The sequence below is a fragment of the Collinsella tanakaei genome (assembly GCF_030373545.1).
Lineage (GTDB): Bacteria > Actinomycetota > Coriobacteriia > Coriobacteriales > Coriobacteriaceae > Collinsella > Collinsella tanakaei_C.
The window spans coordinates 288,358-373,856 of record NZ_JAUDCO010000001.1 but is presented as its reverse complement, the minus strand read 5'-3'; the positions used below and the strand labels follow the sequence as shown (position 1 = coordinate 373,856).

General features: G+C 64.5%; 64 protein-coding genes and 2 tRNA genes. 15 read left to right on the top strand and 51 right to left on the bottom strand.

Going from position 1 to position 85,499, the window contains the following annotated elements; translation table 11 throughout:
* Window positions 1–3,519 (bottom strand): InlB B-repeat-containing protein (locus QUW00_RS01425; RefSeq protein WP_289612617.1); only part of this gene is annotated, 3,519 nt, incomplete at its 3' end.
* 612 nt (window positions 3,520–4,131) lie between these two features.
* On the opposite strand from QUW00_RS01425, the gene QUW00_RS01420 reads away from it, so the two are divergent.
* The 7 genes from QUW00_RS01420 to QUW00_RS01390 all read left to right on the top strand — a co-directional run bounded on the left by QUW00_RS01420 (window position 4,132) and on the right by QUW00_RS01390 (window position 9,226).
* Entirely contained in the window at window positions 4,132–4,836 is a 705-nt protein-coding gene (locus QUW00_RS01420) for a transglutaminase-like domain-containing protein (protein WP_289612616.1), read from the top strand.
* A 22-nt stretch (window positions 4,837–4,858) separates the two neighbouring features.
* On the top strand, window positions 4,859–6,049 hold the full coding sequence (locus QUW00_RS01415) for a type II secretion system F family protein (protein ID WP_289612615.1): 1,191 nt from the start codon (window positions 4,859–4,861) through the stop codon (window positions 6,047–6,049).
* Window positions 6,050–6,075: 26 nt separating this feature from the next.
* Window positions 6,076–6,351 (top strand): hypothetical protein, encoded by a 276-nt coding sequence (locus tag QUW00_RS01410; RefSeq protein ID WP_289612614.1) that lies wholly within the window; start codon window positions 6,076–6,078, stop codon window positions 6,349–6,351.
* A complete protein-coding gene (locus tag QUW00_RS01405; protein WP_289612613.1) occupies window positions 6,348–7,073 on the top strand; it encodes a DUF4860 domain-containing protein in 726 nt (241 codons plus the stop codon). The genes QUW00_RS01410 and QUW00_RS01405 overlap by 4 nt, the downstream gene beginning before the upstream one ends.
* The gene (locus tag QUW00_RS01400) at window positions 7,070–7,552 is read left to right on the top strand and encodes a hypothetical protein (protein WP_289612612.1); all 483 of its coding nucleotides are present in this window, start codon (window positions 7,070–7,072) and stop codon (window positions 7,550–7,552) included. Before QUW00_RS01405 ends, QUW00_RS01400 begins: the two co-directional genes overlap by 4 nt.
* Window positions 7,552–8,082: a hypothetical protein gene (locus QUW00_RS01395; RefSeq protein ID WP_289612611.1), complete on the top strand. Its 531-nt coding sequence runs from the start codon at window positions 7,552–7,554 to the stop codon at window positions 8,080–8,082. Before QUW00_RS01400 ends, QUW00_RS01395 begins: the two co-directional genes overlap by 1 nt.
* A gap of 82 nt (window positions 8,083–8,164) precedes the next feature.
* On the top strand, window positions 8,165–9,226 hold the full coding sequence (locus QUW00_RS01390; protein WP_289612610.1) for a type IV pilus twitching motility protein PilT: 1,062 nt from the start codon (window positions 8,165–8,167) through the stop codon (window positions 9,224–9,226).
* A 242-nt stretch (window positions 9,227–9,468) separates the two neighbouring features.
* Here QUW00_RS01390 and QUW00_RS01385 read toward each other — a convergent pair whose 3' ends face one another.
* The 7 genes from QUW00_RS01385 to QUW00_RS01355 all read right to left on the bottom strand — a co-directional run bounded on the left by QUW00_RS01385 (window position 9,469) and on the right by QUW00_RS01355 (window position 23,901).
* Window positions 9,469–10,401, bottom strand: coding sequence for a hypothetical protein (locus QUW00_RS01385; RefSeq protein WP_289612609.1), 933 nt, complete (start codon window positions 10,399–10,401; stop codon window positions 9,469–9,471).
* 18 nt (window positions 10,402–10,419) lie between these two features.
* Entirely contained in the window at window positions 10,420–12,195 is a 1,776-nt protein-coding gene (locus QUW00_RS01380; protein ID WP_289612625.1) for an ABC transporter ATP-binding protein, read from the bottom strand.
* A gap of 265 nt (window positions 12,196–12,460) precedes the next feature.
* On the bottom strand, window positions 12,461–13,189 hold the full coding sequence (locus QUW00_RS01375) for an NUDIX domain-containing protein (protein WP_289612608.1): 729 nt from the start codon (window positions 13,187–13,189) through the stop codon (window positions 12,461–12,463).
* 752 nt (window positions 13,190–13,941) lie between these two features.
* Window positions 13,942–19,461: a Spy0128 family protein gene (locus QUW00_RS01370; protein ID WP_289612607.1), complete on the bottom strand. Its 5,520-nt coding sequence runs from the start codon at window positions 19,459–19,461 to the stop codon at window positions 13,942–13,944.
* A gap of 909 nt (window positions 19,462–20,370) precedes the next feature.
* Window positions 20,371–21,681 (bottom strand): phosphoribosylamine--glycine ligase, encoded by a 1,311-nt coding sequence (gene purD / locus QUW00_RS01365; protein WP_289612606.1) that lies wholly within the window; start codon window positions 21,679–21,681, stop codon window positions 20,371–20,373.
* Between the two features lie 9 nt (window positions 21,682–21,690).
* Window positions 21,691–22,602, bottom strand: coding sequence for a DegV family protein (locus QUW00_RS01360; protein ID WP_289612605.1), 912 nt, complete (start codon window positions 22,600–22,602; stop codon window positions 21,691–21,693).
* A 12-nt stretch (window positions 22,603–22,614) separates the two neighbouring features.
* A complete protein-coding gene (locus QUW00_RS01355) occupies window positions 22,615–23,901 on the bottom strand; it encodes an adenylosuccinate synthase (RefSeq protein ID WP_289612604.1) in 1,287 nt (428 codons plus the stop codon).
* Between the two features lie 296 nt (window positions 23,902–24,197).
* On the opposite strand from QUW00_RS01355, the gene QUW00_RS01350 reads away from it, so the two are divergent.
* On the top strand, window positions 24,198–25,520 hold the full coding sequence (locus QUW00_RS01350; RefSeq protein WP_289612603.1) for an ATP-binding protein: 1,323 nt from the start codon (window positions 24,198–24,200) through the stop codon (window positions 25,518–25,520).
* Window positions 25,521–25,655: 135 nt separating this feature from the next.
* On the opposite strand, the gene dnaB is transcribed toward QUW00_RS01350, so the two are convergent.
* Both dnaB and QUW00_RS01340 read right to left on the bottom strand, forming a co-directional pair.
* Window positions 25,656–27,053 (bottom strand): replicative DNA helicase, encoded by a 1,398-nt coding sequence (dnaB, locus tag QUW00_RS01345; RefSeq protein ID WP_289612602.1) that lies wholly within the window; start codon window positions 27,051–27,053, stop codon window positions 25,656–25,658.
* 531 nt (window positions 27,054–27,584) lie between these two features.
* Complete coding sequence (locus QUW00_RS01340) at window positions 27,585–28,901, bottom strand: LCP family protein (protein ID WP_289612601.1); 1,317 nt, start codon at window positions 28,899–28,901, stop codon at window positions 27,585–27,587.
* A gap of 235 nt (window positions 28,902–29,136) precedes the next feature.
* Between QUW00_RS01340 and QUW00_RS01335 the strand changes: the two genes are divergently transcribed.
* The gene (locus QUW00_RS01335; RefSeq protein WP_289612600.1) at window positions 29,137–29,958 is read left to right on the top strand and encodes a LytR/AlgR family response regulator transcription factor; all 822 of its coding nucleotides are present in this window, start codon (window positions 29,137–29,139) and stop codon (window positions 29,956–29,958) included.
* A gap of 192 nt (window positions 29,959–30,150) precedes the next feature.
* Complete coding sequence (locus QUW00_RS01330) at window positions 30,151–30,849, top strand: LytR/AlgR family response regulator transcription factor (RefSeq protein WP_289612599.1); 699 nt, start codon at window positions 30,151–30,153, stop codon at window positions 30,847–30,849.
* A 222-nt stretch (window positions 30,850–31,071) separates the two neighbouring features.
* Here QUW00_RS01330 and rplI read toward each other — a convergent pair whose 3' ends face one another.
* The 6 genes from rplI to QUW00_RS01300 form a co-directional block, all read right to left on the bottom strand.
* A complete protein-coding gene (gene rplI / locus QUW00_RS01325; protein WP_289612598.1) occupies window positions 31,072–31,593 on the bottom strand; it encodes a 50S ribosomal protein L9 in 522 nt (173 codons plus the stop codon).
* Window positions 31,594–31,634: 41 nt separating this feature from the next.
* Window positions 31,635–32,621 carry a DUF2232 domain-containing protein gene (locus QUW00_RS01320; RefSeq protein WP_289612597.1) on the bottom strand — a complete coding sequence of 329 codons (987 nt, stop codon included), beginning with the start codon at window positions 32,619–32,621 and terminating at the stop codon, window positions 31,635–31,637.
* Window positions 32,622–32,643: 22 nt separating this feature from the next.
* Window positions 32,644–32,910, bottom strand: coding sequence for a 30S ribosomal protein S18 (rpsR, locus tag QUW00_RS01315; protein ID WP_235422271.1), 267 nt, complete (start codon window positions 32,908–32,910; stop codon window positions 32,644–32,646).
* An 84-nt stretch (window positions 32,911–32,994) separates the two neighbouring features.
* Window positions 32,995–33,474, bottom strand: a complete 480-nt coding sequence (locus QUW00_RS01310) for a single-stranded DNA-binding protein (RefSeq protein ID WP_289612596.1) — start codon at window positions 33,472–33,474, stop codon at window positions 32,995–32,997.
* Between the two features lie 67 nt (window positions 33,475–33,541).
* Window positions 33,542–33,835, bottom strand: coding sequence for a 30S ribosomal protein S6 (rpsF, locus tag QUW00_RS01305; protein ID WP_289612595.1), 294 nt, complete (start codon window positions 33,833–33,835; stop codon window positions 33,542–33,544).
* 414 nt (window positions 33,836–34,249) lie between these two features.
* Complete coding sequence (locus QUW00_RS01300; RefSeq protein ID WP_289612594.1) at window positions 34,250–35,611, bottom strand: DUF4013 domain-containing protein; 1,362 nt, start codon at window positions 35,609–35,611, stop codon at window positions 34,250–34,252.
* Between the two features lie 271 nt (window positions 35,612–35,882).
* On the opposite strand from QUW00_RS01300, the gene QUW00_RS01295 reads away from it, so the two are divergent.
* The 3 genes from QUW00_RS01295 to QUW00_RS01285 all read left to right on the top strand — a co-directional run bounded on the left by QUW00_RS01295 (window position 35,883) and on the right by QUW00_RS01285 (window position 37,022).
* A tRNA-Ser gene (locus QUW00_RS01295) sits at window positions 35,883–35,973 on the top strand.
* A gap of 48 nt (window positions 35,974–36,021) precedes the next feature.
* A tRNA-Ser gene (locus QUW00_RS01290) sits at window positions 36,022–36,113 on the top strand.
* Between the two features lie 357 nt (window positions 36,114–36,470).
* A complete protein-coding gene (locus QUW00_RS01285; protein ID WP_289612593.1) occupies window positions 36,471–37,022 on the top strand; it encodes a LemA family protein in 552 nt (183 codons plus the stop codon).
* A 275-nt stretch (window positions 37,023–37,297) separates the two neighbouring features.
* Here the strand turns inward: QUW00_RS01285 and QUW00_RS01280 are convergent, their stop codons facing one another.
* From QUW00_RS01280 to QUW00_RS01230, 11 genes are all read right to left on the bottom strand, one after another.
* Window positions 37,298–38,539: an Nramp family divalent metal transporter gene (locus tag QUW00_RS01280; protein WP_289612592.1), complete on the bottom strand. Its 1,242-nt coding sequence runs from the start codon at window positions 38,537–38,539 to the stop codon at window positions 37,298–37,300.
* A 15-nt stretch (window positions 38,540–38,554) separates the two neighbouring features.
* Window positions 38,555–40,441 carry a magnesium transporter gene (locus tag QUW00_RS01275; RefSeq protein ID WP_289612591.1) on the bottom strand — a complete coding sequence of 629 codons (1,887 nt, stop codon included), beginning with the start codon at window positions 40,439–40,441 and terminating at the stop codon, window positions 38,555–38,557.
* A 567-nt stretch (window positions 40,442–41,008) separates the two neighbouring features.
* On the bottom strand, window positions 41,009–42,517 hold the full coding sequence (locus tag QUW00_RS01270; protein WP_289612590.1) for a polysaccharide deacetylase family protein: 1,509 nt from the start codon (window positions 42,515–42,517) through the stop codon (window positions 41,009–41,011).
* 168 nt (window positions 42,518–42,685) lie between these two features.
* Window positions 42,686–44,074: a polysaccharide deacetylase family protein gene (locus tag QUW00_RS01265; RefSeq protein ID WP_289612589.1), complete on the bottom strand. Its 1,389-nt coding sequence runs from the start codon at window positions 44,072–44,074 to the stop codon at window positions 42,686–42,688.
* Between the two features lie 381 nt (window positions 44,075–44,455).
* Window positions 44,456–45,211 carry a PRC-barrel domain containing protein gene (locus QUW00_RS01260; RefSeq protein WP_289612588.1) on the bottom strand — a complete coding sequence of 252 codons (756 nt, stop codon included), beginning with the start codon at window positions 45,209–45,211 and terminating at the stop codon, window positions 44,456–44,458.
* Window positions 45,212–45,607, bottom strand: coding sequence for a YtxH domain-containing protein (locus QUW00_RS01255; RefSeq protein ID WP_289612587.1), 396 nt, complete (start codon window positions 45,605–45,607; stop codon window positions 45,212–45,214).
* A gap of 171 nt (window positions 45,608–45,778) precedes the next feature.
* On the bottom strand, window positions 45,779–46,552 hold the full coding sequence (locus QUW00_RS01250; RefSeq protein WP_289612586.1) for a cyanophycin synthetase family protein: 774 nt from the start codon (window positions 46,550–46,552) through the stop codon (window positions 45,779–45,781).
* A gap of 55 nt (window positions 46,553–46,607) precedes the next feature.
* On the bottom strand, window positions 46,608–47,960 hold the full coding sequence (locus QUW00_RS01245; protein WP_289612585.1) for a hemolysin family protein: 1,353 nt from the start codon (window positions 47,958–47,960) through the stop codon (window positions 46,608–46,610).
* A 75-nt stretch (window positions 47,961–48,035) separates the two neighbouring features.
* The gene (gene trhA / locus QUW00_RS01240; protein WP_289612584.1) at window positions 48,036–48,800 is read right to left on the bottom strand and encodes a PAQR family membrane homeostasis protein TrhA; all 765 of its coding nucleotides are present in this window, start codon (window positions 48,798–48,800) and stop codon (window positions 48,036–48,038) included.
* Between the two features lie 418 nt (window positions 48,801–49,218).
* Entirely contained in the window at window positions 49,219–50,415 is a 1,197-nt protein-coding gene (locus QUW00_RS01235) for a DUF362 domain-containing protein (protein ID WP_289612583.1), read from the bottom strand.
* Between the two features lie 182 nt (window positions 50,416–50,597).
* Window positions 50,598–52,124: a Mur ligase family protein gene (locus QUW00_RS01230; RefSeq protein ID WP_289612582.1), complete on the bottom strand. Its 1,527-nt coding sequence runs from the start codon at window positions 52,122–52,124 to the stop codon at window positions 50,598–50,600.
* A 294-nt stretch (window positions 52,125–52,418) separates the two neighbouring features.
* On the opposite strand from QUW00_RS01230, the gene QUW00_RS01225 reads away from it, so the two are divergent.
* Window positions 52,419–54,458, top strand: coding sequence for an ABC transporter substrate-binding protein/permease (locus QUW00_RS01225; RefSeq protein WP_289612581.1), 2,040 nt, complete (start codon window positions 52,419–52,421; stop codon window positions 54,456–54,458).
* 134 nt (window positions 54,459–54,592) lie between these two features.
* On the opposite strand, the gene QUW00_RS01220 is transcribed toward QUW00_RS01225, so the two are convergent.
* The 22 genes from QUW00_RS01220 to QUW00_RS01115 all read right to left on the bottom strand — a co-directional run bounded on the left by QUW00_RS01220 (window position 54,593) and on the right by QUW00_RS01115 (window position 80,925).
* Window positions 54,593–55,222: a 4Fe-4S binding protein gene (locus tag QUW00_RS01220; protein ID WP_289612580.1), complete on the bottom strand. Its 630-nt coding sequence runs from the start codon at window positions 55,220–55,222 to the stop codon at window positions 54,593–54,595.
* Window positions 55,223–55,229: 7 nt separating this feature from the next.
* Window positions 55,230–56,324: a nickel-dependent hydrogenase large subunit gene (locus QUW00_RS01215; protein WP_289612579.1), complete on the bottom strand. Its 1,095-nt coding sequence runs from the start codon at window positions 56,322–56,324 to the stop codon at window positions 55,230–55,232.
* A 1-nt stretch (window position 56,325) separates the two neighbouring features.
* The gene (locus tag QUW00_RS01210; protein ID WP_289612578.1) at window positions 56,326–57,042 is read right to left on the bottom strand and encodes an NADH-quinone oxidoreductase subunit C; all 717 of its coding nucleotides are present in this window, start codon (window positions 57,040–57,042) and stop codon (window positions 56,326–56,328) included.
* Window positions 57,043–57,555, bottom strand: a complete 513-nt coding sequence (locus QUW00_RS01205; protein WP_235422292.1) for an NADH-quinone oxidoreductase subunit B family protein — start codon at window positions 57,553–57,555, stop codon at window positions 57,043–57,045.
* Between the two features lie 12 nt (window positions 57,556–57,567).
* Window positions 57,568–60,441 carry a proton-conducting transporter transmembrane domain-containing protein gene (locus QUW00_RS01200; protein ID WP_289612577.1) on the bottom strand — a complete coding sequence of 958 codons (2,874 nt, stop codon included), beginning with the start codon at window positions 60,439–60,441 and terminating at the stop codon, window positions 57,568–57,570.
* A 422-nt stretch (window positions 60,442–60,863) separates the two neighbouring features.
* Window positions 60,864–62,048 carry an FprA family A-type flavoprotein gene (locus tag QUW00_RS01195; RefSeq protein WP_289612576.1) on the bottom strand — a complete coding sequence of 395 codons (1,185 nt, stop codon included), beginning with the start codon at window positions 62,046–62,048 and terminating at the stop codon, window positions 60,864–60,866.
* A gap of 229 nt (window positions 62,049–62,277) precedes the next feature.
* Entirely contained in the window at window positions 62,278–62,673 is a 396-nt protein-coding gene (locus tag QUW00_RS01190) for a helix-turn-helix domain-containing protein (RefSeq protein ID WP_289612575.1), read from the bottom strand.
* A gap of 735 nt (window positions 62,674–63,408) precedes the next feature.
* A complete protein-coding gene (locus QUW00_RS01185; protein WP_289612574.1) occupies window positions 63,409–65,475 on the bottom strand; it encodes an elongation factor G in 2,067 nt (688 codons plus the stop codon).
* 333 nt (window positions 65,476–65,808) lie between these two features.
* Window positions 65,809–67,155, bottom strand: a complete 1,347-nt coding sequence (locus QUW00_RS01180; RefSeq protein ID WP_289612573.1) for an ATP-binding protein — start codon at window positions 67,153–67,155, stop codon at window positions 65,809–65,811.
* 460 nt (window positions 67,156–67,615) lie between these two features.
* Window positions 67,616–68,101, bottom strand: coding sequence for a MarR family winged helix-turn-helix transcriptional regulator (locus QUW00_RS01175; RefSeq protein WP_289612572.1), 486 nt, complete (start codon window positions 68,099–68,101; stop codon window positions 67,616–67,618).
* Between the two features lie 12 nt (window positions 68,102–68,113).
* On the bottom strand, window positions 68,114–68,554 hold the full coding sequence (gene fabZ, locus QUW00_RS01170; protein WP_289612571.1) for a 3-hydroxyacyl-ACP dehydratase FabZ: 441 nt from the start codon (window positions 68,552–68,554) through the stop codon (window positions 68,114–68,116).
* Window positions 68,555–68,563: 9 nt separating this feature from the next.
* Window positions 68,564–69,808: a beta-ketoacyl-ACP synthase II gene (gene fabF, locus QUW00_RS01165; RefSeq protein WP_289612570.1), complete on the bottom strand. Its 1,245-nt coding sequence runs from the start codon at window positions 69,806–69,808 to the stop codon at window positions 68,564–68,566.
* 428 nt (window positions 69,809–70,236) lie between these two features.
* Entirely contained in the window at window positions 70,237–70,977 is a 741-nt protein-coding gene (gene fabG / locus QUW00_RS01160) for a 3-oxoacyl-[acyl-carrier-protein] reductase (protein ID WP_289612569.1), read from the bottom strand.
* Between the two features lie 47 nt (window positions 70,978–71,024).
* Window positions 71,025–71,960 carry an ACP S-malonyltransferase gene (gene fabD / locus QUW00_RS01155; RefSeq protein WP_289612568.1) on the bottom strand — a complete coding sequence of 312 codons (936 nt, stop codon included), beginning with the start codon at window positions 71,958–71,960 and terminating at the stop codon, window positions 71,025–71,027.
* The gene (locus QUW00_RS01150; RefSeq protein ID WP_289612567.1) at window positions 71,960–72,889 is read right to left on the bottom strand and encodes a DUF561 domain-containing protein; all 930 of its coding nucleotides are present in this window, start codon (window positions 72,887–72,889) and stop codon (window positions 71,960–71,962) included. The genes fabD and QUW00_RS01150 overlap by 1 nt, the downstream gene beginning before the upstream one ends.
* Window positions 72,890–72,996: 107 nt before the next feature.
* Window positions 72,997–73,950 (bottom strand): beta-ketoacyl-ACP synthase III, encoded by a 954-nt coding sequence (locus tag QUW00_RS01145; RefSeq protein WP_289612566.1) that lies wholly within the window; start codon window positions 73,948–73,950, stop codon window positions 72,997–72,999.
* Window positions 73,950–74,792 carry an acetyl-CoA carboxylase carboxyltransferase subunit alpha gene (locus QUW00_RS01140; protein WP_289612565.1) on the bottom strand — a complete coding sequence of 281 codons (843 nt, stop codon included), beginning with the start codon at window positions 74,790–74,792 and terminating at the stop codon, window positions 73,950–73,952. Before QUW00_RS01140 ends, QUW00_RS01145 begins: the two co-directional genes overlap by 1 nt.
* Window positions 74,782–75,648 (bottom strand): acetyl-CoA carboxylase, carboxyltransferase subunit beta, encoded by an 867-nt coding sequence (gene accD, locus QUW00_RS01135; RefSeq protein WP_289612564.1) that lies wholly within the window; start codon window positions 75,646–75,648, stop codon window positions 74,782–74,784. Before accD ends, QUW00_RS01140 begins: the two co-directional genes overlap by 11 nt.
* Window positions 75,649–75,651: 3 nt before the next feature.
* Entirely contained in the window at window positions 75,652–77,040 is a 1,389-nt protein-coding gene (accC, locus tag QUW00_RS01130) for an acetyl-CoA carboxylase biotin carboxylase subunit (protein ID WP_289612563.1), read from the bottom strand.
* 24 nt (window positions 77,041–77,064) lie between these two features.
* Window positions 77,065–77,547 carry an acetyl-CoA carboxylase biotin carboxyl carrier protein gene (accB, locus tag QUW00_RS01125; RefSeq protein ID WP_289612562.1) on the bottom strand — a complete coding sequence of 161 codons (483 nt, stop codon included), beginning with the start codon at window positions 77,545–77,547 and terminating at the stop codon, window positions 77,065–77,067.
* 144 nt (window positions 77,548–77,691) lie between these two features.
* Complete coding sequence (acpP, locus tag QUW00_RS01120; protein WP_289612561.1) at window positions 77,692–77,922, bottom strand: acyl carrier protein; 231 nt, start codon at window positions 77,920–77,922, stop codon at window positions 77,692–77,694.
* 327 nt (window positions 77,923–78,249) lie between these two features.
* The gene (locus QUW00_RS01115) at window positions 78,250–80,925 is read right to left on the bottom strand and encodes an ABC transporter ATP-binding protein/permease (protein ID WP_289612560.1); all 2,676 of its coding nucleotides are present in this window, start codon (window positions 80,923–80,925) and stop codon (window positions 78,250–78,252) included.
* Window positions 80,926–81,592: 667 nt separating this feature from the next.
* Between QUW00_RS01115 and rlmD the strand changes: the two genes are divergently transcribed.
* Window positions 81,593–82,912: a 23S rRNA (uracil(1939)-C(5))-methyltransferase RlmD gene (rlmD, locus tag QUW00_RS01110; RefSeq protein WP_289612559.1), complete on the top strand. Its 1,320-nt coding sequence runs from the start codon at window positions 81,593–81,595 to the stop codon at window positions 82,910–82,912.
* On the opposite strand, the gene QUW00_RS01105 is transcribed toward rlmD, so the two are convergent.
* Window positions 82,900–83,739, bottom strand: a complete 840-nt coding sequence (locus tag QUW00_RS01105) for a phosphatase (RefSeq protein ID WP_289612558.1) — start codon at window positions 83,737–83,739, stop codon at window positions 82,900–82,902. The two genes, rlmD and QUW00_RS01105, sit on opposite strands and share 13 nt — an antisense overlap.
* Window positions 83,740–83,814: 75 nt before the next feature.
* On the bottom strand, window positions 83,815–84,996 hold the full coding sequence (locus tag QUW00_RS01100) for a pyridoxal phosphate-dependent aminotransferase (protein ID WP_289612557.1): 1,182 nt from the start codon (window positions 84,994–84,996) through the stop codon (window positions 83,815–83,817).
* Window positions 84,997–85,499 lie beyond the last annotated feature (503 nt).

Here is an 85,499-nt window from a genome sequence, read left to right as displayed (position 1 = left end):
CCACTGCGCCGTGTAGGTGGCGTCGGCGGTGACGGTCTCGGCGACCCCGGGCTCCCAGCCGCCGAAGTCGTAGCCGGCGCGGGTCGGGTCGGAGATCGTCGGGGTCTTCTCGCCCCAGTCGATGCCGGTGTAGGAGGTCTCGACGCCCTCGTCGACCTTGCCGCCGGCGAGGTCGTACTTCACGTCGAGGGAGAGCTTGTAGTAGACCTTCAGCGTCGTGGAGCCGTCGCCGTTGAGGGTGGCGTCGGTGAGGACGTTGGAGGCGTTATCCGCGTCGAAGACGTAGTTGTCGCGCTCGACGGCCTTGTCCTCGTCGGTCACGGAGACGGGCTGGTCGGTCGTGCCGGTGCGGGTGTCGGTCAGCTCGCCGTCGATCTCGAACTCGCCGGTCTCGCCGTCCTGGAAGTAGAACTCGACCGTGTACTCGGTGTCGTCCTTGGCGTCCCACTGCGCCGTGTAGGTGGCGTCGGCGGTGACGGTCTCGGCGACCCCGGGCTCCCAGCCGCCGAAGTCGTAGCCGGCGCGGGTCGGGTCGGAGATCGTCGGGGTCTTCTCGCCCCAGTCGATGCCGGTGTAGGAGGTCTCGACGCCCTCGTCGACCTTGCCGCCGGCGAGGTCGTACTTCACGTCGAGGGAGAGCTTGTAGTAGACCTTCAGCGTCGTGGAGCCGTCCGCTGCAACGGTGCCAGACCAGTCGGAGCTCTTCGACTCGTCAAGGACATAGCCATCCTGGTCAGGCTGCTTGTCCTCATTGGTCACAGAGACATTCGCCTCAGTTGCGGCATATCGATTTTCGGATTCTTTAAGCTCGTATTCGCCGCTCTCACCATTCTGATAGTAGAACTCGACTATATATTTAGTACTCGAATTTGGACGCCACTGAGCGTAGAGGGTTGTCTCCTCGCTTATCTCGAATGTCTCCCCAGATGCATATCTCTGCCCCGAGCCATCTGATGCGGTATTCCAACCAGTAAACGTGTAACCAGTACGAGACGGGGTCTTCACCTTGCCATCATTTTCATCGTAACCGGCCGTTACTTCTGTGCCTATTGCATATTGATCACCATCTGGCATGTTTGACCAGCTGCCCGCGGGGCAGTTTGGATCATAGTTCAGCGAGACCAGCTCTTTCGAAAGCAGAGTTCCGTCGACATGCCAGCCTTCGCTCTCCTGCTTGATTGCATACCAAAGCACGTATTGCGTATCTGGGTCGTAGTCTGGATATGCACGCTTAATGTCTTCGTCGCTAGGCCAGCTATTCAGGTGAGACTTTACGCCATCGCCTGAGCTGTTCGCATAAAACGCTCCCACTTTGATTGCGTCTCGTATGCTCCCAACCGTCACATACTCGCCAGACGGATGCGGCTGTGGCTCTGTAGCAATTAGGCCATCTGTTCTGAAATAGAAGGTTGCATCAGCATTCTCAGTTGCCCAGATTGCATACAGCGTTACGCTTTCCGCCGGCAGCACGAACTCAGAGCCGGGACTATATAGCGTTGTCGTATAGTTCTCTGCTCCACCGTTATTCGCAGTGTCCAGCGTGCTCCAGCCGACGAAAACGTATCCGCTTCTATACAGACCATTGCCATCAGGAAGATTAATGGTCGAACCAGCCTGGCCTCTTTGCGTGCTTGGCAGATTTCCTGATCCGCCGTTCCTGTTAAAGGAAACACTGACGGTGCTCGCCCTGACGATTTGAATATAGTAGGTTTCTGTTGTCCAGCCACCACCGTCCTTCGTCCCCTGATGCCGGATTCTTACCTCACCGGTCGACGAACCCGCCTGAATGGTCACCGACTTCTCGTCTTGCTCAAGAATGGTTGCCCGACTGCTCCCACTGTAGAAGGACCAGTCTCCCGATACGTCATTGCTGCGGAAAGTTGCCGTGTCGTTTACGAGCATCGTGTAACGACGAAGATAGTCATTGGCGTCGTCACCGTTGGCGTTGGGGTTTGAGGTACTTCCTCCAACGACGTAAATCGTGAAGTGATCGACATCGAAGCTCTGAACGCCCGGGTCAGCCTGTCGAGTAGAGATCTCTTCTACATTTTCCGCATCATCAGAAACGCGATAGATCCCGAGGGAGTCACCGTCGATTTCGGTGTTAAAGAAGCAGACGTTAACCGCTTCAGCTGGCTGTATTTCATTTCCGTCAGCATCGACAAGCGTCACATCGATTGCCACCGCATCAACCAGGGTCGCCCCCTGGCGATCAACTTTGTCAGAAACCGCCATCATAACGTCGCTGCGAGTGACATAGGACGCTTCAACCTGCGTTCCGTCGGGAAGCACGCCCTCCCCAGCAGTCACCTTAACAACGATGTTATCCACATATGCATAACCCTCGAATGCGGGCGAGCTAACGTCAGCGCTCGCCTCCACAATCTCGTCTTCAATCGAGACGGAGCTTGCGCGCACTCCTTCACCAAGTTTATCGGCTGGAATCATGTATTGACGCGGCGAGCTCCCGGGTGCAGCCTCATCGCCCTCGCCGCCAATATACACGCCCTTGACCTCATAGCCTTCAGCCGGCTCGACGGTCAGGGCGAGGTCCTCGTCGGCCGCGACCTCAACGTCCTGGGACTCAGAGACCTTCTGCTCCTCGCCTTCGGCGTTGGTCAGGATAACGGTGCTGTTCTCGACCTCGACGGAAAGGGTGACGGCGGACTGCTCCTCCGTCTCCTCCTTCTCGGCCTCCTCAGCCTTCGTCTCCTCGTCGGCCTTCTCCTCGTCCGCGTCCTCGTCTGCCTTCACCTCGTCGGTCTTGACGGTGATCGCCAGGCCGTCCTTGACGGTGTCGGCGGGAACGGTGTAGATGCCATTGTCGTCGGCGGTCAGCTCGTGGTCGGAACCATCCACGGCGTACTTGACCGTCGAAACCTCAAAGCCGTCGGCAGCGTCGACGGAGAACTCGATCTTGGTCTGGGTTGGGAACGCGACCTCGTCCTTGTTCTCGCTGATCTTCTGCTCGGTGCCGTCCTGATCGGTGTACTTGATCGTGGCGTCGGCAACCTTGATGGCGACCTTGGCAGTGGCGTCCTGCTCGGCCTTGTCGTCGGCAGGCTCAGCCTTGGCCTCGTCCTTCGCCTCGTCCTTGGCCTCCTCCTTGGCGGGAGCCTCCTTCTTGGGCTCCTCGGTCTTCTTGGAGTCCTCGGCATCCGACTTCTCCGCAGGCTCCTGCTTCTTCTCGGCCGTCTCGGCAGGCTCCTGCTTCTCGGCAGGCTCCTCCTCCACGCTCTGGACCGCAGGCTCCGGCTCGGGCGTCGGCTCGGGCTCGGGCTCCGGCTCGGGCGTGGGCTCGGGCTCCGGCGTGGGCTCAGCTGCGGTGGTATCCTCGATCACCTGCTCCTGAGGCTCCGGCTCAACGATCAGATCGAGCTCCTCGGCGATCGCCGGCACGTTCATGGTGGAGATGGTCATCGATGCGATGAGGATGCCCACCAGCGCGCGCCGCGCCCCCATTTTGTGCTTTTTGATAAAGCGGGTGCCATCTTCCAAGAGGTTCTTACGTGAAGACATATTCCCAACCCCTCTCCCGGCTAACGGTTACCGTTCCGAAAGGAACCCACCGGTCGTGTTCGTACCGCAGGTCTTCTACTGCGGATTTATAGACACCAATGCCATAATACTGACATTCTAGTTGTACTTGAACGTTAGCATTCGGTTTGACCCCTGTCCAGACGGCGGCCAACAAGCGTTCGATATTTGTAATAAACGCAATGACAATTTGTTTTCGCACGTACGGATGGGTGCTCGGCATGGACACAGCCGGGGCTTCCGCAGCAAGAACAACCCCCTTAAGTTCGGCGGACGGTTTGGTGCGCCCCGCCTTGCACGCTATGATGGATGAATCCACCCGCTCGGCTCGGAGGACGCTTGAATCGCTCGGCCCACATACTCCGCTTCGCGCGCGCGGCCCTTGCTGCCGCGACGCTGGTCGCAGCCTGTGCAGGACTGTGCTCCTGTGGCGGAGGCGGCACGGCGGGCGGGGGCGCCTCAGGCGGCGACGAATCCACCTCGGGCCCTGCTTACACGGAACCGACAGCAATCCAACAGGCGTCTTACAACGCGGACGCTGCCGCGGGACAAAACGACGCATATATAGATATCTCTCACCTGTCCGAAGGCTACGTGGCAGCATCCGCCGTCAACGGCGCGCGCCTGAAGTTTCAGGTGCAAAGCGGCGATATGAGCTACAACTACGACCTGCCCGGCGACGGCACGCCCATCGTATGCCCCCTCAACATGGGCGACGGCAGCTACCGCTTCCGCGTGATGCAGAACACGAGCGGCAGCAACTACGTGGAGATCGCCGCCACGACGGCCGACGTGCAGCTCGCCTCGGAGTTTGAGCCCTATCTGCGCCCCAACATGTTTTGCAGCTACGCCGACGACAGCTCGTGCGTGCAGCTTGCCCGCGAGCTCGCCGCCGACGCCGCCAACGAGGGCGACGTGGTGCGCGCGGTGTACGATTGGATCCGCGACAACATCACCTACGACACGAACAAGGCCGCCGAGCTGGCCGATGCCACCGGCTATGTGCCCGACCCCGACGCGACGCTCGATGCGCGCACGGGCATCTGCTTTGACTACGCCTCGCTTGCCGCGGCCATGTTCAGGAGCCTGGGTGTGCCGTGCAAGATCATCACCGGGTACGTGTCGCCCGACGGCATCTATCACGCGTGGAACATGATTTATATAGATGGCGAATGGATCAGCGTCGAGATTCGCGTGGACCCCAACACCTGGACGCGCATCGATCTGACGTTTGCCGCCGCCGACGCGGGCGCCACCGTGGGCGACGGCACCGACTACACCGACCGCTATGTATACTGAACCGAAACGACAGGGGTAGGACATGTCCGACACACGCACACAACTGCACACCGGGCACGAGGCGGATGCCGCCGACAAGGGCGCCGCTCCCACCGGGGGCGCGGCAGCGCCGGCCCCGTCCCCCGCTGCGAGCGCACCTGTGCCCGCCCCGTCCCCCGCTGTCGCCGCCTCTCCGCTTGATGGCGCCGACGTCGCGGCGTTTTGCGAGGGCTGCGCCATCATGCTCGCCGCCGGCATCCAGACCGACGAGGCCGTGCACATGCTTGCCGACAACATGGCCGACACGCCCCTGCGCCGCACCTGCCTGGCAGCCTACCGCGAGCTGTGCGCGGGCCGCGGCCTTGCCGACGCCATGCGCGCGACCGGCGTCTTTCCCGCCTACGCCCTTGAACTCACCGCCATCGGCGAGCGCTCGGGCCGTCTGGAAAACGTGCTGCGCTCGCTTGCCGTGTACTACGACGAGGAAGCGCGCATGTTTGCCAAGCTGCGCGCGAGCATCGGCTACCCGGCATCGCTCCTGTGCGTGATGAGCGGGATCCTGGCGTTTACCGTCATCGGCATCCTGCCGGTGTTCATGGGCGTGTACGAGCAGCTGGCGGGCGGCCTTGCGGGCGGCTCGTTCGGCGCCGTGCAGATAGCGCTCGTCGTGGGATGGGCCGCACTCGTGCTCACGCTTATCGTGACCGCCTGCGCGCTCGCGGGCGCCGCGGCGGTGCGCAAGCCGCAGGGCCAGCAGCGCATCTTGGCCCTGCTCGACCGCCTGCCCGTGACGCGCGACGCCATGGGGCGCCTGGCGCTCAGCCGCTTTGCCTCCGCCGCCTCGGCCTACCTGGCCTCGGGCGCCGATTCCAACGTCGCCATGCGCGAGGCCACCGCAGCCGTGAGCCACGAGGGTCTGCGTGCGCGGCTCGAGAGCGCGCTTGCCGCCATGACTGACCCGACGCGGGGCCTGAGCTTTTCGCAGGCCGTGACCGAGTTTGGCATCTTTGAGCCCGTATACGCCCGCATGCTGGCCATAGGCTCGCGCGCCGGCAGCATCGACGGCGTGCTCGAACAGCTCTCCGCCACGTTTTTTGACGACGCGACCGAGCGACTTGACCGCGCGATTGACGCCGTGGAGCCCGCGCTCGCCGCGCTGCTCACCGTATCCGTCGGAGCCACGCTCATCGCCGTGATGCTGCCGCTCGTGGGCATGATGGGCGCCATCGGATGAGCGGGCGCCGTCGCATAGGCGGGTGGATGCTTGCCCTGGTCGCAGCCGTTATCGCCTTGGCGGTGGCGGCGGGCATCGCTTGGGGCTCGCAGGCGATGCTGCGCGAGCAGGGCGCTGTCTCGGTGCGCGCGTCCATTCTGGATGCCGCCCAGCAGTGCTGTGCCATAGAGGGTTCCTATCCCTCATCGCTTACCTATTTAGAAGAACACTATGGCCTAGTCGTGAACCGCGACGAGTACGCCATCACCTATGAGTCCTACGCCGCCAACGTACCCCCTGCCGTGAGGGTGGTGCCCCGATGAGCATGCGCAGGACAACGGGCAGCCGCGCTGCCGGACACGGATCGAGTATCGGGCGCGCGACGGGCGTCGGCAGCGCGCACGGGCGCATGGGGCGTCTGATCGCCGAGCGCCAGCGCGCAGAGCTGCAGCGCAGCGCCGCGGGACGGGACACCTCGTCCGATACGGACGCGAGCAGCCGGCGCGACATGCTGCTGGATGCCGTCCGGCAGGCGCGCTTTGCCGGATCCGATGCCGCCGAGTCCGGCGCGCTGCGTGTGCTTGCCGGATCGGAGCGCGTGTTCACCGTCGCCCTGTTCGCCCTGCTCGCGGTGGCCCTGTTGCTGGCCATCCTCGCCGGCACCGGCGTGTATCGCGCCCTGCGCGCGGCGGACGGCGCGTCATCGGACAGCCGCCTGTCGTCCGGCCTGATCGCCAACGCCGTCCACGCGACGGACGCCGCGGACTCCGTGTCGATCGGCGAAGGGCCGCAAGGCGCGGCGCTCGTGCTGACCGAGCGCCTGGACTCGGGCACCTACGAGACGCGCTTTTACCTGCACGGCGGCTCCATCGTGCAGGAATATGCGCTTGCCGATGCGCCCTTTGACCCGGATAACGCCCTGACGGTGGTGCGCAGCGACACGTTTGACGTCGCCTACGACGCTTCCGCGGGGCTTTTGACCATCACGACCGACCAGGGAACCACCAGCGCGGCCCTGCGCAGCGCGGGAGGTGAGGGCGCATGAGCAAGCGAGAACGCACCGCAATGACGGGCGGCGCCGATATGGCTGCCGGCGGCGCATCCGGCGAGCGTGCAGGCGCCTTCGCGAGCCGCAGCTGGCATGGCACGGCCTTTTTGGTGGAGGCCCTGGTGCTTCTGCTGTTTTTGGTGGCATCGCTCGGCATCTTCATGCAGGCCTTCGCACGCGCCCGCGCCACGGGTGCCCAGGCCGCGCAGCTCGAGAGCGCCGTGGCGCTCGCATCCGACATGGCCGAGCGCTTCTGCGCCGACCCTGCCTCCGCATCTGAGCCCGCGCAGGAAGACGGCCTCACCGCCACGTGCGACGTCGAGGCGCCCTCCGATGACGAAGTGGCGCCCCTGCGCGCGACGATCACCGTAACCGATGCGGACGGCACCGTCGTCTATGAGTTGGCGACCGCCCGCGCGGCCGAGGACGGCACGGAGGCGGGCGGCGGCGGCGCACACGACGGGGAGGTGGGCTGATGGCACGTCGAAGCGGTTCGGTGCGCATGGGCCCCATCAGCCTGTTCGCCCTCGTCATCATCGTCTGCCTTGCCGTGATGGCGGTGCTGGCGCTGGTCACGGCGCACGCCGCCCTCGCCCGCTCCGAGCGGCAGGCGGCATCGGTAAGTGCACTTTACATCAACGAGCGTGCCGGACAGGAGCTGCTCGCCTCCCTCGACGGCGAGCTTGCCGCCCTGCGCGTGGCGGACGCCGACCGCGACGATGCCCTCGACCGACTGTCCCGCACCCTGCCCGAGCTGGCAGCCGACGCGGCCGATGCGGCGGCTGCCACGGACACCGCAGCGGACAAGCAGGCACCCGCCGTCGAGCTCGCCGCCGTCGACAGCGCGGCCGCCACCGTGTCCGTGCGCCTCGTTGCCGACAACGCGCGCGCCCTGGATATACAGATCGGCATCACCGACGACCTCACCTGCGAGGTCCTTGCCTGGAAGGCGTCCGCCCTGTGGACCGAGGACACGAGCGACACCGTCTGGCAGGGCCCCGCATAACCCCGCCCGCGCTCGCCCCCGCGAGCGACCACCCGACCGACCGGCGCCCTTGCGCCCAACCTTTGGCAGAACAGGAGACACCATGAACCTCGAGCAGTTCCTCAAGAGCATGATCGACGCGCACGCCTCGGACATCTTCGTGGTCGCGGGCCTGCCGCTCACCTACCGGGTCGACGGGCGCCAGGTGCGCTCCGACGCCGGCCCGCTCATGCCCGCCGACACCGAGCAGATGGTCCGCGCCATCTACGAGGTCGCGGGCCGCTCGTATGACGCCTTCGCCCAGCTGGGCAACCACGACGAGGACTTCTCCTTCGCCCTGCCCGGCGTGGGCCGTTTCCGCGCCAACGTGTTCCGCCAGCGCGGATCGCTCGGTGCCGTCGTCCGCGTGATTCCCTTCGGCCTGCCCGACCCTGTCGCCTATGGCATCCCCGAGGAGGTCCTGCGCGTGGCGCGCTTCCAGAAGGGCCTCGTGCTGGTGACGGGCCCCGCCGGCGCGGGCAAGTCGACCACCCTCGCCTGCATGATCGACCGCCTGAACCACGAGCGCTCCGGCCACATCATCACCATGGAGGATCCCATCGAGTACGTGCATCGTCATGGCAGCTGCATCGTGACCCAGCGCGAGATCCCCACCGACGTGGCCACCTACGCCGAGGCGCTGCGCTCAGCCATGCGCGAGTCGCCCGACGTGATTCTGCTCGGCGAGATGCGCGACCCCGAGACCATCGGCACCGCCGTCACCGCCGCCGAGATGGCGCAGCTCATCTTCTCCACCCTGCACACCACCGGCGCGGCCGGCACGGTGGACCGCATCATCGACGCCTTCCCGCCCAGCCAGCAGCGCCAGATTCGCATGCAGCTGTCGCAGGTGCTCCAGGCCATCGTGAGCCAGCAGCTCGTGCCCACCGTCGACGGCGGCGTGGTACCGGCGTTTGAGATCATGATCACCAACACGGCCATCCGCAACCTGATCCGCGAGGAGAAGACGCACCAGATGGACAGCGTTATCGCCGCAGGCGGCGCCGAGGGCATGCGCACCATGGACCAAAGCCTGTTTGAGCTGGTGCAGGCCGGGCGCATCACGCGCGAGACGGCCCTGCAGCACGCCATCCATCAGGAGGCGCTCGCTATTCGGCTGGGGTAGGTGTTCGGTTGGGACAGGCGTTCGGTTAGGGTAAGTGTTCGGTTGGACCGGCAATTCGGTTAGGCCCGCCATTCGGCCGGGCCCGCTATTCGCCTGTGCCAAGCGCCTGCCACCCGCCGACGGAGCCGCCTTTCCCACAAGGACGGGAGCGCCCGGTAGGTCGCCGGAAGCTGTCCCGCGACCCGCCAGGTGCGCCCGTTCCCGTTGACAGGGCCTTCCCGCAGGAGCCTGCCGCCGCGCCGCTATTCCTTGCCGAGGAAGACCTCGGGGCCGTTGAGCTGCTGCTCCAGGCGCTGCTCGGCCTCCATGTCGTCGATGTCGTCCTGGGTGACCTCGGAGCTCTCGGCCAGCGAGGAGACGGAGTTCACCTGCTCCTGGATCTTCTCGGCTGTCTCGTCGTCCATACCCACAATACGCAGCTGCCAGTCGATGGTGCTCGACGTCTCGGACACGTCCTTGGTCCAGATGAAGGTCAGCATCGCGCGCAGGGCGCCCTGGCCCTTCACGAAGCCGAAGAAGCTGTCGTGCACGAAGTTGCCCTCGTCGTCCACGCGCACGTACACGTTGTACTCCACGCGGTTGATCTTGTCGTTGAGCAGGGCGTTGGTCGACAGCGCCGACGCGGCGATCTGCGAATTGGAGAGCAGCTCGAGCTCGTTTTTGGACGTCGTGTCCACCACGGAGACCTCGACGACGCCCGTGCGCTCGTCGGCCTCGTTGACCGTGAACTCGCTGGGGAACTGCGTGAAGCCGTTGCCCCACTCCACACCGCTTTCCATAGCGTGCGTGACGGTCTCCACCGTGGTGCGCTCCGAGAGGTTCGCCGTGTTCAGGCGGCGGCTCACGCCGTAGGCAACCTGCATGCCCACGACCAGCACGAGCACGCCCACGATGCACAGCACCGCCATACGCGAGATGGCCTCGCCCGCCTTTGAGCCCGACGGGTCGTCGGCCGAGAGCGGGTCCACCTTGGCCTGACTGGCGCGCCGACGGCTGCGGTGGTCGGCCTCGAGCTTGTTGACGGCCTCGGCGCCGCCCTCGCGGCGGACCTTGTCGCGGATCTCCTTGCGGCGGGCCGCGTCACGGGCACGCAGCGGGTCGACGACGCCGGAGTCGTCCAGCTCCGAGAAGAGCTCGGTGGCTTCTTCAGCTGTGAGTGGCGGTCTTCTGGCCATCGTCAATCCTCATCGAACCTACTGCAGGGGCGTCTCGCCTGCGCGTACGCCCTCGAACTGCATTCGATAGTAGCGGGCGTAGGTGCCGCCACGTGCGAGAAGCTCCTCGTGCGTGCCACGTTCCACGACCTGACCATGTTCGACGGTCGCAATCTCGTCGGCGCCCTTGATGGTGGACAGGCGGTGGGCGATGATGATCGTCGTGCGGTCGCGGGCCAGCTCCTCGAGGGCCTGCTGGACAGCCTCCTCGCTCTCGTTGTCGAGCGCGCTGGTGGCCTCGTCCAGGATAAGGATGGCCGGGTTCTTGAGGAACACGCGCGCGATGGCCACGCGCTGCTTCTGGCCGCCGGACAGGCGGCTGCCGCGCTCGCCCACCACGGTGTCGTAGCCGTCGGGCAACGAGGTGATGAAGTCGTGGATGTTGGCGCGACGGGCGGCGTCCTCGATCTCGGCGAGCGTGGCGCCGGGGCGGCCGTAGGCGATGTTCTCGCCGATCGTGCCGTCAAACAGGTAGACGTCCTGCTGCACCAGGCCGATGGCGCGGCGCAGCGACTCCTGCGTGACGTCGCGCACGTCCTGGCCGTCGATGGCGATGGAGCCCGCGTCGATGTCGTAGAAGCGCGGCAGCAGCGAGCAGGTCGTGGACTTGCCGCCGCCCGACGGGCCGACGAGCGCGATGGTCTCGCCGGGGCGGATGGCCAGGTTGAGGTGGTCGATGACCGGACGCCCCTCGGCGCGGCCGCCCAGCTCGACATCCTTGTAGGAGAAGCAGACGTCGCGGTACTCGATGGCGCCCGGGCCCACCTTGAGCGGCTGCGCGTCGGGCGCGTCCACGATGTCGGGCATGGTGGCGAGCACCTCGTCCATGCGCTTGAAGCCCGCGATGGCCTTCTGGAAGGTCTCGGTGGAGTTGACGAGCGTCTCGATGGGCGTGGCGAACAGCGAGATGTAGAGCGCGAAGGTCGCCAGGTCCACGGCGGTCATCTGGCCGGCGGCGATGAGCAGGCCGCCAGCGACCACGATGGTGGTGTAGAGGGCGCCGGTCATGAGGGCGCTCGTTGCCTGGTAGGCGCCCATGGCGTGGTACTGGTTGACCTTGGACTCGAGGTAGGCCTCGTTGGAGCGGCGGAACTTCTCGCGTTCGGTGGCCTCGTTGGCAAACGACTTGACCACGCGGATGCCGGCGAGTGAGTCCTGGAGCTGCGAGTTGACGCCCGAGATCTTGCGGCGGTTGTCGGCAAAGACCGCGCGCATGGTCAGGTTCTGGCGGACCATGATCGCGACGAAGATGGCGGTGATGACGGCCATGATGCCGGCAAGCGCCGGCGCGATGGTGAACAGGATCACGAAAGCGCCGATGATCTCGATGGCGCAGATGATGATCCATTCGGGCAGGTGGTGGGCGCCCTCGCAGATGTCAAACAGGTCGTTGACCACGCGGCTCATCATGTCGCCGGAGTTGACGCGGTCGAAGTAGGAGAAGCAGAAGCGCTCGTACTGGTCAAAGAGGTCCTCGCGCATCTTGGACTCCATGCGCGCGCCCATGATGTGGCCCTGGGCCGATACGAAGTAGCGGCAGGCCGTGCGGACGAGGTACATGGCAATAAGGCCGGTCGCGATGAAGGCGAGCGAGCCCATGATGGCCTGCGGGCCCTCCATGAACAGGCCGCCGGTCAGGTTGCGCAGCACGATGGGAAACGCCAGGTCGATGCCGGCGAGCACGAGCGCGCAGACGGTGTCGGCGATGAACAGGTGCTTCTGGGGTCCGTAGTAGGCGATGAACCGGCGGAACATTCCGGACTGTTGCTTGGACAACGGTCTCTCCTTTTATGGCGTGAGGGGGTGGAACGGACAACGCTTGGCTGGGGCGGCGGCTGACTGGAGGCGCAGCGGGTAGGGACGCGGCTGCTAGGGGCGTGGCGGGCTGGGTATACGGCTTTTCCGAGCGGAAAGCCTCGGCAGCAGAAATAGGCACCGCAACTGACAAAGCGGCGTGATTCCTTGCCAGCCTGCCAACCCCTTGCCGCACAGCCTTTACCAGCTGCTCCCCTCCGATGCGTTACAGACGGTGGGCGATGGCGTCGCAGGCAAGCGCGCCCACAACGGTCTTGGAGTCCTGGATCTTGCCGTCAAGCACGGCGTCGATAAGCTCGGTCAGTGGGACCAGGTCGACGTTGAGGAACTCGTCCTCGTCCGGGCAGGCCTGGTCAAACTCGAGCTGCGTGGCCATGTAGATGTGGATGAGCTCGTCGGAAAAGCCGCAGGAGCTGGCGATCGTGGTGAGGTAGCGCATGCGGTGGGCGATGAAGCCCGTCTCCTCGCGCAGCTCGCGGCGGGCGCACTCCTCCGGGTCCTCGCCCGGATCGAGCTTGCCGGCGGGGAGCTCGACCGTCACGCGGTCGAGCGCGGTGCGGTACTGGCGCACGAGTGCGATCTTGCCGCTCTCGGTCAGGGCCACGATGGCGGCGGCGCCGTGGTGGCGCACGATGTCGCGGCGGGAAGTGTGGCCGTTGGGCAGCTCGACCTGCAGCGTATCGACATTGAAGATCTTGCCGCTCCAGGCGCGATCCTCGGACAGGATGCGCTCGTGGAGGCCCGGGTCGCGCTCATCCTCGTCGCCGAGCACGAGGGCGGGAACGTATTCCTCCTGCTCGCAGGCGGCGTCTTCCGCGTCCTGCGCCTCGGCGGCGTCGGCGGCGTCGGCGGCGTCGGCGGCGTCGGCGGCGTCGGCGGCGTCGGCCTGGATGTCATCCAGCTCGGCCGCGGTTTCAATCGATTCGTTTTCCATGCTGTTCACGCCTTTCTTGCATAGGCAAAGGCCTGCTCATTCGGTTTAGCGATGCCTATTGTGGCACGAAAGGGAACGCGCTTCCAGCGCCTACAGCGCAGGCACGGTATTCCCATTCCGCGAGCACGTTTCCTGCCGCCCCGCGCTTTGGCGGTAGTGGACTGGCGCTCTGGCGTTCTCTACGCACGGCACGTTCTCGAGGCGTCACGGTGGTGGGGGCAGGCCTCCGGCCTGCCCCCACCACCACGCCCCACACAACCTCGCGGATATCCTTCTCCAACGCAATAGCGCCAAACGTTGCCTCGAATCTTGCAGCCACTTCTTCCTTGGCTTTTCCGCCCCAACCCGTTCTGAAACCAAGCGCAAGACGCACCGGAAATCACTACCCCCGTTTAGGGTTCGGTTTTGCGGGGGCACCCCGAGTAGACAGCCCATCCACGCCGGGAAACCCGCAGGTCAGGGCGGTGTCAGTTTTCGGGCTACTCGAGGGGAGCCGCAAAAACCGAACCGTAAACGGGGGTATGGGCAATTGCGCGCCCTTCCGGCTAGCAAGATGGGCAGAATCGCCCCCGAGGCAATCCCGCTAAACGGGGGTAGTGAAAAATGGGGCTCTCCGAGGGCCGCGTAAGGCAGCGTCTGACACCATTTCAGGCCGGCCGTCGCGCCTTGGCATGCAAAAACCCGGCCCCAGCGTAGCTGGGGCCGGGTTAATCAGCTTGGGAGCGCGCCGAACCGGCGCATCCTATGCCAGATTAGGAACGGCGACGCATCACGACGCCAACGATCACCAGAATCGCAGCGACCACGACGATGCCGCCCACGATGGCGATCGTGAAGTCACCGGTCTGGGCAAGGTTCTCACCGGAGCCATCACCCTTGCCGGGCTTCTCGCCGTCGCCGGGCTCCTCGCCCTCGCCGGGCTTCTGCGGATCCTCGGGATCCTTCGGGTCCTCGCTCGTGGTGTCCTCGTTCACGAAGTGCGAGCCATCCTCACCGAAGGTGACCTCGGCGACAAGGGTGCCCTCGCCGTTGTCGGTCACGCTCACGTGGACGGTGCGGTCGACGTTCTCGTCGTAGACGATACCGTCCTGGCCGTCGTTCACCTCGGTGATGGTGTAATCGTACTCGCCGGCCTTCTCATAGGAGATCTCGCCGAAGTTCACCGAGCCGTCAGCCGCGTTGGCAACGGTCGTCTTCTCGGGCATGGGCGCGCCCTCGGAGCCGGTCAGCTCGAAGCTGAACTGGCCCTCGGCAAGCGCACCGCCCTTGAGCTCCTTGCTCACACCAAACGAAGCGCTGGTCGCCTCGGCCTTGTAGGTATTGGCGAACGTAATCTCGCTCACCTCGTTGTCTTCGGCGTCGGTTACGGTCCACGTCACCGTAAGCGCGCCAGCTCCGTCATCCTCAACATGGGCCACGGCCGTGTACGTCGCCACGTCATAGTCCACGCCGCCGAGGGCGTTGTTGTCCTCGCTGATGGTGAAGGAGTAGTCACCGGACTCGTTGAACGTAAAGCCGTCACCGAAGACCACGCTGCTCGTACCGTCATCGTTCACGGTATTGGTAGCGGTAATAGAAGTGGGGCTCACAGCCTCGCCGTACTCGCCGTTAGCGGACATGGTGAAGCTGAACTCGCCCTCCTTGAGCGCACGGCCGGCAAGCGTCTTGGTGATGGTCAGGTTCCCGGTCGCAGGATCGGTCGGGTTGGTGGGAACGGTCGGCTCGGCATCATACGTGTTCGTGAAGCTGAACTGCTGGCCCGCGGCCTGCTGAGCGTCCGCGTCGACACTGATGGTGCCGTTCTGATTGTCGGTCAGCGTCACCTCGAAGGTCTTGCCCGTCGCGGCCTCAGAGTCGTTCTCCACGCTCTCGACGGAGCCCTCCTCGGTCACCGTGTAGGTGAACGTGATGGAGTCCTTACCCTTCAGGTCCTCGATGCCATACTCGATGGTGCCGAAGGAAACCGAGTTGGCAGGCTGATTCGTGGCAGTTACCGCGTTGTCCACCGCGCCCGCGGGCAACGGAGCGGGGTCGCCATCCTCATCAATGCCCGTCAGCGTGAAGGTGTACTTGCCCGTGATGCCCGGAGCGTTCTCGAAGCCGTTGGTCTCGTAGATCTTCGTGCCGGCGACGACGAGATCAGCCGATGCATCCTCGCCGTACGTGTTCACGAACTCAAGGCCATCCTCATAGCCCTGGGGATACGTGACCTCGATACCGAGCGTGCCGTCACCGTTGTCGGTCACCACAACCGTCACGTTAAACTCCGCCCTTGCAGTTGTCAGACCCTCATCGGCAAAGCCGCTCGTGTCCTCCCTGACGCGGTAGTTGTACGTATAGGTCGTGTTGCCGTCGGCGTTCGCGCCCTCTTGGGCGATGCCGTTCTCGACGGCAGACTTGAGCGTGTCGGTCGTGTACACGATAGCCGGGAAGACGATGTCGCCGTCGGCGCCGTTCATCGCCTTGACGAGCTCGTCAACGGCATCGCCATCCTGGTTCACCGACCACACGCTAAAGGTGAAGTCGTCGCCGGCAAGCGTGTCGTTCTCAAGCGTCTTGTGGGCCTTGATGCTCGTGGCGCCCTCAGCGCTGCCACCAAGCTGGCCCTCGGCCTTGTAGGTGTTCTCGAAGGGCAGATCGACGCCCGTGCTGGAATGGAGCCTGCCGGTAATCGTTGACTCATCGTTATAGCCATCGGTGCCGCTTACGGTCGTCTTAACAGTGACCACATTCTCCGCATCCGCCGTGGCTTCGATGGTCACGGTATATACCACTTCATCATACGTTATGCCGTTATTCGGGTTGCTGTCAGGACGCTCCTCGGACACCGTATAGACATACGTACCGACGTTGTCCTTCGTGAAGATCATATTCTTGCCGTCAGTCAGGTCAGTAATGGACTTAACGCCATCTTTGAGACCGGAAAGCGTGACTGGCAGCACGTCATCGGCGCTCTTAAGCCCAATCAACTTGGCAGACGCGTCGTCCTTGGGTTGGACATTAATGACAAACGTCTCGCCCTGCTTCATGTCACGTCCGGTAAACGTCTTAACGATGTCTATGCGTGTCTGGCTGTCGTAATGAACCGAGCCAAAGAACGTATTGGTATAGGCGACGGTAGTTCCACTCTCAGGAATAGTGCCCGTCACTTTCAGTTCGCCGGTGGCATCATCAACCTCGGTCACGCTCGGATAAGTCGCCGTAGCTTTCGACTCATAGTACGCCGTAGCTTTCTCGGTCACCGAGTATGCCGTGTCGATGGGCAGGCCGCTGATGGTGATGCTTTCGCCATCAGCCAGGGAGAACTCGTTGTTATCGGCGGTGATGGTGAGCTCATCGGTAGACTCGGTGCCATCCGCATGATGCGTCGTCGCAGAGAACGTGCCCGTCACCGGGTTGTCGTCCGCATCGGTCAGTTTGAAGTTGAAGTCAAATGCCTTGCCGTCAGGGGCATCATCACCGATTACCGTCTTCTTGATGGTGAGCGAACTCGTAACAGGAACCTTCTCGTTCGTCACGTGGATGGTCACGTCGCCGGTGAATAGGCCGTTCAGGCTCTGGTTGCCCAGATCCTGCTTGTAGTCGGTGTTGTTGCCGCCCTCGTGCTCGTCAGACATGCACTGCGTCACGTTGAAGCGCGACCAGCCGGCGTCGGCGGTGTAGGTGGCATCGCTGCCGTTGGACGGCTGGTAGGTGAACCTGTTGTCGTCGGTCTCATCACGATACTGGAAGTGCAACTCGACGCCGTCGACGCCCTTCCAGTCGGTCTGCTCGCCCTCATAAGCCGTCGCAGTCTGCGGCTGCGCCTTCACCTCGTGGAGGGTGGCGTCGATCTGGTCGTCGGCGGCAAAGCCGCGCATGCTGTACACGAGGTCGCCGATGCCCGTCTCGACGGAGATGTTATCGGAGTCAGTGCCGGCGTTCACATGCACGCCGTCATCGTCCACCACGATCTGGATGGGCGTCTCGTCCAGGACATAGTCCGCGGGCGCCGTGGTCTCCACGAGCACGTAGTAGCCATTGGCCAGCAGCTTCTCGTCAACGTTGGAGTAGATCTCCACCATGCCGTTCTGGTCCGTGGTCAGGTTCTCCGCCACGGGCTGCTCGCCGGTGTCAAGCTGGCCGTTGCGGTTCTCATCCGCGTACAGCGTGTAAACAGCGCCCTGAAGATCATCGGTGCCGTCAGCGTTGGTCTTGTGGAGCGTCAGCTCGTTTTTGGTGTTGGGGATAGAGAGCGTCACCGAGAACATGCGGTCGAAGCCCTGGCCGGCTTCGGGATTGATCTCGACGATCGTGCTCTGATCAGACAGGTTATCGAGCGAAGTCGCATCGGACCAGTAGTACTTGACCGCATACTGGGCGGTCTGCGTGCTGCCCTGGCCGTTCTTGATCATGTACTCGTAGGTGGTGATGTCGCCCGGCAGGTCCTCGATAGTGGTCTGGTAGGCACCGCCCGAACCGAGCAGGAAGATGTAGCCCGACGCCTTCGCGGCATCCACGATGGCGCCCTTGCTGGTGGCGGCGTCATCGATCGCGGTCGTCGCGACATCCCAGCCGCTGAAGGCATCGCCCGTCACGGCGTAGTGCTCACCGTTGTTGATCTTGGTCACGACGGCAAACATCAGACCGTCCGCGGGGTCATAGGTGCCACCATCGACATCGGTAACCGTCGTGGTCGCCGTGGCGGTCACGTGGGCCTGCGAGTAGGCGCCCGTCTCCCACTGGTTGCTCGAAAGCAGCACGCCGTCGCCGGTGCCGTCATCGTTAATCTTAGAGAAGCGCAGCTTGACCGTACCCACACTGCGATAGCCGTTGGTCGCCGTGTCGATGGTTTCGGTCAGGATCCAGTAGCCGCTGCGGCTGCCCAGCTGCTCGAGCGTGATGGGGATCTCCTGGCCGGCATTGTTCTCGTAGGTGAAGATCATCTCACCGTTGGAGTTGGTGCGGCCGGTAACAGGCGTCGTGCCCTCGATAGCCTCATAGTTGGCGTTAGCCTGCTGCAGCGTGAACTGGATGCCCGAAAGGCCGGTGCCGTACTGGTCGACCTTCACGATGCCGGACTCGGGGATGTTCACGAGGTTGTACTTGAGCGACATGTTGGAGTCGGTGTTGCCGCGCTCAAGGTAGAAGAAGTCGAGGGTGTGGTAGGTGCCGTCGGCGAAGGTGACGCCGTCAAGGTTGGCGGTCACGCCGGCAGCGCGCATGATTTCGGCGAGCGTCTGGCCCTGGCCGTTGCCGTTGTAAATGGTCTCGCCCTGGTCGTACTGATTGTTGTCGTTTATGTCGTCGTAAACATAGACACGACCGCTGGAATTGCGATCGTTGTTCGCAAAATTGATTTCAATGGACGTGGCGTCGTGGATACCGCCCAGGTCGCCCACGAGCACGCCATCGATGTAGATCCAGACGTCATCGTCGCCGGAGAAGTTATAGGTGACCGCTTGGCGCCCCGGCGTGCCCTCGGGCGCGTTGTAGCCGCCGTCCTGCTGGATGAAGCGCGTGGACATATGGATGCCGAAGTAGTGGTTGATAACCTCATTGGTCGATTTGATGTTCTTCGGCTCGATGCCGTTGTTCGTCTCGTTAAACACCTCTTCGCCGGTGTTAAACGGGAAGAACTGGCCCTTCGGGGATCTGCCTCCCGGATAGACGGCCCACTCGTCATACAGCGTGAAGTCGCCGCTGCCACTGCCGTCATCGTTGAACTGCGCGAAGTTCTCCTGGCTGTTGTAATAGTAGTAGCCGTCCTCATCGACCTGCAGCAGGCCGTCGACGTCAGTGTAGGCCGCCTTACCATCAAAGCTCGAACTGTCAAAGAGGTAGTCGAGGGACTCGGTGCCGATACCGCCATCACCGCTCAGCGAAGGATAGCCGTCTCCGCCGAGCTTGCTCGCCACGATGCCTTGACGAGGCTCTGCGTCGCCCGTCCAATCGTTGATAGAGTCGAGATCGACCAAATCGGCGTTTTGTTCGGTGCCCATGCCCGCACCAAACTTGAGCACATGGCCTGCGTTAATACCGCGGTTCTGCCAATTCTGCCCATTGTTCTGGTCGTTGTCGGTACGACCCTGAATCCAGTAATCGAACAGGTTGATCGTCGTGCCGCGGGGCGACACGCCGGTCACGGTGTTCTGCGGGCTGTCGATTGCCGCCTGCGCAATACCCGGCGCGACGGTCAGGGCCGACAGGGCAAGCGAAGCTGTAGCCAGTGCGGCCACCAAACGAGAAGCGCCGCCGTGCTCCGTACCCTTACGGAAGAGATTCCGACTCATGGCAAACCCCTTTACGCGAGTTCGTTTCAGTGCTGCGTTAAAACCCGACCGAACTGCCCGCGGTTTGAACAGGCAGAACGAATCTGCGACGAATCGCAGATATGAGAACTTTATCACGCAAAACGCGCGCAGAACCCCACGTTTACCTGCTCTTTTATGTTGACCCCGCCCGGGATGCGCTCTTTTCTCACCTCTTATGGCCTGTAACAGGGGGTTATTCGAGATGAGCCGGTGTGCCCACCGACCACATCTCCACAAAAACTCAACAGATTTCCAGCTAAAACCGACCCATTTCCAACCAATACGCGAAGGTCTTACTCACTCAGGAAGGCAAGCAAGCCCATCCCACAGCCCCAACACCCCGATGCGGCGCCCCAAAACGCACTACCCCCGTTTAGGGGACGGATTTTTGGTCACCCCTCGAGTAGAGCCGGGAGTGGCGAGCTCTCTACCTGCGGGTTCCTTCACCCGAAAAACCCTTATACTCGGGCACCCCTCGCAAAACCGTCCCCTAAACGGGGGTATCGTCTCTGCTGCCGCCAAACGGGCAGCCCGACAGGCAAAACGACCATATAGGGGTGCGTCGCGGCGGCCCCGGAGCATGGCAGGTGCGAGCATCGGGCGAAGTAGCGCGGGCGGCGCAAGCAACAGCTGCTCAGGGTAAAGCGGTGCGGGCGTCGCCGCGCCCCGCTCCCACTCAAACGGACGCCGCCGCACGGCTGGCACTCGCTCAGCACGCCTCACACTCCGCGCAAGCCAAATTCCTGCGCAAAAAACGGTGCGCCGAAAACTCTGCAGCCCCAGGCTGCCAACAAGCCGTTGCGCTTCGCCGCACGCAAAAAAGCGGTGCGCCGAAACCCCGGCGCACCGCCCTACCAGCAAAACTTGTATCAGCCGCCGAAGCCCCAGCTAGTTCCAGGCCTCGCGGCCGCGCAGCGCGCGCAGGCCGATGTCGCGGCGCAGGGTCTTGCCCTCGAAGTCAATCTTCTCGCAGGCCTCGTACGCCAAATCGCGCGCGGCCTCAAACGTGGGCGCCAGCGCCGTCACGTTGAGCACGCGGCCGCCGTTGGTGAGCACGCGGCCCTCGTCGTCCATGCGCGTGCCGGCGTGGTACACCGTCACGTTGTCCATGGCATCGGCATCCTCGATACCAGTGATGACCTTGCCCTTCTCGTAGCTGCCGGGGTAGCCCGCGCTCGTCAACACCACGCTCACGGCGTACTCGGGACGCCACGAAAGCTCAACCTCGTCCAGGCGCTGCTCGGCGCAGGCCAGCATGACCTCAACCAGGTCGTTTTCCAGACGCGGCAGGATAACCTGCGTCTCGGGGTCACCGAAACGCGCGTTAAACTCCAGCACCTTGGGGCCGGCAGGCGTCAGCATGAAGCCGCCATACAGGCAGCCGCGATAATCGATACCCTCGGAGGCAAGCTCAGCCACGGTGGCCTCCATGATGCGCACCATCTCGGCATGCTCCTCGTCGGTCACGATGGGCACCGGGCTGTAGACGCCCATGCCGCCGGTGTTGGGACCCAGGTCGCCCTCGAGAGCGCGCTTGTGGTCCTGGGAGGTGTCCATCGGGCGCACGCAACGGCCGTCGGTAAAGGCCAAAAGCGAGCACTCCGGGCCGGTCAGCATCTCCTCGATGACCACCGTGGAGCCCGCCGCGCCAAAGACGCCGCTAAAGCACTCGTGCACGGCCTCCTCGGCCTGCGCGAGCTCGGTGGCCACGATCACGCCCTTGCCCGCCGCAAGGCCGTCGGCCTTCACCACGAGCGGAGCGCCCTGCTCGCGCACGTAGGCGAGCGCCGACTCCTCGTCGGTGAAGGAGCCGTAGGCCGCCGTCGGCACGCCGGCACGACCCATGACTTGCTTGGAAAAGAGCTTGGAGCCCTCCATCTGGGCGCCGGCCGCACCCGGGCCAAAGCAGGGAATGCCCGCCTCACGCACGGCGTCGGCCACGCCGACCACCAGCGGGGCCTCGGGCCCGATCACAACCAGGCCGCAGCCCGTCTCGCGGGCGAAGTCGGCCACGGCCGCGGGATCCTCCGCGTCGAGCTCGACATTCTCGCCCACCGCGACCGTGCCGCCGTTGCCGGGCGCCACGTACAGCTTGCCGCAGCGCGGAGACTCGGCCAGCTTGACGGCGAGCGCGTGCTCACGGCCGCCGCTGCCCAGGAGCAGGATGTCGATAGTGGAAGCGTCGTTCGTAACGGCCATGGGTCCTCCCTAGAAAGCGGCCTTGAGGAACATATCCGCGTCGTCAAGCAGCGGGCTGTGCAGAGCGGCGGGATAGCTGAGCAGACCCACGGCGCCCTCGCCCACGTGCGTAGCGATGCACGGTCCGATGGTTGCCACACCTCCGCAGACGCCCTCGAGCTCGTTGGTCTCGAGCGGCTTCTCCAGCATGGCGATCGCCTTGGGAGAGCGGGTGTGCAGCTTGTAGTAGATGAGCGGTCCGAGCTCCTGGGAGCGGCGGGCCACCTTGCGGGCCATGAAGGCGACGGCGTTGCGCAGGCCCTTGGCCTTATGAGCGACCTCGATGCGGCCCCGCTCACCCACCTCGATCACGACCTTGACGTTTAAGATCGACGTCGCGAGGTGCTGGGCGCGCGTGGCGCGTCCGCCCTTGACCAGGTTCGAAAGGTTGTCGGGCATGAAGTAGATCTTGGCGGTGTCGCGGATGGCGCGCACGCGCTCGATAGCGTCGTCGATGGTGCCGCCCTGCTCGGCGATGGCCGCGGCCTCGAGCACCATGGCGCCCTCGCCCACCGTGGCCGAATGGCTGTCGATGACCTCCAGGCGCACGCCCGAGGGCATCTGGCGCGCCAAAAAGCGCGGGGTCTCGATGGTCGAGGACAGCTCGCGTGCGATATGGATGGACAGGATGTCCTTGTAGCCCTCGTCCACCAGCTCGCGGTAGACCTCGATGAAGTCGGCGGGGGCCGGCTGCGAGGTTTGGGGGAGCTCCTTGGTGTCGCGCATCAGGTCGAGATACTCGCCGATCTGGATGTCCACGCCGTCGCGGTAGTCGCGACCGTCCGCCACGATGTGCAGCGGAATCACGCGGATACCTAGGCGCTCGGCCGTCTCCTGATTGATATCGGACGCGCTGTCCGTGACAATTGCAAACTTGCGCATTGTCGGGGTTCCTTAATTCCAGAAACGGTTGATGGTCTGCTCGCGGTCGGGACCGACGGACACGAAGCTCACGCGGGTGTGGGCGAGCTTCTCGATGTAGGCCACGTAGTCCTGGGCCGCCTGCGGCAGCTCATCGAAGCTGCGGCAGCCGGAGATGTCGCACTTCCAGCCGGGCAGCTCCTCGTAGACGGGCACCGCGGCGGCAAACGCGCTCTCGTGCTCGGGCACGGTGGTGTAGCGCACGCCGTCGCACTCGTAGGCCACGCACACCTTGATGGTGTCGAAGGCCGACAGCACGTCAAGCTTGGTCAGGGCGATGTCGGTCAGGCCGTTCACGCGAGCGGCGTAGTTGGCGATCACGCCGTCGAACCAGCCGCAGCGACGGCGGCGACCGGTGGTCACGCCGTACTCGTAGCCGTCCTCGGTGAGGGTGTGGCCCTCGGGCGTCTCGTAGGCGAGCTCGGTGGGCATGGGGCCCTCGCCCACGCGGGTGATGTAGGCCTTCATGATGCCGAGCACGCGGTCGATGTTCTTCATGCCCACGCCGGAGCCGGTGACCGAGCCGCCGGCAGTGCAGTTGGACGAGGTCACGTACGGATACGTGCCGTGGTCGATGTCGAGCAGGGTGGCCTGGGCGCCCTCGAACAGGATGGACTTGCCCTCCTCCACGAGACCGTTCAGCAGAAGGCCGCTCTCGCAGATGTAGGGGCGCAGGCGCTCGGCGTAGGCCAGGTACTCCTCGCAGATCTGGTCGACGGTGTAGGTCGGCATGCCGAAGATCTTCTCGAGCTGCGGGTTCACGCGGTCGAGCGCGCGGGCGAGCTTGGCGCGGAAGACGCCCTCGTCGAGCAGGTCCTGCATGCGCAGGCCGATGCGCGCCATCTTGTCCTGGTAGCACGGGCCGATGCCGCGCTTGGTGGTGCCGATGCTGTGGTCGCCGAGCAGCTGCTCGTAGGCGCCGTCGAGGTCCATGTGGTACGGCATGATGACGTGCGCGTTGCCCGAGACCTTCAGGTTGGCGGTCGAGATGCCGTCCGCCTCGAACATGTCGATCTCCTCGAGGAGCACCTTGGGGTTGACGACGCACCCGTTGCCGATCACCGAGATGCACTCCGGGTACATGATGCCCGAGGGAACCTGGTGCAGACCGTACTTGCGGTCGCCCACCACGATGGTATGGCCGGCGTTGTTGCCGCCCTGATAGCGAACGACGCAGTCGAAATCCCCGGCGATCAGGTCGCAGATCTTGCCCTTGCCCTCATCGCCCCACTGGGTTCCGACCAACACTGTCGAAGGCATGTCTTCTCCTTACATACAGACGATGTACGCACCGTCTTGGCACTCAAACATTCCTATTATACGGCGGGGCGGCACCGTCCGCCATCGGGGACGGATGCATCTGGCAGATGGAGCCCCCGATAATCATAGGGAATTCGATGAAGACCGTCAGCGCGTTGAGGCGAATGCGAAAAACGGCGACTATACTGTATTTTGAATTTCGAAAAGTGGCATAATATACTGAGTGCTATGTTCGAAAAGTGGCATTTTTCCTCGTAGCTATACCACATCCGTGCTCTACCACCGTGGAGGCGACCATGCTCAAGCGAAAGATGCTTTCCTACCTTCGCCAATGGCGCGAAACGCATCGATCGGAATGCCTTCTCATCAACGGCGCACGACAAGTCGGAAAGTCATTTGTGGTAAACCAGTTCGGCGCCAGCGATTATGAGCAGTTCATACCCATCGATTTCATAGCGCACCCTGAATACAGGGAGATCTTTGCTGAAGCCCTCGATGCGAATACCATCACCGCGCGCATATCGCTGTACATTCCCGGAGTGCGGTTCATTCCGGGCAATACGCTTATTTTCCTTGACGAACTACAAGAATGCCCACAGGCTCGCACGGCACTGAAATATCTCGCGCAAGATGGCCGTTACGACGTCATTGCATCCGGATCGCTTCTTGGACTTCGTTTTCGAGAGATGAAGGATGCCCCCTCACTGCCCGTAGGATACGAACGCCAAGTAACCATGCATCCGCTCGATTTTGAGGAATTCCTCTGGGCTAACGGATATGATCCCGAAGCCATAAACCTCCTGCGTGGGCACTTCGACAGACTTGAGCCGCTTCAGATGGGTGTCAACGAGCGAATGATGCGGCTGCTGCGCGAATACCTCGCCATCGGCGGAATGCCGGAAGTCGTACAGCGCTATATAGAAACACACAATTACGGCATCGTGCACGATACCCAAACGCAACTGCACGCACTTTACCTAGATGATATCGCCCATTACGCTACGCCCACCGAACGCGTCAAAGCCCGTAGCTGCTACCAATCAATCCCCAGGCAACTAGCCAAGGAGAACACGCGATTCTCCTATGCCGCGATCGAGCGCGGCGGCCGTGCCCGGAAATTCGACGGGTCCATCGATTGGCTCGTGGGGGCGGAAATGGTCCAGTGGTGCCAAGCGGTCTCGAGTCCGAATTTCCCGCTCTCCGCTTACGCGGACGACAAGCGTTTCCGCGTCTACGCAAACGACACCGGCATGCTGCTCGCCATGCACGACTTCTCCCTCAAGGCCGCAATCATAGACAACACCCTTACAGGCCCCATGAAGGGCGGCCTGTACGAAAACCTCGTCGCGTGCATGCTCGCGGCGAAGAGCATCCCCCTGCGTTACTGGATTTCGGCAGATTCCAAACGGGAAATAGAATTCCTCGTGGATTGGCAGGGGTCCGTGGTTCCCGTCGAAGTCAAGGCCGGACGAGGCGCGACGGCATCGCTCAACGACATGCTCGCACGAAACGACGTGCATCTAGGCTACAAGCTCATCGACGGAAATGTGGGGCGCGACGGCAAGAAGGTCACACTCCCCCTCTGGATGGCGATGTTTTTATTCGAGCACCCCGAATAAACGCGTCCAGGGCGATGCGGTCCAGTCGCATCGCAGCAGGGTCGGCATACCTTGTAAAAATGCTTCCACAGGCCGCGAGGCGGGAGGACCAAGCTGCAGCTGGCCCTCCCGCCTCGCACCGGACACGAGCCGCCGTTACTCCTCGGCGTGCTCGTTGAGCTCGTAGAACTTGGTGGACGCCGGCAGGAAGACCAGGTCCACGTCGCCGATCGGGCCCGAACGGTTCTTGGCCACGATCACGCGCGTGATGCCCTCGGGCGGGCGGTCGTCGCGGCCGGCCTCCTGCTCGGAGCTCGAGCGGTCCAGGAACATGACGATGTCGGCGTCCTGCTCGATGGAGCCCGATTCGCGCAGGTCGGACAGCTGCGGGCGCTTGCCGGTGCGGGACTCGACGGCACGCGAGAGCTGCGACAGCGAGATGACGGGCACGCCCAGCTCCTTGGCCATGATCTTGAGGGCGCGGCTCATCTCGGAGACCTCGACGGCGCGGTTCTCGGCGCGACGGCCCGCCGGCGGGCTCACCAGCTGCAGGTAGTCGAGGATGATGATCGACTTCTCCTTGTTGTGGAGCATGCGGCGCGCCTTGGCGCGGATCTCGGTCACCGTGGTGCCCGGCGTGTCGTCGATGAGGATGTCCAGGCGCGACAGGTCCTGCGTCGCCTCGTTGATGTTGGCCCATTCCTGCGGCGAGATGCGGCCCGTGCGGAAGTTGGACATGTTGATCTGGGCGTGCGCGCAGATGAAGCGCTGGGCGATTTCCTTGCCCGACATCTCGAGCGAGAAGAACGCGACCGTGTAGCCCTCAGACGCCGCGTTCAACGCGAGGTTCAGCGCGAACGACGTCTTACCGACGGCGGGGCGCGCACCGATGATGACGAGCTGACCCTCGCGCAGGCCCATGAGCATACGGTCCAGGCTCGGGTAGCCGGTGGGTGCGCCGTGCACCTCGCCGCCGGCCGCGCAGACCTCCTCGGCCTCGTTGTAGGCCTCGATCATGAACTCGGTCAGCGACTTGTAGGAGCTGCGAACCTCACGCGCGGTCACCGAGAGCAGCATGGACTCGGCGCGCTCGATGACCTCCTTGGTGTCGGAGGGCGCGTCGTAGGCAAGGGCGTTGATCTGGTTGGTGGCGCCGATGATCTCGCGCAGCATGGAGTCGCGGCGCACGATGCCGGCGTGGTGCTGCCAGTTGACAAGGCTTAGGGTCTGGCCCATGAGCTCGAGGATATAGGCCTCGCCGCCCACGGCCTCGAGCTTGTCGGTCGACTTGAGGTAGTCCGCCAGCGAGATGGCGTCGATCGGCAGGTTGCGATCGTACATCTCGTGCATGGCGGTGAAGAGCGTCTTGTGCGCCGGGCGATAGAAGTCATCGGGGAGCAGCTCCACGAGCGCTTCCTCGACGACCTCGGAGGACAGCAGCATAGCTGCGAGGACGTTGGCCTCCGCCTCGGTGTTGTTGGGCAGGCCCATGCGGGCCCCGCGATCGGTGACGCCCGAGGGCGACCACGAATAGTCGGACGAGGACGACGGCATGCCCGCTCCTTCCTTTCAGACCGGTCGGTTGCTTGCGTGTGCGCCCTCCATGGTAAAGCATCCGCCCGTGTCAATGGGGCGGTTCTCAGGCGCTACCTGCGTGGATTCGATTATCAACACCGGGGTGTGGATAGATCGCCCCGAACTTCTTGGCAAAACACCGCTTATCAACGTTTTCCACAATTTTGCGTCGATTTTTGGGCGAGTTTTCCACAGCGCGCCGTGTACCTGCACTTATACAAAACTGACCGGCGTTTTACGGGGTTTTTATTAAAGCTTTACTTGAAGGTTTCATGAAACCGCAGGTAATAGCACATGCTTTATTCATTCCGCAGGAAAACGAGGGCACGCTGTATGCAATCGGAGTGCTTTCGCTATCCAGTCCGAACGCTCATGGTTTTCAGCACTTGCGCCTTTTGCAGCGCGTACCTGTGGATTTCTCAACTGGTTATCCAAAAGTAAACCACCGCTGGGGAAAACCGAACATACGCTCTCCCCTGGGCGTCGGCGAAGTTCTCCGAATCTTCACCGTCAGTGGGCGACGTCGTCCGTGGTGAGCGGCGACTGCGCGAGCAGGTCCTCGTAATCGCGCGGGCTGGCGGCGTTTGTCGCAGCGCCGAGCTTCTCGTTGTTCGCCTGCTCCTCCGGAATGCTCGAGGTGCTCTCGGGATCGAGGCCCGCGTCCATGCGCCTCATCATGTCCTGCCACTCGTCGTACATCGTCCCCACGTAGGAGATGCCGTCGACGTTGAGGGCGTAGCTCGGTGCCGCGGCGGAGTAGACCGTCAGGCCATTCTCGGCACCGTACAGCTCGAGCGCATACGAGACGATCTTGTCGAGGGAGAGATCGGTCTTCACGGCTTTGGCGAGCTCCGAGACGAGCCCCGGGATCTCGAGGGGACCGGATGCCAGCACCTCGCGCACGATGGCCTCGAGGATCTGACGCTGAGCCTGCGCGCGCCCGAAATCGCCTCCCGAGACGTTGTAGCGCTCGCGCGCGTACGCAAGGGCCTCCTCGCCGTTCAGGCGCTGCTCTCCGGCCGAGAACGACATGCCGCCGTTGCCCGCCGTGATGTCCTCCGGGATGTCCACGGTGACGCCGCCGAGAGCGTCCACGACCTCCTTGAGGCCGTTGAAGTCCACCTCGACGTAGTGAGAGATCGGAACGCCGGCGAACTCCGACACGACGAGCACCGTGGACGCGGGCCCGTAGTTGTAGGCGGCGTTGATCTTCTCGACCCCGCCGCTCTCGCCGTAGATCATGGTGTCGCGCGGGATGGAGACGAACGTCACCACGCCCGACGACGCGTCCACGCGGGCAAGCATGATGACATCCGAGCGGGCGGCCTCGCCGTTTCGGGAATCCGAGCCGATGATGAGCGTGTAGAAGGCGTCGGAGTTCTGATTGCTCTCCGGATCGACGAGGGCGTCCTCGATCTCCTCGCGCTCGCCCTGGTCCAGGCTCATCATGTTGTTCACGCTGCTCATCCACGCCCAGCAGGTGCCGACCCCGATGGCGACGATTGCGAGCACGCACAGCAGCGCGATCACCGGCTCGGCATGCCTTTTGCGCGGCTTTTCGGAGGTGCGGGCGTCCTGTACGCCCTTGGAGGAGTCGATGGTCTCGAAGTGCCTGACGGTGATCAGGGCAGGGTCGGTGTCCCCCAGCGACGAGGTATCCGTGCGACCGGCTTCCTCAGCGGGCGCCGTCGCGTCCTGAGCGGGCTGCTCGGTCGCGGCGTCGTCGGTAAAGACCGGCTCGAGCCGTTTGCTTTCAGCGAAGTGACGACCCTGATAGGAAGTGCCCGCCGGCTCGCCGTTGGCGTCTCGAATGTCCTTCTCGTCCATACCCTCTCCTCGTTCGTGCTACCCCTGGACCTTACCGCAGGATAACGGGCAACAAGGCCTTAAATTCACTCACATCCCCATCGTTCACACCGATAGCGGAATCGGGCCCCTTTCCTTCCCCAAACGTCGTCATTCGTTCCCGCCGATTGCCCGTTGGTTCGAACGAGCGGATGGGCGCCGTTTTCGCAACCACAATAGTGAAATCGAACGTGGACGCACCGAGGAAGGGGGCATCGTGAGCAGTTCCGTTCATCCCGATAAAAGCACCCTGACCGATCTTATCGCACGCATGGTCGCGTGCTGCCTTCGCAAGGACTATGACAGCGTCCTGCCGTGCCTATCGTCGGACTGTCTGCTCATCGGGGCCGGAACGGACGTATCCCACGACATCGAGCATATCATCGAAACGTTTCGAGCGTGTTCCCCATCGATGCCCACCTTCCTCGTGCGCGACGCCCGCTTCCAGCTCATCGATTCGGGCAATCCCTTCGAGGCGACCGTCGCCGGCTTCTACAAGATCTACTCCGACGCGGACCACCGAATGCTCGCATCCGAGATCCAGCGCCTCACCGTCAACTTTCGCTGGGAAGCCGACGCGTGGAAGGCCTATCTCATCCACACGTCCAACGAGTGGGAGCCGCTCGACGACGGGACGCCCTTCCCGGTCAAGGTGAGCAAGCAGACCTACCGCCACGTCCAGGACATCCTGCGCGCCAGCAAGATGCGCGACGAGGGGCCCGCGGAAAACGTGGTGCTGCCCGTGGAGGACGGTACGACGTTCATCGACCCCGCCCGCATTCTGTACGCCGAGGCCAGGGTGAAGAAGACCGTCGTCCACCTTGTCGACAAGATCGTTACGGTCAAGCTGCTGCTCGCAAACGTCATGGAGCTCCTGCCGGCACAGTTCATGCGTATTCATCGAAGCTATGCCGTCAACCGCAGCCATATCTCTGGGCTTATCGGTGGTGAGGTCCTCATGTCCAACGGTGACCGCATACCGATTCCCAAACGGCGAAGGAGCGAAATCGAGGGGCAATTGGTTAAAAGAGCGTATTGAGAACAGAAGTAGACCCCCCGCTATATACATCATATATTGTATTTCTCGCCGCTCTGCTCGGACGATGCTATGCGGAATCACAGCCCATCACCAGCAGGACGGTCATTCAGACGTGTGCGGCTGACGCGAAAGGATGGCAGTGGATACCTACGAGGAAAGCGTACAACTGCTGAGCTCGTCAAGAAAAGCATCTTGGGTGTCTTCGTCAACGATCGCGACCTCTTCCTCGAGTTTCTGGACGAGGGCAGCGTGCTCATCGGCGCTGGCTCGAAGGTGTTCCAAGGCCGTTCGGAATTTGCAAAGTGGCCGCTCAACCCGCCCGGCATCGAGGCGCGCAACGTGATGTTCTATCCGCTCTACACCAACCGGCCGGACGAAGTTACGGTAGTGGGAACGTATCTTTTGAGTGGCCCATGCATCCACGGTACGGTCAACCAGCGCGTAACGACCAGCCTGAAAAAGGTCGACGGCAAGTGGATCATCCGTCTCTCGCACTTCTCCAACGAATGGCCAATGGGCAAGCCGGGCACGTCCTCGCAACCGGCGGCGGAGCCCCCTGCGCCAAAGCGGCTCCAGCTGCGCACCGAGGACGGGCTCGCCTTTGTGAATCCCGACGACATCGTCTACGCGGAATCCAGCGGCAAGCGCTGCGTGCTCCATTTCCGGGATCGCACGCTGCCGGTAAATCTGCTGCTCCGCAAGCTCTGCGACCAGCTGCCCGACCAGTTCGTCCGCACGAGCCGCTTCTATGTCGTCAACGTGCTGTACGTGCAGGGCGTAGGGAAAGACGGCATCGTGTTCTCCACCGGCGAGAAACTCTCTGTTCCCGAGCGCCGCATCAAGGAGATCCAGGTCGAAATCGGAAGCGCCGTAACCCGCGCCTTCCGCTAACACCTGCCCCGGCCCCCTCCGGGTGAAAACACCCTAGGGATTATTTTACATCGCGTATTCATTCGAATACGCGATGTAAAATAATCCCTAGGGTGTTTTCACCCGGAGGGGGCCTCTAGACCGGGCTGACCCATCAAGCACAGACCGACCATTCCCCGCGCAAACAAAAACGACCCGAGCACATGCGCTCGGGTCGTTTGAAATCCGTTGTACCCGGAAGGGCTACTCGGCGGCAGCCTCGGTCTCGACGGCCTCAGCGGCCTCCTCGACGACCTCGGCCTCAGCCTCGGTGGCCTCGGCCTCCACGCCGACCGCAACGTTCACGGTAGCGCGGATGTCGCGGTACAGGGAGATGGCGACGGCGTGGGTGCCGGCCATCTTGATGGGCTTACCGAGCTCGACACGCTTGCGGTCGATCTCGACACCCAGCTGCTCCTTGACCGCGTCGGCGATCATGCCGCTGGTCACGGAACCAAACAGAACGCCCTCGTCGCCAACCTTGGCGTCGACGGTGACGGTCTTGCCGTCCACGGCGTCCTTGAGCGCGTTGGCGTCAGCGATGCGGACGGCCTCGCGCTTAGCGATGTTGTTGCGGCGCTCCTCGAGCTGCTTCAGGTTGCCCTTCGTGGCCGCAACGGCGAGCTTCTTCGGGAAGAGGTAGTTCTCGGCGTAGCCCTGGGCAACGTCCACGACGTCGCCTTCGCCACCCTTGCCCTTGATCTCACCAAGAAGAACGACTTTCATGAGATCTCCTTGCGATGTGCGCCGCCTGCGCGGCGCAGTGGTTACTGTTGTGCCTGAACGTGCGAGCCGTCCCGCGGAATCTTGCGGAAGTTGGCCCACACATCGATCAGGCCGACGATGCTCAAGGCAAAGAACATCATCTCGGACCAGAAGACGAGCAGGATGCAAAAGAACCTCGTCGCGCATCCAAACCGCTTGCGGATCATCAGCGCGCTGAGCACGCCGAGACCCTGGCAGGCGAAGATGATCCTGACGCTCATGATCGCCGTCACGCTTATGGTGCGGACGATCTGGGCCTCAGGGAAGCCCGTGAAGGATGCGCCGACGCACACGATCGAAATCGCGAGGACGGCGACGCTCCACATGGGCGCATCGAAGCGTGACAGCGACGGTCTGCGGGGCACCCCTGTGCAGCGCGTCTGCATCACATGGGAACCGAGCCCCGCGAACAGCGCGTAACTCGCCGCGCTCATCACGTACACGAGCGGCCACAGGGCCACCATGATGGGCTCGAGGCTGCTGGCGAGCAACTCGCCTTCGACCCCTGTTCCCACGGACTGCTCAACGGCTGCCATAAGATACGACACCATGGCGTCCTGCACCGACGGACCGGTTGCCGCGGCAATCGCCGCGTCGATACCAAGACTCGTCAGCGCCGTGAGCACGACCACCACGGAAACGTTCGTGACCGTGGCGCCGCGCCACATGCACCACGCGATGCCTAGGCTGCACACGATAACGGGAGCCAAAAGCACCGCATACGTGACGTTGGCGACGAAGGAGACCGCAAGCAGGCCGACGCCCTCGAACAGGATCAGACCCACTCCGCGGCGCGCCTTCGCGCACAGCACCTCGCGCGCGCCATACGCGGCGAGGAGGATTCCCGCATACGGAAGGAAGATCGCAACGATACACCCGAGTGCGAGCATAAACGCACCGTGGGCGTTACGCGGCGGGGTCGCCCGGCGCACCGGCGTGCCGTTGGGCACGATGGCGCCTTGCCGAGGATCCGCACTTCCGTCCTGCATCTACTCGACCCTTGCCCCTCGCCTAGCCGCGGTTGCGCTCGCCGCGGGAAGAAACCACGGGAACGGTGTAGGGCAGGAGAGCCATCTCGCGAGCGCGCTTGATGGCGTTCGCGATATCGTGCTGGTGCTGCGTGCAAGCGCCAGTGACGCGACGGGGCTTGATCTTGCCGCGGTCGGTCATGTACTTACGGAGAAGCTGAGTATCCTTGTAGTCGATGTACTCGGTGTTCTCCTTGCAGAACTGGCAGTACTTACGACGCGGCTGACGTGCTGAGTAATCATTAGCCATGTCAAAATACCTTTCGTTTGGCGCCGCAGGCCGTCTGCCCTTGAGCGCCGCTCACTTCAAAACGTGATTCCGCTCGCGGTTACCCTAGAACGGAATGTCCTCATCGTAGACGTCGACCGCCGGCGGAACCTGCGCGGGCGCAGGCGCCGGGTGCGGCGCGGGAGCGGAGTAGCCGCCACCATAGGAGGATCCGCCATAAGAGCTTGCGCCCTCCTGGCCGTATCCACCCTGGTTCTGACCACGGCTCATGAACTCGATCTCATCGACGATGACCTCGAGCTTGCTGCGACGCTGACCGTCGCGCTCCCACGAGCTGTAGCGCAGCTTTCCCTCGATCGCGACCTTCGACCCCTTCTGGAGGTAGCGGGAGACGGCCTCGGCACGAGTGCCGAACATCGTGCAGTCCACGAAGTTGGGGTAGTCCTCCCACTCGCCGGACTGCGGGTTGCGGCGACGGTCGTTGACCGCCACGCCGAAGCTCAGCACCTGGGTGCCGCTTGCGGTGGCGCGCAGCTCGGGGTCACGGGTGAGATTACCGGAAATGTTGACTCGATTGATGCTCATGTACGACTCACTACCTCTCTGTTCGGTCGCTCGGCGTAAAGCCGGGCAGACCGCTTCCAAACGACTCTTACTCCATGTCGTCGCGGCGGACGATCATGTGACGAACCACGGCATCGGTGATGCGCAGCACGCGATCGAGCTCGGCGATCTGGGTAGGATCTGCATGGAAGTTGATGAGGGTGTAGTCACCTTCGGTGAGCTTGTTGATCTCGTAGGCGAGCTTGCGCTTGCCCCACTCGTCAACGTTGTCGACCTTGCCGTTGCCCTCGGCGATCGTGTTGTCGATGCGCTTCATAACGGCGAGACGGGTCTCGGGATCGAGAGCCGGGTCAACAAAGAACAGCAGTTCATAGGCCTTCATTTGGTCACCTCCTCTGGACATAAGGCCCCGGGTCGTGAAGGTGCGCCCGGGACAGGAAAAGACTGGCTAACTGTAGACCAACCGCCGTCGCTTCTCAAGTTGCCGCAGGTACGACCTCATGACCTCCACAAATGCAGCGATGCTGTACGGGCGCCTCGGCCTTCGGCGCGCTGCGCATCTCCATCTTGCCATGCCGCCCCGACAGCCCACTGACATCCCGGCAAGACACGCCGACCGGACGCCGACGTCCGTCCCCCAGCTTCCCTACGGCCCTGCTCAAGGGCTTGTACGAGATATACGCTGCGAAAACGCCGCCTCTATTCACCATGTAGATTCCGCAAAACGCGCGGCGGGCGAAAGGGCACGACCCTTTCGCCCGCCGCGATTGAAAAATCCCGGTATCCTCGCCACGCATTACACTTCAGACGACGCCGGCTTCTCTTCCTGCTCAGATTCCTCTTCATCATGCTCTGCCGACGGCACATCCGCAGGGGCTTCAGCCTCCGCATCTTCGCTCGACGCGCCTGAAGAAACTTCACCTGCCGACGCGGGCACGTCCGCTTCCGGCGCATCCGCATTTCCTGGCTGCATGGGCGCAGCCGGTTCATCTCCCGGCGTGGCGGCTGCAGGCGCTGCCTCCGAAACCGGCGCCGTTGCCGGCGTCGCTCCCCCGGCCGATCTTTCTGCAGGTGCCGCCCCTGTTGCTGACCCTGCTGCCGACGCCGCTCCTGTTGCCGGCGCTGTGGCAGACGTCGCCCCCGCTGCCGACCCTGCTGCAGGAGTAGCTCCCACAGCCGGCCCTGTTGCAGGCGCCGTTCCTGCCGTCGGCGCCGCGGTGGGTGCTACTCCTGTCGCAGGCGCCGCGGCGGGTGGCGTCGGAGCCTGTCCGGCGACGTAGGTGGACCGCTGCGGCACGCCCTCGGGCAGCGGCGCCGAGGAGACGCCCCACCGGTTCACCTCAAAGCGGCAGAACCACTGCCCCGCCGCATTCAAGAAGACGAGCTGTACCGCGGTAGAGATAACAGCGCCCGCGAACGCGATGGCCAAAAACACGATGACGCCGACGACCACGATTCCCGGGCCGACCCCCATGAGCAGACGGCTCACCACCTCGTTGCTGCTCGCGTGCGCCCCCATCGCCAGACCCATGACGCCGCCGAACACCGCAACGCTGCCCAGAGCCGTAGCGAACAGCGAATACGCCGCATTGACCAGGCTCCCGATAAGCGAGATGAGGTAGAGGTGCAAAAAGCCCTGCGGGTCGCGCGCGACCATCTGGAACAGTCGGTCCAATCGCCACCCGGCCGAGAAACCGTCGTACAACGTCGCGCGCATCATGGCTGCGGCCGTGAAAGTCCCCATGAACGAATCGAGCACCAACATGATGAGCGCCGTGAACACCGACGACTCGCGCGCCACGTCGACCAGCGATCCGGTAAACAGGCTGACGGCCGCCGGGAACAGCGCGGCCGAATACCAGCCGCCCGTGATCAACAGGTTGACCAGCGCGAGCGCCAGCCCCAGGGTCAGGCTGATCAGAAACGCGATGCCGCCCGTCGTCAACACTTTTCCGTAGTCGACGCCGCGCTGCTTGGGCGCCGCATCCACGCCCCACGCCGTCAGGCGCGCCCATTCGAGCCCGTAGCCCAAGATGGCAATCTGCCCAAGAACGGGAATCCAGCCCACAAGCGCAAGGACCAGCACCGGCTTGATCCAGCCTTTGTCTCGGGTGAGCATCTTCCATGAGGTCGTGAAGCCCAGCTGCTGCGCGTACATGCCGTTCTCCTTGCAAGGCGCCGGCCACAGGGGCCCCGGCGCGTCATATCTTGTTACATCAGCAGTGTATCCGGACGGGCGCGGCGCTCGCTGCTCGTATGCACAATTAAGCGGACTTTAAGCGGCGCCGAGGTGGCGTTGGACGGCAGAGCCGGCGGCGGATGTGAACGGTATGCCGATTTGACCTGCTCGCACCTCACAATTTCTCAAAGAGTTGAGATTCATGCTTGCGTCGGGGCGCGGTTACGGTACAATTGCCTGTGCATTTCACGGAGAGTTGTCCGAGTGGCCGAAGGAGCACGATTGGAAATCGTGTAGGCGCCAAAAGCGTCTCCAGGGTTCAAATCCCTGACTCTCCGCCAGCATCCTCTCATGGCGCGCCTTCGGACGCGCCATGTTTCACTCCATGCGGAGGAGTGGCAGAGTGGTTGAATGCGGCGGTCTCGAAAACCGTTTACCCGGTAACCCGGGTACGAGGGTTCGAATCCCTCCTCCTCCGCCATTTTTAACCTTTCTACAACTCAATAGCCTTTCTTTCCGAGCCCTTTGCTGCGGCGTGCAGGAGGGATTCGAACCCGCAGGGCGCGAAGCTGAGAAAATGCGCTGAGCATTTTCCAGCGAAGCGCGCAAGGAGGCCCGCAGGGCCTCCGCAGCGGGAGGCCGCCTGCGCAGCGGGAGGCCGACATCCCTCCTTCGCCGTTTTACCCTTCAACAACGCAATACCTGGCCCACCGAGCCCCCGCTGCAACATGCAGCGCCGAGCGAGCGCATCGCGCCTCACATGCATCCCACTTCCACCTGCATCCGTTATACTGGTGGAACCTATTGTCTTAGCAAGACACCTCTGAATGGAGCGCCCATGATCCCGACCATTATCGGCATCGTTGTCGTCATCGCCGTCATCTGCGCGATCGCCGGCATCTATAACAACATGGTCACGCTGCGCAACCGCATCGACAACGCGTGGCAGAACATCGACACGCAGCTGCAGCGCCGAAATGACCTCATCCCCAACCTGGTGGAGACGGTCAAGGGCTACGCCGCCCACGAGAAGGAAGCGCTCGCGGCCGTGACCAACGCGCGCAACAACGCCGTTGCCGCCACCACCCCCGAGGATAAGATGGCCGCCGACGGCATGCTCACCGGCGCGCTGCGCCAGCTGTTCGCCGTGGCCGAGGCGTACCCCGATCTCAAGGCCAACACGAACTTCATCCAGCTGCAGACTTCGCTCGAGGACACCGAGAACAAGGTTTCCTACGCGCGTCAGAGCTACAACGACTGCGTGCTCAACTACAACAACGCCATCCAGACCTTCCCCGGCGTCATCTTCGCCGGCATCTTCCAGTTCAAGGAGCGCACGGGCTTCGAGGCCGAAGAGGCCGCCCGCGCCGTGCCGGAGGTCAAGTTCTAAAAACTTTGCTCAACAGACATTTTGTTATTTCGGTACCGCCCAGGCGAGCATCGCCTGGGCGGTACCCCCGTTTAGAAGACGGTTTTGCGGCGACCTGTCGAGTAGCCCCAAAATGCGCAAGCTCCTGAACAGGGCTTTTGTTGACGGCAAAGGGCTGTCTACTTGAGGTGTCCTCGCAAAACCGTCTTCTAAACGGGGGTAGTGGTTTTGGGGAACCGCCGGGGGTCCGAAAAGCACGGGGCCGGGGTGCGCAGCGCCCCAGCCCCCGTGCCGCATCAGTACCCGAGGGCCTGGAGCGCGAACATCACGACGGTAAGCACCGTGATGATGACGATGGTCGCCCAGGTGAGCACGTTCCACACGCGCCCGTTGCGGTATTCGCCCATGATGTGGCGATCCTGGGCGATAAACAGCAGGAACACCAGCAGGACCGGTAGCAGGACACCGTTGATGACCTGCGCACTCATCATGATCTGGAACAGGTTGACACCCGGCATGATCACCAGCAGCGCCGAGGCGACCACGATTGCCGTGATGATACCGCGGTAGACCGGCGCCTCCTCCCAGCTGCGGTCCGCGCCGCGCTCCCAGCCGAACGCCTCGCAGATCGCGCTGGACGTCACGCCGGGCAGCACGCACGCAGCCAAAAAACTCGCCGCGACCAGGCCCGACGCAAACAGCACCGTCGAGAACTGCCCCGCGATGGGTTCGAGCGCAAGCGCCGCGTCGGCGGCGTCCGACACCTGCACGCCCTCCGGATAGAGCACCGCGCCGGTCGTCACCACGATGAACCAGGCAACCGCGCACGCGATCACCGAGCCCGAAGCGGTATCGATGCGCTGCAGCACGATGCCGCTCTCGTCGATGTTCTTGTCCACCACGTTGTTCTGCGCTAAAAACACCATCCACGGCGCGATCGTGGTACCGATGGTCGCCACGAGCAGGCTCACGTACTCGGGTTCCGGCACGACGTGGGGCGAGACCGTCGCCGCGGCGACCTCCCCCCAATCGGGGCCAGCCAAAAACGCCGCCACGATATAGGTCACGAAGACGCAGCTCACCATGAGCAGCACCTTCTCGATGCGCTGGAAGCTGCCCGACATGGTGAGCAGCCAGATAGCCAGACCAACGAGCGGCACGGACACCGTCGCCGGCACGCCGAACAGCGCAAGGCCGCTCGCGATGCCCGCAAACTCCGAAATCGTCACCGCCGTGTTGGCCACCAGCAGCGCGCCCATCGCCAGCGCGCTCTTGCGCACGCCGAACCGTTCGCGGATAAGCGAGGCAAACCCCTTACCCGTCACGCAGCCGCAGCGCGCTGCGGTCTCCTGCACCACGATGAGCAACACGGCCATGAGCGGTAGCATCCACAGCGTGCCGTAGCCATAGCTCGCGCCGGCGCTCGAGTACGTGGCGATGCCGCCCGCGTCGTTGCCCGACAACGCGGCCAACAATCCAGGCCCCATCGCGCCGAGCACCATGCCGGCGGTCAGCTTTTCATGCATATTCCTCGCCATGAAGCGCCCATCCCCTTACGCGGCGACCATGGCGATGGCGACAACCGAAGCCACCGAGTACAGCACGCAAGCGATAAACACCGCCGATACGCTCAACGCGATACCCGAGGTGTTGAGGTCGTGCTCGTCGCGCCAGAACAGCACTTTCAGGTAGATGACCGACAAAGCGCAGGATGCAAACGTCACCGCCGCCGCACAGCCGAAGCACGCGGTGAGCAGGTAGGCCTGGATACCGCCGCCCAGCGACAGGGCGCCGTCGGCAAACACGGGCTCAGGGATACCGTCCGGATACGCCGCACCCAGCACCAGCTGGCCGCACAGGTAGATGAAGATTGCCATGACCAGGCCGACGCCTACCGTCTGCAGGAAGAACCCCAGGTAGGGCTTGTCGGCGTCGTCGGGCTCGTCGTACTCGAGGTAGTAGTTGCGCACAAACGAGACCACGCGGCTCGCTGCGAGCAGCACGACGGGCATCACGCACATGGGATAGATGAACAGCTCGCCCATCCCGATCGCCATCTCGAGCGACGCGGCCACGATGCCCGACGCGATGGCCCAGATGAGCAGCCAGTACTGGCGACGCGCGAACCACGAGAACACGTGCATCGACTCGCCCGTGCCTCCCTCGCCGCTGCCCACGCCTGCGATCTGCAGATCCTCGGCGTGCTCCTCGTTCATGACCTCCATGGCGTCGTCGACCGTGACGATACCTAAGATGTGGCGGTTCTCGTCGCAGACGGGCATGGCCGCAAGGTCGTACTTGGCCATCTCCTCCGCCACGTCCTCCTGGTCCTCGTCGGGCGTGACCCAGACCACGTCGCGATAGGCCAGGCTGTTCAGGCGCGCATCGTGCTCGGCAACGATCAGCGTGCGCAGCGAGAGCACGCCGGTCAGTGCGCCGGTGGGATCGGTCGTATACACGTAGTACACGCTCTCGAAGTCCTCGTCCAGCTTGCGCAGGCCGTCAATGGCGTCGGCAACGGTGGCGGTGGCCGGCAGCGCCACGAACTCCGAGGTCATGATACGACCCGCGGTGTTTTCCTCGTATCCGAGCAGGTTACGAATGGCGCGCTCCTCCTTGACGCCCATGAGGCGCAGGAGCTTCTCGGCCTTCTCATAATCGAGCTCATCGATCAGGGCGGCAGCGTCGTCGGGGTCCATGAGGGCGAGCATCGAGGACGCGTCGCGGTCGGACAGGCCTTCGAGCATCTCGGCCACGAGCTCGTCATCGTCGAACTCCGAGATAGCCTCGGCCGCCTGAGCGGTGTCGAGCTGCGCGAACACCTGGCCGCGCAAGCGCGGGTCGAGCTGCTCGATGATGTCGGCGATGTCGGCCGGGTGCAGCTCGCCGAGGGTTTTGTGCGACACGGAGAGCTTGATGTTTTGCGTCGAGCGCTCGAGCAGGTCCATGTAGGACCAGGCGATGATGTCCTCGGGCAGCGGCTTTCCCACCGCGCGGGCGAGCTTGATCGCCACGCGCTCGAGCGCCGGATGCAAGGAGCGCAGCAGGCCGCGCGCGCCGACCTCGGCGCCCAGCAGGCGCAGCTGGTTTTCGCCGGAGGCCGACAGCTTGATGTCGTTTACGCGGACGACCTTCATGCCCTGCGTGTCGACGATCTGCTTGTTCATGATGTCGCGCGCAAGCAGTACCTCGTCGGGCTGCAGGTAGGAGAAGCGGATGTCCGTGGCGGGCACCTTGAGGTAGACGCCGTCGTCATCGACGCGCTCGACGTATTTGCGCCACGAGATCATAAACGGCGTCTTGCCGGGACCCTGGAACGCAAGGGATGTCACATGGGGGAAGACCTCGCCGGTGGCGATGCCCAAGTCATTGACGATGCCGATTTTCTCGCCCGTCGAGTCGACAACGGGCAACCTGAGCATCTCGGAAAGATAGTTCATGGTGCTCCTTCGTGAAAGCTATGGCGGCGCAACCCCAGCGCGCGCCAGCCGAAGGGCACCCGCAGGGGTCAGCTACTGTGTGGTCGGGGTTTAGGTTTCACCAGTATCCTTTTCTCGTGACCCTGCAAAATAAGAGCCCAACGCAAATCGGGCTCTCCCATTCTATAGCATTTGGTTGGTAAAGGAAGCGCCGGCCTGACAAAGTGGCCGTATCGCCTTGACGGGCCGGCTGCGCAGGCGCCATCGGAGCCTGAGGTGGACAATTTGTTCAGATATGTAGGCCCGAGGCGCGCCGCGGATGCATCCGCGACGGCTCTCGTCAGCATTCGTCCTCAACAGGACGCCTCGAGACGGCCTCCAAGCCCATCGGGCCGTCCAATTGCCCCTCTTTTTCGACCGAGAGCCCCCTTTTGAGCGGTGGCAGACCTACATATCTGAACAAATTGTCCAAAACGAGCGCGCAAGAGCCGACGCCCGCCGGCGCTCTCGGGAGCGCCGGCGGGCGTCGGCAGGAAAAGCCCTGCAAAGGAGCATGACGCGCAGTCAAGCCGGCACTCCGGCGCTGCGTTAGACCTCGGGAAGGACGGCGTCCTCGGGCATCTTAACCGTGCCGTTGATGACGTCCTCGGGGAAGCGGCCGTCGAGCTCCATGAGCTCGGCCACGGTGACGAGCTCGTAGCCGTCCGCCTTCAGCCCCTTGATGATGTCGTCGAGGGCCGCGATGTCCTGCGAGCGATCGCCGCCGCCGTCGTGCATGAGCGCAATGGCGCCGTTGTAGGCACCGGACAGCACCTCATCGACGATGGCCTGGGCTCCGGGGAGCTGCCAGTCGAGCGTGTCGATGTTCCACAGCACGTTGCAGCTGATCAGGTCTCCGGCACGCGCCCACTCCGCCGAGGTGAACGCGCCGTAGGGAGCACGGATCATCTGCGGGCGCACGCCCGACGCCTCCTCGATCGAGTCGAACGCCTTGGTGATCTCGGATCGTAGCGTGTCGCGATCGCACTTGGGCAGGTTCTGGTGGGAGTTGGTGTGACTCGCCATCTCGTGGCCGTCCTCGACCACCGTCGCGCTCGTGGCGCTCGCCTGGGTACCTAAGTTGAAGAAGGTCGCCTTCACGCCGTTCTTCTTCAGAATCGACAGGATGTCGGGCGAATAGGAGCTGGGGCCGTCGTCAAAGGTGAGGGCGATGTACTTCTTGTCGCCCTGCGGCTTGGGGTTCAAGGAGGTCACCACCATGTTCGTGGGCTCCTCGACGACCTCTTTATCAACTGTCTCGCCGGACCGCTCGCCCACCCAGACGGTCTTCTTGCCGTTCTTGCCCCACTGCGAGACGAACTGGATGGCGCCGGAGCCCTCCATCTCGATGGTGGGCGCGATGTCGACGGTCTTCTCCTCATGCTTCTCCGTCGCATCGCCGCCGTCCTTGACGGAGATGTCGGCGTCCTCGGGCACCGTAAACGTAGCGAGGTCAGCAATGGCGACCGGCTCGCCGTTCACCTGGACGGTGCAGCGGTCGCCGCCCTTCTCGTCGAGCACTTTGCCGCCGACGGACATGAGCTTGCCCGGCTTGACGCCGAAGTAATCGTTGGCCTGGAGCAGCTCGTCGGCGGTGGAGTTGATGCGCGTGCTGTACGCGGTCCCGTTGACCGTGACGTCGATATTGCGCCAGAAGAAGCGGTAGCCGATGCCCAGCACCGCGGCCGCGACCAGCACGACCACGACACCGGCAGCGATGAGCGGGGTGCGCGGGCTCGATGCGCGCTTCACCTTGGTCGTGGACGGGCGGCGCGCCGCGGGGGCAACGCCCACGCGCGTCGACGGGGTAGCAGCGGCGCGCTGGCGCGAAGCGGCCTTCGTCGCGCCCGTGGCCTTCTTCCCGGAGGCCGCGGTCTTAGCGCCCGCCGCGGCGGCACTCTTCGCGCCGGTCGTCGCCGTGCGAGCGGAACGGTAGTGAGGGGCAGGCTGCGGCGCGCCCTTGGCGCGCGGGCGCGCGGAGCGGGGCGTAGCCGAAGGAGCCCCGGCCTTTCCCTGAGCGGTGTTCTTGCCCTGCTGCTTGCGATTGTTGTCGTTCATCGTCCTGCCCAGCTTCTATCTCCACGGCACCCGAACGCCCTGCATCGTGCTCGGCGCGCGGTCCTTGTCGATGGTCCCTCGCGCCGCATGATGCCAGCCATTTATCTACTCATTGTCTATCCTGCAAAGAAAATAGCCCCATGATTGTAGGCATATTCTGACCCACGGCTACGACTCTTCCGTATCCTCAGCCTTAAGTTGAGGCAATACCGCATCCTCGGGCATCGAGACACGGGAGAGGTCAACCGCCTCGGCGAGCTCCTCGTCGGTTTTGACGAGCTCAGACAGGCTGACGATGCGGTATCCCTCCTCCTGCAGCTGGTCGATGATCTGCGGCAGGGCCTCGACCGTCTGCGCGCCGCACGCGTCGTTGTCGGTGAGCAGCACGATGCTGCCGTTGCTCACCGAGCCCACGACCGTCTCGACGACCTGGTCGGCACCGGGCAGCAGGTAATCGCCCGAATCGATGTTCCACGTGACCACCGCGCTCACCAGATCGGCGGCGTCGGCCCAGTTCTGGTCGGTAAAGGTTCCGTACGGGGGGCGCAGCAGGCAGCACGGCTGCCCCGTGGCATCCGCGATGGCCTCGAAGCCCTGGGTGAGCTGGGTGCGCAGGTCATCGGCGGAAAGCTCGCCCAGGTCCGTGTCGCTCCAGGAGTTCGAGCCCACCTCGAATCCCGCATCCACGATCGCCGCGGCAGCCGCCTGAGCATCAGCGGTCCGGTCGCCCTGCAGGAAGAAGGTCGCAGACACGCCCTTCTCCTCCAAGATGTCGACGATCTGCGCGGTGTAGGAGCTCGGCCCCTCGTCAAAGGTGAGGGCGACATAGGTCCCCTCGTCGGGCGAGACGGAGCGGGCGCGCACGACGCAGTTTTGGACCTCCTGCACCACACCGCGGTCCTGCGTCTTGCCCGACACCTTGCCGGTCCACACCTCGGAACGGCCGGGGATGCCCCAGGTCTCCACGTAGCGGATCGCGCCGCTGCCCTTCACCTCGAGCGTGGGCTGGATGGCCGTCGCCTCGATGTCATGCTCCTCGTAGCGGTCGCGGCCGGCGCCGATCTCGAGCTCCTCCCCTCCCTCGAGGGTCGTGGTCGCAAGGTCGGCGTTGTCGATCTGCCGGCCGTTGAGCTTGACGGAGTAGCGTTCGCCGGCGCGCTTCTCGAGCACGCTGTCGTCCACGGCGAGCAGGTCACCGGCACGCACGTCGATGCCCTGGTCCTCGATGAGCTGTTCGATGGACGAGCCGATGCGCACCGATGCGTCCGCGCCGTTGAGGGTTATCCCCACGCTGCGGTTGAGGTACCAAATGATGCTTGCCACGAACAGCAGGGCCGCGCATCCCACGGCGATGTACACGTAGGGACGGCGCGAATCGCGGCGACGGGGGCTGAACGACGAGCGGTGGCTGCGTCCGAACCCCTGGGTGTGATGAAGATACTGGGCGCCGGGGCGCTTGGCGGTCCGGCGATGAGCGGCGGGAAGCCTGTCGGATGCGCTGCGCCGCTTATGCGGGCGTTTGCCCTTGGTGGAATAGGAGGTGGTGTAGTTAGGCAATGGTTCTCCCTAGTCCGAGCTCTAGAAAAGACTCTACCACATAACCCGGGCAGCACAGCGACGCTTGGGCGCACGGCACCTCGTGTTCACCGAGCGAGGCGAAGCGGTGCCGAGCCGCTCCATCGGGCGCAGAGACCGTGAGGTCGGGTGGGCGACGACCGCGAAATCCCATCCGCGGGAAGCTGGCGGCAAAGTCCCTTTTCACCTGCGTTCCGGAGCTCTCGCGTCAGGCCGGCACCGGCAACAGATCTCGCGCGCACAGCCGGCGGCTGTCGTCCGCCGAGGAACGAACCGCCGTCCAACGAGAAACCCGCCCGTGCGCAGCCGGCGGGCATGCGCGCGGGCGGGTCGTATACCGCAGCCTCGGCAGGTGCCTGTCGGCTACTTCTTTTTCTTCTTTGCAGGGCCGGCTGCCTTGCGATACTCGCTGGCAAACGCCGAGAACATGCCCTTGGTCTTGCCAAGCTGCTTGCCGAGGGCGCGGCTCCCCTTGTCCAGCGCGCGCGAGCCCTTGTCGTCGAGCTTCGCGGCGCCCTTCTTGACCTTCTCGCCGATGACGACGCTCGCCTCCGCCGCCTTGGCGGCAACACCGCCCGTGAGCTTCAGATTGAGCGTGTCGTCGGACACGATCATGGCGCCGTTGCGGTAGCCCACCAGGTAGCTCGCCGGGACCTCGAAGTTGCCCACAAGCGCCGAAGCAGCATCGCCCTCGGTGAGCACGAAGTGCTTCACCTGTCCGGTACGGCTGTTGAACAGCGCGTCCGCGCAGTATCCGACGCGCTCGCCCGACGCGGTAACGGCGTCCATGCCCGTCCAGATGAGGCACTCGTCCAGATTGACGCCTAGGCGCTTCGCGGCGGCGTCGTCGAAGTTCTCCTTGCTGTCAGCAACCGCCAAGACGCCCTCGTACACGTCGAGGGCGTCGAGCGCGATGAAGCGGTCGGGCTGCTTGATCATGCCCACCACGTCGGGGAGCTTGACCATGAAGCCCACGACACGCAGGCCATCGGGCGCAAAAACCGGAAAATGGATCTTGCCGAGCCGCTTGGGGTCGCGCGGGGTGCCGTCCTTGTTGGTGCGCTTGTCCGCTACCGGAGCCCGGTAGACCCGCACGCCCTGAATGTCGGCTACGAGCATCTACGCCTCGGGAGCGGGCTCGGGGTCAGCGACAGGCGCGGCGTCGTCGGCCACGGACTCCACGACCACGTCGGCCGCAGGGGTCACGTTGCCGCCGGCGATGGCGTCGTTCAGCTGCTCGCGGAGCTGGTCCATGCGCTCGCGGGCCAGATCGACCTTGGCGCGCAGTTCGTCGGTCTTGGCGTCGACCATGGGGCCGAAGTCCGTTGCGGCGGCGCGGGCCTGGTCAACACCCTGCTCGTAGATGTCGCGGGCGTTATCCCACGCGTCGTTAGCCATATCGGCGGCCATGGCGCGGGTCTCGGCTCCCGAGCGAGGAGCCATCAGGATGCCGGCAATCGTACCGGCAGCGGCGCCGATCACGGCACCTGCGACAAAACTGAATCCCTTACCCATGTTGCTCCTCCCATAGTAGAGTCAACGTTCAATGGAAATCTCATTATACCCGCGCGGGGCACGCCGCGACGCGAGCAAGCGCCATCGGCGCTATCGGCATCGGGCGCCGCATCTGAGCTGCGCCATAAACCAGCACCCGCCCGGGATGCCGCGCGATTGCGAGCCGTATGCCTACTCGGCAGACTCCTCGCCTGCGTCCTGCACATCCGCGGCGGCACCGCCGAATACCGGCTCGATATCGGCCACGCGCTTGGCGGGCGCGGCTCCCATCTTGGGGCGAATCCGGAAGCGATCCGCAAAGCGACGGCGCGGCTCGGGCTCGTCCTCGTCCTGCGCGACACCCACGGTCTCGGTCTCGATGGGGCCCTCGTCGACGGGCGCCGGCTCCTCGGCGACCTCGTCGGCCACAGAAGCGTCCTGGGCGCCCTCGGCGGCCTCGGGTTCGCCCTCCGTCGCGCCCTCGTCCTCGCCGCGCAGACTCAGCACGAGCTTGCGCAGGGCGGCAACCGTGCCGGCAAAGTCGGGTGCGGGCGCCTCGGGGTGCAGGAAGGCCCAGTCCATCATGAAGGTCGCGCTCGACAGCGAGCCGACGGTCAGCGCGTCATCCGGGCAGGAAAGCTCGATGTCAAACAGGCGCTCGTCGCCGACGACCGGGCGCGTGCGGCCGCACGAGACCTGGCCGGCAAGACCCGTCTCGTTCATAATCTCGACCGTCACGTGCTCGAGCAGGTGCGCGAGCTCGGTGTCGCCCATGCACTCCTGGAACTCGCTGCCCGCATCGCCCAGGCACAGGTGCTTGGCGATGGCCGGCGCGAGGTAGTACACGCGCGCCGTCGCCTCGATGTTCTCGGAGGTCCGCAACGGCATGCCGGGGTTGACCAGCACGCGCGCGCGGAGCGACTCCTTGCCCACCGTGATCTTCAAGATGTTGAACAGCTGCGCCATGGTTATCCGCCTTACCTATCGAATCCGGCGCGCGCCTCGCAGGCGAAGCGAAAGGCTACGCGTCCTTGTTGCTCTCGTCGTGCTGCTCTTCCTCGCCCTCGGCGTGGCTGCGCAGCTCCTCGGGGTCGGGGCCGGTCACGCGGATGAGCGAGATGCGCTGACCGCGCATGGACTGCACCTTGAACTTGTACCCGTCCTGCTCGAACACCTCACCGATGTCGGGCACCGAACCGCACAGGTCCAAAATCCAGCCGGCAACGGTCTCGTAGTCGTCGCTCTCCTCGATGGGCCAGCCGAGCTCGATGGCATCGTCGCACGAGAAGCGCCCGTCCACCAGCCACTCGCGACGCGAGAGGCGGGTGAGGTACTTGTTGTCGGGATCGAACTCGTCCTCGATCTCGCCCACGAACTCCTCGACGATGTCCTCGATAGTGATGATACCAGCCGTGCCGCCGTATTCGTCCACCACGACGACCATCTGCTCGTGCGCGGTCTGCATCTCGGAGAGCAGCGGCAGGATGTCCTTGGTATCCGGCACAAAGGACGCATCGCGCACCAGCGAACCGACCTTCATGGTGCCGTTGCCCTCAAGCACCGGCTCAATCAGGTCCTTGATGTGGGCGACGCCCACGATGCAGTCCTGATCCTCACGGTAGATGGGCACGCGGGAGTAGCCGGTGTCGCGCATGACGGAAAGCACCGTGGCGATGTCGTCGGTGTCCTCGCACATGGTCACGTCCACGCGCGGCACCATGACCTCGCGCGCGACGGCGTCACCCAGGTCGAAGACCTCGTGGATGATGCGCTTCTCCTCGTCGAGCAGGGTGTCCTGCTCGCTGATCATGTACTTGATCTCCTCCTCGGAGACGTTCTGGCGGTCGTCAGCGCTCTTGATGCCGAGCAGCTTGGACAGGCCGTTGGCCGAGGCCTGCGTGAGCCACACGAGCGGCTTCGCGATCTTGCGGAATGCGCTGATGGGGCCGGCGACGGACTTGGCCATGCCCTCGGCGTCGGACAGGCCGATGCGCTTGGGGATGAGCTCGCCGATGACGATGGACAGGTAGGACACGATCAGCGTGATGATGATCGGCGAGGCAATGGGCGCCGCCGCGGTGAGCGGGGCGAGACCGAACGACTCGAACCACGTTGACAGCGGGTCGGACAGCGTATTGGACGAGACGGTCGCCGAGAAGAAGCCCACGAGCGTGATGGCGACCTGGATGGTGGCCAAAAAGTCGGTGGAGTCGGTCGACAGCTCGAGCGCCTTCGCGGCGCGGCGGTCGCCTTCCTCGGCGTCGTGCTCGAGGCTGGCGCGCTTGGCAGTGGTAAGCGCCATCTCGGACATGGAGAAATAGCCGTTTAGGATGGTCAGAAGCAGGGTGGCAATGATGGAAATCGCAATGCCCATGTTGGTAGATCGAACCTCCGAAATCGAGTGGTAGACAGCGGGTGAGCCGGACGGCGCGCCGTCTGGCGACATGGCTTAGATCACGAAAAGAATCACCACCATGAAGATGAAGACGCTTCCGGCAAGCACCCACAGGTGCCAGACGCTGTGCATATAGCGGATCTTCTTCATAAGGTAGAAGGCGCAGCCGACGGTGTAGCACAGGCCGCCGACCACGAGTAGTGCCAAGGCGAGGGGCTCGAGCGCCGCCACGAGCTGCGGCAGGCGAAACACGACGAGCCATCCCATGATGAGGTAGATAAGGATGGTGACCCAGCGCGGCTGGCGCTGGCGGCCGATGATCTCGAAGGAGATGCCGGCGATGGTGAGCGTCCAGATGACCACGAACATGACGATGCCGCCGTACGGCTCGAGCGTAATGAGCAAAAACGGTGTGTAGGAACCCGCGATGAGCAGGTAGATGCAGCTGTGGTCGATGATGCGGAAGACGCGCTTCGCGGCCGGCACCTGGATGGCGTGGTAGAGCGTGGAGGCCAGGTACTCGAGGATGATGGAGACGCCGAAGACGATGGCCGACGCCATGTACGCGGGCTGCGCGCCGTCGAGCGCCGCCTTGACGATCAGCAGCACCAAGCCGGCGATACCGAGCAGCACACCGATGCCATGGGTGATTGAGTTCGCGATCTCCTCGCCCACCGTGTAGTGCGGGGGCTCCTTCTCGGCGGAGTGTTTGTCATGCGCGGGGCGCGGGTACTTGGGGCACGACCGACGGCGCTTGGGACACGTCGCGCAAACGTCGGCCTCCGAAGAAGCGGGGAGGGATTCGTCAGATTGGGGCACCGGGGCGGCCTGAGCGTCCGGCCCCGTGGTACTTCGCGATGTGGAACTGTCGCCTGATGCGGACATGTTGCTGAGCGATCCTCCAAATATAGACTGCTCAAAATCATAGCAGAATCGCTTGGACCCGCCAGCGACAAGTTGGTGCCGGGTACAAACTTGTCGGGCTCGTCGCATGCGGGCAGGATGCGCGCGAGGTCGAAACTCGCAAAAAAGTCGAAACTTGCAAAAGATGATAGGGGCGCACAGGGATATCAGGCAGGATGTGCTTGAGACGACCAATGCCGGGGCGCCCGCTTGCGGCCGGCGCGTTCCGTGCGCCCGATAGCGCAAGGGCGACCCCGCTGGATGCAGGATCGCCCCCGTCGTACATCTCTTGGCGACAGGTTTGCACCTGGCACCACCTTGTCGCCCTTGCGGCCTATTTCATGGTGATGAGCTCGTAGTGGCTCGTACCCAGACCGATCTTCTCGGCGTGCTCGATCATCGAGCGCCAGTTGGTGTCCGGGTGCGTCATGTTGAAGTGATCGTGCTCGCAGCGCTCGGGAACGCCGCCTTCCGCCTCCAGCTTGGCGCGCATGTCGGTGAGCTCGGTGTTGGGCAGCGCCGGTGCGGCAAGCGCCATGTCGATCGCAGCCTGGTCGATGGCGACCGGGTCGAAGCTCGCGAACATGCCCAGGTCGGGCACGATGGGCGTGTCGTTTTCGGCATGGCAGTCGCAGTTGGGCGAGATGTCCATGGCGATGGAGATATGGAAGTTGGGGCGATCCTGCACCACGGCCTGCGTGTACTCGGCGATCTTGTAGTTGAGGACGTCGACTGCCTGGTCGTACTCGGGCTCGATGGCGTCCTGGTTGCAGGCGCCGATGCAGCGGCCACAGCCCACGCAGCGGTCGTGGTCGATGTGCGCCACGGGCACGGTCACGGTCTTGCCGCTCGCGAGCTCGCGCTCGCGGGTCGCCTCGAAGCTGATGGCGCCGTGCGCGCAGATGCGCTCGCAGGCGTGGCAACCGATGCAGGACTCGGTGTGGACATTCGGCTTGCCGGCAGAATGCTGCTCCATCTTGCCGGCACGGCTGCCGCCGCCCATGCCCAGGTTCTTCATGGCGCCGCCAAAACCTGCCTGCTCATGACCCTTGAAGTGCGTGAGCGAGATGACGATGTCGGCGTCCATGAGGGCGTGACCGATCTTGGCCTCCTTCACGTACTCGCCGTTCTTGACCGGCACGAGCGTCTCGTCGGTGCCCTTGAGGCCGTCGGCGATGATCACCTGGCAGCCGGTCGCATACGGGGTGAAGCCGTTTTGGTACGCGCAGTCGATGTGCTCGAGCGCATTTTTGCGGCTGCCCACGTACAGCGTGTTGCAGTCGGTGAGGAAAGGCTTGCCGCCCAGCTCCTTGACCACATCGGCGACGGCGCGCGCGTAGTTGGGGCGCAGGAAGCTCAGGTTGCCCAGCTCGCCGAAGTGGATCTTGATGGCGACGAACTTGTTCTCGAAATCGATCTGGTCGATGCCCGCGCGACGGATCAGGCGCTTCAGCTTGTCGAGCTGGCTCTCGCGACCATGGCTGCGCAGGTCACAGAAGTACACCTTGGCGGGTTCGGTGATCTCGGACATGACGTATCCCCTCTCTCTTGAAATACGTATCGATTGTAATGGGTCAGATGGGGACGTGTTCCGCCCAACCCATTTTGGGCCAGATGGGGACGTCTTCCGTCCAACCCATTTTGGGCGACATGACCCAAAATGGGTTGGGCGGAACACGTCCCCATCTGACCCATCTCAGCCTGTCAGTCCGCTTACAGCTCCCCGGCTTCGAAGGCGGCGAGGGCCTCCTGCAGCATGGGGCCGTCCGCTCGGCAGGGCTCGGAGCCGCTCTTGCGCAGCATACGCGTCTCGTGCCCCTTGCCGGTCACGATCACCACGGCCGGACGCGTCGTCTCGCGCACGCAGGTGCGGATGGCTTCCTCGCGATCGAGCACGATCTGCCAGGCATGGTTGCCCTGCTCCTCAACAAAATGGGCGATCGTGTCGCAGATGTCCGCCGGATCCTCGGGACCCGGGTCGTCCTCGGTGATCACGATGCGATCGGCAAACTTGCCCGCTGCGATGCCCATGGTCTCGCGGCGGTCAACGCCCTTGCCGCCCGTCGCGCCGAACACGACGGCGAGCTCGCGGTCGGGGTAGTTCTCGTGCAGGTCGCGCAGCATGGTCTCGAGGCTCATGCCGTTGTGGGCGAAGTCCACCACGCCCACGATGCGACCGCTCTCGGTGGGATAGAGCTCCATGCGCCCGGGCACCCGCAGGTGCTCGAACCCGTGGACGATGGCCTCGCGCTCGATGCCGAGGGCTTCGGCGCACGCGATGGCGCCGAGCGCGTTGGAGATATTGAACTTGACCGGCGTGGCCACCAGCACGTCGTCGGTGAAGCGCGGCGTGCGCACGCGGGCCACGATGCCGCGATCGGTATGGGTGAGCTGCCCGGCATAGACGTCGGCGTGCTCGTCCTCCAGCGAGTAGGTCACGACGCGCTCGCAGGCCTGCGCCGCATCGAGCACGCGGTCCACATGGTCCATGTCGAGGTTGACCACCGCCGCTCGGCTCTGCGCGAACAGCTTCAACTTGCTGCTGAAGTAATCCTCGAACGTCGGATGCTCAATCGGCGAGATGTGGTCCTCACCGATGTTGGTGAACGCTCCCACCGCGAACTCCACGCAGGCGGTGCGGTCGTACTTGAGCGCCTGGCTCGAAGCCTCCATGACCACGTGCTCGATGCCGCTCTCCACGGCGTTGGCGAGCTGGCGCTCAAGCTGGAAGGCCTCGGGCGTCGTGAGCTTGGAGATCCCGGCGTCGACGCCGTCGTCGAACTCGATGCTCGAAAACAGGCCGGCGGTATGGCATCCGCAGCGGCGGGCATGCTCATCCAGCACGCTCTTGAGATAGTAGGCGCTCGTGGTCTTGCCCTTGGTGCCCGTGAAGGCGCACACCTGCACGCGGCCGGACGGATGCGCGTAGGCGGTGTCGGCCAGCACGGCGAGCGTCAGGCGGATGTTGTCGACCAGCAGGCAGGGCGCGTCCACGTCGTAGTCGGTCTCGGAGACATAGGCGACCGCGCCGGCTTCGATGGCGCCCACGAGGTAATCGCTCTTGAAGGCGGCTCCCTTGCAGACAAACAGCGTCCCCGGGACGGCGGCGCGCGAGTCGTCCGTCGCAAAAGCGATCTGGATGTCGTCGGCATCCTGCGGCGCGCAGCGCAGCACGCCGGCGGCCTCGAGCACCTCAATGTAATGGGAAAGCGGATAGGTCATCTGAACAGCCTGCGGCATAGACGGTCCCCTCGCTCAGCGCACGTGACGCGCGGTTTTTACCACAATGGATTACGTTGGACATTATGCGCACTCAGACGCAGCGGTCAGCGGGCGGGCAGCAAGAACATGAAAAATGAGCAGGACGCCAGCGCTGGCCCACCAGGAGGAGCCGCTCGCCCCATAGCAGGGGGTCGGATATGGCAGTGCGATGCCATAGCGTATGGGCTGATGCCTCTTATGATGTGCCGTAATGGTGAGGTTTCATGCTCATGGTATTCTTAGTCTGTATGTTTGTCGGATGAAAGGCACTTTATGCCTTATTCACACCCAAGCCTGTCGATCCGTCGCCTGTTTGCCGCGATTGTCGCCTGCGCGCTCGTCGTCGTGAGCGTCGCATTGGCAGGCTGCTCGTCGCCTGCCGACGACCAAAGCTCGTTTGCCCTGGTCGAAGAAGGCAAGCTCACCGTTGCGAGCGACCTTGCCACCCCGCCGTTCGAGTACACCACCGATGACGGCCAGCCGCAGGGCTTCACCTATGAACTCATGGGCATGATCGCCGAGGAGCTCGGCCTCGAGCTCAACTACCTGCCCGCGCAGAAATTTGACAGCATCATCCCCATGACCAAACAGGCGGTTAAGACCGACGTCGGTGCCTGCAACATCACCATCAACGACGAGCGCCTGGAGGAGGTCGACTTCACCGACCCCTACATGGACTCCAACCAGGGTATCGCCACCGTCAAGGGCGGCGGCTACGACACCGTCGAGTCGCTCAACACCGCCGGCGTGCGCATCGCCGTCCAGTCGGGCACCACGTCCGAGCAGTGGGCCATCGAGCACCTGCCCAACGCCCAGACCGTCAACTTTGACGACTGGACCGCCGCTTTCACCGCCGTCATGAGCGACCAGTGCCAGGGCGTCGTGTGCGACCTGCCCGTCGAGCAGTGGATGGTCTCCAACTCGTTCACGAGCATGCAGATCATCGAAGAGGTCCCCACCGGCGAGCAGTTCGGCATCGCCGTGAGCAAGGACAACCCCGAGCTGACCGCCGCCATCAACGAGGCGCTCGCAGCCATCCGCGCCGACGGCCGCTACGCCGAGCTGTACGAGACGTGGTTCGGCGTACCCCCGACGAGCTCCGGTGACACCACGGGCACCGAGGCGGGCTCCGGCGACGCCGTCACCGAGACACCGGCGACCCTTGCCGTCACCACGGCGAGCGCGCAGTCCAACGAGGACGGCGGGACGGCCGTGCTCGGCGGTATCGCCACGCGCCTGACCTGGGAGGCCGTCGTCGGAACCGAGGGCTCCGTCACCCAGCTTGCGCTCACGCTGCCCGAGGGCGGCTCCTTCGAGGACTCGGGCGCCACGGTCTACGCTGTTGACGGGCTCGACCGCACCAAGCTCGCCACCGAGTCGCATCTTGACGACTCCGCGCTTGTCATCGACCTCGCCGAGCCCGCGCCCGCAGGCACCCAGCTCACCGTTGAGGTCGACGGCGTGCTGTTCCCCAGCCAGGCGGGAGCCTACGCCGTGGGCGGCACCTACACCACTGACGACGGCGCTTCGCACGAGCTTCCCGCGAGCCCCACGATCGCCGTCTCCGAGAGCACGTTCGTGCAGACGGCCGTCCAGTGGCTCGACGCCCAACCGTGGGTTCAGGCGTGGAACGCCAACCCGTTCTTGGGCATGTTCTTCCGCCCGCAGTATATCGTGACCTCCATCGCGTCGCTGTTCCAGGGCTGGGGCGCCGCTCTGCTCGTCACCGTCATCGGCTTCCCGCTCGCCGTTCCGCTGGCGCTCGTGATCACCTTCATGAAGATCAGCCGCTACAAGCCGCTGCGCGCCATCGCCATCACCTATATCAACGTGCTGCGCGGCACGCCGCTGTTCCTGCAGATCTACATCGCCTTCTTCGGCTTCCCCATGATCGGGCTCAACCTGCCCAACCTGCCGCTCGGCATCGGCGTGCTCGCCATCAACTGCTCGGCCTACCTCGCCGAGATCTTCCGCGCGGGCATCCAGTCCATCCCGCGCGGCCAGTTTGAGGCCGCCCGTTCGCAGGGCTTCGGCTTCATGAGCACGATGACGCTCATCATCCTGCCGCAGACGTTCCGCCGCGTGATCCCCACCATGACCAGCGAGCTCGTCATGCTCTATAAGGACACCTCGCTGCTGTCGAGCGTGGGCGTCATGGAGCTGATGATGTTCTCCAAGAACCTCACCGCCACGACCGGCAACATCACGCCCTACATCGTGGCCGCCCTCTACTACCTGGTCGTGACCATCCCGCTGATCCACGTCATCACCAACGTTGAGAAGAAGATGGCTGCCGACGAGGGTCGCCGCTAACCCGAACCATAGGAGCCGACGGCGGAGCGGCCTGTCGACTCCGTCGCATAACTGACACAAAAGCGCCCGTCGACCTGCGAGGTCGGCGGGCGCTTTGCTGTCGCGTAGCGTCTGAGGCTTCTGAGGCAGTCGCGCTACTCGGTCGCCTTTGGCTCGGCTGCGGGCTCTGCGGGTGCAGCGGATGCCTCGGCGGGCTCGGTCGCGGGCGGCTCCTTGGCGGCAGGGGCAGCCTCGGGTGCAGCGGCATCCCCCGCGCCCTCGGCAGCGGCCTTGGCGGCCTTCTTGGCAGCTGCGGCCTTGCGGGCGGCCTCGACGCGGGCCTGCTGCTCGGGCGTGAGCTCGCGCTTGGGCTTGGCAGCGCCAGCGCCAGCGCCCGCACCGGCGGCGCCGGCCGCCTTAGCAGCGGGCTTGGCCGGCATATCGCGGTGCTCGGTCACCGTGTGGAGCTCCGTGGTGGGCTCGGTGTTGAACACGTCCATGCTCAGGCAGTGCTTCGGGCACTCGTGCACGCACGAGGAGCACTGGATGCAGCGATACGGATCGATCGTCCAGTCGCCGGCCTTGCGGTCAACGGTGATCGCGTCGGCCGGGCACACGCGGGCGCACATGCCGCACATGATGCAGTTCTCGACGTCGTTGACCACATGGCCGCGCATATGGGGGAACAGCCCGGGGATGTCGCGCTTCTCGTACGGATAGCGCACCGTCGCGGGCTTTTTGAACAGCGACCCGAGCGTCATCTTGGCAAGGTTAAAAGATCCCATACGTCGCCTACCTTTCCGTGCAGCTGATGCACGGGTCGATCGTCAGGATGATCATGGGCACGTCGGCGAGGTCGACGCCCTGCAGCGCGCGCACCATGCCGGCGAGGTTCTGCGAGGTCGGGGTGCGCAGGCGGAAGCGGTCCAGGAACTTGGTGCCGTTGCCGCGCACATAGTAGAACGCCTCGCCGCGGGGCTGCTCGATGAGCACGTGGGCGCGGCTGTTCTCGGGCGGCAGCACCTTGGGGCCGGGCTTGCCGCCGATGCCGTCGTGCGGAATCTTGGCGACGAGCTCCTTGATGATGTCGATAGCCTGGTAGACCTCCTCGCAGCGCACCTTGCAGCGGGCGTAGCAGTCGCCCTCGGTGGAGATGATGGGCTGGAAGTGCTCCAGGTCGCCATAGGCGCCGAAACCGGTCGAGCGCATGTCGTGCTCGATGCCCGAGCCCTTGGCAAACGGGCCGACCATCGACAGCTCGAGGGCGTCCTCAAACGAGATGTAGCCCACGCCGCACAGACGGCTGCGCACGGAGCTGTCGTTCAGCATGGTGTCGACGATGATCTTGTACTCGCGGCGCAGGCCGTCGAGCTCGTCGCACACCTCGCGCAGCATCGCGTCGTCAATATCGTGCGCCATGCCGCCGACGATGCAGATGGACAGGATGATGCGGCCGCCGCAGGTCTTCTGGAAGATATCCAGGATGGTCTCGCGCAGGCGCCAGCAGTGGTTGAACAGGCTCTCGAAGCCGAAGCCGTCGGCGAGCAAGCCCAGCCACAGCAGGTGCGAGTGGATGCGCGAAAGCTCCTCGAGAATGGCGCGCAGGTAGTCGACGCGACGCGGCACCTCGATGCCCAGCAGCTTCTCGGTCGCCGCAGCGTAGCCGTAGCCATGGCCGAAGCTGCAGATGCCGCAGACGCGCTCAGCGACGTAGACGAACTGGTTGTAGTCGCGCTTCTGGACGAGCTTCTCCAGGCCGCGGTGGACAAAGCCGATCTGCGGGATGGCCTCGACCACGCGCTCGTCCTCGACCACGAGGTCCAGGTGAACCGGCTCGGGCAGCACCGGATGCTGCGGGCCGAACGGAATGACGGAACGTGTCGCCATGCTACTCCCCTTCCTTGGCGTCGGCTGCCGGCTCGGCGGGCGCCGGCGCGGCAGCGGCCTTCGCGGCATCGCGGGCGGCCTTGGCCTCGAGCGCCGCGCGAACCTTGGCGGCCTTCTCGGGATCCATGTTCGCGAGCTTCTCCTCCATCTTGGCCGCACGCTCCTCGGCGCTCGGCTTATCGGCCTGCGCAGCAGCGGGAGCCATCTCGTTCACGGCCGCAACGGCAGCGGCGTCGGCGGTGGCGCGGTCCTCGGTGAGGGCACGCTCGGCGCTTTTGGCCTCCGCGGCCTCACGGACGGCCTTGGCCTCCTTGGCGGCCTTCGCGGCGCGCACCTTGGCGGCCTTCTCGCGCTCGGCCTTCATCTCGGGCGTGATGACCGTCATGGGGGAGGTCTCGGCAAGGCTGAAGAAGTGCCCGCCGAAGTCGAGCTTCATGTTGATGAAGTTCACGCCGAACAGGTCGTGCGCCTCGTTCTCATAGGAAAACGCCGCAAAGTACAGGCCCTGGATCGAGGGCACCTCGGCGCCTTCGGGCACGCTCACGCACAGGTTGAGCGCGTTGTCGCGCGTCTCGTCGTAGAAGGTGTACACCAGATCGATCCCGCCCTCGGGAAACTCGGCGCACAGCTGAACGAAGCGCATGCCCTCATGCTTTAAGCTCTGCACGCGCTGCAGCAGCTCGATCAAGGGCACGTCGACGAACTCGGTCGTATACATCTAGTCCTCCCTCGCCTTCATGGCCTTGAGACGGGCGTTGACGGCCTCGTCGTCCAACAGGTCGGCGGGCTCCTGCAGGGTCTCGCCCGCTGCCAGGCGGCGCGCCTTCTCGTCCAAGATCTCGACGCCCTTGAGCACGGCGTCGATGATGGTCTCGGGGCGCACGGCGCAGCCCGGCGCGTACACGTCCACCGGAATCGCCTTGTCCACGCCGCCGATCACGTTGTAGCAGTCGCGGAACACGCCGCCGGTGCACGCGCAGATGCCGCAGGCCACGACGACCTTGGGCTCGAGCATCTGGCTGTAGATGTGGCGCACCACGCGGATGTTCTGCGCGTTGATGGAGCCGGTCACCAGGAAGATGTCGGCGTGCTTGGGGTTACCGGTGTTGATGATGCCGAAGCGCTCGATATCGTAGAGCGGCATGAGCGAGTCGAGCACCTCGATGTCGCAGCCGTTGCAGCTCGAGCCGTCATAGTGGATGAGCCACGGCGATTTAGAGTTATAGGCCATATCCCTCGCTCCTTAGATAAACGGCGTGATGAGCACGTAGAACAGGTTGACGACACCCACCACGAGCGCGATGAGCCACGCCAGCTTGAGGCAGTTTTGCCACTTGGTGCGGGCGAAGTTGTTGTCGATCGCGACCTCGAAGAACCACGTGAGCGCCACCACGGCGACGGCGACCACGATGGAGATGGGCGAATCCCAGATGAAGAACATGCCGACCCACATGAGGAACAGCACGCTCTCGCACCAGTGCATGATCTCGATCTTGGCGAGCGTGCGGCCCGTCATCTCAGTCGTGATGCCCTTGAGCAGCTCCTGGTGCGCGTGGTGGCTGTAGGACAGGTCAAACGGCGACTTGCGAAGCTTGATGGTGAGGATGAACAGCAGACCCAGGAAGATGGGGATGAGCGTCACGATGATGGGCTGCTCGAGCGAGAACAGGCGCGCGATGTCAAACGACTGGGTCGCGGTGAAGAAGCCCACCGTCATGATGAGCAGCATGGGCTCGTAGGACATGACCTGCAGGCACTCGCGGTCCGCGCCGGCGTCGGCCCACGGGGAGCGCGAGGAGTACGCGGCGATGATCACGAACAGCGTGGCAAGCGTCACGAGGAACACGCACAGCAGCAGGTTGGAGCCGGAGATAAACATGCCGCCGGCCAGGATGCAGAAGATGAGCGCGCAGGTGACGTAGGTCTCGTCGATGGCATTGACGCTCGTCTGCTCCTTGGACAGCAGCTTGCGCACGTCGTAGTAGGGCTGCAGCAGGCGCGGACCCACGCGGCCCTGCATGTGGGCGCTCACCTTGCGGTCCAGGCCGTCGAGCAGGCAGCCCACGACGGGCGCCGCGACGGCGAAGACCACGCAGCCGGCAGCGATGCCGAGCAGGCCGGGGCCGACCAGCATGACCTCGCGCTCGACGAGGAAGGTGCCACCGGCGAGCATGTCGACGTGGAAGATGAAGCACGCGGCGAAGGCCATGAGCATGCCGGCGCCGCAGATGATCTGGCCGACGAGGGTGAGCAGGTGCTCGGGGAAGACGTCGGCGAGGTACCAGTTGCGCTTGGTGGAGCGCATCGTGCGGCCCATGGAACCCAGGTAGGTGCGCGAGTCGGCGTCAAGGCACACGCCGGACAGGTACACGTGCTGACGCGCCTTGGAGAAGCGGCCCCACGGGGTGAGCAGCACGATGGCGATGAACAGCACGATGACGACCATGATGAGCATGTTGTCGAGGTCAATGAGGCGCGGCACCTTGTTGTAGGTGACCTCGAGGTACGGCCCGATCACGAACTGCGAGATGGCGGGCAGCAGGGTGCAGCACAAGACGAGCAGGGCGGAGATGAAGCCGATGGCGGTCCACTCGCTCTTGTGGACGCCGCCCTCGACGTTCTCGGCCTTCTGGGACACGCCGGCGAGCTTGCCAAGCCACTTGGCCCAGAAGAAGAACGTGGCGGCCGAGCCGAAGGCGAGCAGGATCAAGAAGAGCACGTTGCCCGTCTCGGCAAACGACACGAGCGTGGCCCACTTGGAGATGAGCATGCCGAACGGCGCCACGAACATGCCCATGATGCCGAGCATCATGAAGCGCGTGAGGCGCGGCAGGCGGCTGAACAGACCGTCCATGTCCTCGATGTTGCGGCTTCCGATGCGGTGCTCGACGGTGCCCACGCACAGGAACAGCACCGACTTGGACACGGTGTGGAAGATGATCAGGAAGATAGCGGCCCACACGGCCTCGGAGGTGCCGACGCCCGCGCAGGCGGAGATGAGGCCGAGGTTGGCGATCGTGGAGTACGCGAGCACGCGCTTGGCGTTGCTCTGCGAGATGGCCATGAACGAGCAGAGCACGAAGGTCACGCCACCGACGGCGACGACCATGGCCGAGGCGATGGGGTACACCAGGTAGAGCGGGGCGAGCTTGACGAGCAGGAACACGCCGGCCTTGACCATGGTGGACGAGTGCAACAGGGCGCTCGTGGGGGTCGGCGCGACCATGGCGCCGAGCAGCCACTGGTGGAACGGCATCTGCGCGGCCTTGGTGAGGCCGGCGACCGACAGCAGCATGAGCGGCATGATGAGCAGGTCGGCCTGGGCACCGGCGGCGACGTCGACCATGCCGTTGATGGACAGCGGCACGCCGGTGGTGTGCATGATGACCAGCGCGACGTGGAACGCCAGGCCGCCGACCATGTTGAGGTTGATCTGCAGGATGGCGCTCTTCTTGGCCTCGGGCGTGCGGGTGTAGCCGATCATGAGGAAGGAGCACACGGTCGTGATCTCCCAGCCCGCAACGAGCCAGTCGAAGTTGTCGGAGGTCACGATGATGAACATCGCCGACAGGAACAGGAACATGAGGGCGATGAACTGGTGACGGCGGTCGGTCGCCTTCGTCCCCGCGCGACGGGCCGCCTCCTCCTCATGATGCTGGAAGTCCTTCATGTAGCCGAGCGCGTAGATGCAGATGGCGCTGCCGACCAGGCCGACGATGAGGACCATGATCACCGAGAGCGTGTCGATATACATGGGCTCGACCATGGCGTCCTCGGGATGCAGGGCAAACGAGCCGCACCAGATGGACACGGCGAGCTGCACCGCCGAGAGCAGGAACATGCTGGTGTTGCGGTAGCGGATGGCCATGACGAACACGAAGCCGCACAGGAACAGGTCCACGGCAACGGCCACGTAGTTGCCCATGAGCGACACGTCGGGGCTCATGGCAAACGTCGTCGGATTGCCCATGTAGGTCACGGCGGTGATGATGCTGGCGATGGCGATGACCACGGCCGACCCGACCACGAGCGGATCGCGCTGCACATCGTTTTTAAACAGCATCAATGCGATTGCCACAATCAGCGGAAAGGCAATCAGGAATCCCAGTAAAGCCATAGGCACCCCACTTTGCACGAAGCTTCACACAATCATCGTCTGATTATAGTGCAGACTGCCGCGTGCTCGTGCAGCTTTGGCCGCCTTGGTTTGCAGTGGGGACATGGGGCCAAGTGTGCGCCTGGGGTCGGATGCGCGGCGCGCGTCGGCGCCTCGGTTGCGCGGCGCGCGTCGGCAGCCCGGCAGCCCGACGTCCCCGTCACTCCAAGGGCCCCACCATCCCGAGCGCTTATGTTGCGTCGGCTTCCCGGCCTTCCCGGACACCTGGTAGCCCTGGCGCCGCGGCCGTCCCGGTACTCGCCTCAGCCGCGGCACTCCCCTTCCAAAACAAAAGCCGGCGCCGCGCAGGCGGGCGTTTTGCCCTCCCGCGCGACGCCGGCCGCATATCCCATTATGCTCCCGCCCCTTCGGAGCGACGGGCGCTAGGCCTGGGCAGCCTCGATCATCTTGCAGACGGTCTCCTGAAGCTCGGCGAGGTTCTCGGCCGAGGGGATCCACTGCTGCGCCACCACGGGCACGGGCAGCTGGAACTTGGCATTCTCGAGCTCGGCGTACACCTGCTTGGGGCCAAGCGGCGCCCAGCCGTAGGAGCCGAAGGCCAGACCGATGCGCTGCGCGTTGTTGGGCGACAGGCCGCGCATGTAGGTCAGGAAGGCGGCCACGGTCGGCATCATGTTGGAGTTGAGGGTCGGCGAGCCCACGGCCACGTACTTGGCGTCGCACAGCTCGAGCATGATGTCGGAGATGTGCATGTGCTTGACGTCGATAAGCTCGGCGGGGATGCCCTCCTTGATGAAGGCATCGGTGATCTCGCGGGCCATGGACTCGGTGGAGTGCCACATGGAGTCGTACACCACGACGGCCTTGTCGGTCGTCTGATAGGTGGTCCAGGCCTCGTACTTGTCGAGGATGTCGGCGATATGGCTACGCCAGATCACGCCGTGGCTCGGGCAGATCATGTTGAGGTCGAGGGTCTTCACGACGTCGAGCGCCTTGTGCGCCTGCATGCCGTAGGGCCACACGATGTTGGCGTAGTACTTCTTGGCCTGCTTGTAGACCTCGCACAGGTCGTTCTCGTCGTCGAAGCGCTTGGTCGAGGCGAAATGCTGGCCGAAGGCGTCGTTGGAGAACAGGATCTTGTCGACATCGGAGTAGGTGACCATGTTGTCAGGCCAGTGGACCATCGGCGTGGTCACGAAGGTGAGGGTGCGCTCGCCGATGTTCAGGGTCTCGCCGGACTTGACGGGCGTGGCCTCGATACCGAAGTGGGCGCGGACCTCGTTGACGCCGGCGCCGGCCGACGCGTAGATCGTCGCGTTGGGCGCGACCTTGTGGATGGCCGGCAGCGAACCGGAGTGGTCCATCTCGACGTGGTTGGTGATGACGATGTCGATCTTGGAGGGGTCGACGACCTGCGAGATGCGCTGCAGGAACTCATCGGTAAACGTCGCCTTGGCGGTGTCGATGAGCGTGATCTTCTCGTCCATGATGAGGTAGGCGTTGTAGGTGATACCCTTCTCGGTGGTGTAGCCGTGGAACGAGCGCTCGTTCCAGTCGATGCCGCCGACCCACCAGACCTTGGGCGAAATCTCGATAGCGTTGAGCATGGATATTCCTTTCCTCAGACATCCAAAACAACTCGGATACCTGCGATTCTACCACGCGTTTAGGGCTTGGAGGCTGGCTCGGCGGCGCGGTGTCAATTGTTATAAAAAAGGCATCAATTAGCATGCGGACAAAACCGACCCCGCCTGCGCGCGAGCTGCCGCGCAAACGGGGCCGGTTTTGGTGAACTGTGCTTTGGAAAGCGGAGGTGCGTGCTTCCTGAGCGGGACGTTAGTTGATCTTGCGCGTCTTGGGCTTGCGGCCGCGCGGCTTGGCAACCAGCGCCTCGGCACCGCCATCGCGGTACTGGCGGCACCAGGTCTTGACCGAAGACTCGCTCGGAACGCCGTGCTTGACCATGACCTCGCGCACCGACATGCCGTTGTCCAGGCGATCGTGCACGACGGAGAGCTTCAGGTCGTACGGATACACGCGATGGGTCGACCCTGCGTTCATGACGGCGCCCGAACCGCCCACCGCATAGGCGCGCGCCCACTGGCGCGCCGTCGCCTCGGGGATACCGAGCTCGACCGCGAGGGCGCGATGCCCCACGCCCGTCGAAAGGATCTTGACCGCACGACGGCGGACCTTCGCGTCGTACTTGGAACCGCTTTTGCTTTCAACCATGGTAGACCTGCTTTGCCAGCATCGTGGGATAAATAAAGTGCGTTTCAACCAGCAATTTGCATGATAACACGAAACGGCAACCAATCGGTCACATATCATCGCCAGTTGCGCAACTATGCCACTTTTGATGCCCCGCCCTGCCACTTCGATGCACGATTCACCGTACGTCCATATTTTCCTATGCGTTTCATAGGTTATTTAACGACCCCGTAAGTCTTTTATTGCGATCCGGCGAATCCCGTTGCTTGAATGAACGCAGGCGCGCCGGCTCGCTCACTCGAGCCGCAGGGCAATCTCCCCCATCCGCGACAAGATGGTGCCAGATGCAACCTTGTCGCAAGGGACCTCGGGGGCACTACCCCCGTTTAGGGGACGGTTTTGGAGGGACCCTTCGGGTAGAGGGTGCCCTCGCCCCGTGAAACCCGCAGGTAGACGGGGTGCGCGTTTTCGGTCTACTCGGGACCCCGGCGTAAAACCGTCCCCTAAACGGGGGTACTGCAAATGGGTCGGTTGGGGACGTGTTCCGTTCAACCCATTTGCGGCAAGGCGCGCCGCTCCCTCTGCAAAAAAAACGGGGCCAGGAGGCGCGGGCGAAGAAGGCCCGCAAATGGGTTGAACGGAACACGTCCCCAACCGACCCATTTCACCCGACCGGAACAGCGCAAAAAACGGGCGCGGACCCGCTTGTGCAAGGTCCGCGCCCGCTGCGATCAGCCGGATCTTATCTTTGCGCACTTACCTACCCTGGGCGCGCGACTCCTCGTAGAACTCGACGAGGTGCTTCTGCACATCGTAGGGAACCTGCTCATAGCCGGCGGGCTCCATCGTGAAGTCGCCCGTGCCGCGGGTGAGCGAACGCAGGCGGGTCGCGTAGTCGACGAGCTCGGCATACGGCACGGTCGCGGTGACCACGGTATTGCCGCGGTCGTCGGTGTCCATACCGGTCACGCGGCCGCGGCTGGCGGACACGTCGCCCATCACGGCGCCGGCGTAGCTCTCCGGAATGGTGACCGTGATGTTCTCCATGGGCTCAAGAACCACCGGGTCGGCGTCGGCGCACGCCTTCTTCAGGCCGATGCGCGCGGCGGCGCGGAACGCCATCTCGTTGGAGTCGACCGGGTGATACGAACCGTCGTAGCACGCCACGCGGATGCCGGTCAGCGGGTAGCCCGCGATGACGCCTTCCTTCATGGTCTCCTGAACGCCCTTGTCGACGGCGGGAATGAGGGCGCGCGGGATGCGGCCGCCCACGACCTCGTCGACAAACTCGTAGTCGGTGCCGTCAAGCAGCGGCTCGACGCGCAGGTAGCAGTCGCCAAACTGGCCGGCGCCGCCGGTCTGCTTCTTGTGGCGGCCCTGGGCGCTCGCCACGCGGCGGATGGTCTCGCGATACGGGATGCGGATCGGCACGATGTGGGCCTCGACGCGGGTGCGCTCCTCCAGGCGGTTGAGCAGCACGGAGACCTGAGCCTCGCCCACGGCGGAGATGATGGTCTGGCCCGTCTCCTCGTCGCGCTCGATCTTCATGGTCGGATCGGCCTCGCACGCCTTGTCGATGAAGGTGAAGAGCTTGTCCTCCTCGCTGCGGTTGACGGCCTCGATCGCGATGCGGTACTGGCTGTTGGGGAACTTGAACGCCGCGGCCTCGACCTTACCGGAGACGGACAGGGTGTCGCCCGTGTCGGCGGAGATCTTGGTCGTGACGATGATGTCGCCCGCCTCGGCCATGCCGACCTCGGTCATTTCCTTGCCGCACATCACGTACAGGTGCGCCAGGCGCTCGCCCTTGCGGGTGCGCGCGTTGATGAGCTCGATGCCGGGCGTCAGCGTACCGGTGAGCACCTTGAGGAAGGAGATGCGTCCCTGCTGGGCGTCGTTCAGGGTCTTGAACACAAAGGCCACCGGGCGCTCGTCCTCGGCCGAGATCTTGAGCGTGTCGCCGTCCATGAGCGGCATCTCGCCGTAGTCGGTCGGCGCGGGGAAGTACGTGGCGATGTCGTCCATGACGGAGTGAACGCCCAGCTCGCGCGTGCAGCAACCCACGAATACGGGGACAAACAGGCGCTCGGCGATCGCCTTGGACAGCAGGCCTTCGATCTCGTCCTGGGTGAGCGGCTCGCCCTCGAGGTACTTCATCATGAGCTCGTCGTCGGCCTCGGCGACGGCCTCGCACAGCTGCTCGCGCGCGGCCTCGGCGGCGGCGCGGTACTCCTCGGGGATGTCGTACTCGGTCTGCGTGGTGCCCTCGCAGTGGCGCGCCTTCATGCGGACGACGTCGATGACGCCCTCGAACGCGTCGCCCGTGCCCCACGGCAGGGTGACAGCGCCCAGACGCATGCCGAAGCGCTCGCGCAGCTGCTCCATGCAGGTGTCGTAGTCAGCGTTTTCCTTGTCGATGCGGTTGATGAAGACGGCGCGGGCCAGGCGCAGGTCCTCGGCGGCGTACCAGAGCTTGACGGTAGTGGGCTGCGGGCCCTCGGTGGCGTCGACGACGAACAGCGCCGTCTCGCACACGCTCATAGCCGCATAGGCGTCGCCGATGAAGTCCGGGTAGCACGGGGCGTCGAGCACGTTGATGCGGGCGCCCTTCCAGTCGATCGGCGCGATGGAGGTGGAGATGGAGAACTCGCGCTTGACCTCCTCGGCGTCGTAATCGAGCGTGGGCTTGGTGCCCGCATGACCGCCCAAGCGCGCAGTCTTGCCTGAAAGATGCAGCATCGCTTCTGCCAGGGAGGTCTTTCCTACTCCTCCCTGGCCAACCAAGACGACGTTCCTCACATTGCCGGTTTTCGGTGCACCCATGATGACCTTCCTTTCTGCGGCATAACACATGCCGCCGGGTTCATACGGAGGCGGAAGCAAGGTGCCGCGTGCCTCGCGCTGGTCGCATCACCCGAGTCGCAGGGGTTTGCGCGCGCGGGCGACGACCTCGCCGCCTTCCGCATAACAGCCGTATGAAACGAGCCTACCCCGGCAGACGGGTGGCCATAACGGCCTTTCGCCAGACGGCGCACTGCAGTGCGGCAAAGGGCCCGCAGGCGACAAGAAGGGGCCGGGCGCAAACTTGTCATCCCAACGGATGGCAGGATTGCGCCCGGCCCCTTCTTGTCGCCATCATCCCGCGAGACGCTCGTCTCAGACGGTGCCCAGCAGCCATTTCCACGCAGGAACCTGGACGATTGTCTTGCCCCCACGCTCGATCGCCTCTTCCGCCCCGTTGCCGGTGATGAGATAGCCCACCGTCTGCTCACTCTGCTCGAGAGCCTCCCAAAGGGCGCGGATCTCCCGCTCGCGCGTCTTTGCATCGGACACGTCGGCGGCCACTTGATACAGCTCGTAAACCTCGCCGCTGAGCGCATCGCCGACTACGAAGTCGACCTCATAGCCATGTGCTTTCGTGCGCAATGATGAGATGCCGTCCCTGCGCATACCCACCGATCGGCGTCGAAGCTCGAGATACACGACGTCCTCAAGCCGTTGACCGACGTCGTTTGCCCGCGCGGTGCCGCAGGCCAAGGCAAGACCCGGATCGACCGCGTAGACCTTCGGCTGTGCCGTCGTCTTCTCTGACAGGGCAAACGACAGCTCCTTGACCGAAAATACGAGATAGGCTTCCTGGAAATACTCGAATAGCTCGCCCAGGGCCTCTCGAGACGTCGCAATTCCCGCCGCTTTCAAATCGTTCGTCAGCTTACGTAACGACAGCTGACGCGCATTGAGGCCGAGGAGCCGCTGGGACAGCAGCGACGCCGCTTTCGGCTTGCTTACGCTGTGACGCTCGACGACATCGCGCGCCACGACGCGCTGAGCATACGATTGGAGCAGTGAAATCGACTGCGCGCGCGGAAGGTTGAACGTCGCTGGAAAGCCCCCATCCTCGAGATACGACCGATAGGCACGCTCCACATGCAACCGCTCCTCCGTAGAGCATGCTCTGGGGTCGAGGTTCTTGACGCCGTGCGCCGCTGCATATTCCCTAAAGGAAAATGGGAGCAATTCGATATCGAGCGCGCGGCCCCTGAACTCAGTCGAAATCTCCTTCGACAGCATCTTCGAAGAAGACCCGCTTACGTAAATCGTCGCCTTCCGTGTGTCAACGATACGCCTCAGCCAAGCGGCCCAATCCTCCATCTCCTGCAGTTCGTCAAAGAAGAGATAGGCTCCTTCGGACAGGGCGGAGGGATTGAGTGCATAGAACGCCTCGAGCACCTCATCCCCTATCCGCGGGGTGATGGGCTTCAGGCGATCGTCGTCGAAATTGAAGTAGCAGATGTGGCCTAAAGGCACCCCATCGTTCATGAGCCGATCGATTTCTTGGAAAAGGCGATAGGACTTTCCGCAGCGCCTGATGCCGGTCACGACCTTGACCAGGTTTCCGATACGAGGCTCAAGAGGTTCACCCAGGTCCAAGTCGCGGAGCACAATAGGGCGGTATGCATCGATGGAGAAGTCTCGCAGGGTAGAAGCGATCACTTCGTTCATAAGCACCTCCAAACTGGCAACACTTTACTGCCAATTATAGATATATTGGCAGTGGTTCATTGCCAGTTTGTTGCAAATGGAGCAATACGATAGGCCGACCGGGCCGCGCGGGACGTGAATTCACCCCAAGGCTTACGAAGTGTGTGCTTCGATCTGGAATGACCAAGTAGACGAGTTCGGGTGAAGCACAAAACCGCTGGTACAGGAATTGCGACCGCCGCGGTATACAAAGCGGTTCCGAAACAAAGCACTCACTTCGCGACGTCGGGGGGACTGGCCGGGTGCAGGCCCGCCATCCCGGGGGATGACGGGCCTGCACCCCAGGGGTTTTCCTGCATCGGGCGGGACTTATCCCGCCCGATGCAGGAAAACCCCTGGGGCGCATTCACGTCCAAACGCAATCGGGGCAGCGAAACCTCGCTGCCCCGATTCCGCGCATAGCTCTATCGGCTCGCTGCTTCTAGCCTTCGGCTCCAGCGGGCGCAGGCAGCGCCACCTCCGGCATGAGCTCCTCGCCCATGACGCCCAGGATATCCTCCAGAAGCGTCAGGTCATCGTCGGAAAAACGCCGCTTGATGCGGTCCATCACGTCGTGGATATACGACGAGCTGATGTTGTAGTAGTCCAGGTACTTCTGCGTGGGCTGCAAGTGGTACTCGCGGCCGTCGCTTGTCGACTGGACCTTGGTCACGTAACCCTTGCGGATCAGGCTTCCAATCTTGTAGGCGGCGTTTGACGACGAGATCCGCATGAAGTCGGCAAACTCGTGCACGGTGGGCGAACCCAGCGCGTAGATGGCCTCCATGGCAAACGCCTCGACCGTGGTCAGGCTGGCCTCGCGGTTCGCGAACCGGGCGAAGGTCTCCTGGTAAAAGTGGAGCTTGAACTTGTTATACACGCTTTCGAACTTCTCATCCAACTCTGAATGCTCCTCCTGTGCTGCCACGGTGTTTCGCTCCTACGCCTGGTCGGCCGAGCCGAGCGCAAGCGTCAGCGTGGCGGAGCAGGCAACCTTGCCGTCCACTCGGGCCTCGGCCTCGACGAAGGCGAACGAGCCGCGCACACGCGTGATGCGGCTCTCGAGCTCGAGCACGTCGCCGGGGCGCACCTGGGCGCGGAACTTAGCGTCCTTGATGGCGGCGAAAAAGCCCAGCTTGCCGCGGTTCTCGGGCAGCGACAGCATGGCCACAGCCGCCACCTGGGCGAGCGCCTCGACGATCAGCACGCCGGGCAGCACGTGGTACTGCGGGAAGTGGCCGCAAAACACCGGGCTCATGTTGCTCACGCACAGGCGGCCGCGGGCCCAGGAGCCCTCCTCGCCGTCGGTGATGCGGTCGACGAGCGCAAAGGGATAGCGATGGGGCAGGATCTGGGCGATCTGATTCGAATCAAGCTGCATGTCGGCCTCCTAGCCGTTCCACTTCTTGAACAGGACGCACGCGTTGTGCCCGCCGAAGCCCAGCGAGTTGGACAGCGCGTATTCGATATCGGCCGCGCGACCCTCGTTGGGCACGCAATCCAGGTCGCACGCCGGATCGGGCTCGACGTAGCCGATGGTCGGCGGCAGGAACGAATCGCGCAGCGCGAGCGCGGTGAAGATGGCCTCGACCGCACCGGCAGCGCCGAGCATGTGGCCGGTCATAGACTTGGTGGAGGAGACGGCCATGTCGTAGGCGTGCTCGCCGAAGACGGTCTTGATGGCCGCGGTCTCGCCCTTGTCGTTCAGCGGCGTGGAGGTGCCGTGCGCGTTGACGTAGCCCACGGCCTCGGGCGCGACGTCGCCGGCGTCGGCGAGCGCCTGGGCCATGGCGCGGGCGCCGCCCTCGCCGTCGGGTGCGGGCGCGGTGATGTGGTAGGCGTCGCAGGTCACGCCGTAGCCGACGACCTCGGCGATGATGTTCGCGCCGCGAGCCTGGGCGTGCTCGAGCTCCTCGAGGACCAGCATGCCGGCGCCCTCACCCATCACGAAGCCGCTGCGGCGGGCGTCGAAGGGCACGGAGGCAGCCTGGGGGTCATCGCCCACGTGCAGGGCGCGCATGGTGGTGAAGCCGCCGATGGACAGCGGGGTGATGGCAGCCTCGGTACCGCCGGTCAGCATGATGTCGGCGTAGCCGTCGCGGATGTGGCGGAACGCGTCGCCCACGGCGTTGGAGCCGCCGGCGCACGCGGTGACCGGGCAGGTGCACATGCCCTTGAAGCCGAACTCGATGGCGACCTCGCCGGCAGCCATGTTGGAGATGCCCATGGGGATGTAGAAGGGCGAGCAACGATCGAAGCCGCGCTTCAGGCAGCTGGTCTGCTGCGTCTCGGTCTCGCGGACGCCGCCGATGCCGGAGGACACGATGACGCCGGCGCGGGTGAGATCCTCGGAGGCGAGATCAAGGCCGCTCTGGGCGATGGCCTCGCGGGCGGACACGATCGCGAACTGCGTGAAGCGCGACTTGTGCTTGGCCTCGGGCGCGCTGAAGTGGTCCTTGGGCTCGAAACCCTTGACCTCGGCAGCGAGCTTAACCTTCTGAGCGCTCGCGTCGAACTGCGTGATGGTGTCGATGCCGAGCTTGCCGGCGCGTGCGGCGTCCCAGCTCTCGGCCGCGGTGTTGCCGATAGGCGTCAGGGCGCCAACACCGGTGATGACAACTCTGCGTTTGGACATGGAAAGCTCCTTTCGGGAGAGGACATGTGAAAAGGCGGGCGGGAAAAGAGGGACAGGCACTTTTTCCCTTCACGCACCCTTGTAGGTCGAGTACTCAGTCAGCGAGCGGGCGGCTGGCGAGGCAGGTTGCCGTGAAAGAGGAGGGAAGCGTGCTTTGGCACGCGACCGACGATTGAACGGCAAGGTGCCCGCCAGATGCCCGCGCAGCGGCGGCGCATTACAAGCGGGCGCTCCAGGTGCGCCAGATTGCCGCGAAGCGAGGAGGCATAGGCCTTAAAGGCCATGCCGACGAAGCTGAGCGGCAAGGTGGCGTGCCTGGGGCGCACACCGGCTATCTGGCGAGGCGAGGTGCCCCGAAAGAGGAGCGCCGCGTGCTTAAGGCACGCAAGCGACGAATGAGGGGCAGATCGCCCGCCAGATAGCCGGTGCTACATGGCCATGCCGCCGTCGACGGCAATCACTTGCCCGGTAATGTAGGCGGCCTCGTCGGACACCAGGAACGCCACCGCATGGGCGACATCCTCGGGCTTGCCGGGGCGGGCGGCGGGAATGGCGGAGCACATGGCCTGCTGCGCGGCCTCGGGCATGGCGGCGGTCATATCGGTCTCGATATAGCCGGGCGCCACGGCGTTCACGCGAATGCCGATGCTGGCGACCTCGCGGGCAATCGACTTGGTCATGCCGATCAGGCCGGCCTTGCTCGCGGCGTAGTTGGCCTGGCCCGCGTTGCCCATGATGCCCACGACGCTCGCCATGTTCACGATGGCGCCGCTCTTGGCGCGCATCATCGGACGGAGCACGGCCTTGGTCATGAGGAAGGCGCCCTTGAGGTTGGTGGCGATGACGGCGTCGAAGTCGTCCTCGCTCATGCGGGCGGCCAGCTTATCGCGGGTGATGCCCGCGTTGTTGACGAGAATGTCCACGCCGCCGAGCTCACGCGCGGCCTCGACGAGCTCCTTAGCAGCGTCGGCGCTGGTCACGTCACCCTGAATGGCGCGGGCGGCAACACCCGTCTGCTCCACGAGCTTCGCGGTCTCCTCCGCAGCGGCGGCGTTGCCGGCGTAGGAGAACACGATGTTGGCGCCCAGGCGGGCAAGCTCGAGGCAGATGGCGCGGCCGATGCCGCGGCTGCCGCCGGTGACGATAGCGGTCTTACCGGTCAAATCCATGAGGAATCCCTTCTGTGACAAGATGGTGCCAGGTACAAACTTGTCGGTTACGCGCAGGTCAGCTTCTGCAGGTCCTCGACGGTCTCGACGGGCGTGCAGGAGATCTCCTTGGCGGTCTTGCGCACCAGACCGGACAGGACCTTGCCCGGGCCGATCTCGATCACGCGGTCGACGCCCAGCTCGGCCAGACGGCAGATGGTGTCCTCCATGCGCACGGACGACTGCACCTGGCGCTCGAGCAGGCTGACGATATCGTCGCCCTCGCCCATCTCGCGGCCCAGGGTGTTGAACAGCACGGGCACGCGCATCTCGCCCAGCTCCAGGCCCGAAAGGCGCTCGCGCAGGGCGTCACCGGCCGGGTGCAGCAGCGAGGTGTGGAACGGGCCGCTCACCTTGAGCGGGATGCAGCGGCGGGCGCCGGCCTCCTTGGCGGCGGCGGCAGCGGCCTCGACGGGCTCGCGGTCGCCGGCGATCACGATCTGGCCGGGGCAGTTGTAGTTGGAAACCTCGACGGTCAGGCCATCGGTGGCCTCGGCGGCAGCGGTGGCCACGACGGATTCCACGGTCTCGCGGTCCAGGCCCAGGATGGAGATCATCGCCGTGTCGCGACCGGCGGCGGCGCTCGCCATGGCGGCACCGCGGAACGCCGCGAGCTCGACGGCCGTACGGGCGTCAAACACGCCGGCGGCGGCCAGCGCCGAATACTCGCCGAGCGAAAGGCCGGCCACGTAATCGGGCTCGATGCCCTGCTCGCGCAGGATCGCCGTCACGCCACAGGCGAAGGCGACCATGCACGGCTGGGTGTACTCGGTCTGGCTCAGCTGGTCGTCGGGACCCTCGAACATCAGGGTCTTGAGGTCGAAATCGACCGCCTCGGCGGCCTCGTCGATCACCGCGGCAAACGCGGGATACGCCTCGTACAGATCGGCACCCATGCCCGCATGCTGCGAGCCCTGGCCTGCATACAGAAACGCGGTCGCCATTATGCACTCAGCCCCTCGATCGTGGTCTTGCAACCGGCCATCATGTCCTCGAAGATCGCGCGCAGCGGACGGACCTCGTGCACCATGCCGGCGATCTGGCCGCACATGAAGCTGCCGGTGTCCACGTCGCCGTCGAGCACGGCGCGGCGCAGGCTGCCGAGGGTGAGCGCCTCGAGCTCGTCGCGCTTGGTGCCCTCCTGCTCGAGCTCCAGGTACTTCTTGGTCATCTTGTTCTTGAGGCAGCGCACCGGAGCGCCGGCGGGACGGCCGGTCACGACGGTGTCGTTCACGCCGGCCTTGACGACCTTCTCCTTGTAGTTGGCGTGGATGGGGCACTCCTCACTCGCGAGCAGGCAGGTGCCCACCTGCACGCCGCAGGCGCCCAGTGCGAAGGCGGCCGCCATACCGCGACCGTCAGCGATGCCGCCGGCGGCGATCACGGGCAGGTCGACAGCGTCGACCACCGCGGGAACGAGCGCCATCGTGGTGGCCTCGCCCACGTGTCCGCCGGACTCGGTGCCCTCGGCGATGATGCCGTCGATGTCCAGACGCGCCAGGCGCTTGGCCAGGATCGGGGCGGCGACCACGGGGAAGATGCGGATGCCGGCCTCCTTCCAGGCGGCGACGTACTTGGCGGGGTTGCCGGCACCGGTGGTGACGACCTTCACGCCCTCCTCGACGACCACGCGGGCGCAGTCATCGATGTTGGGGTTCATGAGCATGAGGTTCACGCCGAAGGGCTTGTCGGTAAGCTCCTTGGCGCGGCGGATCTGCGCGCGCAGGCTCTCGCCGTCCAGGCCACCGCCGGCAACAAGGCCGAGCGCGCCGGCGTTGGAGCAGGCGGCGGCGAACTCGCCGGTGGCGATGTTGGCCATGCCGCCCTGGATGATGGGGAACTCGGTTCCCAGAATCTCGTTCAGCTTCTTCATATCTGCCTGTCCTTTCTCAAGCGACAAGATGGTGCCAGGTGCAAACTTATCGGCTGACAAGTTGGCGACAAGTTTGCACCTGGCACCATCTTGTCGGCTGCGCGTATCTAGGCGAATTCGGCCAGCGCGCCGGCCCAGGTGAGGCCCGCGCCGAAGCCCGCCATGAGGACGCGGTCGCCCGCGCCAATCTTGCCGGCGTGCACGAGCTCGTCGAGCAGGATGGGCACGCTGCCGGCAGACGTGTTGCCGGTGTGGTCGATGTTGCCCTCGCACTTGGCGGGGTCGAGGCCGAGCTTTTTCACGGAGTAGTCCACGATGCGCTTGTTGGCCTGGTGGTACACGAAGCGGTCGACGTCGTCGGCGGAAAGCCCGGCGGCGTCCAGCACCTCGCGCGTGCAGCGCGGCATGACCTCGGTCGCGAAGCGGAACACCGCGCGGCCGTCCATGTGCAGGTAGGACGGCTCGTCGCAGCCCACGCCGGGAGCGAACAGCGACGTGTCGTCACCGCGCGAGCCCCAGACGGCATGCAGTGCGGGGTAGCCCTCGGCACCCTCGAGCACCGCGGCGCCCGCACCGTCGCCAAACAGCACGCAGGTCGTGCGGTCCTCGAAATCCATGACGCGCGACAGGGTGTCGGCGCCGACGACGAGCGCGTAGGGGCGCTTGGCGCCCGGCAGCAGGCACTCGGCGACATGCAGGCCGTATACAAAGCCCGCGCAGGCGGCGTTGAGATCAAGGCACAGCGTGTCCTCGGGCATGCCCAGGTCGGCCTGGAGCAAGCACGCAGCGGACGGCGTGCAGGTATCGGCCGTAAACGTGGCGACCAGGCACACGCCCACCTGCTCGGCGGCGATGCCGGCGGCCTCGAGCGCGCGCGTCGCAGCATCGCACACGAGCGTGCGGTGGCTCTCCCCCGCCTGCGCATCGCAGTAGCGGCGCGAACGGATGCCCGTGCGCGTGGAGATCCACTCGTCGGAGGTCTCGACGATCTTGGCCAGATCGTCGTTGGTCACCAGGCGGCTGGGCACAGCTGAGCCGGTGCCGACAATCTTGACGCCCATCATATGCGGCCCCTCTTCACGGCAGTCGCGCCCATCGCGCGGAACTTGCGGTAGCGGTCGTTGACCAGCGCGGTCGGGCTCATCTTGGACAGCGTCTCGAGCTCGCGCGAAAGCTGGGTATCCAGGATCTGGAACAGCGCAGCGGGGTTCTCGTGCGCGCCGCCGGCGGGCTCGGGGATGATGCCGTCGATGACGCCGAGCTCCAGCAGGTCGTCAGCAGTGAGCTTCATGACCTCGCAGGCCTCGTCGGCGCGGCTCGAGTCCTTCCACAGGATGCTCGCGAAGCCCTCGGGCGAAAGCACGGAGTACACGGCGTTCTCGAGCATGATGACGCGGTTGCCCACGGCGAGCGCCAGGGCGCCGCCGCTGCCGCCCTCGCCGCAGATCACGCAGATCACCGGCACGGTGAGCGAGCTCATGAGCTCGATGGAGCGGGCGATCGCCTCGCCCTGGCCGTGCTCCTCGGCCTCCATGCCCGGATAGGCGCCGGAGGTGTCGACAAAGGTGAAGATGGGGCGGCCGAACTTCTCGGCGGCGCGCATGATGCGCTGCGCCTTGCGGTAGCCCTCGGGCGAGGCCATGCCGAAGTTGCAGGCCACGCGCTCCTCGATATCGGAGCCCTTGCGGTTGCCCAGCACGGTGACGGGACGGCCGTGGAACAGGGCGATGCCGCCCATGATGCTCGGGTCGTCGGTGCTGGACAGGTCGCCGCGCTGCTCGAAGAAGTCGGTGAACAGCGCGTCGATGATCTGGGCCACACCGGGGCGGCCGGGATGGCGCGCGATGGCCACGCGCTGCGCGGCGGTCAGCACGTCAACGGTCACAGGCAGGTTATCCGACATGCTCGGCACCTCCCTTTCCATGAAGCATAAGCAGGCGGATGAGGGTCGCGCGCATGCGGGCGCGCGGCACCACCGCGTCGATGAAGCCGTGCTCGAGCTGGAACTCGGCGCTCTGGAAGCCCTCGGGGAGCTTCTGGCCGATGGTCTGCTCGATCACGCGCGGGCCGGCAAAGCCCACCAACGCGCCGGGCTCGGCCAGGTGGATGTCGCCCAGGCTCGCGAAGCTCGCCGTCACGCCGCCCGTCGTGGGGTTGGTGAACACAGAGATGTACAGCCCGCCCTTATCGGAGAAGCGCTGGATGGCCGCGGAGGTCTTGGCCATCTGCATGAGCGAGATGATGCCCTCCTGCATGCGCGCGCCGCCGCTGGCGGAGAAGACGATGAGCGGGAGGTGCTGCTTGGTCGCGCGCTCGATGAGGCGCGTCAGGCGCTCGCCCACCACGGCGCCCATGCTCGCCATGAGGAAGCGCGTGTCGAGCGCGGCGACGGCCACGCGCACGCCGCCGACCTTGGCGATGGCGGTCACGATCGCGTCACCCTGGCGCGTCTTGGCACGCAGCTGCGCGAGCTTGTCGGGATAGCCGGGGAACTCCAGCGGATCGGTGGACACGAGCGCGGCGTCGAGCTCGCGGAACTGGCCGTCGTCGGCGATCATGGCCACGCGGTCGCGCGCCGAGATCGCGAAGTGATGGCCGCAGTAGGGGCACACGTGCTGGTTGTCGGCAAGGTCCGTGTCGTTCAGGGCGCGCCCGCACTGGGGGCACGTCTTCTCCTCGACCGCGGGCGCGGTGCCCTGCTGGCGCATCTTCTTGAGGGCGAGCAGCCGGTTGCGGCGCTCGGCAAGGATTCCTGCCATGCGTTACGCCTCCTTCGCGGCGCCGTCCGCAGCGCTGGTCCACGCGAGCAACGTGTCCATGTTCTCGTCGATGAACGACGTGTTGTACGTGGCGCGGATGAAGCCGGGGTGGTACATGATCTGATGGAGGATGTCGATGTTGGTCGTGGGGCCGTCGATGACGAACTCCTCGAGGCAGCGGCGCATGCGGCGCAGGGCCTCGAGGCGCGTGGGCGCCCAGACGATGAGCTTCGCGGCGAGCGAGTCGTAGTAGGGCGGCAGCTCGCAGCCGGCGTACAGGCCGGTGTCGACGCGCACGCCGTAGCCGCCGGGGATGTGGACGAAGTCCACCGCGCCGGGCGAGGGCATAAAGCCGTGCGCCGGGTCCTCCGCGTTCACGCGGCACTCGATGGCGTGGCCGCGCAGGGCGATGTCGTCCTGGGTGAAGGACAGCGGCAGGCCGGAGGCCACGCGCAGCTGCTCGCGCACCAGGTCGATACCCGTCACGCACTCGGTGATGGGGTGCTCGACCTGGATACGAGTGTTCATCTCGATGAAGTAGAACTCGCCGGAGGGGTCGAGGACAAACTCGATGGTGCCCGCGTTGACGTAGCCCGCAGCGCGTGCGGCGGCAACGGCGGCCTCGCCCATGCGCTCGCGCAGCTCGGGGCTGAGCACGCGCGCCGGCGTCTCCTCGATCATCTTCTGGCCGCGGCGCTGGATGGAGCAGTCGCGCTCGCCCAGCTGCACGACGTGGCCCTGGGTGTCGGCCATGATCTGGAACTCGATGTGGTGCGGGTTCAAGACGAGCTTCTCGAGGTACATCTCGTCGTCGTTGAAGCAGGCGCGGGCCTCAGCGCGGGCCTCCTCGAACAGGTCCTCGAACTGCTCGGGGTCAAAGACGCGGCGCATGCCGCGGCCGCCGCCGCCGGCAGCCGCCTTGATGAGCACCGGGTAGCCGATCTCGTCGGCGATGCGCTTGGCCTCGGCGACGTCGGCGACCGAGCCGTCGGAGCCGGGCACGACCGGCACGCCGGCGCTCTTCATGAGCTCGCGCGCGGCGGCCTTGTTGCCCATCGTGCGGATGACGTCGCCCGACGGTCCGATCCACTTGATGCCGTTTCGCTCGCACTCGTCGGCGAACTCGGCGTTTTCGGACAGGAAGCCATAGCCGGGGTGGATGGCGTCGCAGTGCGCGGCCTTGGCCACCGTGAGCAGGGCTTCGGTGTTGAGGTAGCTCTGGGCGGACGGAGCCGGACCGATGCAGTAGGCGTGCTCGGCGAGCTGCACGTGCAGCGCCTCGCGGTCGGCCTCCGAGTACACGACAACCGGCTCGATGTCGAGCTCGCGGCACGCGCGGAACACGCGCACGGCGATCTCGCCGCGGTTGGCGATGAGGATTCGCTTGAACATGGCGGTCACGCTTCCCTTGCTGCTTTAGGCTTCGTGGTAGCGGATCAGCGGGGCGCCGAACGAGACGAGCTCGCCGTCGACGGCCATGATCTCGTCGATCACGCAGTCGCAGGGCGCGGTGACGTCGCTCATCATCTTCATGGCCTCGAGCAGGCAGACGGTGTCACCCTTCTTGACGCGGTCGCCGGGCTGGACGTAGGGGTCCTTGTCGGGCGAGGGCGCCACGTAGAAGGTGCCCACGAGCGGGGCGGTGATGAACTGGCCCTCGGCCTCGGCGGCAGCGGGCGCGGCAGCAGCGGGCGCCTCCTGGGCGGCCGGGGCGGCAGCGGGCGCGGGGGCCGCAACGGGGGCGGCGACCGGCGCGGCGGCGATGGCCGCGGGCGCGGGGATGCAGCCGGGCTTCTCGAGCTCGATGGTGGTGTCGCCGCTCGTGACCTTCATGCGGCCGATGCCGCTCGTGTCGAAGCGGCCCATAAGGTCGAGGATGTCCTGAGTCTTCATAGCCATAGGTATGACCTCCTGTACATTCGAACTGACAAGTTGGGGCCAGGTTCATTCCGGTCGCGTGACAAGCTTGAACCCGTCCCCAACTTGTCACGTAAAGAGAAACCGGGCAGAGCGCGTGGCCCTGCCCGGTTGAAAGCCCCTTGTTTAGGCGGCCTTATTCTCCAGGTAGTCGGCCAGGTCGCCAACGGTCTTGAACTGGTCGAGCTCGGCGTCGTCGATCTCGCAGTCGAAGGCCTCCTCGAGAGCCATAACCAGCTCCATGGCGGCCAGGGAGTCGGCGCCCAGGTCCTCCTCGAGCTTGGCCTCGCGGGTGACCTTCTCAAGGTCGCAACCGACGGTCTCGGAGATAACCTCGCGCATCTTCTCGAAATCCATGACAGCTCCTTTCCCGGCGCACGCGGCGCCTTCTGACCGATGCTGTGTATGTCGTGCATCGGAGTTCGGCGCAGCTGGCGGCTGTCGGCAGATGCGCCTTCCCGTAAAACTAGCTAAAGCATTTTAGTTAAAAGTTTTGAGATGTTGACGACGTAACATCTCTACGCAGGAACTGCACAATACAGCAAAATGGCAGGTTGCTTTACCGCCAAGCGACAAGATGGTGCCAGGTACAAACTTGTCACCGACAAGATGCCGCCGGGTTCATTCTTGTCGCTCACAGCGGCAGGCCGAGGCGACAAGTTTGTACCTGGCACGAACTTGTCGCTACTCGGTGCGCAGGGCTGTGACCGGATCTTTCTTGGCGGCCATGCGGCTCGGCGCCAAGCCGGCCACGAGCGACAGCACGACCGAGATGAGCACGAGCGTCACGCCCGCGCCCGCGGGCACGGCGGCGAGGTCGGCCACGCCGGACACCTGCTCGATGATGATGTTGACCGGGATGTCCAACAGCACGGTCACCAAAATGCCCAGCACGCCCGACACGAAGCCGATGATGAACGTCTCGGCCGTGAAGATGCGGCTCACGTCGCGCTTGCTCGCGCCGATGGCGCGCAGGATGCCGATCTCCTTGGTGCGCTCGAGCACGCTGATGTAGGTGATGATGCCGATCATGATGGAACTCACCACGAGCGAGATGCCCACGAAGGCGATCAGGATGTAGGTGATGGAGTTCACAATGTCGGTCACGCTCGACATCATGGTTCCGACGATGTCGGTGTACTGGATCTCGGTGCCCTCGCCGTCGGCGCAGATCTGCTCGTTATAGTCCTCGATGATCTGGTCGACCCGCTCCTTGGCCTCGAAGTCCACCGGGTAGATGCTGATGGAATACGGCTCGTCGAGGTCCGCCACGCCGAGCTTCTCAAGGTTGCCCTCGTAGGTGGCGTTGTCGGTCTGCGCGGACAGCTGGCGCGAGAACGCGCTGGCGATCGCCTCGTCGCTCATCCCCTCGTCACGCAGCTGGTCGACGTATTCCTGCATCTGCGCACCCTGGTCGGCGGGCATCTGCGCGATGATGGCCTCGATGGACTCCATGTCCAGCTCGACTTCGACGTCATCGGGGAACTGCACCCCGGTGAAGATGTCGGTTGACGGGTTGTCGCGCTGGGCCTTCACCGCCGCGCTCGCGTCGACCTCCTCGATCAGGTGCGCCATGAGCTCGGGCGTGTACATGACCGCGCCCCAGTTGCTGCCGGACTCGTTGTCCTCGCTGGGCCGCACGATGCCCACGACGCGGATCTCCTCCGCATCGTCCACGACATCGCGCATGTAGGAGCTGTCCTCGCTCATATCCTCCCACACGCCGTCGTCGCCCTCGGCGTACTTGGAGCTCTCAGGCACGAGCTTGAACGTCAGGTTCAGCAGGTCGTCATAGGTGTAGGAGGTCTTCTCGTGGCCCTCGACCTTCTCGCCGGCAAGGACGTCGCTCATCATGCCGCGCAGCTCGTCTTGGTCGAGCAGGCCGAGCGCATAGAGCGTGTAGTCCGAGATGCGGTCGTTTTTGTCCACGTAGACCACGACCTCGTCCCAGCTCTCGGGCATGCGGCCGGCGACGACGTCGTAGTCGCGCTCCCAGGTCTCGCGGTTCGCCAGAAGCGGCGTCCACACGTCATAGGCCGAGCCGCTCCCGCCCGACATGCTCGTGAGCATCTCGGTCTGCGTGGACCCGCTCATCGAGAACCCGAGCGCATCCATGACGGTCGCGGGATTGACCTGCACCGCCCCGTCGCTCGTGTCGGACTTGAACACGTTGAGGGGCGTGTCGTAGGAGTATTGGATGTCCGTCACGTAGCTTGAAAGGTCGTCAGGATCGGTATCGAGCCACGCCTTGATGGCCTTCATGTCGTTTTCCGTCGCCCCGTTGGCCACCCCCGACACCATGTCGGTCACGAGGTCCTTGGACTCCACGGCGCCCGACGTGTTCTCGGCGCTCGCCTCGTCGCTCGTCCCCATCATGGCGGTCATCATGCTCGCCATGTCCATCGAGGTCTTCTGGATGGTCAGCGGGTAGCTGCCCATCGTGGATTCCTCCGTGTCGGCGATGTAGTTCTGCGCGCCGTCGGACAGCGATAGGATGAGCGCGATGCCGATGATGCCGATGGAGCCGGCAAACGCCGTGAGGAACGTGCGGCCCTTCTTGGTCATGAGGTTGGTGAACGACAGCGCGATGGCGGACAGGTAGCTCATGCCGCGCTTGCCCTTGCGCGCGTCGGCCACGGCGTGGGCCTGGATCTGCTCGTCGGTCAGGCGCTCGCGCGCGGGGTCGACGGGGTCGGTGTCGCTGGTGAGCAGGCCGTCCTTGATGCGGACGATGCGGTCGGAATACTCCTCGGCGAGCTGCGGGTTGTGCGTGACCATGATGACGAGGCGGTCGCGCGACAGGCGCTTCAAGATCTCCATGACCTCGACGGAGGTGTCGGTGTCGAGCGCGCCGGTGGGCTCGTCGGCCAGGATGATCTCGGGGTCGTTGACGATGGCGCGCGCGATGGCGACGCGCTGCATCTGGCCGCCCGAGAGCTGGTTGGGCTTCTTGTTCATCTGCTCGGCGAGGCCGACCTGCTCAAGCGCTTCGGCGGCGCGGCGGCGGCGCTCGGCCTTGGGCGCGCCCGACAGCAGCAGCGCCATCTCGACGTTGGCGATGACGCTCTGGTGCGGGATGAGGTTGTAGCTTTGGAAGACGAAGCCAACCGAATGGTTGCGATAGGTGTCCCAGTCGCGGTCGCGATAGCTTTTGGTGGAGCGGCCGTTGATCACCAGGTCGCCGCGGGTGTACTGGTCGAGACCGCCGATGATGTTGAGCAGCGTGGTCTTACCGCAGCCCGACTGGCCGAGGATGCTGACAAACTCCTGGTCGCGAAAGGTGACGGACACGCCTTTGAGCGCGTGGACGACGCTGTCGCCCGACGGATAGTCCTTGGTGATGCCTTTGAGCTCGAGCACGGAAGCCTTCTTCTGTATCGCCGGCGCGCGGAGGGCGCGCATATCGTTTCCAATGAGCCTATCCTACCCGTTCGGGGCAGCGCAATACGGCACTACCCCCGTTTAGGGGACGGTTTTGCGTCGGGGTCCCGAGTAGACCGAAAACGCGCACCCCGTCTACCTGCGGGTTTCACGGAGGGAGGGCGCCGTCTACTCGAGGGGCCCCTCCAAAACCGTCCCCTAAACGGGGGTACCGAAAACGGGTTGGTTGGGGACGTGTTCCGTCCAACCCATTTGCGGCAAGGCGCGCCGCCCCCTCGGTCAGCCCCCTGGAAACGGAGCCCGGAACCGCACCCCTGTTTACGGTTCGGTTTTGGCGGGGCCCACCGGGTGGGAGTGAAAGCCGCATCCCGGCTACCTGCAGGTTTATCGGCGCGCGTAATCCTTCTACCCGGACCCCCGCCCTAAAACCGAACCGTAAACGGGGGTACCGCAATCAGCCGGTCCGCGCAGTCAGCGAACGCGCGGGCAAACGACTCTGGAGTCGGTTGGGGACGTGTTCCATCCAGCCCCTTTTAATGGGTTGAACGGAACACGCCCCCAACCAACCCGTTTGCGGCAAGGTGCGGTGCGCCCCGCGCGACCCCGGTCGCTATACTAGATGGCACCCGAAAACCCAAGGAGCGCCATGTCCTCTACGCCCAGCACCAGGCACCGCAGCAACAAGCATCCGCGCAAGCAGCAAAACCGCGCATCCGCGCCGGCGTCGCAACAGCGCCGCGCCGAGCGTGCTGACGGGCCCTGTCCGGTCATGCGCTCCTGCGGCGGCTGCGCCAACCTGGGACTTCCCTACCACAAGCAGCTTGCGCGCAAGCAGCAGGCGATGGAGGAGCTGTTCGCGCCCCTGATTGCCCGCCATCGCTGGGACGTGGAGGTCGAACCCGTCTGGGGCATGGGAGGACGCGCCGGCGAAGGCTCGCTTCCCGCACCTCGGCAGTTTCGCTACAAGGCGATCACCCCGTTTGCCCCCGGCCCGCGCAACGCCGTGCGCAGCGGCTTTTTCGCTCGGGGCACACACAACATCGTGCGCGTGGACGACTGCCCCGTCGAGGCGCCCGGCGCCCGGCACATCCTCAACGAGGTCGGGCGCATTGCCCAGCAGATGCACATCCCCGCCTACGACGAGGACGAGCGCCACGGCCTTTTGCGCTACGCCGTCCTGCGCCTGGGGTGGAAGCGCGAGGAAGGCATCCTCACCCTGGTGACCGCGCAGCGCAACATCCCGCGTTTCCGCGCGTTTCTGGGCGAGGTCTCTCGCATCGACCCGCGCGTGACCACCATCGCCCAAAACATCAACGGCCGCGCCACCAACGCCATCCTCGGCAGCGAGACGCACATCCTGCGCGGACCGAAGCGCATGCGCGATGAGCTGTTGGACTGCACGTTTGAAATCTCGCCCACCGCGTTCTATCAAACAAATCCCCAACAGACCGAAACCCTCTATCGCCTGGCAATCGAGGGCATGGACCTGCGCGATGGCGACACCCTGCTCGACGCCTACTGCGGCAGTGGGACCATCGGCCTGTGCGCCGTGCGGGACGCTGTGCGGCAGGGCCACTCCGTTCGCCTGCTCGGCGTCGAACGCAACGCCGCCGGCATCGCCGATGCGCAGCGCAACGCCGACCTCAACGACCTGCAGGAACGCGCTCACTTCGTGGCGGAAGACGCCACCGCTTACCTGCTGCGCGCCGCACAGCGCGGCGAGCGCGCAGACGTCCTGTGCATCGACCCGCCGCGCGCGGGATCCACGCCCCGCTTCATCGAGGCCGCCTGCGCGATCGGACCGCACCGCATCGTGTATGTCAGCTGCAATCCCGATACGCAGGCGCGCGACGTCGAGCTGTTCGCCCGCGGCGGCTACCGCTTGGTGCGCCTCGCCCCCGTGGACATGTTCCCCCACACCGAGCACGTCGAGACGGTCGCGGTGCTGACGCGTTACTCCTCGTAATCGGCTAGATCGGTGAGCTCGGTCAGATTGCAGATGCCCGCGTCGGCAAGCGCGCCCAGCAGCGTGCGGCGATCGCGGTTCATGATGAGCTCCTCGGGGAAGTCGATGGACTCGAGCATGTTCATGGCGTGGTTGAAATGCCCGATCGTCGGCGCAAGATGGGCGTCGGTGGACACGACGATTCCCACGCCCATCTCGGCGCAGCGCTGGGCGATGCGCGAGCACACGCTATGGAACCATCCGCGTGCGTCGATCTCCAGGCTGTGCTCGTTGATCTCGATGCACTTGCCCTTTTCCTTGGCGACGGTCAGGACCTCGTCGTAGTCAAACGGCACGCCGGAGCGGCCGGTATGGCCGAGGATGAACACCTTGGGATTCTCGAGCGCCTGCACGTACATGTTGGTTGTGCGCGCGATGGGGGCGCCCTTGGTAAAGTCGCCGTTGTGCACGCTGGCGATGAGGTAGTCCATGCCGCCGGTCACGCGGTCAAACAGGCTGCCGTCAGCGGCGTAGCGCCTGCCCACGATGGTGTCGGGCACGTCGATATCCTGCCCGAACAGCGCGCCATCGAGCGAGACGATGTCGACCTCGGCACCGCGCAGCACCACGACGCCATCCCATACGCGCGGCCAGACGGTCTGGTTCAGGAAATACTGGAAGTTGCGCAGATGCTGCTCGGGAAAGAGCATCTCGCTGAAGTGGTCGGTCGACCCCAGCAGCTCGACGCCGTACTCCCGGCAGGCGGCCACGTTCTCGGCGATCGTCGAGTAGGCGTGACGCGAAAACAGCGTGTGAGTGTGAACATCGCAGGCGATCTGATAGGCCATGGGCGCCTCCTTGCCTTCGCGCGCCCGCCCCAGCCTGATGCGGCACGGGACCGGGCGGCTGCGGATTTGCATTTCTTATACCCGATAGTCCTCGGCGAGCCGCTTCCATGCGGGCAAAGAGCGCTCGATGACGTCGTAGTCGATGCAGTAGCCCAGACGGAACCAGCCGGGCACGCCGAAGCTGTTGGACGGCACCGGAAGCAGTTCGTAGGCCTTCGCGCGCTCGCAGAAGGCCTCGGCGTCGTCCTCGAGGGCCTTGACCCACAGGTAGAAGGCGCCGTCGGGCTCGACATAGGTGTAGCCGTACTCGGACAGCGCGCGGGTCAACAGCGTGCGGTTGCGCGCGTAGGCCTCGACGTCGGAGGGCTCGTCCACGCAGTCGACCACCACGCGCTGGAACAGCGCCGGGGCGCACACGAAGCCGAGCGTGCGGGCGGCGCCGGCAACAGCGGGCATGACGCGGCCCGCGAGCTCCATGGTGTTGGGCACGAGCACCCAGCCCACGCGCTCGCCGGGCAGCGAGAGCGACTTGGAGTAGGAGTAGCACACGATGGTGTCGTCGTAGATCGAGGGCACCCACGGCACCTCGGCGCCGTACACGATCTCGCGGTACGGCTCGTCGGAGATCAGGAAGATCGGCTGCTCGCGACCCTCGTTGGCGGCATTGAGTACATCGGCGAGCGCCTCGAGGGTCTCGCGGGTGTAGACTGCGCCAGTGGGGTTGTTGGGCGAGTCGATGATGACGGCCGCGGTCTTGGGCGTGATGGCCGCCGCGACCGCCGCGGGATCAATCTGGAACGTGGTCTGGTCGGCCAGGACCTCCACGCAGGTGGCCTGGGCGTTTTCAATCCACACGGCGTACTCGGGGAAGTACGGGGCGATGACGATGACCTCGTCGCCGGGGTTGGTGACAGCGTGCAGCGTCATGGAGACCGACGCCGCCGCGCCCACGGTCATGAACACGTCGGCCATCGTGTAGGCCGTACCGAAACGGCGGTTGAGCGACTCGGCGACCGCCGTGCGCACCTCGGGCAGGCCGGGCGCGGGGGTGTAGCCATGAAGCTGGTCGGACGGCAGCTCGAGGGAGCGCTCGATGGAGGCGCATACGGCCGGCGGCGCCGGGACGCTGGGATTGCCCAGCGAGTAGTCGAACACCTTGTCCGCACCGATCTGGGCCTTGCGCTCCAGCCCGTAGGAAAAGATCTCGCGAATGACGGAGCTCTCGGCCCCGCGTGCGTACATGGTCTCGTTGATCATGGTTGCCTCCCTCTTGCCGTTTGAGTCATTGTACTCGCCTTCGGTAAGGCTCCGGCAAGCAAGGCGTGCCGTTTTGGCATGGTAACAAGCGCCGCGGACACGCCCGCGACAAGTTTGTACCCGGCACCATCTTGTCGCCATCATGTCGCGGGGGGCCTTGGGGCACTACCCCCGTTTAGGGGACGGTTTTGCCGCGGGGCCCCGAGTAGACCGAAAACGAACACCTCGTCTACCTGCGGGTTTCACGGGGCGAGGGCGCCGTCTACTCGAGGGGTCCCTCCAAAACCGTCCCCTAAACGGGGGTAGTGCCGATGGGCCGGTTGGGGACGTGTTCCGTTCAACCCATTTGCGGCAAGGCGCGTCGCCCCCCTTTGCGAAAACGAGGCCAGGGAGCACGGGCGAAGGGGGCCCGCAGATGGGTTGGGAACACGTCCCCAACCGACCCATCAGACAGCAAAGAGCCGGGCTGGAGTCCGCACTCCAGCCCGGCTCTTCATGCATGG

What these genes read in the sequence shown, in the direction of transcription:
- QUW00_RS01415 (WP_289612615.1), top strand. Translation starts at nt 4,859, where the DNA reads ATGTCCGACACACGCACACAACTGCACACCGGGCACGAGGCGGATGCC.
- QUW00_RS01410 (WP_289612614.1), top strand. Translation starts at nt 6,076, where the DNA reads ATGCTTGCCCTGGTCGCAGCCGTTATCGCCTTGGCGGTGGCGGCGGGC.
- QUW00_RS01405 (WP_289612613.1), top strand. Translation starts at nt 6,348, where the DNA reads ATGAGCATGCGCAGGACAACGGGCAGCCGCGCTGCCGGACACGGATCG.
- QUW00_RS01400 (WP_289612612.1), top strand. Translation starts at nt 7,070, where the DNA reads ATGAGCAAGCGAGAACGCACCGCAATGACGGGCGGCGCCGATATGGCT.
- QUW00_RS01395 (WP_289612611.1), top strand. Translation starts at nt 7,552, where the DNA reads ATGGCACGTCGAAGCGGTTCGGTGCGCATGGGCCCCATCAGCCTGTTC.
- QUW00_RS01390 (WP_289612610.1), top strand. Translation starts at nt 8,165, where the DNA reads ATGAACCTCGAGCAGTTCCTCAAGAGCATGATCGACGCGCACGCCTCG.
- QUW00_RS01385 (WP_289612609.1), bottom strand. Translation starts at nt 10,401, where the DNA reads ATGGCCAGAAGACCGCCACTCACAGCTGAAGAAGCCACCGAGCTCTTC.
- QUW00_RS01380 (WP_289612625.1), bottom strand. Translation starts at nt 12,195, where the DNA reads ATGTTCCGCCGGTTCATCGCCTACTACGGACCCCAGAAGCACCTGTTC.
- QUW00_RS01375 (WP_289612608.1), bottom strand. Translation starts at nt 13,189, where the DNA reads ATGGAAAACGAATCGATTGAAACCGCGGCCGAGCTGGATGACATCCAG.
- QUW00_RS01370 (WP_289612607.1), bottom strand. Translation starts at nt 19,461, where the DNA reads ATGAGTCGGAATCTCTTCCGTAAGGGTACGGAGCACGGCGGCGCTTCT.
- purD (WP_289612606.1), bottom strand. Translation starts at nt 21,681, where the DNA reads ATGGCCGTTACGAACGACGCTTCCACTATCGACATCCTGCTCCTGGGC.
- QUW00_RS01360 (WP_289612605.1), bottom strand. Translation starts at nt 22,602, where the DNA reads ATGCGCAAGTTTGCAATTGTCACGGACAGCGCGTCCGATATCAATCAG.
- QUW00_RS01355 (WP_289612604.1), bottom strand. Translation starts at nt 23,901, where the DNA reads ATGCCTTCGACAGTGTTGGTCGGAACCCAGTGGGGCGATGAGGGCAAG.
- QUW00_RS01350 (WP_289612603.1), top strand. Translation starts at nt 24,198, where the DNA reads ATGCTCAAGCGAAAGATGCTTTCCTACCTTCGCCAATGGCGCGAAACG.
- dnaB (WP_289612602.1), bottom strand. Translation starts at nt 27,053, where the DNA reads ATGCCGTCGTCCTCGTCCGACTATTCGTGGTCGCCCTCGGGCGTCACC.
- QUW00_RS01340 (WP_289612601.1), bottom strand. Translation starts at nt 28,901, where the DNA reads ATGGACGAGAAGGACATTCGAGACGCCAACGGCGAGCCGGCGGGCACT.
- rplI (WP_289612598.1), bottom strand. Translation starts at nt 31,593, where the DNA reads ATGAAAGTCGTTCTTCTTGGTGAGATCAAGGGCAAGGGTGGCGAAGGC.
- QUW00_RS01320 (WP_289612597.1), bottom strand. Translation starts at nt 32,621, where the DNA reads ATGCAGGACGGAAGTGCGGATCCTCGGCAAGGCGCCATCGTGCCCAAC.
- rpsR (WP_235422271.1), bottom strand. Translation starts at nt 32,910, where the DNA reads ATGGCTAATGATTACTCAGCACGTCAGCCGCGTCGTAAGTACTGCCAG.
- QUW00_RS01310 (WP_289612596.1), bottom strand. Translation starts at nt 33,474, where the DNA reads ATGAGCATCAATCGAGTCAACATTTCCGGTAATCTCACCCGTGACCCC.
- rpsF (WP_289612595.1), bottom strand. Translation starts at nt 33,835, where the DNA reads ATGAAGGCCTATGAACTGCTGTTCTTTGTTGACCCGGCTCTCGATCCC.
- QUW00_RS01300 (WP_289612594.1), bottom strand. Translation starts at nt 35,611, where the DNA reads ATGTACGCGCAGCAGCTGGGCTTCACGACCTCATGGAAGATGCTCACC.
- QUW00_RS01285 (WP_289612593.1), top strand. Translation starts at nt 36,471, where the DNA reads ATGATCCCGACCATTATCGGCATCGTTGTCGTCATCGCCGTCATCTGC.
- QUW00_RS01280 (WP_289612592.1), bottom strand. Translation starts at nt 38,539, where the DNA reads ATGGCGAGGAATATGCATGAAAAGCTGACCGCCGGCATGGTGCTCGGC.
- QUW00_RS01275 (WP_289612591.1), bottom strand. Translation starts at nt 40,441, where the DNA reads ATGAACTATCTTTCCGAGATGCTCAGGTTGCCCGTTGTCGACTCGACG.
- QUW00_RS01270 (WP_289612590.1), bottom strand. Translation starts at nt 42,517, where the DNA reads ATGAACGACAACAATCGCAAGCAGCAGGGCAAGAACACCGCTCAGGGA.
- QUW00_RS01260 (WP_289612588.1), bottom strand. Translation starts at nt 45,211, where the DNA reads ATGCTCGTAGCCGACATTCAGGGCGTGCGGGTCTACCGGGCTCCGGTA.
- QUW00_RS01255 (WP_289612587.1), bottom strand. Translation starts at nt 45,607, where the DNA reads ATGGGTAAGGGATTCAGTTTTGTCGCAGGTGCCGTGATCGGCGCCGCT.
- QUW00_RS01250 (WP_289612586.1), bottom strand. Translation starts at nt 46,552, where the DNA reads ATGGCGCAGCTGTTCAACATCTTGAAGATCACGGTGGGCAAGGAGTCG.
- QUW00_RS01245 (WP_289612585.1), bottom strand. Translation starts at nt 47,960, where the DNA reads ATGGGCATTGCGATTTCCATCATTGCCACCCTGCTTCTGACCATCCTA.
- QUW00_RS01235 (WP_289612583.1), bottom strand. Translation starts at nt 50,415, where the DNA reads ATGTCCGAGATCACCGAACCCGCCAAGGTGTACTTCTGTGACCTGCGC.
- QUW00_RS01230 (WP_289612582.1), bottom strand. Translation starts at nt 52,124, where the DNA reads ATGCCGCAGGCTGTTCAGATGACCTATCCGCTTTCCCATTACATTGAG.
- QUW00_RS01225 (WP_289612581.1), top strand. Translation starts at nt 52,419, where the DNA reads ATGCCTTATTCACACCCAAGCCTGTCGATCCGTCGCCTGTTTGCCGCG.
- QUW00_RS01220 (WP_289612580.1), bottom strand. Translation starts at nt 55,222, where the DNA reads ATGGGATCTTTTAACCTTGCCAAGATGACGCTCGGGTCGCTGTTCAAA.
- QUW00_RS01215 (WP_289612579.1), bottom strand. Translation starts at nt 56,324, where the DNA reads ATGGCGACACGTTCCGTCATTCCGTTCGGCCCGCAGCATCCGGTGCTG.
- QUW00_RS01210 (WP_289612578.1), bottom strand. Translation starts at nt 57,042, where the DNA reads ATGTATACGACCGAGTTCGTCGACGTGCCCTTGATCGAGCTGCTGCAG.
- QUW00_RS01205 (WP_235422292.1), bottom strand. Translation starts at nt 57,555, where the DNA reads ATGGCCTATAACTCTAAATCGCCGTGGCTCATCCACTATGACGGCTCG.
- QUW00_RS01200 (WP_289612577.1), bottom strand. Translation starts at nt 60,441, where the DNA reads ATGGCTTTACTGGGATTCCTGATTGCCTTTCCGCTGATTGTGGCAATC.
- QUW00_RS01195 (WP_289612576.1), bottom strand. Translation starts at nt 62,048, where the DNA reads ATGCTCAACGCTATCGAGATTTCGCCCAAGGTCTGGTGGGTCGGCGGC.
- QUW00_RS01190 (WP_289612575.1), bottom strand. Translation starts at nt 62,673, where the DNA reads ATGGTTGAAAGCAAAAGCGGTTCCAAGTACGACGCGAAGGTCCGCCGT.
- QUW00_RS01185 (WP_289612574.1), bottom strand. Translation starts at nt 65,475, where the DNA reads ATGGGTGCACCGAAAACCGGCAATGTGAGGAACGTCGTCTTGGTTGGC.
- QUW00_RS01180 (WP_289612573.1), bottom strand. Translation starts at nt 67,155, where the DNA reads ATGAACGAAGTGATCGCTTCTACCCTGCGAGACTTCTCCATCGATGCA.
- fabZ (WP_289612571.1), bottom strand. Translation starts at nt 68,554, where the DNA reads ATGCAGCTTGATTCGAATCAGATCGCCCAGATCCTGCCCCATCGCTAT.
- fabF (WP_289612570.1), bottom strand. Translation starts at nt 69,808, where the DNA reads ATGTCCAAACGCAGAGTTGTCATCACCGGTGTTGGCGCCCTGACGCCT.
- fabG (WP_289612569.1), bottom strand. Translation starts at nt 70,977, where the DNA reads ATGGATTTGACCGGTAAGACCGCTATCGTCACCGGCGGCAGCCGCGGC.
- fabD (WP_289612568.1), bottom strand. Translation starts at nt 71,960, where the DNA reads ATGGCGACCGCGTTTCTGTATGCAGGCCAGGGCTCGCAGCATGCGGGC.
- QUW00_RS01150 (WP_289612567.1), bottom strand. Translation starts at nt 72,889, where the DNA reads ATGAAGAAGCTGAACGAGATTCTGGGAACCGAGTTCCCCATCATCCAG.
- QUW00_RS01145 (WP_289612566.1), bottom strand. Translation starts at nt 73,950, where the DNA reads ATGGGCGTCAAGATTGTCGGCACCGGCTCAGCTGTGCCCAGCCGCCTG.
- QUW00_RS01140 (WP_289612565.1), bottom strand. Translation starts at nt 74,792, where the DNA reads ATGTCGGATAACCTGCCTGTGACCGTTGACGTGCTGACCGCCGCGCAG.
- accD (WP_289612564.1), bottom strand. Translation starts at nt 75,648, where the DNA reads ATGGCAGGAATCCTTGCCGAGCGCCGCAACCGGCTGCTCGCCCTCAAG.
- accC (WP_289612563.1), bottom strand. Translation starts at nt 77,040, where the DNA reads ATGTTCAAGCGAATCCTCATCGCCAACCGCGGCGAGATCGCCGTGCGC.
- accB (WP_289612562.1), bottom strand. Translation starts at nt 77,547, where the DNA reads ATGGCTATGAAGACTCAGGACATCCTCGACCTTATGGGCCGCTTCGAC.
- acpP (WP_289612561.1), bottom strand. Translation starts at nt 77,922, where the DNA reads ATGGATTTCGAGAAGATGCGCGAGGTTATCTCCGAGACCGTCGGTTGC.
- rlmD (WP_289612559.1), top strand. Translation starts at nt 81,593, where the DNA reads ATGTCCTCTACGCCCAGCACCAGGCACCGCAGCAACAAGCATCCGCGC.
- QUW00_RS01105 (WP_289612558.1), bottom strand. Translation starts at nt 83,739, where the DNA reads ATGGCCTATCAGATCGCCTGCGATGTTCACACTCACACGCTGTTTTCG.
- QUW00_RS01100 (WP_289612557.1), bottom strand. Translation starts at nt 84,996, where the DNA reads ATGATCAACGAGACCATGTACGCACGCGGGGCCGAGAGCTCCGTCATT.